We start from the raw sequence: 115,343 nt of genomic DNA, 5'->3' as shown, positions 1-115,343 counted from the left end.
GATGCAGAAGGTACGCGCAAGGAGCAAATGCCAACAGGATTTACAGCGATTGATCTGACGTTTCACGTAGATGGAGATATTCCAGATTACCGCGTATGGAAAGCGATTCAGATGGGGAAGGAAAAATATTGTGCAGTATCCGATTCCTTAAAAGCGGAAATTCGGATGCACCTCATTTTGAATGGAACAGAAGTACCCTATCCAGCGTAAGCGTTAAGGGTGAAGAGAGCCAGCTTGTGTCATATATAGGCTGACTCTCTTTTTTTATGTTGTCTGACAATATGACGCATAATGAAATCTTGTGTGTGGAATGCATATCGAAGTTACTGTACGATGAATCGTTTAGAAAAGAAACCAATCAGCGGATCGGTGTACAGGTTTCCTTATCCGCTGCTTTTTTGTTTGCGTTCCCGCAGCAAGAGATACAGGAAATAGGGCGCGCCAATTACGGCTGTCACGATGCCGGCGGGGATTTCGAGCGGCGGCTTCAGTCCCCGTCCGAGCGCATCGGCAAGGACGAGGATCAGGGCACCGATCATGGCTGCGCCGGGCAATAGATAGCGGTGGCGATTACCAAACAATCGCCGTGCCAGATGTGGTGCTAGCAGCCCTATAAAGCCGATGGAGCCGATGGCAGCGACACAGGCAGCAGCTAAGGCCACAGATACGGCCAGCAGTCCTGTGCGCATACGCTTCACGCTAAGTCCCAAACCAGCGGAGCTTTCCTCATCCAGACTCATAATATCCAGCTTGCGTTGTAGCGTATAGGCGAGCGGCAGCAATACAATTAACCATGGCAAAAGCCCATATACTTCATCCCAGCCTTTGCCCCACAAGCTTCCAGCTAGCCAAGTCAGCGTATCGCTGGCTTCGAGTGGATATTTGACCAGAATATAATCGGTCGCAGCCTGGAAGATAGCACCTACCGCCAGCCCGGTTAAGGCTAGCATATTAGGACGCATGCCTCCCCTCATCGAAAGCTGTACGAGCAGTAGTGCAGCTAACCCGGCACCGACAAAGGCAGCGACAGGCAGCAGCGCCACTGGGGATGAGGGGAGCAGCACGATGACGAGAACCGCAGCAAAGCCGGCTCCCTTGGATACACCCACCACATCCGGTGAAGCCAGGGGGTTGCGAATCATGCCTTGCAGTAGTACGCCGGCTACAGCAAGACCAGCACCGGCCATGATGGCCAGCAGGTCACGAGGCAATCGATAATGGTGAACGATGAACCAGGAAGAGGCATTTCGGTTAGTCAGCGCCGTGATCAGCTCAGCGGGCGTAATGTAGGTGCTGCCCACGCCGATAGCTATAAAGGAAACACCCAGCATGAGCACGAGTAAAATCCACAGCTTTTTCATCGTGAAGCCCTCCCGTTCTTGTGCGCCAGATATAAAAAGAAGGGCGCACCCACCAGCGCGGTTACAATACCAACGGGCGATTCATAAGGAAAGGCAATAAATCGTCCAAGCACGTCCGCATATGTCAGCAGCAGAGCTCCGCAGATTGCAGACAGGGGGATGACCCGTTTGTAATTGTCGCCTGTAAATACCTTAATGATATTCGGCACCATCAGACCCACAAAGCCGATGGCCCCGGCTACCGCTACAGCAGAGCCTGCCAGCATAATAACTGAAACCGAGGCCAGCAAGCGGACAAGACGTACGTTTTGCCCCAGTCCCTGTGCGACCTCTGTACCGAGGCTAAGCACAGATAGCGAAGGGGCTAGCGCTAATGCAAGGATCAAACCGACGGCGAACCACGGCAGCACCAGACGCGTGTCGGCCCAAGTAGACCCGTCGATGGCGCCAGCGAGCCAATACAGTACATCGGATATTTGCTCGTTGAACACGAGCAGTCCCTGAGTGACTGAGGCCAGCAGCAGATGTACAGCCATCCCGGCAAGGGCCAGCTTGACTGGCGTCATGCCCGCTGTCCCGGCCAACGCATATACGAAGGAACCGCCTGCGATCGCTCCGGCAAAAGCAAAATAAATGCTGCCGGATGACCCGATATTGGGCAGCAGCACGACCGACAGGACGACAGCCAGCGAAGCGCCAGAGCTGACCCCAAATACCTGTGGCGAAGCCAGCGGGTTGCGTGTGATGGCCTGCATCAGCGCTCCGGCCACGGCAAGCCCGGCGCCGACGATCAGACCAATGACGGCACGTGGCAGGCGTATCGTCAAGATAATGAGCTGATCCTTGGACGGATGCTCGGTGAATAGTGCAGTCAGCATGGTGGGGATGTCCATCCTGACTGGGCCAATCGCCACGCTCAGCAATAGTCCAGCCAGCAGCGCGAATAGAAGTGCAAAGAAGACCGGCTTATTTAGCCGGTCGCGTAAGGCTTGTCCGATCAACGGGAGCCGTCTCCTTTAGTTTGCGCGGGATACAGAAGCGAAATCGCTTGCTCCAGTATTTTCTCGGCAGAGCCGAGTCCACGGTACCGGGTCCACAGTGCCCGGTTTACTTCGTAAACTTCCCCTTTTTTCACGGCCGTAATGTTTTGCCATAACGGATTTTGCTTCCATTCTGCAAGCAGCTTCTCATCGGCTTCCACTAAGAAGATCACGTCCGGATCAGCTTGTGCAATCTGCTCCAGTGTCAGCTTGACTGTAGGCTCGCTTGTATTTTGAAGGGCATTGTGGATGCCTGCTTGCTCCAGCAGTTGTCCATCAAAAGATGAAGCGCCGTGAGCCGATAGTGAATCAGAACGAAATACCCCAAGCAATACGCTACGTGACTCACCAGCTTGGATGCCTTCTTTCAACTTTGCCATTGTGGCTTTATGTGCTGCGAGAATTTGCTCACCCTTTTCCTTCTCACCCAACGCGTCGGCGATAACGCCGAAGGATGCCAGGTTTTGCTCATAAGAGGAATTGCGGCTCTTTAGAACAATGGTAGGAGCAATCTCACTTAGTTCTTTGTAAATGCTCTTATGACGGTTCAGATCAGCAATAATCAAATCGGGCTTCAAAGAGCTGATCGTTTCCAGGTTCGGCTGTTTGCGTGTGCCGACAGGTGTAAAGTCGATTCTTTTGCCAAGCAGCCCATCGATATCATCATCATTTTCCTGAGCTATGCCGACAGGCATCACGCCCAGTTGGGTAGCAGCATCGACAAAAGAGAATTCCAACGTCACGATTCTTTTGGGTTTGCCTGTAACTTTGGTTTCTCCCATCTCATGTTTGATCGTTCGAGTGTCGCCTGTGGTTTGAGGTGCTGCTGCGTTATTATTTTGTGATTGGCCTCCACATCCCGCCATAACGGCTGTCAGTAGTACCAGAATCGCTGCAAGCAGCACGCCTGTGCGTAGTGGCTGTTTCGGTGTTGCCATATGTTGTCCCCCGTTCCAAATATGCTTACCAGAGAAACTGATAATCATTATCAATTAACTAACTGTTGACCATTCTAGCAACCGGGAAAGGGGACGTAAATAATGTGATCATTTAAACCGTTTTAGCCTATTATGAGAATTAAGTTCATTAAAATCACAAGCGAGATGAGAGGATGGAAGAGACCAGACGTATGAATTGGTGGTTTATGCATTTTCCTGCCGTCTGCGATAGATACGCTCCGGTCTGCCGACAGTTCCGTATACCTGATCGTGGTGAGCATCGCCACTTTCCACTAAATATTCCAGATACCTTCTGGCGGTAGATCGGCTCATACCTAGCTCAATTCCCACTGTACCCGTAGTTACCTCACCTCGTCGGTTCAGGAGATCAAGCACCTTTTCGCAAGTGACTTTATCAATGCCTTTGGCCCATAGCTCTCCTACTCCGTTACCCGTCATCCGACCCGTGCCCGCGCTTTGAAGCAGACGGTCAATTTCCGATTGCTCCACCGTAGAGTGTTCTTCTTGCCATGTTGTGACTTGGCGGCGGAAACGAGCATATTCCTCTAAGGTCGCCCGCAATCTCTCGAATACAAGCGGCTTTACGATAAAATCAAATACGCCTGCTCGAACCGCTTGTACCACAGTTTCAGCTTCTTTGGCGGCAGTCAGCATAATGACATCTGTAGCTGGATAGTGTTGCTTGATGAACGATAGTAGGGTTAGACCATTCGTATCGGGAAAATAAACATCCAGCACGGCTAAAGAAGGACGCAGAACATCTAGTTGAAGCTTTGCCTCAAATTCGTTCGTTGCTATTGCACATACGGTGAATCCATCCACCTTTTCAATAAATCGTCGGTTAATCTCCGCAATTCGCGGATCATCTTCAATAATAAGAACCTCAATGTCCGATAAAACCCGCTCATTCATGGCCGTGACCTCCTTTTACATCATGATTCGTGTCTGTTCTAATTAAAGGAATGTATACTTCAAAAATGCTACCTCCACCAGGCCGTTCATGTACTTTTATGGAGCCACTCATTCGTTCGGTGTACTCCTGCACGAGAGCAAGGCCATATCCGTGTCCTGCCTCTACTTTAGTTGATGCTCCCTTAACGAACAGTTTTTCCTGGATATCCTCCGAAATACCCGATCCATTATCCATAACTTCGACGACGATGGCTTCAGTCATTTCTTCAAGCCGGAACCAGACCTGTCCGTCAGGTATAGAGCCTATTGCAACTGCTTCCATAGCATTGTCCAGCAGGTTTCCGGCAATGGTAGCAAGAAGCGACCACTCCAACGCAGGAGACGGGGTTGAAAATGCTCCTTTTATATATGAATGGAGTACAATCCCTTTTTCCAACGCCTGTTTTTTCTTGCTGATCAGCAGGCTGGCGATGATTGAATCGGGTGAAAGAGAAGACGAAACGGAACTATGTACACGATACTCTTCCGATTCCTGAGTAATAAAGTCCACTGCTTCGTCATAACACTCCAACTGAATCAGGCCGGATATGAGATATAGCCGATTGGTATATTCATGTGTTTGTGATCGTAACACGTCCGCATAATCCTTGACCTCTGTCAACTGCCGCGTCATGCGAAGCAGCTCTGTTTTGTCACGCAGGCTGGCAACGGTGCCTAGCATTCGTCCGAATCGATCCTTGATCGGTACACGGCTGACGACTACGACTCGTTGTTGGATCTCAATTTCCTCATTGAATACGTTTTGTTCCTGATCCGGCTTCATGCTAGGATTCTTTTCGATAAAATCTGTAGCAAGTACATCTGCCAGCTGATATGCCGCGCCCGCCAAGTGACGAAGCTCGCATCCATAAAGGCTAGTTTCCGGAGGAAGACCAAGCAAACGAACGGCTTGTGGATTGGCAAGTGTGACTTGTCCACTGCTATTAACCGCGATAATCCCTTCACCTATGGATTCGAGAATGGCTTGCTTTTCCTGATACAAACGTCCAATCTCCACTGGCTCCAGCCCATGCAGTTCGTGCCTTACCCGTCGTGCTATAACCAGACTTCCTAATATGCCGATCATTAGCGCGCCTACCATGAACCACAGCCATGTATATGTGTATGTACGAATATTTTGCGCCACATCTGTCATCAGGAAACCTACAGAAACGAGTCCGATAGCTCGGCCTTGTTCATCATAGACTGCGGTTTTGGCTCGCAGTGACGGTCCGAGAGAACCGGTGGATTCCGTAATAAAGGAATGTCCTTGCAGCACCTTATTATTCAGCGGGTCCATCATAGGCTGCCCGATGCGTTCCGGGTTAACATGCCATTGCCGAATGAGATGACGATCTGCAATCGTAATAAAATCAGCGCCGGTGCTGGCTTGGACAGGTTTCACTGCTTCGTTGATCCGAACACGTAATTGCGTCGTGTCGGTCTGTTCTAGAGCATCCCTGACCTGTGCATCTACCGCAAGCGTATTGGCCACAGTCAGTGCCCTTTTCCCAATCTCTTCGTACAAGGCGGAGGTAATCATGTAACGCAGGGATAATCCCAACAGCCCGGTAACGACTAGCACTAAAAGGGATATGAATACCATTAATTTTGTCTGAAAACGCACATGCCTTCACCGCCATTAAACAAAATATAGGAGCAGTTGATCAGCGGATAAACACCCCAATATGAATCATTTTACTGTATTCCAGAAACGGCCGCACTTTTAATCTATCGAAAGAATGGTCTATAATAGAAATAGTTACATAATACGAGGAGGAAAATATTATGATTATTATTCATGCAGATATGAAAGTTTTACCAGAAAAGAGAGAGACCTTTTTGCAACAAACCCAAGGGTTGATCAGCGCATCACAAGCTGAAGAAGGCAATGTACGCTATACGTTAATGCAGGATTTGAATGATCCCAACGCATTTACGATGGTTGAAGAGTGGAAGGATGCTACTGCTGTAGATTTCCATAACAAGTCTGCCCATTTCCAGGCATTTGTTGCTGCAGCTAAAGAATTGTTGGCTGCTCCGCTTGAAGTGAATGCTTTTCAGGATGCGACTAAACTGTAATCATCCCGTTGGATAATTTATAACTAGGAATAGGAGGAGATAGACATGGGGAATATTGCGGATACAGCTTTACTAAATAACGGAGTTCAGATGCCTTGGCTTGGTTTTGGTACATACAAGGCGGAAGGCAATGAGGTTTACGAAGCAGTCAAAACAGCTATTAAGGTCGGTTATCGTCACATTGATACCGCGGCGATCTACGGCAATGAGGAACTGGTCGGACAAGCCATTCGTGACAGTGGAGCGGACAGAGACAATCTGTTTGTGACCACTAAGCTATGGAATCAAGATCAGGGCTACGATTCAACACTGCGTGCTTTCGAGGAAAGCCGCAAGCGGTTGGGCCTGGATATCATTGATCTGTACCTTATCCATTGGCCTGGCAAGGACAAGTACAAGGAAACTTGGAAGGCGTTCGAACGGCTGTATGAAGAAGGAAGCGTACGCGCGATTGGAGTAAGCAACTTCCAAATTCACCATCTCGAAGACCTCCTGAAAGACAGTAATATTGTACCTGTCATTAATCAGGTAGAGCTTCACCCGCGTCTGACTCAGCAGGAGCTGCATCAATACTGCCGGGAACACCAGATCCAGCTTGAATCGTGGAGTCCTCTGATGAAGGGGAAACTGACGGAGCAGCCAGATATCGTTGAGATTGCCGCCAAATACGGCAAAACGACTTCTCAGGTTATTTTGCGTTGGCATCTGGATCGGGGAATTGTGACGATTCCCAAATCGGTTACCGCGCATCGTATCCGCGAAAATGCCGATTTGTTCGATTTTGAACTGACAACTGAGGATATTAACCGAATTAATGGTCTTCATCTGGATGAGCGTGTGGGTACTCATCCCGATAAGCTGTTGTTCTAATTGAATATGTAGATGTACAAAGAACCTCCCATTCTGCGTTTATCGTGGTTTGGGAGGTTCCTTGTTTATCCCTACTGATGATTTATTTTGCGATGCAGTAGGAAGGAGTAGAGTACAGGAATGACGACGGATATAAACAGCCCGGTGAGAAAAATGACGGTGCCCGCCACTCCATCGACCCATGCCGCTACCAAGCCCGAAGCACCACCGAGCATCATCATAGGTCCGCCCAAACGGTGCGTTTTACGCCATACCTCCGGATTGGACAGAGTCCATGGCGTGCGAATACCGAAGGTATAGTTTGGCTGTACCTGAGTCATATAATTACCCAGCACCAGCAGCATCAGACCCAGCACTCCATAAAGGATCGTAAGCATCTGTAGCCGATAATTCAGGTTATACAGCAGCATTCCCCAACCGGCTATAGCGAGAATGAGCGAAGTGCCTACACGCGTAACCTCATAGGCTTTAGTAAATTTCTTGAAATTTGCTCTGTTGGGGTCCATGTAGCGGGATAGCCGAAGGAGCAAAGGCACCAGCCCCAATAGCACCAGCATGAGAATAGAACTGTTTTTACTCATATACCCGTCTGCGGTATTGTCCATGCTAAAATGAGAGGCCAGCACATCGGGAAGCCGGTTATACAGTAGTAAAGCGCCTATAGCAGGTGATAAGGCAAGCAAAGTCGTCAAAACATCCGTCAAGCTCCAACGTGTTCGGAACTTCATTCAGACCCCTCCGTATCCTTAGTATCATTCGAAGTTGGTTTTACAGGGGCATCCGATTGGGCGATACTGAACATCCAGCCGATGACATCCGCCACAACTGTTGTATGCAAGGTGTAAATAATGCTTTGCCCCTGTCGCTCATCCAGCACAAGCCCCGCCTGCTTCAGCAAATTCAGATGGTGGGATATACTGGGCTTGCTGATTTGAAAATGCTCAGCGACGTCGCCCGCGCTCATGCTTTTCTCTTTCAAAAGCTGCAGTATTTTGCGCCGGGTCGGATCAGCCAAGGCTTTGAAGGCATCATTCAAAGTTTGCTCACTCCTTTAGATATTTAGATAATTCTCTAAATATCTAATCACATAGTAAAATAAAGCTATACTACATGTCAATGGAACAAGACATCATTTTAGAAAAAATTAACGAGGTCAATTATGTTTGTATAAAGCAGTGAAATGGGCTATAATCTAATTATACAAAAATAAGATTCTTAATTTAAAGTTAATTAGAGGAGGGAATAGATATGAAACACGTCTTTCGTGAAGGAAATGATCCGCAAGCTCCGGTTATTTTGCTGTTGCACGGTACCGGCGGGAATGAACAAGACTTGCTACCATTGGCTGATTTGGTTGCACCAGGCGCATCTGTGTTAGGTGTGAGAGGTAATGTGCTGGAAAATGGAATGCCGCGCTTCTTTCGCCGTTTGGCAGAAGGTGTGTTCGACATTGAGGATCTCGTATTTCGTACCAAAGAACTAAGCGAATTTGTTGATTCAGCTGCAGAGCAATATGATTTTGACCGTAACAACGTGGTGGCTCTGGGCTATTCCAATGGAGCCAACATAGCGGCCAGTATGCTCTTCCATGATGCAAAAGCGCTGCGTGGGGCCATTCTCCATCATGCTATGGTGCCATTACGAGGGCTGGAACTGCCGGACTTGAACGGTGTCCCTGTATTTCTGTCTTCCGGTGAAAATGACCCGATTGTTCCAGCGGCGGAATCTCAGGAGCTGCAAGCCCTGCTGGAAGGGGCCGGAGCACAGGTAGAAGCCTACTTGGAACGCAATGGTCATCAATTGACTCGCACTGAAGCCGAAGCCGCAGGCCGATGGTTTGGAAAGCATTTTAATGTATAAAATAACTCGATAACGATCAAGCTACGGTTTAGCGCTCTAGTGAGCGATTCTATGATTAGGAGGCGTCAAACCGATGGCAAAACCGGATAATCGAGCAGATAATGTGGAGCATTTGCAACAAAATATTCAGAATACATTGCAGAATCTTCATGAGGCTGAAGGATATCTAAACGAATTTTCCTCTGAAATCAGCAATGAGGAGCGTCAGCAGATCGAAGAAAAAAATAATCGTCGTAAACAAAGTATTAGATCATTTCGAGAAGAAGTGAAAGACGAAGCAGCACATTCGCAAGAGTAGTTAACATAGCGCGACCCAACTCCGAGTTTCAATTGGAGTTGGGTCGTTTTTTTATGCAGAAATCATCATATTCCCATCCAATTCATTTTCCCCCTATAATGCAATGAGATCTGTTTTACACAAAAACGAATTTTTTTTGAATAATATTGTTGTAAACTAATTTGTATTGATGTTAAATAATAAAAGAAAGCGCAATCATTTACGAATTAGGATTTCATCATGCGAAGGGGGAAGGATATGCTGCTGCGAAGAAAAAGCATGGCTTTGATGCTTATGGCGGTGGTTTTGATGGCTGGACTGCTGCAAGGTTGTTCTTTCAAGACTGATGAAAAGGATGGGCCGGGAACAGAACTTGTATTATGGACATTCAATGAACTGCATGAGAAGTTTTTTCTGCAAATGGCTGACCAATGGAACCAACAGCACCCTGATGAATTGATTAATTTGAAAGCGAATACATTTCCTTATGACAACCACCACAGCAAGCTCTCGATTGCGTTGCAATCAGGGGTGGGAGCGCCGGATATCGCGGATATTGAGGTCAACAAAATTGGTAATTTCCTCAAAGGAATACCGCAATTGGTCCCGCTCAATCCGGTGATTGACCCTGAGATCAATAACATTGTGCCTTCCAGAGTACAGATTTACGGCAAAGACGGTAAGTATTACGGCATTGACTTTCACGTTGGAGCCGAAGTGATGTATTACAATAAAGAGATTATGGATCAGGCGGGGGTAGACCCGGATTCCATCGTTACCTGGGCAGACTACGCTGCTGCTGGCAAGCAAGTGCTGGCCAAAACGGGCAAGCCGATGGCGACCTTGGAGACCAATGACCTGTGGAGCTACTGGCCGATGATCTCCCAGCAAAATTCAGATTTTTTGGATGACAAGGGCGAGTTGACGCTGGATAACGAAACCAATATTAAAACACTTGAGTTTCTCCAACAGATGATAAAAGACAAAATCGCTATTCCCGCACCGGGTGGCGGGCATCATATGGAGGAATACTACGGGTTTATGAACAAAGGCGGGGCCGCTTCAGTGTGGATGCCGATGTGGTATATGGGACGTTTTACGGATTACATGCCTGACTTGAAAGGAAAAGTCATCATTAGACCGATGCCGGCGTGGGAAAAAGGCGGCTATCGCTCAGCAGGTATGGGCGGAACCGGAACGGTAGTCACGAACCAATCGAAGCACCAGGATTTGGCGATGCGTTTTCTAGCCTTTGCCAAGCTGTCCAAGCAAGGGAATGTGGAGATTTGGAAGCAACTAGGGTTTGATCCCATCCGCAGTGAAGTGTGGACTATGCCGGAAGCCAAAGCCAAAAATAAATTTACGGATTATTTCGGAACGAATATTTTTGATACGCTGATCGAAGTAAAAGATGAAATTAATGCGGTGCATATTGGACCGAAAACGCCTGACATCGCCAGTGCTGTACGTAATAAAATACTTTATCGGACACTACAGAGTGGCGAAGATCCAGCCACGGTGCTGCATGAGCTAGCAGATGAACTGAGATAGACCCCAACAGGAAAGGGAGTGAGATTCATGGCAACGCCCGTTCATACGAACGCTAATGTACCGACAGGTCAGCCGCCAAAAACTCAGCGTCCGACCAGAAGCCAATGGAGCCGCTTTATTCATTCCAGTCGTACGGCACCGTATGTATTTGTCCTTCCATTTTTACTGTCCTTTGCGCTGTTTTTTGCGTATCCGGTCATCTCGACGGTCATTATGAGCTTTCAGGAAGTCTTGCCTGGGATAACAACTTATGTTGGCCTGGAAAATTATAAGGATTTAATGAATCCTACATTTGGAAAAGCAATTTTGAACAGCGTCCTGTACACGCTGCTTACACTGGTCGTGTTGATTCCTCTGCCACTGGTACTGGCGGTATTGCTAAATTCGCCTAAAATGCCGGGTAGAGGGCTGTTTCGCTCCGTAATGTTTATACCCGCACTGACCTCAGTGGTGGTAGCAGGAACAATCTTCCGACTCATGTTCGGGGAATTGGATGGTTCGCTGATGAACTCCCTGTTGGGGATATTCGGTCTTGAGCCTTACAAATGGCTAATGAATGCGAACACCGGCTTTTTAGCGTTGATCGTGTTGGCCTTATGGAGATGGCTGGGGGTAAACATGCTGTACTACATGTCGGGGTTACAGAACATTCCTCCCGAGTTGTATGAAGCTGCTCAGATCGATGGGGCCAGCCGCTTTGATTCATTTTGGCGGATTACGATTCCTATGCTAAAACCCGTGACAATCTACGTATTTACGATCAGTATTTATGCCGGATTGTCCATGTTCACCGAGAGCTATATGCTGTGGAACGGAAACAACTCTCCGAATGATATTGGATTGACGATCGTTGGCTATCTCTATCGCCAAGGTCTGGAACAGAACAGCATGGGCTTTGGAGCAGCGGTGGGGATTGTATTGCTCGTATTCACATTAGTACTGAACCTGATCCAGCTCAAATTTTTTGGCATGTTTCGGAAGGAGGATTAAGCGATGGCTCAGAAACAAAAAGGCCCGTTATCTGCATTTCTCGTTGTCCTGTTCATTCTGTTTGCCGGGTTCGCCCTGTTTCCGCTATTTGCCGTGACGCTTGCCTCATTCAAGCCATCAACGGAGTTGCTGCGCTACGGCTTGAATCTCAAGCTGGAGTGGGCCATCATGTCCTTAAAAAACTATGCGTTCATCTTTCAGGGGACGACGGATTATTTTCAATGGTACTGGAATAGTCTTGTCATTACCGTCTTGTTTACGGTGTTATGTCTGATATTGTCGGCGATGGTCGGGTATGGCCTGGAGATGTATCGTTTTAGACTGAAAAATGTGATTTTTACACTGGTGCTGGTCGTGATGATGATCCCGGTAGAAATTATTATGCTGCCACTTTACAAACTCATGATCGGTATGAAGCTGATCAATACGGTATGGGGTGTGATTTTGCCATTTGTCGTCGCACCGATTCCGATCTTTTTCTTCCGTCAATATTTAAGCGGAGTACCCAAGGACTTTATGGATGCTGCACGGGTTGACGGCTGTTCAGAGTATGGTATTTTTGTGCGGATTATGATGCCTCTGATGGCACCTGCCTTTGCGGCAATGGCTATTTTACAAGCTATGAACAGTTGGAATAACTTCCTGTGGCCGATGATCGTATTGCGTACTAACGACATGCTGACACTGCCAATCGGTCTGTCCAGTCTGCTGACGCCATATGGCAACAATTATGATGTGTTGATTGCCGGTTCAGTCCTGGCTATTTTGCCGATTCTCGTCGTGTTTCTGTTCTTCCAGCGTTACTTTATTGAAGGGATGACTGCAGGCGGGGTGAAAGGATAATCATTGCGGTGCTGAATGAGTCGACTGAAGACAAGAAATGTATAGAGTCAGGAAAGGCGGGTCGGGCATTGTCTCGGCCTGTTTTTTTATGAACTCAATGATTTTCATTCTCATTTTCATGACTATCAACTGCACAAGCTATAGGTAAACGTGGTATGATGTTTGAAAGATTTCAAATACAGCACTTTGCATAATTCGATTCCTAACGCTCAAAAGTTTAATATATAGACGAACTAAACCGATTCGATCTATATATTACTGATTTGAAATCGCTCTTGGGATTTATGCAAAATGCTCAATACAGAAATATTCAGGCGGAGCGTGGAGAACCTATGGAACCAACAGAAACCCAGAAAACTGAGCCGGCCACAGCGTCAACCGTTGGCATGGAGGATATTGTACGGGCGCATCATATGCTGCGTGAGGTGATTGTTCGTACACCTTTACAGAGGGATGCCGTCCTATCGGCCAAATATAACTGTAATGTGTATCTGAAACGAGAGGATCTCCAAGTTGTGCGGTCCTTTAAAATCCGTGGAGCTTACAACATGATCCGCAGCCTAACTCCTGAGCAAATGGAAAAAGGGATCGTGTGCGCGAGTGCGGGTAATCATGCGCAAGGTGTGGCTTTTTCATGTAACGCGCTTGGCATCCACGGTAAAATATTTATGCCGAGCACAACGCCCAATCAGAAGGTGAAGCAGGTACGTCGCTTTGGCGGAGACAGTGTAGAGGTCATTTTGACCGGAGATACGTTTGACGATGCTTATGACGAGGCCATGAAGGTATGCAGCGAACAGGAAATGACCTTTATCCATCCGTTCGATCAACCGAAAATTATTGCAGGCAATGGCACGATTGCGATGGAAGTGATGGAGAGCCTGGATACACCTGCGGACTATATGTTCGTGACGATTGGCGGCGGCGGTTTGGCGGCAGGCGTAGGCACATATGTTAAAACTGTGAATCCGACCACCAAAGTAATCGGTGTAGAACCCCTGGGCGCAGCATCGATGACGGAAGCGATGCGTTTGAACAAGGTCGTTACACTGGAGCACATAGACAAGTTTGTTGACGGGGCTGCGGTGAAGCGAGTGGGTCAGTTAACATATGACATTTGTAAACATACCTTGGATGATATTGTGAAGGTACCGGAAGGCAAGGCATGTACAGCGATTCTGGCGCTGTATAATGAAAATGCGATTGTTGTGGAGCCCGCGGGTTCGCTGCCTGTAGCAGCACTTGATCTGTATCGTGAGCAGATTCAAGGCAAAACAGTAGTCTGTATCGTTAGTGGTGGCAATAACGACATTGATCGTATGCAGGAGATTAAGGAACGCTCCCTGATTTATGAAGGACTAAAACATTATTTCATGGTTAATTTCCCGCAAAGAGCAGGGGCACTGCGTGAGTTTCTTCAAGATGTACTTGGACCAGACGATGACATCACAAGGTTTGAGTATACGAAAAAGAATGATAAGGAAAACGGCCCGGCGCTGGTCGGCATTGAGTTGTTCCACAAGGAGGACTATCTTCCTTTAATTGAACGGATGAATCGCAAAGGGATTCAATATACGGAATTGAATAAGAATGAGAATCTGTTTAATATGCTAATCTAACAAAGAGCCTACGGGCTCTTTTTTTTGTATGTGCAATGTTATTGTAAAAAGAAAATAAACCATTAGACTGGGAACGGCATTAAGCTACCGGGCAGGATAGCTGGTTCGCGAAAAATAATGATGACTACTGTTAGGTGCAATAAGGTACGCCTATTTTTAATCTAGGGTAAGGAAAACTACTGTATTACATTTTTGCTTTTAAAATCATGGAATTTTCGTGAAAATAAAAGTATTTTCCTCTTAATTCACTTCATCCCCCTTTAATCATCCATGTAAAAAAGTGTTTTATTTATATAAGCTTATACGGAAGCGAAAGCTTTTTTAAGCGGCAAAAAATAAATAAAGGAGATTTTTTTCGTGAACTTAAACACTGCTCTTATAAGAAAAGGCGGTGCAAATGTGTCGTCTTCCAAACGTCTCCCGTGGGTCGGGTTGCTGGCTTTAGCCATGGCGGGATTCATCTGCATTCTTACGGAAAGCCTGCCTGCTGGATTACTGCCGCAAATTGCACAGGATCTAGGGGTCACAGAAGCTCTTGCCGGACAATTGGTTACTCTCTATGCGGTTGGATCTCTTCTGGCCGCCATTCCTTTGACAACGGCTACCCGTGGGTGGAGGCGCCGACCGCTTCTGCTGCTGTGCATCATCGGCTTTCTTGTATTTAACACCATCACCGCGTTATCTTCCGTTTATGAGCTGACGCTTGTCGCGCGTTTCTTCGCAGGTGTCTCAGCAGGTGTTCTGTGGGGGATGACGGCCGGTTATGCGCGGCGCATGGTGCCTGATTCGCTGAAAGGAAGAGCGATGGCCGTAGCCATGGTCGGCACCCCGCTGGCATTGGCGCTGGGCGTTCCGCTTGGTACTTTTTTCGGAACATATACTGGGTGGCGTCTCATTTTCGGAGCTGTATCATTACTGGCTGCAGCCCTTATTGGCTGGGTGCTCTGGAAGGTGCCGGATTATGCAGGTGAGCCTGCCGGTGATCAACTCCCTTTTCACAAGGTTTTCCTGATTCCCGGTGTACGGACGATTCTGTTTGTCGTTTTGGCATGGGTACTAGCTCATAATATTTTGTACACTTATATTGCACCGTATCTTGCGGAAACCGCGTTTGCTCAGCGAGTGGATTTGGTTCTTCTTATTTTCGGAATTACCTCGGTAGTCGGCATTTGGGTGATAGGCATGCTGATTGACCGTTTTCTAAGAATGCTGGTTTTAATCAGCATCACAGGATTTGCTTTGGCTTCTGTAGCCTTGGGAATAGGAATAAATCAACCTGAAATCATCATTCTTGGTGTTACGGCGTGGGGGCTTACGTTTGGCGGGGCAGCCACTTTACTACAAACAGCAATAGCACAAGCTGGGGGAAAAAGCGCAGATATAGCCCAATCGATGCTGGTTACTGCATGGAATGTGGCAATCGGCGGAGGAGGCATTATCGGCGGGCTTCTTCTCGAACTGCTTGGAGCCGGATTTCTTCCGAGCTCATTAATCATCCTACTGCTTCCCTCTTTGCTTGCAGTTTGGCTAGCTAAAAAGCATGGCTTTCCTTCCTAAAGAAATCCATGAGTATGTGTAACATAAGCAAAAAAATGAATCCGCTGCATGGCGGATTCATTTTTTTGGGATTAGAGAATTACATCTTATGCAAGCAAATTCGTTTCTCCAATGAAATTTTTATAAGCGATCGGTGAAGACATTACGATCAGAGTCGTATAGGTTCCGTATTGATCGCACCGGTTTTCAAACTCTTCCAGCTCCTGGGTTGTTTCCGTAAGGACCTTCAATAAATAATTATGCTCTCCGCTTATCCGGTAACATTCCGTTACCTCCGGTGATGAACGACAAAAATCAAGGAAAGGATAGCAATTCCGGGTCCGAACAAGCATATAGGCTGTGCATTGCTTACCCACTTTTTGCGAAGAAATGACGGTTCGATATTCCTCGATAACCCCCTTTTCTTCCATGCGTTTTACACGTTCCGTTACGGCTGGCTGAGACAGTCCCACCAGCTTTCCTAAATCTGTCATTGATAATCTTGCCTGGTTCTGCAAATGGAGCAGGATGTTTTTATCGATTTCGTCCAAAAAAATCGACTCCTTTGTTTTAAAAGTTATTTCTTTCAAATACCTTTAGAATCCTCGAAAATTTCTTTATTTAACTTGTTTGTTTTATGCAAGACGAAAGAAATTATTTATATAATAAACACACTTGCTATAAATAATCAAGTAAATTACAGCAGGAGAGGATGAGAAGCATGAGAAAAATAGATCTGGAATTGCTGCATAAAAGCGTCAATGAGGTAATTGACCACACACTTGAGGAAAAAAGGATTGTGGGTACCGTTGTCCAAATTGCATTAGGCGGAAACCTTGTTTACAACAAACCTGCTGGTTGGGCCGACCGTGAGCAGAAACGACCGATGCAGGAGAATGCTTTGTTTAGATATGCTTCGGTAACCAAGCCGATCGTGTCAACGGCAGCCTTAGTATTAATTTCGCAAGGGAGATTGCAGTTAAACGATCTGGTTGAAAAATGGTTGCCCGCCTTTCGTCCCAAACTGCCAAACGGAAAATATGCCTCCATGACCGTTCACCATCTGATGACCCATACCGCCGGCTTAACCTACCGTTTCTTCCAGGAAGAAAAGGGAACTTATGAGCTTGCCGGGGTATCGGACGGCATGGATCTGGCGGGAATTACACTTGAAGAGAATCTGCAAAGACTCGCTTCTGTCCCACTTCTATATGAGCCGGGGAAAATGTGGAGGTATTCCATAGCAACAGACGTGCTCGGACTGGTCATCGAAAAGGTAACTGGAATGCCGCTAAGTGAAGCTGTACGGTTGCTTGTAACTCATCCGCTTTCCATGATGGACACGGATTTCAAGGCCGTGGATACGGACAGATTGACCACGGCTTACGCAGACAGCGCTGGAGAGCCCCGGCGCTTGCAGGATTTTGATACCGTTCCTTTCGTGGAGGGGACGGCAGGATTCCTCCTTTCACCTAACAGATTTACCGATAAGACAGCTTATCCTTCCGGAGGAGCCGGCATGATTGGCAGCGCAGGAGACTTTCTTAAACTGCTGGAAGCTTTGCGGCTGGGAGGAAATCCGATTCTGCCTCAGGCTCTTGTCGCAGAAATGACAACCAATCAAATTGGTAACCTTGTGATGCCCTATTGGCCGGGTAGAGGCTTTGGACTTGGTTTCACGCTGCTTAAAGACCCAGCGGATGCCAATACACCGGAATCGCCGGGAACGTGGCGGATGGGCGGTACCTATGGTCACTCCTGGTTTGTTGATCCGAGTGAGGAGCTTAGTGTTGTAGCGTTCACCAATACAGCACTTGAAGGAATGTCAGGCAGGTTTACAACGGAGCTGTGCGAATCTGTCTACAAGGGTATTCGAGGAGTTAAGTAAAGAGTAAAAACGTTATCTTGAACAAATATTCGGAATCAACAATTCCAGTCTAGAACTATATTTTCTTCATACAGTTATGCGTAGTTTATGAATTTCTTTTTATTTGAAATAAAGCGTTTACAAAACTGAAGTTAATAGGTTAATATATGTGTAACTTCATAAGTGAAAACACTAACGTAATAGACGTATCACCAGATTTCTCAATATAAGATACTTATTCGGAGGTGCGAAAGAATGTTGAAAGCATGGAAAAAATCAGTACAGGGTAAATTCGCCCGAACAGCGTTTGCTGCCGTAACTTCGGCTGCTTTGTTGCTGTCCGTGGTGCCGTCTACATCAGCCGAGCATTGGGCGTTAACTGGTGATGTGGCAGTACATGATCCGTCCATCACAAAGGAAGGCAATGCATGGTATATTTTCTCGACAGGGCAGGGGATACAGGTTCAAAGATCAGATGACGGCCGTAATTTTTACAGATTGCCGCAAATATTCTTGTCGCCACCATCATGGTGGAAATCGTATGTACCTAAACAAACCCCAAATGATGTGTGGGCACCGGATGCTCAAAAGTACAATGGACGTGTGTGGGTGTACTATTCCATTTCTACTTTTGGGTCTCGTACTTCGGCCATTGGCTTGACTTCAGCAACGAGCATTGGCGCAGGAAGCTGGAGAGATGATGGACTGGTGCTGCGTACAACGGATTCTGACGATTATAATGCGATTGACCCGAATCTGGTCATTGACGCTTCCGGTAACCCGTGGCTTTCCTTCGGTTCATGGAATACGGGCTTGAAAGTGACTCGACTGGATAAAAATACGATGAAGCCTACGGGCCAGATTTATTCTATTGCTAGACGTACGGCTGGAGGTTTGGAAGCACCGCATGTTACATACCGCAATGGCTATTATTATCTGTTTGCTTCCATTGATAACTGCTGCAAAGGCGTAAATAGTAATTACAAAATCGTTTATGGTCGCTCCACCAGTATCACTGGGCCATATGTGGACAAGAGCGGAAAAAGCATGATGGACGGCGGTGGAACGATATTGGATGCGGGGAATGATCGCTGGAAGGGACCGGGCGGACAATCTGTCTACAACAACAGTGTGATTGCACGTCATGCCTATGATGCCACCGATGGCGGAAATCCAAAGCTGCTGATTAGTGATTTGAAATGGGATTCAGCAGGCTGGCCTACGTATTAAATAGCGGATTACTTGAAATTATTCACAGTGATCTCACATAAATCTAAAAACTGTTCCTCCTAATGGGGGAACAGTTTTTGGCTTGCAATGTCATAGAAACATGCTATTATGTATCAAGTTGATAATCATTATCATTATCATTATCATTATCATTATCATTATCATTGATGTTATCGTAATGAGAGCCATGGTGGCTTTCAGGTATGGAGGGAGTGACCTCACGGAATGCAGTCTAAAGACAGCATGGACAAACATACAGCTTCGACAGAGAGGACCGCTCCTGAAGTAGCCTCTGTAGCCCGTCCGGTGCTCCGAGCGGGTAGGACTCGACAGGCGTTGTTGTTTACAGCTTCTGCTGTATTGTTGGCCTTGGCCATATTCGTTGCCATTTCCTTTGGAGCCAAGGACCTGACCGTAAGCACGGTGTGGTCGGCAGTATTTCACTATGATCGTTCGCTGATGACACACAGGATCATTCATGAGCTGCGATTGCCGCGTGTGCTCGGTGCAGCTATCATTGGGGCTGCGCTGGCGGTTGCAGGCTCTCTGATACAAGGCATTACACGCAACCCGTTGGGGGATACAGGTGTGCTGGGCATTAACGCAGGAGCGATGTTTGTAGTTGCAGTGAGTTTTGCCTTTTTCCCCGATCTACCTTATGGGACGTTAATTATATTGTCGTTCCTGGGGGCACTGATGAGTACCTTACTGGTATTCGGGTTGGGAGCATCCGCGCCGGGAGGACTGACACCCATGAGACTAACGGTGTCTGGAGCTGTGACAGCAGCCTTGTTAGGTTCCATGACTTCGGGAATTGCGATTTATTTTGATCTAAGTCAGGATCTAGCCTTCTGGTATGCGGGTGGTGTAGCCGGAATCAAATGGTCGCAGCTTAAGATTTTTGCGCCGGTTTTGCTTATTGTGATCGCTTGGTCTATGGGGCTCGCACGCTCCATTTCATTGATTTCAATGGGCGATGAGGTAGCATTGAACCTGGGACTAAATCTCAGGCGTATCCGGCTGTTGGGGCTGCTGACGGTGGTGGTCCTGGCTGGGCTATCCGTATCGGCTGCCGGGGCCATCGGCTTTGTAGGCTTGGTCGTTCCACATATTGCTCGCAAGCTGATCGGTGTGGATTATCGCCAGATCGTACCATTGTCAGCATTATTGGGAGCCGTGCTGCTAGTTTTGGCTGATTTGGGAGCGAGAATGGCGAATCCACCGGAGGAGCTAGCTATTGGAATTATGGTGTCTTTTATCGGAGTACCTTTTTTCCTCTTTCTCGCCCGTAAGGAAAGGAGGGAATTATAGTGAGTCGCTCTCTAGGGACAGGAGATACAAGAACGACCAAGGCTTGGCTCGTTTGCTTAGTATTGGTGGGAATCAGCTTTGCTGTCCTTGTTCTAGGTTTGAATACCGGAACGATTCGTATTCCACCGCTACGCGTGCTGGATACACTGTTTGGCGGGGGAAGCGGACGTGATCATATGGTCCTGTTTGAATACCGTCTGCCGCGGATTGTTGTAACGGTGCTGGCTGGAGCGGGACTGGGTGTAGCCGGGGCAGTCATGCAGGGCTTATCGCGAAACGCACTCGCAGATCCGGGAGTGCTGGGCCTTCATGCGGGGGCTGCGTTGGGCCTGGTGATGTATGTTAGCTTTTTTCGCGATCTGGAAGGATCAGTAGCCTTGTTCATTCCCTTGTTTACCTTTGCAGGAGGTGTCGTTGCGGCGGTACTGATTGTTATGTTGTCCTATAGTGGCAGCAGAGGCATCGTGCCTGTGCGATTGATTCTGTCCGGTATCGGTGTAGCCTCAGGGCTCAGCGCCTTAACGCTGTATTGGTCGCTGCGGCTGGACGAGGATACGTACGCATTTACCGCACGTTGGTTGGCTGGCAGCGTATGGGGACGGGATTGGATACATGCAGTGGCTTTACTGCCATGGATTGTCATCGTATTGCCTTACGTTCTGTCTCAGACACGTAGCCTGAATAATCTGTCGCTGGGTGATGAGACCGCAGCTGGAATTGGTACAAGTGTAAAACGCCAGCGTCTGATATTGCTGGGCGCAGCAGTGGCTCTATCGAGTGCCAGCGTATCCATGGCCGGAGGCATCGGTTTTATTGGGCTAATTGCGCCTCATCTGGCTCGCCGTCTGGTTGGACCGATGTATCAGCATTTGCTGCCAGTAGCCGCTTTGGTCGGGGTCGTTATTCTGGTCACAGCAGATACGATTGGTCGTTCGGTATTTCAGCCGAATGCTATTCCAGCAGGTGTAGTGGTTGCCGTGATAGGAGCTCCATATTTTTTATTCTTGTTATCCCGAACCAAATGACAATAAGATTAGGTTACATATGAAATTCAAAGCTGCACATGATGCCGCATGCTGAACAATAACGAAGTAGAAGCCTTGATGATTTAACATTATAAAATAGAGCTTCTATAGTATAGGAGAGAATATTCATGAGAAAAAATAGATTTGAGGGTTCAGGGCTTAAACGTTCGTGGGTAGCCCTGTCTCTTGTTGCATGCATGATCATGCTGTCCGCTTGTGGACAAGCAGCAGACAAACAGGCTAGCGATACGAAAGCGGACGATAGTGCCCAAACCACCATTAGTGCGGATTCGCGTATTGCTTCCATGTCTATTCATTTGACGAATAATCTGCTGGCATTGGGCATTACTCCAGCGGGTTCAGTTATTGGTGGAGATGTGAAAGATTTTCTGCCCCATGTAAAAGATCGTCTTCAAAATACTCGTAAGCTGGGAGTTGTCACAGACCCTGATATGGAAGCGGTACTGGAGCTTCAACCTGATCATATTTTCCTCGACAAAAAATATTCGGGAACCGATGTGGCCAAGTTCGAAAAGATTGCACCGACCGAGGTTTTTGATTTGGATGAGGGTACATGGAAGGATCAGTTGAAAAGAATAGCTGTTATGGTCAAACATGAAGCACAGGCAGATGCCTTTTTAAAGGATTATGATACCCAGAAGGAACGAGTCAAAAAGCTCATTCATTCCAAAATTGGAGACGGCACCGTCATGGCCGTACGTGTCACAGCGAAGGAAGTTCGTGTCATGGGCATGAAGCGTCCAGTGGGACCCCTGATGTATCAGGATTTGGGCTTGAAGCCAGCCAAAGGTGTGGAAAAGATCAACAAGGCCTATCAGGTTGTATCCCAAGAGGTTTTGCCGGATTATGATGCCGATGCCATCCTGGTGATTATCAGTAAGGGTGCGGATGCGCAAAAGGTATACAAGCAGCTAGAGGGGAATACAGTATGGCAAGGACTTAAGGCCGTGAAGCAAGGTCATGTCTACATGCTGGACGGACAGCCTTGGCTGGACTATTCTGCGATGGGGCACAAAATTGCATTAGATAATGCAGAACAACTATTTTCCAAATAAATGCTAAAGTACATCAAGCCGTATTCCCCATGCATCTTCTTGCAGGTGGGGATACGGCTTTTCTGACGATCCCCAAGCTTCAAGTCAGATGGCGATTGCAAATAAAAAGGAGCTGCTACGATTTCGTAATGAGGCAGCTCCAGCACTGTGAGAATTGCGAGGTTATGAATGTTTTTTACGCAGAAAAATCGGTTTGAGTCCAATAAAGCCAATAGCCGCGAGCACTAAATTCATCCATGGTGAGATTTTGAATACCGGCAGCACACTGCGCAGTGCAAGTCCGGCGACAAGAATGACAACAACCAGTACTACATACATCAAGATGGATTTGAAATTCATTTGGGGCTTTACGGGAGCATGGTCTGGTTGTTGTGTCTCCTCGCCTTCTTCCGGACGATCCATGAAATTCATCAGTGCTTCAACCAGCAGAATGGCACCTGCGGCGATGATGATGAGGGTGGAAAGGCTAATTTTTTCAAAAGGTTTGATATCCCCGCCTGTAAATGTGATAAACCAACCGATAATCGCCTGTGTCAAGAAAAACATGGACAAGGCAACCCATGCAATAAGCGTATAATTTTTTGCTTTATTCATTGCTTCCTCCTGCTTTATGATCGTATTCCAAGTTGATGGAATCGCCATTTTGTAACAAAGACAGTATACGTGAGGAAACGCCGGATGGCAAAAGGCTTATCCATTATGTATATTACCGCCGCATTCTCCTCAAACTGGATACAGGGTGAGCGCATGGAGCAACCTGAATATAAAACGTTGAGAGGATGTGGCATCATGGAACTGGAGAACCAGGCAGATTATTCGGTCCAAAAACGACTGACAGGTGCTCCGAACGGGAACAGCGGGGGAGCCTTGCTTGCAAACGTGAGTCACCGGAGCGTTCAAGGGACATCTCCAACGTACCGTATATTGGACGATACTGAATTGGCTGAGGACACAGAATTTGCAGGTGAACTGGGTGAACAGAGCTACCGCAGTCTGTGGCATGAGGATCCAAATAACGGCGCCTCTTGTAAACTGGAGTGGGAGGGACGAGTCGAAACCCACCAAATGTTCAGGCACAGCTACGAATAGCAAGTCGTCTACTTTAATGTAGAGATTGCACTCTAATAAGCGAGTAGTATGGCGTTCTCCGGCAAGCATCGGGGAGCGCCATTTGTTTACTTCCATATCAGTATGAACTGACAGGTTGACAAGGAAGCAGGGTGATGATAGACTGACTTTACTATAAAACTTATTAAACTTATCGGAATTAAAGTGAATGAATATTCTGGATGGATATTCCACGTTACTATATGAGCTGAGTGATGAAATGCTGTAATGAAGCTTGAAACAGGGGGAATCAGGATGGAACGGCAAATTGGAATTCGTTTTGAAGATGAGGAACTGGCCGCTACAATTCATTATCCAAACCGTACAAATGAGGGAGAGCGTCAAAGACGTGTTCCACTCGTTGTCATTTGCCACGGTTTTGTGGGCAATCGAATCGGAGTCGATCGATTATTTGTCAAGACTGCGCGTGAACTGGCTGAAGGGGGGTATTTTGTACTGCGCTTTGATTTTGCTGGTTGTGGTGAAAGTACGGGTGAATACGGCAAGCAGGGGCTCGAATCCATGATCAATCAGACACGCGCCGTGTTGGATTACGTCGTGAATTGCGCGGACATTGACCCGACCAAGGTGACGCTGATCGGTCACAGTCTGGGGGGCGCAGTTGCCCTTCTCACAGCCGTTCGGGACAAGAGAGTACAGAACCTGGTCCTTTGGTCAGCTGTCGGTTATCCGTTCAACGACATTGTCAAAATTACGGAGCGAAGCGTATACGACGAATCTGTTAAAACCGGTCATGCAGACTACCGGGGCTATAAGTTCACACCAACTTATTTTGAGTCATTAGCTCAATTCCAACCGTTCCAGGAGGCCGTTAAATTTAACGGTGATGTGCTCGTTATTCATGGCACCTCGGATGATATCATTCCTGTGGATTATGCGTTTCTGTTTCAAAAGGTGTTCTGGATGCGTCCAGAGGGACGCTGTGATAAGGAAATTATTTTTCAGGGAGATCACACTTTCTCATCAGGTAAAGAGCGGCAACAGCTGATTGACCGTACACTGGAATGGCTGGATGAACAAGAAAATATTCAACGGGATTGGCAGCACTGGATGATCTGATTTCAGGGTGTAACGGTTTGTATTGGAAATTGTGCCTCCGCCGGAGTAAAATGAAAGAGTAACACTATACTGGCGTGTGGAGGTTGGCAGCGATGACATTACCCTCAATTTTTGTTGCGCATGGTTCACCGACACTGGCTGTAGAAAATAACGCATATACCAGTTTTCTTGCAAAGCTGGGCGCGAGCCTGCCCCGACCCAAAGGAATTGTCATTTTTTCCGCGCATTGGGATAGCCCCGATCAATGTATCGGCGCGGATGATCAGCATGCAGCGTTGCACGATTTCTACGGCTTTCCTGAAGAAATGTACACTCTTGATTACCCTGCACCAGGCGATCCAAAGCTGTATGAGGAGATAGGGCATCTGTTCAGTCAGCATAACCTGTTCCACCAGCCGGTTCGGAACCGGGGACTGGATCATGGAGCATGGGTGGTTTTGCGACATATATATCCTGATGCGGACATACCGGTCGTACCCTTATCCATTGATTCACGGCGCGATCCTCAGGAGCAATACGAGATTGGACGGATGCTGGCGCCACTGCGTGATCAAGGGATTTTGATCCTCGGTAGTGGAGGCTTGGTCCACAACTTGCGGACACTCAAACAGACGAGTGAGCCAGCCGATTGGGCCGTTCAATATGATGACTGGATCGCACAGCAGCTTCAAGACTGGAATTTGCGTCATCTGTTCCAATATGACAAGAAGGCTCCGTATGCCAAGCAGGCGGTTCCTTCGTATGGAATAGAGCATTTTTCACCTTTGTTTTACGTGATGGGAGCTGCCGATCATGATCGCTCCGCGCGTAAGCTTTTTCAGTCGTATGTCCTTGGCTCATTGAGTCTCAATTGTTGGGCTTTTGGTCAAGAAAGTGATCTGTAAATGTAAGAAAAAGAACTTCCGAAACCACATGATGTGTGGGGTTGGAAGTTCTTTTGGTCTGTTCCTCTTTGATTAATTAGCAGGCACCTTCTTTTTTAGCCAGGCGGATACTTGCGTAGTTCGCTTATCTTCATTTTGATCTAGTAGTGTCATAAATGCCTTTAGCTTTTGAATGTAGGGACTCTTCGAATCCCTGTTGCGCTGAATGATTAGCTGATATCCTTTTTTGGCACTGGGGCGAATCTTGTTGGTGTCATCATCGAATAATGGTGTATTGTTCGTACCATAAAAAGTATAGAAGAAATAGAGATCATGTAATGATTTGACTGCTTGTGTACGATTGGAATGCGGATATTGGGTTATAAACGACTCTTGCGCCAGCACTCTTCCGGCTAACTGTTGATAACCGATGTGTAAAGCTGCATCCTTGGTAGCCGGCTGTCCAGATTCCGTCGCCATGATGTCAATATAGTCGCGGATATCTGCGGTAATGTTATTTCCGAACACTTTATATTTCTCATAATTGATGACTGGGTAAAACATGCCTTCTGCGGTTTCAAGTTTGTAGCCGGCATCTCTTGATTGAGTGAGTAGCTTTTTCAGCTTTGTATCACTTGTCCGACTGATTACATTAGTGAACGAATCACCAGGTTTATAGACTTGATTAATCTTAGTTTGAATAGAGGTCGGATATAAGGCCTGTGCATATGAATCCAATTGCTGTTTTTGTGCATTTTCCAAGTGTAGCACTAGGATGGTAGCTTGAGAGGCCGGAATGGATTGGATATGCTTTTGTAAATAAGTGAATGCCTGAGGTAACTTGCCTGGTTGGCGTAGTAGCTGCTCGAAGGTTTTCGAAATATGTTGCACACCTTCTGCTTGAGATATTGTAGTAGATGTCGCTGCTTTGGCTGATGTCGTAGATCCCAATCCGATCGTCTGTACTGTGAAAGTTACTGCTGCGAGCATGAGGTAGGCTTTGGTGATTTTTTTCATGATATAACCCTCCATTGCGTTCTTTGATGTAACTGTAGTGTACAGGGTAAATGTATCGTGAACATTCCATGTTGTATCCAACTTGTAAACGTTTGTGGGGGAAGATGAATCCGAAAAAGGAGTCTCCAAGTCAGAGTGGACTTGAGGACTCCTTTGTTCATTTTAATAGAGGAGGGGCAGCATGGTCACACATACAAGCAGCATAGCTGCACAAAAACACCAAGAGAAGCAGCATAGCTGCACAAAAACACCGAAGAGAAGGAGCATAGCTGCAAAAAACCCAAAGAGAAGTAGCATAGCTGCAAAAAACACCAAAGAGAAGCAGCATAGCTGCACAAAAAAACAACCATTAGCCAGAGGATAACGGTTGTTTTTTGGGTAGTTAAGCTATTTTTCGATTGGGGTCCGTTTGATAAGTATCTTTATTTTTACCAAACAGTCCACGCAGGAAGGGCATTACCCAACGGTCAAAGCCGATTCTTCCGGCATTTGCACCAGCAACGATAAGGAAGATTTCAACCAACAGGTAGATTGCATTGGTGCTTACTGTACCCGAGAACAGGAACGAGAAGTTCATAACCATAGCCATCAAAGTAGCCAGTGTAGTCAATGTACCAAGCAGTAGGCCAACCCCGACCAAGAACTCACCCAATGGGATCAGGACGTTGAACAAACCGACATTCGGCAGGGCAAAGGCTTCAAGGAACGATCCCCACCAGCCTTGTACAGCGGGATGATCTCCACCTGTTTTAGCAATGGCCCCCGAGATAAATCCACCTGCATCGAATCCGCCAGTCAGCTTCTCAAGTCCGTGGGTCATCCATTCATAACCTAGATAAACCCGTACTACAGTCAGCAGCCACATTGCTACTTTGTTCTCACGTAACCAGTTGTTAAACATTTAAACCACTCCTCTTTCTTAATCTATAATGATGGGTTGTATTTCATTTTGTTTGGGATGATCATCTTTGCTACACCTTTATTGTATTAGGTTCAGTTACAGTTATTTGTGATAAAAATCACAAAGTCTAAATATTTTTTAAATTTTAATGTCTTCAGATAAGTATTCTATAGAGAGGTAATGCCTCAATCAAGACAAAAACAGGAAATAAAGCTTATAATGAGAAAAATAACTATGTGGAGGGATGAACTTGTTCGGGCCCATGTCTCAACGAAATCATTGGCTGCGTGTGATGGCCTCAGCTCTGTTATGCATGACAATGATGTCTTGTTCTGCTTTGTCCAATACGGGTGAATCTGAATCCGTTCCCAAACCGACCCAGCAAGAAACAGAGAAAAAGGTGCTTGAACCGCCTAAGGAGCCATCTGTTCCGGCATTTACAGCTCCGCTTATCGGGCTTCCGGTGGAGCAGCCTGTTATAGAGCGGCCGCTGGCTGTCATGATTAACAATGCTCCGGCTGCGCGTCCACAGGCGGGGCTTAGCCAGGCAGACATGGTATATGAGGTTCTTGCAGAAGGCGGAATTACCCGTTTGGTAGCTTTTTTCCAAAGTCATGGTGGTGATGTGAAGATCGGTCCGGTCCGCAGCATCCGACCGTATTTGATTGAACTGGGCGAAACCTATGGTGCGTTGCCGATACATGCAGGGGGAAGTACAGATGCCTATGCGATTTTACAGCAGCAGCGGAAGGAGCATCTGGACGAGATTTCAAATGGAGGGGCTTACTTCTGGCGAAGTAAAGACCGTCGTCCTCCACATAATTTATACACAGATGTGAGCAGACTGCGTAAAGGAAGCGATAGCAAAGGGTATGCCAAGCAGACGGAGGTTCCAGTATATCGTTATCTTAAAACTGGCGAAACTCCAGTTATGGTGGACGAGAGTGTTGCCTCTTTGCACATCCGATTTTTGTTAAAAAGCTATCGCGTATCTTATACCTATGATCCAGCTGATCAACGATATAAGCGTTTTGTGAACGAAAAGTCACATCTAGATCAAAATAATAATCAACAGCTCTCAGCGGCCAATGTGATTGTGATGAGCACGAGGCATCGAACGTTGGATGATGTAGGTAGACTAAGTGTTGAGCTGGACGGTAGTGGAGAAGCCATGGTGTTTCAACAAGGAAAGCTAATACGTGCTGAATGGCAGCATATATCTGGCGATGCGATTCGGTTTATGAAAAATGGGGTTGAAATCCCGTTAACGCCAGGTACATCCTATATACATGTGGTACCTGCAGATACTTCACTAGCCGAACATGTAACAACAGAAGCAAGTTAGAAAACGTAATACTCCTTTTTAGGGAAAAATTGTCGGATAATGACCTTCCATGTCGGGCATTGTATACGTATATCTAGAAATTTGCTTTTACAAACATTACAAAAACATTGATGAGTGTGATAAGATAGCAAAGGTTGTCTATTGCAGTCGAAACAGGTTGCGGATATTTTCGTAAAGGGGTAATCGTTATGAGATTGAAGAAAAAGGATATATTCTTCGAGACGTTGGAAAATATGGCAGATACGATCGTGCAAGCAGCCGATTATTTTGCCCAACATACTTCAAATCTTCAAGATGTGACTTTGTTTACCAATGAGATGAAGAAGTATGAAAATAAGTGTGATGATTACACACACACGATTATTACTGAGTTGAACAAGACCTTCATTACGCCGCTCGAACGCGACGACATCATGGAACTGACAACGACCATGGATGATGTGCTGGACGGTCTTGAAGCGACAGCCTCTCGTTTTTATATGTACAACATTACAGAGCCGGACGAGTATATTGTGCAGTTCGCTGATATTTTGCGTCAATCAGCTTACGAAATTCAAAAGGCTGTACATTTGCTTTCACAGAAAAAATTGCTGGCTATTCGTGAATACACCATTCGCCTGAATGATTTGGAAAATCAGGGGGATGAATTACTGCGTATTTGCATCAAAAACCTGTTTGCAACTGTAACTGATCCTATTGAGCTGATTAAACGCAAAGAATTGTACGAACGCCTTGAAACGACAACGGATTCATGCGAGGATGTTGCAAATATGCTGGAATCCATCATTATGCGTAACTCGTAAGGGAGTCCTTTTACATGGATACAAGTTTACTGGTACTAGGTATTGTTATTTTTCTTGCTCTGGCATTTGATTTTATTAATGGATTTCATGATACGGCGAACGCAATTGCTACTTCGGTCTCGACCCGTGCATTGACGCCGCGACGTGCGATTATTATGGCTGCGGTTATGAACTTTCTCGGAGCGATCTTGTTTACCGGGGTTGCCAAGACCATTGGTGGAAGTGTCGCTGATCCAACCAAGCTTACGAACGGAATTGATATCGTCATTGCGACGTTGATCGCCGCTATTATCTGGAATCTCTTGACTTGGTGGTTCGGTATTCCTTCATCCTCTTCCCATGCATTGATTGGTGCGTTGGCCGGAGCGGTGTATGTAGGTGCAGGACAGGATAAATTAAATTGGAGCGGCTTCATCGGGATTGTTGAGGGTCTTATTTTCTCCCCGTTGATTGCTTTTGTTGTCGGTTACATTGTGATGATGATTTTGAAATACATCTTTGCTTATCGCAGTCCGCATACGGTGAACAAGGGTTTCCGTACCATGCAGGTGATTACGGCAGCTATTCAGTCGTTTACGCATGGTACGAATGATGCTCAGAAGGCGATGGGGATTATCACGTTTGCACTCGTCTCGGCAGGGTATCAAGACCATTTGGAAGTACCTATGTGGGTGAAAATCTCAGCTGCAACAGCCATGGCACTTGGTACGTCTATTGGGGGCTGGAAGATCATCAAGACGATGGGAACTAAGATTTTTAAAATTGACCCAATCAATGGATTTGCAGCCGACGTTTCGGGAGCCTCCGTTATATTCACAGCTACTTTGCTTCATTTGCCAGTAAGTACCACTCATGCTATTACTTCGGCGATTCTGGGTGTAGGGTCTGCGAAGCGTTTTAGTGCGGTTCGCTGGTCACTAGCTGGTCGTATTGTAATAACCTGGGTAATAACGATTCCAATTTCTGCGCTATTGTCAGGTTTGATATTCAAAATTCTTTTCTAGTTTTCTTCATGGTTTCTAGAAAAAGAACATACAATATAGGATACACAATAAGCTTCCGTCCGCTTTTTGCGGCAGGGGCTTATTGGCATTCTCGGGCAAAAATGCATCTCTAAAGTTTACACATCCAGATAGTTCCATGAGATGTTTTTTAAAAAATACCTGACATCAAAGTAGTCAATTTTTAATAACTCCTGTAGAATAAACAGAAAACTTTGAACCGTTCAACTGACTGGAGGATCTTATGCAAAAACCAAGAAAACTAATAGCACTCATGATTTGTTTGTTTTCTGTGGTTGCCCTGGCCGGTAATTTCGGTGTAGTGGCTCACGCAGAAAATAAAACAAAGTATGATATCGGCACGGATACAACGTTCGCGCCTTTTGAGTTTGAAGATGTAAATGGTAAATTTGTCGGAATTGATATGGATTTACTGGCAGCTATTGCTAAGGACCAGAATTTTGAGTATACCGTTAAGCCACTTGGCTTTAACGCGGCAGTGCAGGCCCTTGAAACGAATCAAGTGGATGGTGTCATTGCCGGGATGAGTATTACAGATGAACGCAAGCAAAAATTTGATTTTTCTGAGCCCTATTTCGACTCAGGTGTTGTCATGGCGGTCCGTAAGGATAATGATACGATTAAACGCTATGAGGACTTGAAAGGACAGCGTGTCGCTGTCAAAACAGGAACAGAAGGCTACACATTTGCGGAATCTATTAAGGAAAAATATGGCTTTACTACCGTTCCGTTCGACGATTCTTCTCAAATGTATGATGAAGTTAAAACAGGTAACTCGGTTGCCTGCTTTGATGATTATCCGGTACTGGCATACGGTGTGACTCAGAATAATGGTCTTAAGCTGGTGACTGATAAGGAAAAAGGTGGCTCTTACGGTTTCGCTGTCAACCAAGGCAAAAATGCGGAGCTGCTGGAAAAATTCAATGCAGGGCTTGTGAATCTTCGTAACAGCGGGGAATATGACAAAATTATGTCCAAATACCTGGGAGAATCCGGCAAAGGTGTGGCTCCTGTAGAACGCAGCCGCTGGGAACTCATTTCCGCTTCGCTGCCTGCGTTGATTAAAGGGATGGGAAATACGCTGTTATACACCCTGGTATCCTTGCTCGTAGCCTTTTTGCTGGGACTGGTGTTTGGCTTTATGAAAGTGAGCCATAACAAGGTGTTCCGCGGTATTGCAACTGTTTTCGTTGATGTATTCCGTGGTATTCCACTGATCGTACTTGCATTCTTTATTTACTTCGGTATCCCACAGGCACTCGATTTTAAAATGCCGCTTTTTGTCGCGGCGGTGTTGACGTTATCCCTAAACGCTGGTGCTTATGTGACCGAAATTATTCGCGGGGGTATTCAGTCCATTGATCCGGGACAAATGGAAGCCGCTCGTTCGCTTGGTTTGCCGTATCGGACAGCCATGCTGAAGATCATTCTGCCACAAGCTGTGAAAATCATGATCCCGTCGTTTATCAATCAGTTGGTTATTACGTTGAAGGATACGTCCATTCTGTCGGTTATCGGTCTGGTTGAATTGACTCAATCGGGCAAAATCATTATTGCACGGACGTTCCAATCCTTTGATATTTGGCTGGTCGTTGCGGTGATGTATCTTATCGTCATTACAGTCCTGACCAAAATTTCCAACCGTCTTGAAGGGAGAGTTCGCCGTGGGTAAGATTATCGTTAAAAACCTGAAAAAAAGCTATGGCAGTAACCAGGTGCTGAAAGGCATTGACATGCAAGTACGGGAAGGCGAAGTTGTATGCGTCATTGGACCTTCGGGTTCAGGGAAAAGTACGTTTTTACGTTGTATGAATATGCTGGAGGAAATTACAGCTGGTGAGGTCATCGTCGATGATTACAAATTAGGTGACAAAAACGTGGACATTAACAAGGTCCGTGAAAATATAGGGATGGTGTTTCAGCATTTCAATCTGTTCCCGCATATGACGGTGCTCAAGAACATTATGTTCGCGCCGACTGAGCTGGGCAAACAGACGAAGACAGAGGCCCGCGAGACAGCTATGAAGTTGCTGGATCGCGTAGGTTTGGCCGATAAGGCAGATGCATTGCCAGGACAGCTTTCCGGGGGTCAGAAGCAGCGTGTGGCGATTGCACGTGCGCTGGCAATGAACCCAGACATTATGCTGTTCGACGAGCCAACCTCGGCGCTTGATCCTGAAATGGTGGGCGAAGTGCTCGGCGTAATGAAAGATCTGGCACGCGAAGGTATGACGATGATGATCGTAACGCATGAGATGGGCTTTGCCCGGGAAGTAAGCGACCGTGTCGTATTTATGGACGGTGGTTACATCGTGGAAGAAGGAACACCGCAAGAGGTATTTGGTAATCCGAAAAACGAGCGGACCATTAGTTTCTTGGAGAAAGTATTGTAAGTGGGCTAGGGTTTACTTTGAGCGCAGATAGAGATGTGTGTGACGCTCCGCATTCCATTTGATCTTCCGATCGCTGTTGCCTCTGAATTTTTTTGGATTATGTAACACATGAAAAGGTTAGAATTCAGGGGCAAAGGCGAGCGCTTCGCTTCTCCAGATTCAAATGGACCGCTCCGCTACTGCCCGCTGAATCTGCTCCTTTCTTGGCAAAAGCCTGCCCCACTTTTAAATGAGTGGGTATAGGCAGCGGAATTGGCGCAGCGCTTTGCTTGTTGCGCCGAGGGGGATATAGCGAGTAAGTATCATTCGATTTGAATGGTGGAACCGGGCATCCCACAACTGTATAAGAAATGGAAAAAAGATTTAAGGGGTAACGAATGAATTATTTTAAGGATATCTTCGGGAGCGTGCTGGCCCGGAGATATCCTTTTCTTCATTAGAGCATATGAAACCTAGAACTTGAGATTTGTATAATGTGGAATGGCTTATATAAAATATAAATAACACATAAGACGGCAGTATAAGCGAGGGGGACGTACGGTGATACGTACATTGACTATAGGGCACGATCATCAGGTGACGGTGGGACAACCGTTAGAGCAGATTGTCATGGAAGATTACATATGGATCTGGGCTGACTTTAACGAGCCTACAGATCAAGAGTCAGAGCTGCTGACGAGTTATTTTCATTTTCACCCGCTGGCTGTAGAGGATTGTATGCATGTTCTGCAACGTCCCAAGTTGGATTATTACGAGAATGTACAGTTTCTGGTGGTACATGCGCTTGATGTAGATACATTAAAGGCGGAAGAGGTGGATATGTTTATTAGCAGCCGTTTTTTGGTTACATATCACCATCATGAACTAGAGGAGCTGGATCAGGCCTGGGAGCGGATTGTCGAGCATGCGAACGAACGCAAAATATGGTCTCGCGGACCGCTGGCTGCAGCTTATACAGTGATGGACAAGCTGGTAGACAACTATTTTCCAAGCCTTTTCATCATTGAGGATGAATTAGCCGAACTGGAAGGTTTGGGCGCACACGAATCGGTAGAGGAATTAATGAAGCAGGTGTTTGACCTGCGTGGCAGGTTGCTCAAGCTGCGCCGTACAATCGTCCCGATGCGTGATCTGATGTACCGAGTTTTGAATTCGCAGCATGTGCAGGGTCAGGGGGATCATATGGCTTATTTTACGGATATCTATGATCATTTATTGAAGCTGACGGACATGCTGGAGGCCGACCGCGAGATGACAGCCGACCTGAGAGACAGTTACATATCGCTTAATTCCAATCGCATGAATTCAATTATGAAGACGCTGACTGTAATTACGACCGTTTTTATGCCCTTGACGCTGATTGCAGGAATTTATGGTATGAATTTTTCGAATATGCCCGAGTTGGGCTGGAAATATGGATATTTTGGCGTACTGCTCTTTATGTTCTTATTGAGTGTTGCGATGGTGGTGTGGTTTATGCGCCGAGGTTGGTTTAAATAAAATAGCCTACTTTCTTGTGCGTTTGCGCGGACGTCTGCGCGGGGTTGTGGAACTTTTGCGCTGTGTCTTTTTCCGGCGTCGGCGTGGTGGTGTATATTCATCCAGTTCCTCAGTAATTGGTGTTGTCGTTTTTTTGCTTGCGTTTTTGTTGAATGCTGGGAGCGAGCCCATAATCAGTTTTGCCATCGGAGCAAATTGCTGCACGCTAGACATGATCTTTTGTACCTTGCCGACCGTAGCAACAATCCCGTCAATACCGCCCATACGGTCAATAATACCTTTAATATCGTTGAGATTACCAAGATTGCCAAGACCGCCAAGCAGCCCTCCTTTGGCTGGGGCGGGGTCTGGCGTGACCACGGCGGCATCTGTTATGCTCGCTGGTGCCTCATAAGGCACCACGGCGGAGGAATCGACTTGCGGAACCTCGCTGTAGGGATCGAGTCCAGGGTAAGGAGTTGAACTATACGGATCGGAAATGGAACGCGTGTGCGCCCTCCGATGATAGTAATGTCCAGGCATGAGATCACATTCCTTTGCAGATTGATACTCTACTGTATGTTACAAACGCACAGTGGGTTTAGGCACGTGTCCTGAAATGAGGTATAAAAGCGGATTTGGGCATTCGTACAGGAAGTTTCTGTAGTCATGTAATGTTGTTCTGTAATGCGTGAAACCGTTAATGCTTGAAAAACTAACTATTTGTCGAGTACAATGAGGAGAGATTGTAACCTTTGGGAGATGATAATCTATGCAGCTTAAAAAGCTTAATGATAAAAGTATTGATCAATTGTTCGAAGCTATTTTAACTCTTAAAAATTTGGAAGAGTGCTATGTATTTTTTGATGATCTGTGCACAATTAACGAAATTCAATCCCTCTCCCAACGTCTGGAGGTTGCCCGCATGCTTGGCAAAGGCAGCACATATAATCAGATTGAAGCTGAGACAGGCGCCAGTACAGCCACCATTTCACGTGTGAAACGTTGCCTGAACTATGGGAATGACGGGTATAAAATGACTCTGGAACGTCTAGGTCGCTAATGCAGAGCCCTGGGATACTAGTCATCAGCCATGGCTCTAGAGAGCCATATTGGGTGGAACAGGTGGATCAGGCAGTTGCAAAGCTTCAATTGCTGGAAGCAATGCCGGTAGAGGTTTCATTTTTGGAAACGGTTAAAGGAAGATTGATTCAAGATGGGATTGACCGTCTGGAAGCCTTGGGGGTAACAGATTTACTGGTTATTCCTTTGTTTGTGTCGTCAGGCAGTACGCATGTAGATGAAATTAGCTATGCGCTGGGAGTCAAAGCTGCGCCAGACAAAGAAACGGATTTGGAGCCGTTTCGATTGAAGGCACGTGTGCATTTGGGTAGTCCATTGGATGATGGCGAAGATGTTGCCCGCATGGTGTGGGACAAGGTTCGCCCGTTGTCGGTCGATCCTGCGAGAGAGGTCATTTTACTCGTAGGACACGGGAGCGCGCACAACGGCTTTCTTCAGCGCTGGGAGCAAGGAATTTCCTCGTTGGCCCGTACGGTGCAAAACGTGAGTGGTATCATCACGGATTACGCTTTGCTAAATCCTGAGGGTGTGCATGACAAGGCAGCGTATTGGAATCAGGAGCGGGGTCATGATGTTATTGTGGCACCGCTGTTTTTGAGTTCGGGTTATTTTACAAGTCATATGATTCCCAAACGCTTACAGGGACTCGATTATCGTTACTCAGGAGATCCTTTATTGCCGCATCCTTTGCTTACAAGCTGGATGGACAGACAAGTTTGTGAACTGTTACAGAGTATGCAGAAACAAGCAAGGACTGACAATAGATAAGATGGTCTGAATTCGGTGATAGTGTTTCTAACCTGAAATTCCCTTATTTGGATAGTGAATGGCTTCTTTTATTGTAAAAGAGGTCTTTTTCCAGTATGATGATATTTTGTACAGACTGAATGTGATGAACTGCGATGTGAATATAAATATCATTAAATATACGGGTGGCGTAACGGAATGAAAAGAGCTAGATTAATCTATAACCCGACCTCTGGGCGTGAGGAAATGAAACGTCGCCTTGCGGATGTCTTGCAGCGCCTGGATGAAGGTGGCATTGAGGCCTCTTGCCATGCAACTACAGGAGAAGGGGACGCAACGCGTGCCGCAACAGAGGCCGTTGAGCGTGGCTATGATATGATTATTGCCGCTGGTGGCGATGGTACATTGTATGAGGTCATCAACGGGATGGCTGAAAGGGAAAACCGCCCGCCTCTGGGTGTGTTTCCTCTGGGAACGACGAATGATTTTGCCAGAGCACTGGGCATTCCCAAGCACTGGGAGGATTATTGTGACCTTGTTATTCGTCAAAATCCGAAGCCACTGGATATCGGAAAAGCCAATGACCGCTACTTTATCAACATCGCAGGCGGCGGAACTTTAACCGAGCTTACGTATGAAGTTCCAAGCAAGCTCAAAACGATGATTGGCCAATTGGCGTATTATTTTAAAGGTATGGAGAAAATGGTCAGCCTTGCTCCACAGGAGCTGATCATCAAGGCAACGGGCCAGGAAGTGATTCACGACGAATTTATGCTTTTCCTGATCGCGAATACAAATTCGGTGGGCGGGTTTGAAAAGCTTGCTCCTGGGGCGACAATAGATGATGGACTGCTCGATGTCATCGCTGTGCGCAAATGCAATCTGGCGGAAATGATCCGCTTGGTTACACTTGCGCTGCGCGGAGAGCACTTGCAGGACAAAAAAATCGTTTATTTCAGAACCGATTACATGGAAGTGACCTCACCTGGCTATGTCCAGCTTAATCTGGATGGCGAACTGGGCGGTACCTTGCCAGCGACTTTCCGGAATTTACCTCATCATTTGAATGTGTTTCGGTAGGAAGGGGATCGGAAATGATTTTATTTCCGGTTGGTTGAGTAGTTCGATATACAGAACGCAGAGTGGATAGTTGTTTTTTGTAGGGAACATATCGGTCCTTGCCGTTCTCCGTGGGGAGTAACGGCATTTTCGAGTTGATGTTTAAACATCGTCTAGATGACGATTTGAATGATGTGGCTGAATGAAGATAAGCATGAAAAGAAGAACAGAAAGAAGTGACCATCATGACGAATAACCGTAGCGGACGTGGAAAAAGCCGCCGGAATACAGCAACAACAACTCCAGTTCAAGGAAAGCAGCACCACAAGACCATACAGGCGAAAAAAGAGAGAGAACTGGAACAGTCACGAGTTGGAGCTGGGAATAGAATGCTTCGGGCTGGAACCGAAAGCAAAAGTGGAAATATGGATAATTCGGATCGAAAAATGCGGGGGGATGAACGGAAATCTCGTCATTTTTCCAAAGATGAACGGAGTAACGATAGACGGAATCAGGAAGCTTCCAATCGTAGCAGGTCTAATGCAGAGCGTAGCGATCTGCCTGTGCAAAAGAATGATGAGGCCGTGATAGACATCATCGGCATGAACCATGATGGCGAGGGTGTAGGGCGTGTCGAGGGTTTTACGCTGTTCGTTCCGGGCGCGTTACCGGGTGAAAAGGTACGGGTCAAGGTGCTGAAAACAAAAAAGCAATATGGCTATGCCAAGCTTCTGGATATCGCGCAATCTAGCCCTGACCGGATCGCAGCTCCGTGCGCTATCTACGATCAATGCGGCGGTTGTCAGCTCCAGCATATGAGCTACGAAGCGCAGCTGGGCTGGAAACGACAGCATGTGGTGGATGTGCTGGAACGTATCGGAAAGCTGAGTGTGGCTACAGATGGTGAGGCCGATACAGCCAAGGCTTCTGATTCGGCCATGAATGACGGCGGGTTAAATGCTGACAGCATGTCCGTTCATTTGCGGCGTGTACAAGGCGTAGTCGTGCATCCTACACTCGGTATGAGTGAGCCTTGGCGGTACCGCAACAAAGCCCAAGTGCCGATTGGTGTCACCGAAGGTGGGCTTGTCGGCGGCTTTTACGCACGTGGCAGCCATCGCATTGTGGATATGAATACCTGTCTCATTCAGGACGAGCGCAATGACGAAGTTGTCGCACGTGTCAAAGAGATTGGCCGAATGCTGGGCATCAGTGCATATAATGAAGAAACCGGACGCGGGCTGTTGCGTCATGTCGTTGTGAAGACCGCTTTTCGCACAGGTGAAATGATGCTAGTCCTCGTCACAAATGGGCGAGATATTCCGCACGCAGATGCGTGGATTGGCAGTATTCGTGAGCACATCCCACACGTGGCAAGCATATGCCAGAACGTGAACACGAAGCGAACGAACGTTATTTTTGGCGACGAGACTCGTGTACTGTGGGGGCGTGACGTGATCTACGATTACATTGGAAACGTCCAGTTTGCGATTTCCGCGCGATCCTTTTATCAGGTGAATCCCGTACAAACGGAAGTACTGTATGGCAAAACCGTCGAATATGCCGGTCTCACGGGCAAAGAAACGGTTATTGATGCGTATTGCGGCATCGGCACGATCTCTTTGTTCCTCGCTCAGCATGCAGACCAGGTGTATGGGGTGGAGATCGTCAAAGAAGCCATCGACGATGCACGAAGTAATGCGCTATTGAACGAAATGCGTAATGTGAAATTTGAGGTAGGCGCGTCCGAGGACGTCATTCCTGCATGGAAAGAGCAAGGGATCACCGCCGACGTTATCGTCGTCGACCCACCCCGCAAGGGCTGCGATCCACGCCTGCTCGACACCATTCTGGAGATGAACCCAGAACGCGTGGTGTATGTATCCTGTAACCCAAGCACACTGGCGCGGGATTTAAGGATATTGGAGGATGGCGGGTACAGTACAGCGGAAGTACAGCCTGTAGATATGTTCCCGCATACGGTTCATGTGGAGTGCGTGGCGTTGTTGGAATGGCGGGGTTTGGAATAAGTGAATGTTTGAGTTGGGGACGCGTCTGATTTTATATTCTTACTTGTTTCTTGGATTAGTATTTTGATAAGTAAAAATTGAACTTATGAGCAAGATTAGAGATTTTCATATATCTGGTAATTTTATAAGAGTTTTTCACTCCGCTGAATAAAAAAGAAATTACAATCGGCTAGCCTTTAATACTGAAGACTTTTACGCTTAAACTCGTGCGTTGGCAGTTTTGCTCTAACTTACGCTTTTCATTAAAATGCTTTGCTCTCAGGGAAAGTCATGAACCACTCGCTAAAGCATAAGGGGCTATTCGTTTTAATTTGCCGTGTATGCATCTTTGGTTGTAAAACTTTATTTAGTCATTCAATGACGAATACTCGCGTCGGCGAAACAGGTTGTACTCCAAAATGCTGTGAAACGGCTCGAATTACTAGCGTTCTGCCCCGTTTTCAGTAGGACGTAGCATCCCGCGTCCAAGGTTTTTTGGAGCATTTCGCAAATCCATGGCAGCTGTACACAACGGCTCTCATTAGCAGTCCACAATCGAACGGCCGAAGACATCTCGTTTAATTTGGTATAAAAAATTCGAATGAAATTCTCTTTTCTAACTTAGGGAACCTAAGAGATAATAGATGTAAAAGAAGAAAATATTAAGATCAGCGCCTAAAAAAGCAGAAAAACAGAGCAAAATTAGTATTGTAGAATGATGAGAGTGCTCATTGTAAAAATCGGAGGTATACAAATGTCAAGTGCAGTACAACGTGCAGGATTACAATCTCAAATCTGGAAAATAGCTAATGATGTTCGTGGATCTGTAGACGGATGGGATTTTAAGCAATATGTTTTGGGAACTCTTTTTTATCGTTTTATTAGTGAGAATTTTTCTAGTTATATTGAAGGTGGCGACGAAAGCATCAATTATGCAGAACTTGACGATAGTATTGTAACTGAAGAAATTAAAGAGGATGCAATCAAAACAAAAGGTTATTTCATATATCCTAGTCAGTTATTTGAAAATATTGCAAAAAAAGCCAACACAAATGAAAGTTTGAATACAGATTTAGCTACTATATTTTCTGCTATTGAAAGTTCAGCAAATGGTTATCCTTCTGAACTAGATATTAAAGGATTATTTGCCGATTTTGACACGACAAGCAATAGACTAGGGAATACTGTAAAAGATAAAAACAGTCGTTTAGCTGCTGTGATTAAAGGAGTTGAAGGGCTTAATTTTGGTGGTTTTGAAGATAGTCAAATTGACCTTTTTGGTGATGCCTATGAGTTTTTAATCTCTAATTATGCTGCCAATGCTGGAAAATCTGGAGGGGAATTCTTCACACCGCAGTGTGTATCTAAGCTTATTGCCCAATTAGCAATACACAAGCAAACAACCATCAATAAAATTTATGATCCTGCAGCCGGTTCAGGTTCATTGCTATTACAAGCAAAGAAACAGTTTGATGCTCATATTATCGAAGATGGTTTTTATGGACAGGAGATTAACCATACAACTTATAACCTTGCTCGTATGAATATGTTTCTACACAACATAAATTACGATAAGTTTAATATTGCTTTAGGAAATACGCTATTAGACCCTCACTTTGGTGATGAAAAACCTTTTGATGCTATTGTATCTAATCCACCTTATTCCGTAAATTGGATTGGTAGTGATGACCCTACGCTTATTAATGATGAAAGATTTGCTCCCGCAGGCGTATTAGCCCCAAAATCTAAAGCCGATTTTGCCTTTGTACTTCATACGCTTAGTTACCTTTCAAGTAAAGGTCGTGCTGCTATCGTTTGTTTTCCTGGTATTTTTTACCGTGGTGGTGCAGAGCAAAAAATCAGAAAATACCTGATTGATAATAACTTTGTTGAGACGGTCATTTCATTAGCACCTAACCTTTTTTACGGGACTTCAATAGCGGTTAATATTTTGGTTCTTTCTAAGCATAAAACCGATAATAAAACTCAATTTATTGATGCAAGTGGAGTAGATTTCTATAAAAAAGCAACGAATAATAACATACTTACAGATGAACATATTGAGCAAATAATGAAAATGTTCGACAGCAAAGAAAATATTGACCATGTTGCAAAATCCGTTGATTATGATGCAATCGTTCAAAATGAGTATAACCTTTCTGTAAGTTCTTATATAGCAGCAAAAGACACAAGGGAAGTCATTGATATAAATGAGCTGAATGCAGAAATAAAAACGACTGTAGCAAAGATAGACCAACTTCGTGCTGAAATTGATGAGATTATTGAGGGGATTGAATCATGATTAAGCCGAACTTTATAGAGAAATTGCTTGACGGGGTTGAGGTTGAGTGGAAGCCTTTGGAGGCTGTAATTAAGTCATTAAAAACGGGTTTAAATCCTCGTAAAAATTTTCAATTAAATGCACCTGATTCAGAAGGGTTTTATGTGACAGTTCGTGAAATACAAAATGGAAAAGTTGTATTTCTTGACAAAACAGATAGGGTAGATAACAGAGCCTTATTATTAATAAATAACCGTTCTAATTTAGAAAGTGGCGATGTTTTATTTTCAGGGACTGGAACTGTTGGACGTACTGCTGTTATAGAAACAAAACCTATAAATTGGAATATTAAAGAAGGGGTATATGTAATAAAACCTATCCAAGAAATTATTAGTTCAAAATATCTTTCTCATCTACTTAATTCCCATGATATTGTAAACGATTATAGTAGAAGAATTGTTGGTTCACCTGTTGTGAGCTTACCAATGAGCGAGTTAAAGAAACTCAAAATCCCCATCCCACCCCTTAATGTACAAGAAGAAATCGTTCGTATTTTGGACACCTTTACAGAGCTTACAGCAGAGCTTACAGCAGAGCTTACAGCAGAGCTTACAGCTCGTAAAAAGCAATATACCTACTACCGTGATAAGTTGTTGACTTTTGAAGAGGGTGAAGTTGAGTGGAAGACGTTGGGGGAAATAGGGGAGTTTGAACGGGGCAACGGATTGCAGAAAAGTGATTTTGCAGAGAGTGGTGTGAGTTGTATCCATTACGGTCAAATTTATACTTACTATGGAAACTTTGCATATCAAACAAAATCTTTTGTTTCACCAACATTGGCAACCAAGTTGAGGAAAGCTCAGAAAGGCGATTTGATTATTGCGACTACAAGCGAAAATATTGAAGATGTTTGTAAGCCTCTAGTTTGGCTGGGTGAGGATGAGGTTTGCGTTAGCGGAGAGACTTATGTTTTTAAGCACAATCAAAACCCAAAGTATTTAGCTTATTATCTGCAAACCCCTATGTTTTTTGATTATAAAAAGCAAAATAGAACAGGAACAAAGGTTATTCGAGTACATGGAGATAAGTTAGAAAAATTTAAACTTCCCATCCCATCTCTTACCGAACAAGCCCGAATCGTATCTATCCTCGACAAATTCGATGCCTTGACATCCTCAATTACTGAGGGTTTACCTCGTGAAATAGAGTTGCGTCAAAAACAATACGAATATTACCGCAATATGCTTCTTAGCTTTCCGAAAGAGGAGGTGAAGGAATAATATGGGTGCTTCATTAACGGACATTGCACAAATGTTAAAAAAATCCAAACATAAAACGAAAGCTAAAGGTGCGAGTGAATCGGATGTAACAGTTCAATTAATTTATGCTTTTAATGGAACGGGTAAAACGAGGCTTTCACGAGAATTCAAATCGTTAGTGGCACCGAAAGCAGATGAGGATGCGGAGATAGAGGAATCAGAAGCAGTTAATAAAAAAATTCTTTATTACAATGCCTTTACGGAAGATTTGTTTTATTGGGATAATGACTTAGAAAATGATGCTGAGCCAAAACTTAAAATCCATCCTAATTCTTTTACAAGATGGATCTTTGAAGAGCAGGGGCAAGATAGAAATATTATTTCTAATTTCCAACATTATACCGATGAAAAATTAACGCCACATTTTAATGAAGAATATTCTATTAAAGATAAGAATGGGAATAATGTAACCGTAGGAGCCTTTTCAGAAATAACCTTTTCATATGAGCGTGGTAATGATGAGCGTTCCAATAACATTAAAATTTCAAAAGGAGAAGAGAGTAACTTTGTATGGTGTGTTTTTTATTCTCTGCTTGAACAAGTTATTGATGTATTAAATGTAGCCGAACCAAGTGAGAGAGAAACAAATCAGTTTGATCAGCTGGAATATGTATTCATAGATGACCCTGTAAGTTCATTAGATGATAATCGCTTGATTGAATTAGCGGTAAATTTGGCACACTTGATTAAATCAAGTCAGTCATACCTTAAATTTATTATAACCACACATAATCCTTTATTTTATAATGTGCTGCATAATGAGTTTAAAAAGGGTACATTTAAAAAATATTTTCTTAAAAAAAATGAAGATGGAGAATATGATTTGGTTCCCCAAAGCAATGATTCTCCTTTTTCCTATCATCTTTTCTTAAAAACCGAAATTGAAAAAGCGATTGAAACAGGTCAGTTAAAGAAGTATCATTTTAATTTCTTTAGAAATATTTTGGAGAAAACATCAACATTTTTAGGTTATGACAACTGGGGAGAACTTCTGCCTAAAGACACAAATGAGAATATTAATCCTTATGAGACAAGAATTATTAATATATCAAGTCATTCAAAGCATTCAGGAGACGAGATGGTTGAATTGACAGATGATGATAGACGTGTAATAAAGTATTTAATGAATAACATTAAAGAAATGTATCGTTTTAAATAAAATGAAAGAAATTTTATATAGGGGGGAAATGAATGAGCGATTTCAAACCCATTGTAGAATCAAACAACTTCATCGTTCTGGATAAATATACGAAGATCGATCAGCAAGGAGCCGATTATCAAACAGAAGCTGATTTAGAACGAGAACTCATTCAAGATTTAGTAAATCAAGGTTATGAACATCTCCCAAGTTTAACCACTCCTGAAAAAATGCTTGCTAATGTTCGTGTGCAACTGCAAAACCTTAACAATGTACAATTTTCAGAAGCAGAATGGATTAGATTTTGCGAGCAGTTTTTAGATAAACCGAGTGATAACCATATTGATAAGACCCGTAAAATTCATAACGATTATATTTATGACTTTGTTTTCGATGACGGGCGTATTCAGAACATTTACCTAGTAGACAAAGATAAGATTTCCAGAAACAAAGTGCAGGTCATTTCCCAATTTGAACAAAAAGGAAATCAAGCCAATAGATATGATGTTACCATTTTAGTGAATGGCTTGCCTTTAGTACAAATAGAGCTTAAAAAGCGTGGGATTGCCATTCGTGAAGCCTTTAATCAGGTTCATCGATATAGTAAGGAGAGCTTTAATTCGGAAAACTCTCTGTTTAAATATTTACAGATTTTCGTGATTTCCAATGGGACGGATACCCGCTATTTTGCCAATACGACCAAACGCGGTAAAAACAGTTTTGATTTTACTATGAATTGGGCTACATCAAAAAATAAACAGATTAAAGATTTAAAAGATTTCACAGCTACCTTTTTTCAGAAAAACACTTTATTGAGTATATTACTGAAATATTCTGTTTTTGATGCGAGCAATAATCTACTGATTATGCGTCCTTATCAAATTGCGGCTACAGAAAGGATTTTATGGAAAATCGAAAGTTCATATCTAGCCAAAAATTGGAGAAGTACTGAAAGTGGAGGATATATTTGGCATACAACAGGTTCAGGAAAAACGCTTACGAGTTTTAAAGCAGCTCGTTTGGCTACTGAGCTTGATTTTATAAACAAAGTATTTTTTGTTGTGGATCGAAAAGATCTGGATTTTCAGACGATCAAAGAGTATCAGCGTTTTTCTCCTGATAGTGTTAACGGTTCAGAAAATACCGCTGGATTGAAGCGTAACATTGAAAAAGAAGATAACAAAATCATAGTGACGACGATTCAAAAACTGAATAACCTGATTAAGAGCGAAACAGATTTGCCCATATATCATAAGCAAGTGGTATTTATTTTTGATGAAGCCCACCGTTCACAATTTGGTGAAGCTCAAAAAAATATCAATAAAAAATTTAAGAAGTTCTATCAATTTGGCTTTACAGGTACGCCTATTTTCCCGGAAAATGCGTTGGGGTCTGAAACGACTGCTTCTGTCTTCGGTCGAGAGCTGCACTCTTATGTTATTACGGATGCCATTCGAGATGAGAAAGTTTTAAAGTTCAAAGTAGACTATAACGATGTACGTCCCAAGTTCAAAACGCTTGAACAAGAACAGGACGAGAAGAAGCTATCGGCAGCAGAAAATAAAGAAGCATTATTACACCCTGAACGGATTAAAGAAATTTCTCAATATATTCTTCATAATTTTAAAATAAAAACCCATCGTTTAAATGCGAGTGGAAAAGGATTTAATGCGATGTTTGCTGTGAGTAGTGTTGACGCAGCCAAGCTCTACTATGAATCATTAAAAAACTTACAAAAGGGAAGCAGTAAACCCCTTAAGATTGCGACAATCTTCTCTTTTGCTGCTAATGAAGAGCAAAATGCTATAGGTGAAATTCTTGATGAAACTTTTGAACCTTCAGCAATGGATAGTAGTGCAAAAGAGTTTTTAAGTTTAGCCATTAAAGACTATAATGCCATGTTTAGAACCAATTACGGCGTAGAAAGTAAGGAATTTCAAAATTATTATCGTGACCTTGCTAAACGAGTAAAAGACAAAGAGATCGATTTATTGATTGTTGTAGGCATGTTTTTAACCGGGTTCGATGCTCCTACATTAAATACTTTATTTGTTGATAAAAATCTCAGGTATCATGGTTTGATGCAAGCCTTTTCGAGAACAAATCGAATCTATGATGCAACTAAAACCTTTGGAAATATCATTACATTTAGAGATTTAGAGCAAGCCACTATAGATGCTATTACTCTTTTCGGGGATACAAACACTAAAAATGTAGTGCTGGAAAAAAGCTACAAAGAGTATATGGAAGGGTTTACTGATATCGCAACGGGGGAAGCCCGGCGTGGTTATGTAGACATAGTAAAAGAGCTGCAAGAACGTTTTCCTGATGCTGAAGATATTTCTACTGAAAAAGATAAGAAAGAGTTTGCCAAGCTTTTTGGTGAATATTTGCGTGTTGAAAATATTTTGCAGAATTATGATGAGTTTTCAAGTCTAAAAGCTTTACAAACAGTAGATCTCAATGACTCTGAGGCTTTGGAAAATTTTAAATCTACTCACTATATGGGTGATGAAGATATAGCTGCCATGCAAGAAATTAATGTACCAGAAGAAAGAACGATTCAAGATTATCGTTCATCCTATAATGATATTCGTGATTGGCTTCGTCGTGAGAAAAACGGAAAACAAAAAGACAATTCCTCTATTGATTGGGATGATGTTGTCTTTGAAGTGGATCTTCTAAAATCCCAAGAGATCAATTTAGATTATATTCTTGAACTTATTTTTGAAAATAACAAAAAAATAAAAGATAAAGAATCGTTGGTTGAAGAGGTACGTCGTTTAATTCGTTCGAGTGTAGGGAACCGTGCGAAAGAAAGTTTGGTCGTCGATTTTATTAATCAAACAGACTTGGATAATATTCAAGATAAAGCAAGTATTATTGATGCCTTCTTCTCATTTGCTCAAAAGGAGCAAAAACGTGAAGCAGAAGAATTGATTACTACTGAAAGCCTTAGTGAAGAGGCTGCAAAAAGATATATTTTAAATTCATTGAAAAAAGAATATGCTAGTGAAAATGGAACGGAGCTTAATGAAATTCTTCCTAAAATGAGTCCTCTTAATCCTCAGTATTTAACAAAAAAGCAGAGCGTTTTTCAGAAAATCTCTGCCTTTGTAGATAAATTTAAAGGAGTAGGCGGAAGGATTTAATAAATCTAAAATAGCATGGTGTCTTGTTCTGTGGTGCAGCAGAAGGTGCGATTCGCCAAACGATCATTGAGAAAAACTATCTTGATACCGTTATAGGCTTACCTGCCAACTTGTTTTACGGTGTATCCATCCCAACTACGATTTTAGTATTCAAGAAAAATCGTAAAACAAAAGACATCTTGTTTATCGATGCAAGCAATGAATTTGAAAAAGGCAAAAATCAAAACAAACTTACTGATAAAAACATTAATAAGATTATAGAAACGTACCGAAATCGTGTAGATGTTGATAAATATGCTCATGTGGCATGCAGCTGAAAATTTTGGGTATTCATGTGTGGAAATTGACGAAAAGGGTCCAGGATATTATTCCTCGGCTCTTTTTTTAAGCGATTCGCTTGGGAACGGCGTAGACTGGGGGAAGTTATGCCGTGCAGTATTCTTATGAACTGCGGCGCAGTACATTATAGAAGATGGCAAGGAGGGGCGGCGCTCTTCCTTTTTTTGCGAGTCTTTTGGGGAGTATACTCCTCTATTGAGTATGATATACTCATTTAGATGTCTATGCTTAACATATACTGCCGTTTGAACTAAGTTCCTTAAACATGTTATATGTGAAGAAGAAGCAAGGACATGAACAGGTTAGCTTTACCATTTTGGGACCAAAGATTTGTCCTGGTATTTATAGAGGAGTTTTTGATATGATGAATAATTTTTGGCGTGATTTGCCACGACCTTTTTTTATACTGGCACCGATGGAAGATGTGACGGATGTTGTTTTTCGCCATGTCGTAAGTGAAGCAGCCAGACCGGATGTGTTTTTTACGGAGTTTGCGAATACAGAGAGTTATTGTCACCCGGAGGGAAACAAAAGTGTACGCGGGCGTTTGACTTTTACAGAGGATGAACAGCCCATGGTGGCCCATATCTGGGGTGATAAGCCGGAATATTTCCGTGAAATGAGCATAGGTATGGCGCAAGAAGGCTTCAAAGGCATCGATATTAATATGGGTTGTCCTGTAGCGAATGTAGCCGAGAATGGGAAGGGAAGTGGCCTGATCTGCCGTCCTGAAATCGCAGCGGATATCATTCAGGCCGCCAAAGCCGGGGGACTGCCAGTCAGTGTGAAAACAAGGCTTGGTTTCACTGCCGTAGACGAATGGCGCGACTGGTTGACCCATATTCTGAAACAAGACATTGTGAATTTGTCCATTCATCTGCGGACAAGAGAGGAAATGAGCAAAGTAGACGCCCACTGGGAGCTGATTCCGGAGATTAAGAAACTTCGTGATGAGGTGGCACCAGATACACTGCTGACCATTAACGGAGATATTCCGGACCGTCAGACCGGCTTGAAGCTCGCTGAGCAATATGGAGTGGATGGCATTATGATTGGGCGTGGTATTTTCCAGAATCCATTTGCGTTTGAGAAGGAGCCGAAGGGACACAGCAGTGAGGAATTGCTTGAACTGCTGCGGCTTCATCTAGATCTCCATGATCATTATTCAGTGCAGGAGCCACGTTCGTTCAGCCCTCTCGCCCGCTTCTTCAAAATATATGTCCGTGGATTCCGAGGGGCAAGTGAACTCAGAAACAGCTTAATGAACGCCAAATCAACAAGTGAAGTGCGTACATTGCTTGATGAGTTTGGAAGCAAGGATCATGATGAGGTAGAGGAACGTGGAAATTAAATTGCCAAGTTGGGGATGGGCTGTTAGTAGGCATTGAAAACATAGGAGGATATATGTCCTGGAGTAAATTGAAGCAACAACTGGAGAGTTTCCTCTGTCCTGCGTTAGACGGAAGAGTCGAATACCGAGCTACCAGTTACCGTTATTTACCTGATAAATCTGGAATTTGTTATATAACTGTAGATAAAAAGAACGTACTCAATATGAGTGATGTAACTAACCCAATCAGATGGTATCAGACGGAGCAGGAAATCAAGAATGATCCCAATATCCAAGTTCCTATCAGCAATGAAGAAATTGAAACGGTCAGAAAAGACACTAATGGGAATGTTCCGGAGGATCGTCTACAAGTAATTGCAAGAGGTAGAAAAATCTCAGAACATGCAAAGGAGCTTTTGTCAGCACAGGCCTCATTAAGCAAGTCTAATTTTAATGTTGTAGCTAATAAGTTTTTAACTACTTCTATAGAGGACAGCTTAGAGAGTAATGATATCTTATTGAATATTCTAGCTTTAGTGGACAGACGAGTAGGGAAAAAGCGAATTTTAAACATGTCTGAGAAGATGAAGTTAAAGCATCCGATTGTGCAGTATTTTTATGAGTTACGGCGCAGTACGTTATGAAAAAAATAACTTTCAATAATGAGGACACTTCGTGTCAGGGTTGTTCTCACTGAAAACATGAATGAAGACTTGAAAGAAATCGGGGAAAAGTGGAGTGGAAAACAGGGCAAACCGGCTTCCATTATCATGTCTTTTCCCTGTTTTTTATATCGGGCTATACCGCCTTAATTCCTACTTTGCAGGCTGGGTATCCCATTGCAAAATTGGACACAAGCCTAACGAAGGTGAATGAAACGGTTAAGGAAAATTCGCGGCTTGTGTACGACTCCATGCTAAAGGGGCTGCGTCAGGCTGTAGAACATGAGATCAAAATTGGGATTGGAACGGATGCCGCAATGTCTTACGTCACTCACTATGATATGTGGCGGGAACTAGACCACCATATGAGACAAACGAAACTGAATGCGGGTCAGGTCATCGAACGGGCAACAAAGTCTAATGCGGAAATCCTAGGCATTGATCACCTTACAGGGAGCATTGATATCGGAAAACAGGCGGATTTAATCGTGCTGGAGCACAATCCTTTGGACAACATAAAAGCTTTGTCAAATGTAGCTATGGTTATGGTGAAGGGCAATCTTATACCAACACCATCAGTGACCCGAATTCAGGAAGTGGACGAGCTGCTGGATTCAGTTTGGCAAAATTAGACCCACCCCGTAAACTCCAGTATAGACGCTTTGGCCGATTGTGCTTCGGATTGCGCCCCTTTACGCCATTCTTTGGGGGGCTCTCCCATAAGCCTGGAGAAGCATCGGTTGAAGCTGGAAATGGAACGATAACCGACTTGCTCGGAGATCGAAAGAATGGAGTCTTCTGTGCTTTTTAACTGCTTGCAGGCCTCTTCGATTCGGGTGCTGTTTAGGAAATCGAGGGGCGACGTTCCCATAATCTCATGAAATTTTCTGCGGAAATGGGTTGTACTTAAATGGCATAGATCAGCCAAAAAATCTATGGTAACGGGCTTCATGTAATGTTTAGTGATGTACTCCAAAGCTGGAGAAATGACAAATTCGCTTTTCAAGCTATGCTCTGTTTCTTGATTTGCCATTGGTTCATTCCTAGAATGAATTCTAAGGAGCCCTATATAAAGGGATAGCAATAAGCCGTAGGCGCTTTCCTGATAGTAAGGGTTCTGTTGTTGTAATTCCTCTACGACCGAAGTCGCAAGTGTATACACCTTGGGATGCTGCTCCTTGTTTAATATACAGTTCGTTCCCTTCATCACCCACAAATTGGGCTCAAAGTTCCTGTAAGCGCTTTTAAAAGAATGTTGAAAAAGGTCCTCTGGCGAAAAAAAGATATAAGACCAAAGGCTGGCTGTATTTGGCGAACTATACGTGGTGTGAGGAAGATACCTGGGAATGAAAGTTACATCCCCGGCTTTGAAGGGGACAGTTTCTCCTTTGATCTCCATGAAGCCGCCATCCGAATAGCAAATACCAATCTCCAAATGGTTATGAAAATGGAGATGCTCACTTTTAATATCTGAAATTTTCCAACGTTCACCGCTTAACAGCAAGACAGGGAAGTTGATGGGCAAGCTGTAATGTCGGTATTCTATAATGGGCTTCTTTTTTCTGGGCATATTCGATACTCCCATAACTTGGATTTGAGTGGAATATAGGTAAACGCTATGTCAAGTTTAGCCAGCAGATATACATTAGCATTTTGGAAAATTCGATTCCAATCGCTCCAAGGTGCAATATATAGACGAACTAGACCATGTCGATCTATATATTGTTTATCGGAAGTCGCTTATTGGATTTTTGCAAAATCCTCACATAAATGATTGGAATTGCGCAGTTTTGTTGCGAATGTGCTTAGATTGAGACTATTTTACTGCGTACAATGGAATAAGTAAAGCGTTTCCAAAACAGTGACGAACCGCTCTCAAGCGCCTTTGGGGGCGTGTGCACTAAGAGAGGGGAATAACAATGCTTCAATTAACTTATGACAAGGAAGAAATATTAAGAGTTATTGATAAAGTCGTCAGAAAAACGATGGCGATGGATTTAACATGGGATTGGCCCTGCGGTGTGGCTTATTATGGTGTATCCAGAGCCTATACCCAAACAGGAAATAAAGATTATTTAAATATGCTTGTCCAGTGGGCAGATGAATACATCGAGCTGGGTTTGCCGCACTGGACGGTTAATACATGTGCCATGGGCCATATGCTGATCACATTGTATGAAGAAACAGGAGACCAGAAATATTGGGATATTGTGATGAGCAAGGTGGATTACATCCAAAATAATGCTCTCCGGTTCGGAGATCGTGTTCTGCAGCATACGGTATCCACTGCTAATGATTTTCCAGAACAGGCATGGGCAGATACGTTGTTTATGGCGGCATTTTTTCTGCTTCGAGTAGGAACCAAATTAAAGGACGAGAAAATGATCCAGGATGCCTTAAATCAATATTACTGGCATATCAAATACCTGCAAGACCCTAGCAGTGGTCTCTGGTACCATGGCTACAACAATGTCAAACAGGATCACATGTCCGGATTTTTCTGGGGAAGAGCGAATGCTTGGGGAGCATATACCATGTCGCAAGTCAAAATTCATTTGAAAGACTGGTATTTGTATCCGCCGTGTATGGACGTGGAATGTTCCCTTCGGGATCAACTGGCGGCATTGAAAGGTGTCCAAACAGAGAACGGCTTATGGCGGACGGTACTGGATGACGAGGAGTCCTATGAAGAAGTATCTGCATCTTGCGGTATCGCGGCGGCCATGATTAATAACGGCAATCCGCTGCATACCAAATACGTGCAAAAGGCATTGAAGGGCATCTTGAACCATATTAGCGAAGACGGACGGGTACTGGGTGTATCGGGCGGCACAGCGGTTATGAAAGATCGGGAAGGGTATCGCAATATTCCTAAAGACTGGATTCAGGGCTGGGGACAAGGCTTGGCGTTGGCTTTTCTATCCGATATGTTGAATTAGGAGGGATTGAAGTTGTCTAAACAAACAACGGGGGCCTTTACACTACCGGGGGAATCTGGTTACGAGGCGCTGACCCTGAAATTAGCTGAACGATGGGGCGCCGATGTCATCCGTGACAGTGACGGCACGCAATTGTCCGATGAGATTATAAACGCTGGATACGGCATTTATTCTACAATCTGTATCATCAGAGATCATAACGAGTGGGCGTCCCGCAATCTGGATAAGCTGCAGCAGTGTTTTTTAATTACGAATCCGAAGGTAGCTGTACAGGATTATGTATCCATCTATCTGATGGAGGATTTTTTTGCAGAACAATTCAAAGTGAATGATTCCAAAGAGGCGCTTAACTACTGGCAGGTTTTTGACAGAACGACCGGGGAAGAAGTTCCAAGAGAACAATGGAATTATGAAAGGGAATCCGGAAATGTGGTCATTACCGGAATTGCTCCTTGGCATAAATACACGGTAAGCTTCATGGTCTACCGGATCTGGGAAGAGATTTCCATGTACAATCACACCACGAACCATTGGGACAAAGAGCATTTGATGCAGATTGATCCTATCTATACAGAAACGCAACAGTATCTGCTGGATTGGATGGAAGATTGGTGTCTTCATCATAAGGAAACCACGGTTGTCCGGTTTACCTCCTTATTTTATAACTTCGCCTGGATTTGGGGCAGCAATGAGCGCAATCGCCATCTGTTCTCTGATTGGGGGTCATACGATTTTACGGTAAGCTCAAGAGCGCTTGATCTATTTGCCAAGAGATATGGGTATTCGATGACTGCCGAGGATTTTGTGAATGGTGGGAAGTATCGCGTCACACATATCCCGGCTGAGCAGCGCAAGCTGGACTGGATGGCATTTATCAATGATTTTGTAATCGAATTTGGCAAGAAATTAATTGATATCGTGCATCAGCACGGCAAGCTGGCCTATGTGTTTTATGATGACAGTTGGGTTGGCATGGAGCCTTATAATGAACGTTTTCAAGAGTTTGGATTTGACGGATTGATCAAATGTGTGTTCTCAGGTTATGAGGCGAGGCTGTGTTCAGGTGTAAAAGTGAATACGCATGAGATTCGGCTGCATCCCTACTTATTTCCGGTTGGCTTAGGCGGGCTTCCTACCTTTATGGAAGGGGGCGACCCCACGCTGGATGCCAAAAAGTATTGGATTAATATCCGGCGCGCCCTGTTGAGGGAGCCTATTGACCGGATTGGACTGGGTGGATATTTGCATCTTGTAGAGCCTTACCCGGATTTTTGTGATTACATCGAAAAGATTGCCAACGAGTTCAGAGAAATCAAAGAACTGCATCATGAAGGCAAACCCTATCGCATGAAGACGAAGGTAGCTATTCTGCACAGCTGGGGAAAATTGAGATCGTGGACCTTGTCTGGTCATTTCCACGAAACATATATGCATGATTTGATTCATATCAATGAGGCTTTATCCGGATTGCCGGTTGAAGTTCAGTTCATTGATTTTGACGATATCCGTCAGGGAATACTACAGGATTGTGATGTAGTGATTAATGCGGGCTCTGCTGGTACAGCATGGAGTGGCGGAAAGTACTGGGATGACAACAAATGTGTAGACTTACTGACCCAATGGGTTTATGATGGCGGCACCTTTATTGGCATCAATCAGCCTTCAGCGGTTGAAGGTCATGACAGCTTTTTCAGAATGGCACATGTCCTCGGTCTGGATGAGGATACAGGCTCCAGAGTAGCTCATGGAAGATGGACATATGAGGTTAGGGATGAGCATGGTTTGGTGCCTGAAGGGGCAAGCATAACGCCGAAGAATAGGATTTATCTTACGGATGGGTCAGCTGCGATAGCGGGTGAAACGAATGGAATGATAACACTATCCACTCATGCCTTCGGTAAAGGTAAGGGAATTTACCTTCCTTCCTTCGAATTCAGTTGGGAAAATACAAGATTGCTGCTGAATATAATCCGCTTTGCGGGCAATGAGCTCAATGAAACAAAGTATATTACAGATAACTTATATACAGAGTGTGCTTATTATCCAGAAAGTAGAATGTTGGTTGTTATTAACAATAGCGATCAACTGCAAAAAACAACGATTGAAACGGACTATGGCAAACAAACCATGGAGTTAAAGCCCTATGACACCATGATCACCCATATCGGCTTAACAAAATCGGTATAGGACATAAGAAGTAGCGGTATCAAGCCCTCCTTTATTTTAAGGAAGGGCTTTTTGTTTCAGCACCTCCAGAAAATCCAGCCAATTTACCGGGGATTTTGTCCATTCAAAAGCATTTAGTCCTTCATTAACTATAAGTATAACAATGAAGGAGATGATTTCTTTGCGAAAGGCAACTTTAGTGAAAATTAGAAAAGCGGAAGCAAAATTGGGGAAAAAACTGAAAAAAAGAAGCCATGTGGTTATGAATGTTAGAAAAGCCATTCGTGTAACTCAACTTGGAGATGGGTTTGCACGCTTCACTTTCGCTCCAATCACTATTTCTCCTAATAGCTTTAGAAGCACTACGATTAACGGTAACGACTACAATCTGATTAGTGGTTCATGGATTTTCTCTGGAAATCAGCAAGGGTTTCTGCTCGATAACTATTCTGCGGCTGAAGACAGATGGTTCTTTACTGCATGGAATCCAACTGGAACCACAAGAACGGTATCTTATGCTGTTATCGCCAAACGGAAGCCATAATATCAATGTCATCGTTAGCAGGGAAAAGGAGCTTGAGGCTTCTTTTCCCTGCTAAAATGTAGAGAGCATTTTGAACAAACCTTCGATGATCTTATAATTTTTGATAGTGGTTTAAGAGGTGCTCAACTCTTTCTTTAATAATCTGTTTTAAAGATTCAGGCTTCACGGATTGTACATAATGACCATATCTCATAAAGTAATTAGCGATAAACTCTTCTTCTCCAGGATTATAAAATCCTTTTATGACTGTTTTATGACCCTGTTCTATTTTCATAGAAGGATAATGTTCTTTATAAAAGATATCCTTAGCTTGTTCTACAATTTCTACTTCAAAATCAATGCTCTTCTCAGATTGATACATTTCTAATGAACGAATAAGGAGTTCATCTATAGAAAAGTGAGAATTGATTTCCTCTTCTTCTATTGAGGTGATTCGATCACATCTGAAAACCCTATATTTGTTCGTATTTAACTCTATTCCAGTAGCGTACCATTGGCCAAACTTAGCGGAAATCTTGAAAAATTGAACATGATAACTTTTGTTCTGGTTATTTTTTGAATATTGAATCTTACAGTACGTCTCATTAAGAACGCTGGTTAGAATTTTATCTAAATAACGACTAACATGATTATGCTGATATATTTCAAATTGTAGAACCTTTTTCATTTTATGAATCTGGTTTATTTGTATTTTAGAAAGACAGTGTTCAAACTTTTCATTGAGTTTATTAACACTCAAATGAAAGGGTGTAGATTGATAAGCTTCTAAGGTCAACATTGCAAAGTATAGAGCATACACTTCATCCATCGTAAAAATAATAGGGGATAACAGTCTATTTTTTAAGATACCATATCGTCCATGTCTGCCATGTTCCGAATAAATAGGCATACCTAATTGTTCTAATGAACTAATATCACGTAGGGCTGTACTTTTTGAAATGTGGTATTTATCCATGAGATCATTTAAATTAAAGTACTCACGACTGTTTAAGTATCTGATCATGTCATTTAATCTTTCGGGTTTCTTCATACATAAATCTCCTTATAAAAGGTGTCATGTTTTGATACCTTTACAAATGATAATAGGTTCAAGGGGATATATCAAATCTATAAGATATCTACCTAAAAGCATGATAAAAAAGGAGATTGAACCCATGAGTACAACACTGGAAATAGCTATTTTCTTATCCATGAACGGAAAAGCAAAGGAAGCTATAGCTTTTTACAAAAAACATTTTAACGCAGAGGAACGATTTCTCGTTACTTATCAGGACATGGCCAAACGTGACAGCTCAATACAGCTTACTGATGAAAATAAAGATTATATTTCTCATTCTGTCTTATTGATAGGAAGAACAAAGGTTATGATAGCAGAAGAACCAATGAATCCCAATGAGGAATATACCGTAGGGAATAACATTTCATTATGTATTCAAAGTGCTGACAGAGAAGAAATTGAACAATTTTATCATAGTCTCATAACAGATGAGCGAGTGAAAATCATTGTACCTTTATCTGGCAATGTGTTTAGCCAAGCCTACGGTATTGTAGAAGACCCGTTCGGTATCCAAATACAATTCATGTATGATCATCGGTTACAATAAAAAAGTAGGTTGAAAAAAGCACAACAGCATGGTGAAAAGTGGATAATAAATGAATAGAAGTAAAAACTAAAATGGGCAAATCCAAGATACCACAGCAGAAAAGGAGACACTATGACGGAGAAAAAAGAAATAGCTGATAAAATAGGGTGGAACTTCGACAACAGTTATTCTCGTCTGCCGGAATCCATGTTTACGAAGCTCAATCCAAATCCTGTTCGCTCACCAAAGCTGATCATTTTAAATCATCCGTTGGCAGTTTCACTGGGGTTGAACGAAAATGCGCTGCGAAGAGATGATGTTGTAACCATGTTGGCCGGCAATCAGGTTCCCGAAGGTGCTACACCTCTTGCACAAGCTTACGCAGGACATCAATTTGGGCATTTTAACATGCTAGGAGACGGCCGTGCTCTACTGCTCGGCGAGCAGATCACTCCCTCGGGCAAACGGGTTGATATTCAGCTCAAGGGCTCAGGCAGAACGCCGTACTCCCGTCGTGGTGATGGCCGTGCGGCACTTGGGCCGATGCTCCGCGAATACATCATCAGCGAAGCGATGCATGCGCTAGGTATCGCTACCACCCGCAGCTTGGCGGTGGTAACCACGGGTGAGGCGATCGTCCGGGAAACTGAGCAGCCCGGTGCCATTCTGACTCGTGTGGCTGCCAGTCATCTTCGCGTCGGCACCTTTCAATATGTCTCAGCATGGGGCACGTCCCAAGATCTGCGGACTCTGGCTGATTACACATTGGAACGACACTATCCGGAAGTTGCCAATGACGAAAACCGTTACCTTTCACTGCTTCAGGAAGTGATTAAGCGTCAGGCGAAGCTGATCGCTCAATGGCAGCTGGTGGGTTTTATTCACGGAGTGATGAATACCGACAATATGACCCTTAGCGGAGAAACCATTGATTATGGTCCTTGCGCCTTTATGGATACCTATAATCCTGAGACGGTGTTCAGTTCCATCGACATGCAGGGCCGCTATGCTTATATCAATCAGCCGCATATCGCTGCGTGGAATCTCGCGAGATTGGCGGAGACCCTCTTGCCACTGCTGCATGACAACAGAGAGCAGGCTGTCAAAATGGCCGAGGATGCAATTTCAGATTTTGCAAACATGTTTCGCCTTCATTGGCTTGCGGGAATGCGGGCCAAATTGGGGATCTTTAACGAAGAGCCGCAGGATGAGTCCCTTATTGAGGATCTTCTTAAAATCATGCAGAAGCATCGCGCGGACTACACCAATACCTTCCGTGCCCTCACTTTAAACAAGCTGGAGGATGCGGTTTTGTTCAGCACGGCGGATTTTACCCAGTGGCACGAGCAGTGGCAGGCGAGGTTGGACAGACAGCAGGAATCCGAAGCCACCTCGTATCAGCTGATGCGCAGCAGCAATCCCGCAATTATCCCGCGCAACCATCGGGTAGAAGAAGCACTGGAGGCTGCGGTGGAACGTGAAGATTACCGAGTGATGGAGCAGCTTCTTGAAGTTCTTTCGAACCCTTATGCTTATTCTACCGAACAGGAAATTTACTCTACATTGCCTGAGGAATCCACTTGTCCTTACCGAACATTTTGCGGTACCTGATCTGTAGTAGTCATGCTGAACAATTGGATGATAACGTATTTCATGCGTTGGTGGAGAAGAACAACTTTCTCTCACCAACGCATTTTGTTTTTATTTTGAATCTGTTCATTTACAGATGAGATCCACCACTTGCATCAATCAATTGACCCGTTATCCAGCGGCTATCCGTTGAGGCAAGAAAGGCAGCTATATCTGCAACATCTTCAGGCTCTCCCCAACGTTTAAAGGTCGAAAGGCCAGCGGCAAATTTCTGTCCGTCAGGATCTTGTAAGGTTCCGCTATTCATCTCTGTATTGATAATGCCTGGTTGGATGGCATTGACGGTAATATGACGGCTCCCAAGTTGATGAGCCAAAACGTGCGTTAGTGTGTCGATGGCCCCCTTTGACATGCTATATGCGAAACTACCTCATCTGCTTCTTTATGCCTTTTTCCGTAGTGTACTGCGACAATGGCCCCCTCCCGAGCTAGACGTAATGCAATGCCACGACCGATTCCTCGACTTGCACCAGTTACTAAAGCGATTTGACCTTTTAACTTACTCATGTCTTCATCTCCTTGTTTGGAATTCATGCATAGTTATATCACAAGGGTATGTTTGAAATGTTGCTCTTTCATTCAGAGCTTATGTTTACACTGTATGGATATAGGCTTTAAACAAGCTTAATATCGTGATATTTATCATTGAAAAAAACACGTATCTTCAACGCTCTAATGCATTACATTGAATTGACCAATGTTCAGTAAAATGAATCTCCTTCCTTTCCATTTCATGTCTAAAAATGTCTGCTAATTAGCAGTTGTATTTAGACGTTTTTTGTCATACAATGCATCTAATGCTACGGACTCGGTCTTAGAAACAGTAAGGTTTGGACGGCAAATAGGACGTGGTTGACTTTGTATATTTATGAATCGTGGAGCTACTGTGTAGTCGTTCGATCAACCACGTCAGTCTGAAAATTAATAATGTTTGGGGGCAGTTTTCCGGATCATTAGCATTTGATGACGAACATATACGAAGGGGAGCGTTCTTTTGGAATCGAAACAATTAACGAGAGGGCTGAAGCCACGACACGTTGAGTTGATTGCGCTTGGAGGCACGATTGGCGTTGGCTTGTTTATGGGATCGGCAAGTACGATAAAATGGGCAGGTCCTTCGGTGCTGTTGGCTTATCTCTTAGCTGGGATTATTATGTTTTTTGTCATGCGGATCATGGGGGAAATGCTGATTCTTGAACCGGTGACGGGCTCATTTGCTACCTTTGCTCATAAATACATCAGCCCTTTGGCCGGTTTCTTGACCGCTTGGAGCTATTGGTTCTTATGGGTTACTGTAGGAATGGCGGAGGTCACTGCGATTGGGGTATATGTGGGCTACTGGTTCCCGGATATCCCGCAATGGTTGCCGGCTTTGGCAGGTGTAATTATTATTGCGTTGGCCAATTTAGCGGCTGTGAAATTCTATGGAGAATTTGAGTTTTGGTTTGCGATGATTAAGATTATCGCTATTATCTTCATGCTAGTAGTTGGTACGGGGATGATCTTCTTTGGCCTCGGTAACGGCGGACAACCGATAGGTCTATCCAATCTAGTCAGCCATGGTGGTTTTTTTGCAGGAGGATTAAAAGGGTTCCTATTTGCACTATGTATTGTAACGGCGGCTTACCAGGGGATTGAGATGGTAGGCATTACAGCGGGTGAAGCAGAAAATCCGAAAATGACCCTGCGAAAAGCTATTAAAAACATCATCTGGCGTATTCTGATTTTTTACGTAGGGGCAATCTTTGTCATTGTTACGATTTATCCTTGGAACCAAATTGGCGAGATTGGCAGCCCGTTTGTTCTGACTTTTGCCAAGGTAGGAATTGTAGCTGCTGCGGGTATTATTAACTTTGTTGTACTTACAGCTGCGATGTCAGGTTGCAACAGTGGTATTTATAGTGCGGGCAGAATGTTATATACATTGGCTAAGAACGGACAAGCTCCTAAGTTCTTCGGGAAAGTTTCCGCAAGCGGTGTCCCTAGAAATAGTATAATAACGACCATTTCATTGCTACTGGTAGGCGTGTTATTTAACTACCTAATGCCTGATTCCAAACTGTTTTTGTATATTTACAGCGCTAGTGTTCTCCCGGGTATGGTACCGTGGTTTGCATTAGCCATCAGTCAATTTAAATTCCGGAAAAAGTGGAAAAACGAAATGGAAGATCATAATTTTAAGTCTCGTTTTTTCCCGATCAGTAATTACATCACTATTATCTTTTTGTTGCTGGTGATCGTTGGAATGTGGTTTAACCCGGACACACGCTTGTCGTTGATTGTCGGGGCAACCTTCATGGCGATCGTCGTTGTTGGATATTTTGTCTTTGGTATAGGAAAGCGGCAGAGAATTGAAGAATTAGAGAAACACGAATAGGCTGCTCAAGATGTACTATTTGCCGAGCGTAATTCAGATGTCCTGAGTTGCGCTCGGCTTTCCTTTTTATATGAAGAGGAATAGAGCAATGGAAAGGCTGTGAGTGAGGTGAAAAAGTGTGTGATCATTGCAAAATAAAGCGAAGGTATCCCCAAGCTATACTTGGAGACACCTTCAAATTAAAACTGCTTTTACAACTTATTGATTTACCTAGCTTACATTGTGCTAATGTCAATCACGAATCTGTACTTGACATCAGATGCTAATACTCGTTTGTAAGCTTCGTCAATCTGGTCAGCTGATACCACTTCAATTTTAGGAACAATATTGTGTTTCGCACAGAAATCCAGCATTTCCTGTGTCTCGCGGATACCTCCTATCATTGATCCTGCAAATGAACGGCGATGTCCGATAAGGGACATCACATTGAGTGACATCGGCTCCCCGGGGGCACCGACATTCACCAAAGTTCCGTCAAGAGTGAGTAGTGCAAAATAAGCGTTCAGATCTATGTTGGCACTTACCGTATTAATAATCAAGTCAAAGCGTCCAGCCAGTTTTTCAAATGTTTCTGGTTCGCTTGTGGCATAATAGTGATCCGCGCCAAATTGCAAGCCATCTTCTTTTTTCTTTAATGTTTGTGATAGAACGGTTACCTCAGCACCCATAGCATGTGCGATCTTGATAGCCATATGGCCAAGGCCTCCCATACCCACAACTGCCACTTTCTTATCTGGGCCAGCTCCCCAGTGGTTTAACGGCGAATAAGTCGTAATACCTGCGCAAAGTAATGGAGCAGCCACGTCAAGCTCAATATTATCTGGAATTCTTACTACAAAATCCTCAGTTACGACAATGTGGGTAGAATACCCGCCTTGTGTAGGCTCGCCGTATTTGTCAACACCAGCGTAGGTAGGGACATTTCCTTTAAGGCAGTATTGTTCCTCTCCTTTACGACAGTTCTCGCATTCGCCACAGGAATCAACCATACAGCCAACTCCTACCCGGTCACCAACTGTGTACTTTGTAACTTTAGCTCCTACATCCGTAACAATCCCTGCAATTTCATGTCCAGGTACAAGTGGGTAGTTCACGGGTCCCCATTCGCCGTGAGCAGTGTGGATGTCAGAATGGCATATGCCAGCATATTTAATTTCAATCAATACATCATGTGAATCAAGATCCCGTCGTTTAATTTCAGCCGCTCGAAACGGTTTGTCTGGGCCGTCGACAGCTCGTGCTTTAGCAGTAATCATAAATAGCCTCCTAATTACTTATATTTTTCAAGAGAAAGTAATTGTATTGAATACAAAGTGAAAACTAAGTGAAGTCGATTGAAGTTTTCCTCTTGCAGATCAATGTTAATCCTTATAGTTAACTCTAAGTCAAGCAACTACCTATATTCCTTTTAAAAAATTATGCTAGGAGACTTTGACACTCAACCAATAGCTTGATAGAATCCCTTTATACCTAGAGTTAACTCGAAGTCTATATCATTAAGGATAGGAGATAAATGATGAAGACATATTCGATCAGCGAAGTTGCTAAAGAATTGAATCTTACAGCATATGCCTTGCGTTACTACGACAAGGAGGGACTTATGCCTTTTGTAGAACGGACATCTAGCGGAACAAGATTATTTAAAGAATCCGATATTGACGCTTTAAAAATAATTGAATGTCTAAAATCCACCGGAATGCCGATCAAAGAAATTAAAAATTTCATTGATTGGTGTTCTGGGGGAGATTCCACACTACAACAAAGATATGACATGTTTATCGAACGAAAAGCGACTGTAGAAGCACAAATGGAGGAACTAAAAAAAACAATGGAGGTTATTGAACATAAATGCTTATATTACAAAACTGCATTGGATGCCGGAACGGAAAATGTTCATAAAAACAATAATATAGGGAGTCACATGACTAACTAACAGAAAAGACATAATTTATCCACACTTCCTTCTAATATTTAACTGTTAGTAGAATTATTGAAAAGCTATAATTCTAATGATGATTTGAGTGTATATGAAGAAAAGAGGTTGTGGGTATGAAGTTGAAAAAATGGCCAGTAGTATTCATGCTAGGTATTATCATGCTGGTATCTGTAGGCTGGAACAGTGGAATATCTTATGCAAAATATTATTACGAATACACTTGGGATCAGTACAAGGGGACTGAAATCAAGACCTACAGGCTGACACCAGTAGCTGGTAGAGCCGGATCTATGGATCAGGAAAAGGCCCTTGCTGCTATTGGCAAAACTCCAAATGTGTATGGAAAGTTCAGTGGCTATCAAATAGATAAAATAACTGAATTTGCAACCAAGAGTGTAACGGATGAGGTTTATCATTATGCGATTGTTGATTTTAATACCGATAAGGAGCCAGCAATTGTAGAATACGTGAATCCAAAAGGCGGAATTCCTCATACATGGAACGGAACTGATGAGATTCGAATTTTTATGAGAGGATCTGAGGCTGCTTCTTTGGCTGAGCTGTTTTATGAGGGAACTCCAAGTGAAGGACGCTATCATTTTAATGCTAACGATGTCTACTTAGTTACATTCTGGTCCAGCACAGCACAATCAATCACGGGAATGTCTGCTGAAGCACTAGTTGAGGAAGGCCCCTCTACGCTTATAAATCAAGAGTGGGTAAGTCAAATAAAAGACAAAGATCCTGCTGCTTATCCGCAAAACGGAACTCTAAAGGGCTACTTTTATATTTATAAGGGTTCTGAGTTGAAAAAGGATTAACGAGCAGCCAGGACTTAATAAGTGTATCTTACACAAAAAATGAGATAACATTTTTGTATTCAGACGAATGCGGATACAGATGTCATCTCTTTTTTTATTTATGGTGTACATGATTAAAATGATAGGCCCAAAAGGTGATAAGTATTTAATTGCCAATGAAAACCATTGTTTAGTGATAGGGAATTAAGGCTTAAAAAAATATGGTGAAAGAGCAGGACAGCAGATTGCTCAAACCACTTTTTTTGCTGGCTTTATTCAATCCTAGGGAGATTATTCCGATAATTCAAGTATATACAGTTTGGTGTTAACAGTAATGAAAAACCGTTTGAAAACAAAAGAGGATGATTTTCAAAATTGATATGAAGGTACAGGTGAAAGTGGCCCAGTGCTATCTCGTAAAGGAGGTGTAATGATCTCAAATAATGAATTATGAAAAAAAGTTAAAACAAATTAGGCATTACATGGCTGGTTTACTGGCTGTCTGGTTGTTCTGTATACATAGTTCGCCTGTTTTTGCGGACAGAGCCTTTAACGATATCGAACATTCCTATGCAGCTGATGCGATTGAGGCCATGGCTGCTCAAGGTTATGTTACGGGTTATCAGGATGGGAGCTTTCGACCTTTACATTTTATCTCGCGTCAGGAATGGGCAAGCATTTTCGCTAAAACCTTAAAGCGAACATCGAATAACAGAGGCGTAACTTCTTTTCGGGATGTGTCACCATGGGCTTTACCTTATGTACAGGCCTTGCAGGAAGAAAGCATTACGAAAGGGATTAGTGATCAATTATTCGGTGCCAAGCACAATATGACTCGTCAGGATATGGCCGTTTGGTATGCCCGGTATTTTGGTGTTACTGATGATACCCGATCTGCTGGTATATCCAGTTTTGTGGATCAACCTAATATATCAAATTATGCACAAACGAGCGTATGGCTGATGGAACGGTTGGAACTGATTGAGGGGGATACAAATCATTATTTCCACCCTAAAGAGTCTGTGAGTCGGCAGGACGCCACGTTGGTTGCTTATCGGTTATGGTTAGGCGGTGACGTTCTGAAAGAACGTGCCAAGCGTTTGCTGGAGTCATTAGAAAATGGAGCTGCAACGATGCCTCAGGCGACCAGCCAACAAGAATCGCAGAAGATTGCGGCCGATTTGACACCGGAAATTAGGCAACAACCTGTGAATTCGGAAATTGAGGAGCCTAAAAGGCATCGCCCAAGACCTGATTCACCAGTATCTCCGGTGACACCACCGGAGCCGAAACCGGAACCGCCAATCACACCACCGGTGCCTAATCCCAAACCACCAATAATTCCGGTTGACCCATCGGTGATTCCACCGGATCACTCTTCGGATTTTTTGGTCGATGAAGTCGTAATCAAGGCGCAGGAGCTAGTAAATCAACCGGAAACGCACCCTTCGTATCAGCTATCCTTTCAGCTATACAATGAAGGACGACCAGTAAGCATTCCTGCTGCCAGTGTCACAAATGTTACGTACACATTTAGTGATGGGTTAGGTGTTTTTGATGTACAAGGAAAAATCACACATCCCGAGAAAATACCAGCTGTGGACAGCTTCATTCCGGTAGAAATGAAGGTCACCATTGCCAAACCTTATCGGGTTCTTACAGCTCAGACCAAGCTGATCGTAAAAGGGAAGACTCCGCCGGCAGAACCACCGAACGTAATCAGGTCCGTATACTTGGCCACGTATACCATTTCAGAGGCGGCTACTTTAGATCCGGCTGCTTGGAAAATGTCCTACGTATTTCGTAATGCTAAAGGAGAGATTATAGCTCCTGAAATGCTGCCATCAGACTTGATACTTCGGATAAAGGATTCCAGAGGAATATTTGAAGAGGATGGAAAGATTGCCAACCTGCATTTGATTCCAGCAGTGAACTCGGTTATTCCATTAAAAATCACAGTTGAGTCTCCATCCCAAGGGATTCTCTTCACATCCGATGCGGAATTAACGGTAGAACCCGGGGAACGTAAAAAACAATACTTTGCTGTCTCCATCATGCTGCAGGGAAGCGCGACTACCGTAGATCAAATCAAGCAATCTCGTCAATTGCTGATGGATCACTTTGGTCCCAACATTAAAGTGACATGGGCGATGCAAAACGGATTTGTTTTTGTAGAAGCGAATCGGCCGCAGCTTGAACAGGTTCTGGCATTTGTTGATCAGTATGGAGATGAAGTTGGGATTCTGGCGGGGTACCCGAACCAGTCCGAGCCCGGGCTTCCTGTTTGGGAAGCAAAGATGGATGAGTGGCTGTATATGTATCGTTATAATGCATTTAATGAGCTGCACCAATCTGGTTCGATGGGATCACCATCCGTGTTTGAAAGCATGGATACAGACCAATATCGGAAGTATCTGCCGAAATCATTGACCAGCTTTACGGTGAATCCCGAACAGACTCAATGGCTTAAGGATCACTATCGAATTACATCGGCGATGGGATGGTCGGCTACACAATATAATGTCAACGGTATGTATGGTGAGGGCTCACCTTTGATGCCTTACTGGTCCCATAAGGACAATCCGATTGTTCCCGCACAAGGAATTGCTGATAATAGCGGTACCGTATTCATGAACTCGGTTACGATTGATCCGATTGGGTCACGCTATACGAAAGATTCCTCACGCTGGACTCTTCATCCGGGTGATCCCTATGTGACGGAGACGGATGCGGCACCACAACTGTATATAGTACAGCAATATTTGGATAACCCTTATCAACGTATAAATACGGTAAACTACTTGTCCATTATTTTGGACATCAACGCACTTGCCAACACCCATAACATGGGTCCAATATGGGAGAACTTTGTGAATCATTTCCCGCTTGATCGCAAGGTCGAGATTGTGGGTGTAGACGGGCTGAAACAGATTTATGAATCGGTAGCAGGATCGGGTAATGATCATACCGAGTTTACGCTCATGTTTAGAGGTTCAGGAATAAAGACGGCTATGGATTCCAATAATTCACCGGCAAATCTGCGCTATTTGTGGACTGAAAATGCCTCACAGCGTATTATTTTATCCAAAGAGGATGGAGATGCGGCATGGTCCATTATTGACTTTACCGATTATACCCGAAAACCGGTTCCGAAGCTTGCTTACAGCCCGGAAAATAGTCACACGGACGTAAGCTATGTCACTGGAAGGAACTTCAAGCTATGTCCAACAGCTCCTTTAACAGCAGATGAAATTCAACGCGTGAAAACTCGTTTGAAGGAAATCTATTTCGTGGAAGAAGTGAACTATCAGTAGGCGTTATTATGAAGTGACCACATTTTTAGGAGCTATAGTTTTATGTAAAGAGGGCGCCCCTAGCCATGGAAATGGCTCGGAGCGCCCTTTGTTTTTAATAAGGATATTCCGCGCTTTATACCCACTCCACAATCTGATCTACAGGTCGCCGAGTTTTGTCGCGCGGTTCGTTCAGGCGGTATCCAAAGGCCACCATACAAGAAATACCGAAATGCTCGGCATCCATAATGCCTTCTTCGGAGAGGATGCGTTCAATTTCTTGTTTATTAAAACCTTCGATAGGGCAGGAATCAATGCCGATTTGAGCTGCGGCAGTCATCATATTGCCCAGTGCGATATAGGTTTGTCGGCATGCCCACTCGAACATAGCTCTTTCATTTTCCTCAAGCGCAAAATCTGATTTTAGGAAGGCGTCATATACCTTCTCTTTGCCTTGCATCACTTCAGCAGGTAATTGCTGCACGTTTACCATCATATTCTTGATATAATTGGATGAAGCTACCATATCTTTAGGCAATCTGGAGAGAATAAGTACGAAATGGCTTGCTGTTGGCAACTGTTTTGTGGCCCCCCAAGAATAGGGCAGCAGCTTCTCACGCATATCTGTACTTTGGACGACAACAAATTTCCAGGGTTCAAAGCCAAACGAGCTTGGGGATAAACGACCGGTTTCAAGAATAAACTCAAAATCGGAATCGCTAATTTTCTTATGATTATCAAATTCTTTTGTAGCATGTCTGAACTTGTATGCAGACAAGATTTGATCTTTAGTGGTTGTTAAGGTTTCCATCGTGATTCCACTCCTTATGGTTGTGATTGAAATTGACGCTTACTAAGTGCATGACTAATATTAGAATATACATGACCATTTTTGAAGTACGCACATTAATGTGCTGTAGTATATAAAATGATACCAAGGAGGAGAAGGGCCAATGCGCAATCGGAAAGGCGGTTTTGGTGAATGTACCGCTGGGAATGATCAGGCGTGTCCTGTTGAGTACACGTTGGATGTGATTGGGGGCAAGTGGAAAGGGATTATTTTATACCATCTCATGTATGGGACTAAGCGATTTAGTGATTTTCGGCGGATCTGCCCGGGAATTACCCAGCGTATGCTGACACTCCAATTGCGCGAGCTGGAAGAGGACGGTGTCGTTCATCGTGAAGTCTACCAGCAGGTTCCGCCTAAGGTTGAATACTCTCTCACCGAGTTTGGAGAAACACTCATCCCGATTATTAATCTGATGAAGGATTGGGGAGAAGAATATAAAACAAAACAGCGATCACCGGAAAGCAGCCCTTCAGCAACCTAGCCCCAATTTGTAGGTTTAAGAAGCAGCCGCATCCAAAAGACCTGGCCATCATTTTGGCAGGTCTTTTTATTTTAAAAGTGAAATAATAAAAAGTTCGCTTTGCAGTTGACAGCAAGGATGACGCTTGATATATTTCTTACGATATTGATAATCATTATCATGATGGTATAAGGCTATTACCATATTACATAGGGGGCTAATAGGTTGAGGAAAAAATCGATATTTATGCTGGCTACTTTGATGCTTGTATTGTCTGTATTTGTCAGCGCATGCGGCGGAAATAACACTGAAGGTAATACCGCTTCAACTTCAGGAGATAAGCAAGAATCGGCTTCTACTGGAGAGACGAGAAGCTTTAAAACGGTTAAAGGGGATATTCAGATTCCCGCTAAGCCACAGCGTATTGTAACGGATTTTTACGGCGGAGAACTGCTATCCGTAGGTGCTAACGTGGTGGGGGTGGAGCCGACTGCGTTTCAAAATCCTTTTCTGACTGATTTGCTAAAGGAAAAAGGAACCAAAGAGGTGGGTGATCCAACCAATTTGGAGAAGACGCTGGAACTCAAACCCGATCTGATCGTAGTTATGAAGGATACGAATTATGAAGCTTTGTCTAAAATCGCACCTACCCTGTACATTCCGTACGGCACCACGACTAATATCTATGATACGGTCAAGCTGTTCGGCGATATCACTGGGGAAAAGGAGAAGGCTGAGCAATTTATTGCCGCCTTTGACAAAAAGGCTGCTGAAGGCCGCGCTCGTCTGAAAGGTGTTATTGACGAAAAGGCAACTTTCGGGTTGTATGAGCTGACGGATAAAAACGCACTTTGGATCTTTGGCGACAATGCAGGACGAGGCGGACAAGCTGTATACAATGCGCTCAAACTGAACATGCCGAAGAAGACAGCTAATTCCAAGGAACAAACCGTACAGCTTTCAATGGAGGTACTGCCGCAGTATGACGCAGATTACATGTTCCTGACAACCTATGATCCAGACAAAAAGGGAACCGCGCTTAAGCAACTGAAATCGTCCGCTGTGTGGGGCAATCTGCCTGCGGTGAAGAATAATAGAGTGTTCTTTAATGATTTTGATACGTACTATCGCTATGATCCGATCGCTATTACCGGACAGATTGATATGATTGTGGATATGCTGGTTGAAAGAGAGAAAGAGAATAAAGCTAAAAAATAGGTGGATTTTGTGTTGTAACGAAATGTCGAAGGTAGATAGGAAGCTGCATACTACACGCAGTATATAGCAATAAAAGACCAGTCCAACATAAATCATGTTTGGACTGGTCTTTTATATATTATTTCGTCGTAATTACGATAGTATCTTCTTTTTGTATCCAATCTACCTTGGCTCCCAGTGTCTCGCTGATGAGCCTCAGTGGAAGATAACCAATACCGTTCACCATGAAGGGTGGATTGGTGAGTTCTACAGATTTACCGTTCACTTTTGTTTGGCTGGTTTTAAAATTTATTTCTAGAGAGACGGGAGGGTCTCCCGCCTTGGACTGATTCATTTTCGCTATTTTGCTGTTGAAATCATAAGTGATGTCGGCTCCCAGTTGATCAAAAACAGAACGCAGGGGAATAAACGCCTGCCCATTGCGGGTAATCACACCGTTGCTTAGAGGGACAGGTGTACTGTTGAGACGGACGAGAATCGGCTTTTGTACAGGAACTGGCGTACTATAAAGAAATTCATAATCGCCTATGCCGAGTTGCGCGTGTTTGTTAACACCCCAGCCCCACAGTGCGTCGTTTGCCTTTTGCATGATGACGTGCCGTGGTCCTGCCTTGATGCTTTGAATATTTTGAGCAAGTAATGTAAAAGGGACATGGGAGGATAATTTTTCGCCATCTAGAGATGCAACATATACATTGCCAGCAGTGGTTAGAGCAAGAAGGGAGCGCTCAACGAAAAAGGCGTCTTTAACGTCCTTTACTCCTGTTAGCAGTACAGGGGTATTCGTGTTGTGATAGGTTGTATTGTCTAAGGCACCTGTAACTGTAGCCCCCCAGAACCATAGCCGACCTTGCTGATCAATGGCGAGATTGGAATACCTATTAGCCTTGATGGTCTTGATGCCCGATAAGGCTTGAATTTGCGATACGGATAGCGTTTCGGACGGAGCTGCATTTTTATCAAATTCTTTGGGCCACGTCCACACGGTACCATTCTTTTTTAAGGCTATATTTTTAGTAATTGCCGTAATGTCTTTTAATGGTGAAATAGGTTCGAAACCCTGTAAGGCTGTTGTGTTTTTCCATACACTGCCGTCTTTCTTAAGAAATATCCAGCGTTCCTCATAATCCGGTCTTTCTTCATAGTAACTGACTATATCGGCAACCTCATCGATGCCAGATAGGGTTTGAAAAGGACTGAAGATGTTTCTATTGTCGAGTTGATCAGCGAGAAATATGCTGCCTTCGTTGGTCAGAGCGAGCACATGATCATTCAAACTACTTACAGCTGCGAGGTTCTGTAGTCCTTCCAGAGGAACAAATTTCACGGATTCAGAAATATTGTTTCTAGGCACATACCAAGCAGAGTGGTCTTGCAAGGTAAATACCAGATCGCTTTCGTTGATGATATTAGAGAATGTTTTTATTACGTTTGGTTTACCCTCTACACGAGTCGGTACGGATTGATTATAGCCCCACAGCCACAAGCTTCCATCGGATTGGATCAGACTTCCGGAATCATAGGAGCGAATATGCGATGTAGAATCATTTCCGGCCGCCCACACCCTGGGACTGATCAGTAATAACGTAATTATACTGAGTAATAGAGCACGTCTTTTCATACGATTTTCCTCATTTCTTGATCAATGTGTATAAGAGAAAAAGTAATCTTAAAGAATATCCCTAATCCATAGACGAAGAAAGTATAGAAAAGTTTTCCAAATGTAATGAATCAAAATAAAATAACCTCCAAATCCAACAAATAGAGATGGATTTGGAGGTTATTTCTGTTAGCAAGTAGGTAGAATATATGGGTTAGCACAGCTAGTGCGTAGTATGAGCTAACTACTTGCGATTCGACTGCGCACAGTCAATAAGGTTTGCTCTTTAATTTGTCCGATTTCACGGAGGAGTGTGGCTGTTTTGGCTTCGTAGGATTGTTTGACATCCAAGTCTTTTAGCGAGGCAAGGTTAATATCAATGGTGAGCAGGGCGGATTGAGCGGCTGCTTCAAACAAAATCGCACCGATGCCCAGATCGGAGATCACATTTTTATTGGATATTTCCACAATGTTGTAGGCTTGTGATAGTCCGTCCCGGCATACTTCCAGCAGGCGCATAGGTACCTCAATGGCAGCAATCACAGCTGTTTGTAAGGAATGGGTACGATAGCGCTTTTCTTCGTCTGTTTCTTTGGGCAAACGCAGCGCGGTCATGTACTGTTCAAAGGATTGGATGTCTGCGGCCATCAGTTCCTCACAATGCGTAGACAATCTTTCCATACTGCTAATGACTTGCACCATTTGTTCACGGAATTGCGTGTATTTTTCTCCTTGTGAAAGGTTGGCGGTCATGGAGGTCATCGCTGCGCCTAGTGCCGCAGCCAGCGCGGATACACTTCCTCCACCAGGGGTAGGCGCTGCACTTGCAGCTTCTTTCAGAAAATGTCCGATGGACTGGTTCCACGACAGTTCACTCATGAATAAACCACCTCTCTGGAGTAATGTTGCAGACGTATCGCTTTGAGCAGATTTTTGTACAAAATTGCGGTCGTTAGGGTGCCCACGCCACCAGGAACGGGAGAAATGGCATGTACCTTTTCTACAACGTCCTGAGCAGCGTCCCCCACAATTTTACCCTCCAGCGTCTCATTAATTCCTGCATCCACGAGAATCAGACCTGGGTGAACCATATCCTGCGTAATCACATCAGGACATCCGACTGCGACGAAGGCAATGTCTGCATGGCTCAGATGCTCTGCAATATCACGCGTACCTGCATGACAGGCGGTGACGGTGGCATTTTCTCTTTGCAGCATGTGGAAAAGGGGAAGTCCCACTGTTTGCCCGATGCCCACGAGCGTGACATTTTTGCCTGTCAAGGAGTGGCCGTAATGCTTGAGCAGTTCAATACAGGCTTGAGGTGTAGCGGGGTATAGCCCTGCGTCACCCGTAACGGTAGCCAGCTTGTTATTAGGTGTAATTCCATCAATATCCTTGTAGGGGGCGATGGACTGCTTAATAACGGAGGCAGAAAGATGTTGAGGAAGCGGGAGTTCCAGCATAATGCCATGTACATGGGATGCATCATTTAGGGTACCGATCACGTGCAGAAGTTCGGCTTCGCTTACATGACGATTAAAAGTATGGAGATGAAATGAGATGCCCAGCTTCTCTGCTATTTTTTGCTTGGTCCGTGCATAGTATGCAGATGCCGGATCACCCTCTACCAACAGGGTTGCCAGATGGGGACGGTGTCCTTGCTGTTTCATTTGCTCTACTTGGGAACGGATCGTTGCATACACTTGCTCAGCTGCTTCTTTGGATTTCATGATAATAGCCATAGTCCGAGCCTCCTCTGAATTTATCGCATAATGGAATCAACAGGGTGTCATGGTCTTAGAAAACGAAAAAAAGTATTTGCACAAGGTCGTCAAGACAGACGAATCCTCTGCAAATACTTCTCCCAGGCGAACGGTACGCTTGATTGTATGCTCCCTCGTGGTTCATTCCACTGACTTCGCCAGTCACATACAGCGTTATATATCTTATATTTTAACAAAATAACAGCAGAAAAGAAACCCGTGAACATTTGCCAAACAGGTTTGGTTAGTTGTCTATATGACAAATGTCATATGCCTGAACTGACGTTTATGACTACAGCAGATACAGCGGTCTCCTTATACTGAGCTTAGATCAACATGTACGCCTGACAGGATTAAGGTATGGGCTGCATTTTAAAGGAGGATCATAATGGGTATGACACAACTCCCGTTAGCTCAATTGAAAAAAAATATGGCTCCCTACGAGAAAATAAACACGAAATCCAGCGTTCTGCAACTGTTCAATACCTTGGGACCGCTGATCCTATTGTGGTATGCCGCTTATCTTAGCCTAGCGGTTTCTTACTGGCTGACGCTTCCCATTACCATTATTGCGGCAGGGTTTGTGGTACGGACGTTTATTATTTTTCACGATTGTGGTCATCAATCTTTTTTCAAAAGTCGCAAGCTGAACGATATTGTGGGAACTATTACAGGTATTATTACGCTCTGCCCTTATCACCAATGGAAAAATAGTCACGCGATCCACCATGCAACCAGCAGTAATCTGGATAAAAGAGGCACAGGTGATATGTGGGTGCTCACGGTAGAAGAGTACACAGCAGCTTCCACATGGACACGGCTGGCCTATCGTATATATCGAAATCCTTGGGTTATGTTCGGCCTAGGTCCAATCTATACTTTTTTGATTTCCTATCGGTTTAATGTCAAGACAGCCAAACGTAAGGAAAAGATAAACACCTATGTGACGAATATATCCATTGTTGCATTGTATGCACTGTTGTGCTGGGCTATTGGTTGGCAGGCATTCCTTCTGGTACAGACGCCTATCTTTTTTGTCTCTGGTATGTTGGGAATCTGGCTGTTCTATGTGCAACACCAGTTTGAGGATTCGTATTTTGAGCATGATGAAGAGTGGAGTTATATTAATGCGGCCGTCGAGGGCAGTTCTTACTACAAGCTTCCTAAAGTATTGCAATGGATTACAGGTAATATTGGTTTTCATCATGTTCACCACTTGAGCCCGAAAGTACCAAATTACAATTTGGAGAAAGCGCATGAAGCGACACCGTTGCTGCAAAAGGCGACCACGATTACGGTGAGTAGCAGTCTGGAATCTTTGAAGTTCCGACTATGGGATGAAAGTACCAAGACCTTTCTGACCTTTAAACAAGTAAAGCCGCTGCTTAGCAAACGTGTTGGCACTTCAAAGCCCATCCCTACGCCTGTTGTAGGCACGGAACGAAAATAACGTTGTACGGAAATTGGTATGTTAAAATAAGGGGTATCTAAAGTAGAAAAGGGTGGCAGGATGCAAAAGTGGTATCAGATTTTCCAAAGAAATACGGGGCTTAGCCCTTATGTGTGGGTTGTCTTTTATATCCTGCCCTTTTATTATTTTAGCTCTTCATCTACAAGTCATATTATTCTGGGAACTGCTATTATTTTGGTGTTTTTTGCTTGTTATGTACTGGCTTTTGTCTCTCAAGGCTGGCTCATATACTTTTGGACCAGTGTGCAGATTGCTATATCGATTACGATGACGCTGCTATTTAGCTATATGTACTTTTCCATATTTATCGCTTATCTGATTGGTAATATGAAAAGTAAGGCTGCATTTACGACGCTGTATATCATTTTAATGGTGATTACGATTGGATTAATTAATTATGGGTTTGTTTCTCAAAATCCTGTATTCATTAAGCAGATTCCTTTTATCCTGCTCAATCTGATTGGTGTGATCCTCCTGCCGATTACGAACTTTAATCGCAACAAAAGTGATCGGCTTCAGGTCCAATTGGAGGATGCCAATAAAAAAATATCGGAATTGATTAAGTTGGAAGAACGGCAAAGAATCGCGCGTGACCTGCACGATACCTTGGGTCAGAAGCTGTCACTCATTGGACTGAAGAGCGATTTGGCGGGCAAGTTGCTGGACCAGTACCCGAAACGGGCTCATGCCGAAATTAACGATGTTCGTCTTACGGCGAGAAGTGCGTTAAAAGAAGTAAGAGAAATGGTTACTCAAATGCGCGGCATGAGACTAGAGGATGAACTGCTGCGTATTCGGCAAATTTTAAAGGCTGCTCACATCGAACTGACCTTGGAGGGCGACCCGAAGCTGGAGCATACGTCATTAATGAATGAAAATGTGCTGAGTATGTGTATGAAGGAAGCTGTAACTAATGTAGTGAAACACAGTGGAGCTACCGCTTGCTCCATCACCATTGAGCCGTCTCGTAAGGAATTGACCCTGCGGATTCAGGATAATGGAGTTGGTATTATGGGAGAAAATGCAGTCTTTCGGGGACATGGTCTGCAAGGCATGAAGGAAAGGCTCGAATTCGTGAACGGATGTATGGAACTGCGTTCAGATCAGGGAACGACCCTGGTCATTAAAGTGCCTAACATCACTGAAAAGCCGAATGAGGAGGTGGGGCCATGATTCGAATCGTCATCGCAGAAGACCAGCGTATGCTGCTGGGTGCTCTAGCCTCCCTGTTGGACTTGGAAGAAGACATGAAAGTAGTCGGAAAAGCAAGCAACGGGGAAGAAGCTATAGAACTGGTGAAGCTGCATCAGCCAGACATATGCATTATGGACATCGAAATGCCGATCAAGAGCGGATTGGATGCGGCAGAGGAACTCAAAGGCTTGAATTGCAAGGTGCTTATTTTAACAACGTTTGCTCGCCCCGGGTATTTTGAACGAGCGATTAAGGCGGGCACACACGGTTATTTACTCAAGGATAGTCCCAGTGAAGAACTGGCTTCCTCCATTCGCAGTATTATGGCAGGTCGACGTATTTACGCTCCAGAACTGGTTGATGATGCTTATGCCGAGGTCAACCCGCTGACTGAGCGTGAAAAGACCGTTTTGGCGCTTATTGCTGACGGAAAGAACACCAAAGAAATTGCTGGTGAACTGTATTTAACAACAGGGACAGTGCGGAATTATATTTCAGTCATTCTCGATAAGCTGGGTGTCAGCAACCGGATTGAGGCCATTACACGTTTTAATGAAAAAGGTTGGTTTAAATGAGAGACAGACAAAATATTAAGCAGGACAGGGCGCTATGAAACCAAACATAGCTGCTCTGTTTTTTTGTTTTATCCATAGATTTGTTATGCCTCTAGCGTACTTCCTTGTGATACAATAGGATAGTTGTCCACAGGATGGACCTGGAGTACAAGGAGGAGCAGAACCGCATGAAACAAGCCCCGTTTATAGCCGTTGAAGGGCCGATTGGAGCCGGCAAGACGACGTTGGCTTCGATGCTTTCAACCGAGCTACATTTGCCGATGATCAAAGAGATTGTCGAGGAAAACCCGTTTCTCGATAAATTCTATCAAAATATAGATGAGTGGAGCTTTCAGCTGGAAATGTTCTTTCTCTGCAATCGGTATAAGCAGCTAGAGGATACTGGCCTGCAATATATCGAGAAAGCTCAGCCTGTGATTTCAGATTACCATATCTATAAAAATCTGATTTTTGCTGAACGTACACTTAAAGGTGTAAAACTCGAAAAATATCGCCAAATCTATCATTTGCTCACCGATGATATGCCTAAGCCGGACATTATCGTTTATATTAGAGCAGATTTGGATACGTTGCTGAGCAGAATCCGTAAGCGCGGACGCTCCTTTGAACAGGAGATGGACCCTGCCTATCTGGAGCAATTAATTACGGATTATGATAAAGGCATTCAGTTTCTCGCCGAACAGTCACCTGCCCCGCGTATATTGACCGTGAACGGGAATGAAATTGATTTTGTAGAAAACCAGGCACAATTTGAACAAATTGTTTCCGATGTAAAGGAGCTTATATAGTGAATAATTACAACATTCCTGCAAATGCCCTGATTACGGTAGCGGGTACGGTAGGTGTAGGTAAATCCACGTTAACAGGTGCTTTGGCCAGTCGTCTTGGTTTTAAAACCTCGTTAGAGCAAGTCGATCATAATCCGTATCTGGAGAAATTTTATCACGACTTCGAACGATGGAGCTTTCATCTGCAAATCTATTTTCTCGCGGAACGCTTCAAGGAGCAAAAGAACATTTTCTTGTCTGGTGGAGGTTTTGTGCAGGATCGTTCCATTTATGAGGATACAGGCATTTTTGCGAAAATGCATGCTGATCAGGGAACAATGAACCCTACCGATTACGAAACATATACTAGCCTGTTTGAGGCGATGGTCATGACCCCGTTCTTTCCGCACCCTGATGTGCTGATCTATCTGGAAGGCAGCTTGCCCTCCATACTGAGTCGGATCGAAGAACGCGGTCGCGAAATGGAGATTCAGACCGAGCGATCCTATTGGGAGCAAATGCATCGCAGATATTCCAATTGGATCAACGAATTTGATGCCTGTCCTGTACTGCGTCTAAACATTGATGAGTACGATGTACATGACCCTGCCTCCATGGATGCCATTTTGACAGAAGTGGGCAAGGTAATCTCCACAAAGTAGAGATATAACCCCAAAAAGCATACAAGGACTGTGGTACAATCAGTATAAATTAAGCTGATAGACCGCAGTCTTTTTTAATATGTGGAAGTATGAGGGATGACAGGCAGTATAGTGGACAAGTCTTGGCTGGAATGCGAGAATAGGAACATATATTAATTGTAATGACTCACGGGAAAGGATGGGATACTGTGATGCGTTTTGGTATCGTTGGAACGAACTGGATAACGGAAAGATTTATTCAAGCTGCGATAGAGACAGACGAATTTTCCCTGACTGCGGTGTACTCACGAACAGAGGAGAAAGGCCAAGCCTTTGCTGATAAATATAGCAGCCAGCCGGAGGTTTTTACAGATCTGGCGCAAATGGCTGCAAGTGATCAGGTGGATGCCGTATACATTGCCAGTCCTAATTCCTTACATGCAGAGCAAGCGATCTTATGTATGAACCATGGAAAGCATGTGCTGTGTGAGAAGCCTTTTGCTTCTAATGCAGCAGAGGTGCAGAGCATGATCGAAGCCGCGCGCAACAACGATGTTCTGTTGATGGAGGCTGTTAAATCCACGCTTATGCCCAACTTTAAAATTATAAAGGATCATATGTATAAAATAGGCCGGGTTCGGCGTTATTTTGCAAGTTACTGTCAATACTCTTCACGCTTTGATGCTTTTAAGCAGGGTAAGGTGCTGAATGCCTTTAATCCGGCTTTTTCAAATGGTTCCTTGATGGATCTGGGAGTGTATTGTTTGTATCCGATGGTGGCATTGTTCGGCAAACCGGATGAGATCCGAGCGGTGGGTGTGCTGTTATCCTCTGGTGTGGACGGCGAGGGCAGCATCGTGATGAAGTATCCGGATATGGATGCGATCGTCATGCATTCCAAAATTACAGATTCCTATTTGCCTGCCGAAATTCAGGGTGAGTATGGAACGATGGTAATCGACAAAATCAGCCAGCCCTATGAGGTGAAAATTCATTATCGGGACGGCACGATTGAGGATTTGACCAAGGCTCAGACGCGTGAGCCCATGTATTATGAAATTCGGGAATTTATGGATCTGATCAAGAGTGGGGAACGCAACAGTTCTATTAACTCTTTGGAGTGTTCACTGGCAGTCGCTGAAGTGATGGAGGAGGCAAGACAACAATTTGGCCTTCGTTATGAAGCGGATTTGAAAAATACTTCTGCGCATTAGTTGGCTAGTGATTTAATAAAACCTTAATGATTTTCGAAGACTCGCCACTGTTTCTTATATGGGGTGAGTCTAATACTATATGTAAATAGCACCTAGAACAGGAATAAGGGCTCCCGGTTTAGCAAATTTTGCAAACATCCGGGGCCTTTTTTAGTTTATATACCTATTCTCATTTTTTACAAAGTACTATATTTCCAAAGACAACGTATTAACAATTGATTGTTATGATCATGTTTATAACTTTTACATATTAACTGCACAGAGGAGTGTACACATGTTTAAGAAGTTTCAAAAATGGTCAGCAACATCTATGTCTGTTGCTCTTGCACTAGGTTTGATTACTGGCATGTCAGCTTTGCCTGTTCATGCTGAGTCACCAGTGAACACAGATCAAGGTATTAGTAAAGTTACAGCTACATTTTATGGAGACACCAAAGCCTCCAAAGGATTTACCTGGTATACCTCAAAACTTTTCACGAAGAGCACGGTTCAAGTAACCAAGAAAACCGCTTCTGAAGCTGATTTTACGAGTGCTCTTACATTTGAAGGTACTTCCTCTCCATCAACCAATTCTCCAGAAGAGCTTGTCCATAAAGCCGTAGCAACAGGCCTTCAAGCGGACACAGCTTATTATTATCGTGTTGGTGATGCAGCGCGTGGGATATGGAGCGAAACAGGTACGTTCCAAACAGCTCCTAAGAGTGGTGAATTTACCTTCATTGATCTAGCTGATACACAAGCAAAAAGCGAAGATGAAGCCATATTGTCTTCACAGACGCTCGAAAAAGCACTTCAAACCGTAAATCATGCTCAGTTTGTAGTCCACAACGGGGATATCGTAGATACCGGTACCAAAGAAGAGCAGTGGAACTGGTTGTTGGGGCATTCACAAAAAAGCCTTTTGAATACAACCATTGTTCCTTCAGCAGGTAATCATGAGGATGAGAACTATGCTTTTTATGATCACTTTAATATTAACCAACCAGCTGGTTCAGCTACTAAAACAGGAGCGTACTACTCCTTTGATTACAGCAATGCTCACTTTATCGTACTGAACTCCAATGAGGACTCAGAGAAATATGCCAATTTTTCGGAAGACCAAGTCGAATGGTTAAAGAAAGATGCTGCGGCAGCCAAAAAGGCAGGTGCAAAGTGGATCATTGTGAATATTCATAAAGGTCCTTACACTACCTCTAACCATGCAACAGATGCTGACATCATGGATAACAATGGAGTTCGTAACCAAATCGCTCCACTCATGGACAAACTTGATATCGACTTTGTCGTGCAGGGGCATGATCATATTTATGCTCGGACGAAACCAATCAACCAAGAGGGTAAAGCAACAACGCCAACCAAATTAAAAGATAGATTAAATGAAAAGACGATTGAATATAGTGTGAATCCGGATGGAAGTATCTATGTCATCCCGGCAACCGCTGGCCCCAAGGTCTACTACAAAAACCCAAGTGAAAAACTTGGAGATAAGTATTATAATCTTTTTGAACTAGCTGAAGAGAATCATGCGGCAGTTTATGGCCCAGATCCGAGTGACAATCGTAGACCTGTACGAGGACAGGTACAAAATTTTGTGGGCATCACCGTAGACGAAAATAAACTTACAGCCGTAACGTATGAAATTGATCAAAACAAAAATGATGCCAAACCTTTTATTGTGGATCAGTTCGGGATTATCAAAAATTATTAGTATATTTTGATTCAATGGTTTCCAAATGGTCTCTAAATGATCATAAAAGGATATCCTACAGTCTGTTTGGCTGCAAGGATATCCTTTTTCATTTCCTTATAGGGCCGGGACTTTCTTATAGAGAGACATCTGAAGTGGTGCTTGTAATACTTACGCCCTGTTCAGAAGCGGGTACATCGTACATAATGCTATTAACAGTCCAAAGTTTAAAAGTAGAGTATTCAATTTTACATAGATAATTTTTTTGCAAAATAAGGGAGGATACAACGATGGCTTATCAAGAAATGAATGGAGTACGCGTATGGGGAGCACCTGATCCGGGGGCACTATCTCAAGCCCGCACATGTGCCGAAAATGGCAATGTGATTCAGGCGCTGCTGATGGCAGATCATCATAAAGGCTACAGTCAGCCGATTGGTGGTGTGGTGGTATATGACGGACAAATTTCACCTTCAGGTGTGGGGTATGATATCGGCTGTGGAAATAAGGCGGTAAGAACCAAGCTGTCTGCAGCAGATATTATGCCGCGTATTTCAACCGTGATGAATGAGATTGCACGTCAGATTTCGTTTGGCGTAGGTCGTGTGAATGAGGTTCAGGTAGACCATGAGCTGTTCGATGACCCGGATTGGGCGGTATATGCAGCGATTGGGAAGCAAGAGCATGACAAACTGAAGTCCTTGGCGAGAGAACAACTGGGTACAGTAGGAAGTGGTAATCATTTTGTTGATGTATTTGTGGAGGAAGCGACAGGACAGGTCTGGGTTGCCAATCATTTCGGTAGCCGGGGCTTTGGACACAAAACAGCAAGCGGGTTTCTAAATTTGGCCGCAGGACGGGAGTTCCTCGGAAAGGCGCCAGGAGAACATATGGATCAGCCGCCTGTGCTGCTGGATATGAACAGTGAGCTGGGGGACATGTACTACCGTGCGATGCGCCTTGCCGGACGTTATGCTTATGCCGGACGTGACTATGTGATAGAACAAGTGCTTGGTATTATGGGGACTGAAGCGGACTTTACGGTGCATAACCACCATAATTACGCGTGGAAAGAACAGCATGATGGACGCGACACCATTGTGGTCCGCAAAGGTGCAACCCCCTCGGCCCCTGGTCAAATGGGCTTCATTGGAGGAAGCATGGGCGATATCTCGGTGATTGTACGTGGAAAAGATTCGGTAGAAAATCGGGATTCCTACTATAGTACAGTTCATGGTGCAGGGCGTATTATGAGTCGTACCCAGGCAGCTGGTAAAATGAATTGGAAAACCCGTACGCGTAGCGGTGGGCAGATTACGGACCTACAGATGAAGGAGGCCGTTCGAAACTACGGTGTCGAGCTGCGCGGAGCAGGTACTGATGAGAGTCCGTTCGTCTACCGCAAACTGCGTGAGGTGCTGGACGCTCATTCCGAGACCGTGGAAGTTATGCATGTGCTGAAGCCGATCGGGGTATGCATGGCTGGGGCCAATGAGTTTGACCCTTATAAGGATTAATGAAATGATTTAACAATAAAAAGGGACTATACCCGACAGGAATGATCATTCGTCGGGCATAGTCCTTCTGAGTTATGTAGTGCCTCTCAATCTTACAGTTGATCAGCAAAAAGCTGTTCTTTAATATAAGCGACAGGCATTTCTTGTCCTGTCCATAATTCGAAGGCAAGTGCGCCCTGCCACAGCATCATGCCCAGACCGTTAATGGCGGTTGCACCTACAGACTCAGCTTGTTCAATCAGCTTGGATTTGGCTGGGCTGTATACAACATCGGTCACGATCAGATCGGAACGAAGCATGGACACATCTTCAATGACACTTTTACCTTCCAGCGGTTTCATACCGACACCTGTACCGTTAGCGAAAATATGACTTGTAAGAATCTCTTCACGCAGCTTCTCTTGATTCTCTAATGCATAGATATTCGCCTTGACTTGGGCATGTTTCATCTCTTCATTAATAATACGAACATTCTCTTCCGCCCGGGCAAAGAACTGGTCATTACGAGCGAAAATTGAAATTTCAGCGAGACCAGCCCGAGCGGCTTCAATAGCAATCGGCGTTGCAGCACCGCCTGAGCCGACGAGTGTCATTTTCTTACCTTTCAGATCAATGCCGTGCTCCTGCAAGTTACGAACATAACCAGATCCATCTGTACTGTAGCCTTTCAGCTTACCATCCGTATTCACGACGGTATTGACAGCACCTGTAAATTTAGCGCTGTCGTCCAGCTCGTCAAGGTACTGTAAGATCGCTGTTTTGTTAGGCATGGACACGTTGTAGCCGCGTATGTTTAGAGCGCGCATTCCCCGTACTACTTCTTCGAGTTGTTCATTGCCTACTTCAAAGGCCATATATGCGTTGTTCAGCCCCAGTTTTTCAAACGCAAGATTATGCATAGCCGGGGACAAAGAATGTCCGATCGGTGTAGCAAGCAGTCCAATTAATTGTGTTCTTCCGTCAATACGTCCAGCATTTTTCATAATAAGCCTCCAAGTGATCTGTGTAGTTTAATGAAACACTTTTTTATATCGATAAGCAACAAACACGGCCAGCAAAATGCTGACTACGGCAATCGCAATATCCAGAATGAATACCGAGGTAATTCCCAGACTTTTGGACATGCTCCCGGTAGCCAAAGGCATCAGGATGAACGATAGGCTGGCTGCTATGTTCACGAGAGAAGTCGTAGTTCCTTTGTTCTTGCGGAAAAATTCCGTCATAACCGTGAGGGCAATTTGGAATATGCCTGCGGTGGACAAGCCGATTAAGAATGAACTGATCAAAGTAGCGACAGGATTGTGCCATACAATTAAAGCCAGCAAAGAAAGCAGGGCAATAAGCGGGTACACAATCATGACGGTAATGGGCTTAATGAATCTACCAAGTACCACAGCCAACAAAATAACGGAAACTAGTGAACCTATACTGTAGTAGCTAAGCAGCTTAATGGCGCTGGCTTTGTCCATGCCCAGAGCCTCTTGTCCAAAGGTAGGAAGCCATAGCTGCACGATCATGAACAATACAGTGGAAGTAAAACCGATAATAATCAGAGACAAACCTTCTTGCCAAAACTTGGGCTCGCTGTGGAACGAATCCGTTGATTGACCAGTCTCGGTTGGAGCCTTTTGTTCCTCTGCTTTGTGGTTGGGGAAACCGGTCATCGACAAGAAGATCCCGTTCAGCAGATAAATTCCTGCAGGAATAAAGAAGGAATATCCATAGAACATATCGTGGTTAATAAAAAATGCAATCATGAACGGAATAACAATGGCACCGATCGAGATGGATGCTTTGACCAGGACGGTTGCAGACCCGGCTTTTTTTCCGAACCCTTCAATGAGTGCGGGATAAGTCCCCGCATCCATCATAGAGTTGCAGAGCCCTGCGATAATGGCAAACACGAATGCCAACGTGTAGTTAGGTGCAAGCGGAATGCCGATTAGGAAGATTAAATAAGCAAGTGATGCAATAACAATCAGTGGTTTCCTTCCGTATTTATCTGACATTTTTCCGGCTACTCCGAGAGCAAGCAGTTTACCGATTCCAATCGCTGACACCAGATAGCCGATGGCTGCTTTATCTGTATTCAATTGCACAGTCAGAAAGCTCATATTCGACGAGAGAATAACATTAATCATACCCAGAAGAAAATAGTTGATATAAAGCCCTGTTGCCATTCTGATATAAGGATTTTTCATAAGTGTAACTCCCAACTTAAATTTTAGATCAATGGCCTAGGTAGGCATCGTCCAGGTCTATTAAAGTGCGCCCACAAACAAGTGAAAATATTCACATAATGTCTATGTCTTAATTATATAAGGGGTGTTATTATAAATCCAATGCATATTTTTATCGTTTTTCATAGTTTGAATCTATAATTTAAAATATGAATTAAAGAGGGAGCGTACATCCTTATGAATCTGAAGCACTTACAATATTTTCGTGTACTTGCAGAGATGGAGCATTTTACCCAGGCAGCTGCGCGGCTATGTATCACTCAACCCAGTTTAAGTCATGCGATTTCAGAATTAGAAAAGGATTTGGGCGTTCATCTGTTTGAAAAGCAGGGGAGGAATATTCGGCTAAACAAATACGGGCGATTTTTTCTGAAGTATGTGGAGCACGCGATGGATGAATTGGAAAAGGGGGAGTATAACTTACGGGAATTAGTGAGTCCAAGCCATGGGAATATAGATTTGGCGTTCATTTACACGTTAGGTTCACACTTCATTCCAGCGATAATCCAAGCCTTTTCAGCTCTGGATGCCCGTAAAGACATTTCCTTTTCGTTTCACCAAGGGAATACGAACGATATTATTCAAGGCCTGAAGCAGGAACACTATGACGTGGCGTTCTGCTCTCACGTGGAAAATGAACCAGATGTAGAGTTTATTCCGCTGGCTCAGCAGGAATTGGTGGTCATTGTTTCTCCTGATCATCCGCTGGCTTCTCTGGACCAAATTGACCTCAAAGATACAGCGGATTACCCGGTGATCTTCTTCAACAAAAAGAGTGGGGTTCGGCCCATTATTGAAAATTTGTTCGCCAAGGCAGGCGTTACGCCACAGATTATTTGCGAGATTGAAGAAGATACGGCAATGGCTGGGCTGGTGTCTATTAATTACGGGATCGGAGTTATGCCCCGCATTTCATCGTTAGATTATTTTAATGTCAAAACATTGCCTATTGTAAATCCAGAATACGAACGTTTTATCTACCTAGCCAGCATTAAAAATAGATATTTATCCCCGGCAGTTGTGGAGTTTCGGAACTTTGCCCTAAGTTATGGCAAGGAGTTTTATCTGAAGACGCATCAGCGTGTCTAAGCTGGAGTCTCGCAATATTTAAACTTGATAAATTTTAAATTGTGTTCTATACTTCATCATCGACACAAGCAATGTGAAATGATTCACGTTTTGACACTACAAGACTTACTTACAAAAGCAGGTGAATTCATGATGAAACGTTCTTCTATTCCCGTGGCGACAGGTTTGTATGTGAACTATCTTTTGTTTGGCATGTTTAATATTATGCTGGCGTCGCACATGTCCTTTTTAACAGAGCATTTGCATACAGATCAGGCGGGCATTAGCCTTTTGGTTTCCGCGATGGGATTTGGCAGACTGTTTACGCTGTACATATCCGGCGTGCTCTCCGACCGCTATGGTCGCAAACCATTTATTGTGGCCGCAGGGCTGCTGATGGCCGTATTTTTGGTCGGTATACCACTGAGTCCCACCTTTGAGATGGCGATGGTACTGGCTGTGCTGGCAGGTGTAGCGAATTCTTTTCTTGATTCAGGTACTTATCCGGCTCTGATCGAGGCTTTCCCCCAATCCTCTGGTTCGGCTACAGTGTTGGTGAGAGGTTTTATATCCATTGGGGCGGCATTTTTACCGCTAATGATTATCTTTTTTATGAATCACGATATTTTTTACGGGTTCTCTTTCTTTATACCAGCATTGATATTTGCATTAAATGCGGTCTACTTGTTCAGAATGAAGTTTCCAGACATGCGCGTACAGCCCACCAAGGAGCAAAGTGGCGGTACTACTGTATCTGGCGCCGAGCAGACAGGAAATTTAAAGGCTAATGATGCGAGTAAACCGCGGTTTTGGCAGGAAGGTGTATGTCTTATTCTGCTTGGATTTACGGGACCTACTTTGCTGTATATTGTGCAGTTATGGCTGCCTACGTTTGGACAACAGTTTATCGGCATGACAGAATCAGAGTCTCTCAGACTATTAGTTTATTACAATATGGGTTCGCTGGTTTCCGTGTTTGTATTGGTCATTGTGTTGAGAAAATGGGTTAAACCTGTTCATATTATTCTTATTTATCCCTGTATTTCCTTGTTGGCTTTTGGAGCGCTTCTTCTTTTTAAATCAGGGGCCGCCGCCATTATCTGTGCGAGTGTCATCGGGTTTTCCATATCGGGTGTACTTCAGCTGACGTTAACTGTAATGAGCGAATTTTTTAGTCAACGAAAAGGACAGATTACCGGGTTTATTTATACCGCAACTTCGCTGTCCTATACGCTTATTCCCGTGTTTACAGGCTTTCTTTTGAAGCATTCTCAGATTTCCAGTGTGTTTATGCTGGCTATTATCGTGAATGTGCTCGGGATCGTACTGGCGGTGTTTGTTAACTTTCGTTACAGTGCCGTTTTTCCTGCAAAACGAGAATTGTCTCCTCAAATTGTACTGGATACGAAATAACTAGCGACTGAACCTAATCATCTGCATGCTTATTCAGAATGCGTTATACTATGAATTATTGTGAATGTTCGACTTGAAACTGTAATTGGGGAGTGAGATAGATATGGCAAAAATCGTAAAGGTAAAAGATGTACGGATCGGTGAAGGAGCGCCTAAAATATGTGTCCCCATGGTGGGAGAAACGTTGGAGCAGTTGAAGGAAGAGGCTGCCCATTTACGTACACTCGACCTGGATATCGTAGAGTGGAGAGTCGATTTTTTCGAGCATGTGGAGGAGCTGGAAAAGGTAAAGGCTGCCTTACATGAGATTCGGTCTATTTTAGCCAATATTCCACTCGTATTTACGTTCCGTAGCGCCCGAGAAGGTGGAGAAAAGGAAATCAGTGCGGCAAGCTATGTAGAATTGAATCGTACAATAGCCGAAACGGGACAAGTAGATATGATTGATGTAGAGCTTTTTAATGAGGAAGCTGATGTGAAGATGCTGATAGAAGCGGCACATAAGCATAACGTGTATGTGATTATTTCTAACCATGATTTTCAAAAGACACCGCCGAAGGAGGAAATTGTGTCCCGGTTGCGTAAGGCACAGGAATTGGGCGGCGATCTGCCTAAAATAGCGGTGATGCCAACCAATACGGCCGATGTCCTAACCTTGTTGGACGCCACACGCACCATGGCAGAAGAGTATGCGGATCGGCCGATTATCACGATGTCGATGGCGGGAAAAGGTGTCGTGAGCCGTCTGACCGGAGAGCTATTTGGTTCAGCGTTGACTTTTGGTGCTGCCAAGAAGGCTTCTGCACCGGGACAGATTCCTGTCACTGAACTGAGAGAAATATTGCAGGTGCTGCATAGCCACTCTTAAAAGATGCAATTACTACCCACTAGCGAGCAAGGAATTCATAGTGAACACAAAAGGAGGACCCCATGCGATAAGCATGCTGGGGTCCTCCTTTTTGTAATGCTTAATTCAATCCCCGAGTAGGTTCATACAATTCCCAACCCAGATTCAGTGTTTGAATAATATAGTCTGCGACTTCTTCCGCATCCAACTGATCGGTATCGATCTTGGAGTGATTCACCGCGTAAATGTCCTGTCTGGAACGGAAAAGATCTTCAATTTCCTCTAACGTCTTGTTTTGCAGATTAGGGCGGGTGTCAATCAGCATCTTGAGCCGATCTTTCCAGGAATCCCAATTTAAATCCAAGAAGAACACAATGGAGGAAGCCAAACAAGCCTGCTTCACCTCTTCCTGTAGAAACGCGCCACCGCCAACAGAAATGATTTTAAGACGCGTATTGCTGCACAACTTCAAAATATGCTCTTTTTCAATCTCACGGAAACGCTTCTCTCCGTAAGTTTTGAAAATTTCTGTTGTAGGCATGTTGTACTCTTGTTCAATCTCCTGATCAATATCCACGAAATCGCGATACAGCTTGCGCGCTAGATGGGAACCGATCGTTGTTTTGCCCACGCCCATAAAGCCGATGAGCACAATATTTTGTTCTTTTAATGGAATCTCACTATTGTTTTGCACATAACCACTCTTTTCTCACCAGTAATGTTGAGATGTAACGCTTCAAAGCACTAAATACATTATACGTTCATCAACCGTGTCATTCAATAGTATAGAGCACATCAGCAATGAGGTATACGATAAAAGAGACTCTGATTACCAATGGAGTGATAAACAGCATGTAAACGAGATGAGGTATTCAAGTGTTATTTAATGCGTAAATGGAAGAAAAACAAACTTGTACAAGTATAAAAGAGGCAATATTGTGTACTTAATTGAAAAAAAGGACATATTTTGCCGAAAAACGTATTGAAATTATTGGAAGTAGGAATATAATAGAGTTATGCAAATTGTAAATGTAATCGCTCTATTTACAATTTGTGATTGATTTAATTTATAAAAATGAAGCTACTTTGAACCAAAAACCAAGTATACATATGCAAATAGTTAAATATCACTTTACGGACATGTATCGGTCAATGGGTTCATTGTACGAAGGTGGTGATACGGTCTACGCGCTTGCGCTCTAGTCAACGAAGAATTGGAGATAAGAATAAAAAACGATCTAGGAGAGGGATGAATTGAAATGAAAACAAACACAGCTAAAGTATTGAAAAAGGGCATGAGTATCGCTTTATCCGGTATGTTAATCGCGTTATTTGTCGGCAATTACTCTGCCCATGCAGCTCCAGAGGTCGTTCACAAGACCATACTTGTTAAAGCTGGAGAAGTATACGATGGTAAAGGCAAGACCGTAGTGGCTGACCCCGATACCTTGGGAGATGGAAGCCAGAAAGAGGCTCAAAAGCCTATCTTTAAGCTAGAAAATAATGCAACGCTGAAAAATGTGATCATCGCTGCGCCTGCTGCGGATGGTGTGCATGTATATGGCAATGGCACCATTTCCAACGTAACGTGGGAGGATGTCGGTGAAGATGCATTGACGCTTAAAGAACCAGGCACGGTGAACATTACAGGTGGTGGAGCGTTCCATGCATATGATAAAGTATTCCAAATCAATGCCGAAGGCACGATTAACATTAAAAACTTTAGAGCCGATGATATCGGTAAGCTGGTTCGCCAACTTGGGGGCTCTACGTTTAGAGTGAATATGACTTTGGATAACTCGGATATTTCCAACGTCAAGGATTCGATCCTGAGATCGGACGGTCCTAACAGCAAAGCTAAAATTACGAATACTCGTTATCATAATGTAAAACAATTGTTTAAAGGTTTTAAATCTGGCAATACGAGCGAGTCCGGCAATACTAAATACTAATCGTTAGAGTAGGATAGGAGTACGGATAGGAAAGGGGCTGTCCAACAGGTCGTATGATCTGATAGGACATGCCCCTTTTTTGGTATGTTAAGTTAACCCTAAGATGATCTGGGCTTCGTTCAGAACGAGGACTATGTTATGATCGTGCTATTACATTTTATACAAAAAAGTTGGGTGGCTATGAATCTATTTCATCAATATGTGAATCATGACGGTACTTTAAATGATACGCTGGTGCACAGTCGTGAAATTTTATATACAGGTACGAATGGCCGACATGTGGAACGTTTTTACGTGTCCTCCTCTGAAAGTTATATATTTAAACCCCTGACCAATGATGATCAGAAGGGACGGGAGAGATGGGTGTATGAGCATGTGCTTCCAGCATTATCACCCATCTATCCCCAATTGCTAGCTTGTTCCGATACAGACGCAGATGGCGGAGGAGAATGGATGGTGTTTGAGGATCTTGGTCCGTTACATCATCTACATGCAGATGAAACCCTATTGCAAGCTGTTGGACTTGTCGCAAGGTGGCATGCTTTGCCGCCGGGTCGTTTTGCCGGGATGCCATTGCGTGGACCGAAGCCGCTCATCCAGGAGATGGTTTCCGAGCTGCACACACGCAAGCCAGATATGTTAGAGCTTTGCAGCTCACTCGGTTTTTCGAAGCAGCAGATGCAGCGTATTTATGCACAGCTGGAGCATCTATCTTTTTCACACCAGCTTGTACTGTCTCATGGTGATCTTCATCCGGGTAACTATGCGTTGAGTGGGGAGAGGCTAAGGGTGCTGGATTGGGAGCATGCTCATCTAAACACACCGCTGTGGGATGTATATCACCTAATCGACATGTCGCATCCGTTGTTCCCTCGACGTATGACGTCTGAATTGCGTATTCGTATGCTGGACACCTATCTGGAACAGCTGGAGCTGTTGGGGATAAAGGGTGATCGAACGGCATTTATACAGGAGTATGGTATGTTTGCTGTGGTATTTTCGCTCTGGATGCTATTATTAATCACAAATGATTTGCAAAGGATTGGAACGGAACTGCATAGAAATAGCGGCAAATGGTCAAAAGAGCAATTAGAGTCCCAATTGGATGCAACGTTAGCTTGTTTAAACCAATGTACAGCGATGATGGATTGGGTACAAGTCCAACCATGCAAGTAGTGGCTTAAGGCACAGATTCTATATAGTCAGCCAAAGAAGGTAGGGAAATAAATCCATGAAAAAAGTCGGTTTGGTCATGAGAAAAATACAATTTGCTGAAGCGCAAGGGCCTCGTATTTTTGCAGAACGTCTGAAGCAGATCGGATTGGAACTGGGGGTAGATATCGTATTTGTATCGCCGGAGCGCCACGTAAGTAGCCATGACTGGCTTCCAGGCTATGAGCATGAAAAGAGTGACCTGGTCAATTATGACATCGTACTGGATCAACTGCATGAGCAGCAGATTGAGCACGTTATTTATACGGTATCTGGCTTTACTTATTTGAACATGTTTTTTAAAAACAGCGTACTCTTTCCACATAGTTTTCCAGATCCGGCACTGACAGGCTATGAGATGATGAAGCCTTTTTATCAGATTGTGGACAAGGCTATCGTACAGACTGCCTTTCTCAAGCAGGAGATGGCCTCGAAGTTTGGCGTAACCGATGTGACAGTCATCCCGATCGGATTTAATGAGCGGCTGGTGGAAAAGCATTTTGATCCCTCACAAGTGGTGGAGAACCGGGTGATGTGGATTGGTAGAGATGAAGAAAATCGGCGTCCAGATCTGGTGCTGGAGTATGCGCGGCATAATCCTGACAAGGATGTCTATATGGTGTTTGGTGGTGAACGCTACAAGGAGAGCATGAAGAAGTACGACATCCCGGACAATGTAAAACTTCAATTTGCATTGACGCAAGACGAGGTGTTTGCACTGATGAACACGGCGAAGGTGTATTGGAGCTGCTCCAAATTCGATACGTTCGCAATGCCGCTGACCGAAGCGCTCGCGATGGGGAAGATCGTGGTGAAACCCGAGCACCCTTGCTATGGGCACATCAGCTCTACGCATTCTTTTTCAGGAAATGAGAAAAACTGGTTCGAGCTGGTCAATATGGCTGCGGCTTCACCTCGCCGGGTTTCTGCGGAGAATCAGGCATACGCCATGGAACAGTTTTCGAGTCAGGTGATGAAGCAGGGATACCGAGACTTTTTTGATGATTGGTTAAGCTGAACGACGAGGCAGGATGCGTGGATGTAGACCATAAAAAAGGGACTTTCGCTCTAATGAACGAAAGTCCTTTTTCTTATGACTGTATCTCTGCTATCGCTTCAGTATGAGCCGTCTTGCGATCCATCATGTAGCTGACCAGCATCAGTAGCAGACCGCCGACAGTAATGAGTGATGCAACCCATGGAATGGCGGGTAGCCCCATTTGGTTAATCACGACTCCTCCAATAAAAGCACCGCCTGCGTTGCCCAGATTCAATGCGGAATGGCTGGAGGTAGAGGCTAGCAAAGGAGCCTCATAGGCCAGATTCATGATACGAACCTGAATCCCCGGCATGATGCCGAATGCGGCAATCCCCCAGATAAAGACAGTGATCACGGCCAGTACCTTGTTTTGAAGCGTAAACGTCAGAATGGCCAGAATAATGGCCAGTACAGCATAGTTTGCAACCAAGGACGGAAGCAGCTTCCAATCTGCGAGCTTGCCGCCAACGATGTTGCCAATCGTGACGCCTAGGCCGAACAGGACGAGAATCCAGGTAATGCTGTGTTCGGCAAAGCCACTAATATCCGTAAGCATGGGCGTAATGTACGTAAAGACAGTGAACAAGCTACCACAGCCAACTGCACCTGTCAGCAGCATCAGCAGCACTTTTGGATTAAATAAGCTCTTGACTTCTTGCTTGAGACTGGAAGGCTTGTCCTGCTGAATCACCGGAATGTAACGAATAATACCGAAGAGAGAAATCAAGCCGATCACAACAATGGCTCCAAAGGAAGCGCGCCAGCCGAGCTGCTGTCCGATAAAGGTGCCGAAGGGCACGCCAATAATGTTCGCTACCGTCAATCCGGTTAGCACCATCGAGATGGCCCCTGCCCGCTTATCAGGACGGACCAGCCGGGCAGCGATCAGGGAACCGGCACCCAGGAAGGTTCCGTGCGATAACGCAGTAGCCATACGGGCCGCAATCAGAAGCTCGTAGTTAGGAGCAATGACGGAAAAAAGATTTCCTAGAATGAATATGGACATCAGCAGACACAGTAGCTTCTTTTGTGGAACCTTATGGGTTAATACAGTAAGCACAGGTGCACCAATGGCTACACCAAGCGCGTAACTGGTGATTAATTGCCCGGCTTGCGGAATCGTAACATGAAGATCATGGGCTACATTGGGCAGAAGTCCCATAATGACGAATTCGGTCATGCCGATGGCGAAGGCACCAAGGGTTAACCATAGCAAGGAGGGGGGAAAGCGATTAGCTGTCATATTTTCTTGAGTACTCATAAGTTTCTTGTATCCTCCTGAAAAAATAGTAATGCGAGTATATCATTCCAGGCGACATCTGGCGACCCATTTTGCAAGAATTTTACATACTAAGCTGATAAGGTTTGTGTAATTTACAAAAGCGACAGGTTGGAAGGAGCCAATTATGTTATTTTGGTAGTATGATATGAAGATAGGGAATGACGTTGTAAGGAATAATCCGGGGAGGATATAACGATGACACTTAAAGTGGTACATAGGATTACGGACTTAATCGGGGATACGCCTTGTGTGCGGCTGCAACGGCTCACAGGACCGCAGGATGCGGAAGTATATGTGAAGCTGGAGTATTTTAATCCAAGTGGTAGTGTTAAAGATCGGGCCGCGGGCAATCTGATTGCCGAGGCGGAAAAGGCGGGGCATCTAAAGCCCGGAGGCACCATTATTGAACCGACCAGTGGCAACACGGGAATTGGTCTTGCGATGAATGCGGCAGCCCGAGGTTACCGCGCAATTTTGGTGATGCCTTCGAATATGACGAAGGAACGGATCAATATTTTAAAAGCCTACGGGGCTGAGGTCGTACTGACACCAGCGGAAGAACGGATGCCAGGAGCGATTCGCAAAGCTCTTGAACTGGGGACAGAAATTGAAGGGAGTTTTATCCCACATCAGTTTGAAAATGAGGCCAACCCCGATATCCACCGTACAACCACAGCACTTGAAATTTTAGAGCAGACGGAAGGAAAGTTAGATGTGTTCGTCGCTTCTTCGGGAACGGGTGGGACCATTACGGGAACAGGTGAAGTGCTGCGCCAGCATTTGCCGGATCTGCGGATTGTTGTGGTCGAGCCTAAGGGGTCGCCCGTACTGTCCGGGGGAAAGCCCGGTCCGCATAAGCTGGTGGGAACGAGTCCGGGCTTTGTTCCTACCGTGCTGAATACGGAGGTGTATGACGAAATCATCCAGGTTTCCGATGAGGATGCGATTGCTGTGACACGAGCAATTGCTGCTCAGGAAGGGATTCTCGTCGGGCCCTCCAGCGGAGCTACAATATGGACGGCCATTCAGGAAGCTCGGCGTTTGGGAGCAGGCAAACGGGTACTCTGTATTGTCCCGGATACCGGAGAGCGTTATCTGAGCATGGGGATATTCGGATAAATAGACGCGAATCGGGGCCAAAGTGATTCGACTCATTTATATGTAAGATCCAGCCTCATTAATCGAAGTAACATAAGTGAATTGGCGATATGGTAGATTCTTTTTCAATGGAGGAACATAAACATTGAATACATTCTTCCCTAATTCATAAGACGTACAATGCTTCATTATCTTTTTCCGGCTGGATTCCATCCATAGACAAGAGAACGCCACCGTTTTGTTCTGTCGTTTCGGCCAGTATCGTATGAATATGGTCATCGAGATTGGCAGCCATAGGAACTTGATATCTCAACAGATTTTGCGTGCTTGTTTGGGATGTCGCGTGCATGTAGTGCATCAGTCAGTTCCTTTGCAGTCATGTCCTGTTTGAAGCGCAGTTGGTCCACATGATCCAGCACATCGTAGCCATAGGACGAGCGCTCTATGCTAAGCAACTCTTCTTCACCTGATTTATACGAGACACCCGTATAGGAACATACCGGGTTCTTGCAAGCATATGCCATGCTCCAAGCGTCATCGTTCCGCTCCGTGTCGGTATTTTTTATGCCATGCCGCATGGGCAGCAAAATGACTGCAATTTAGGAGGTTTGGAATACCTTTCAGGAATAAAGTATAAAAAACGGGAGAATTAGATATATTCTTTATTCATCGACAGCAAGATATGACATACGGTTACTCACAATGAACGTGATTTAGGGGTACCACTGAAATCATGTTTATTAGAATTTAATTCAGAGAGGAAGAGGAAAATGAAAGTAGATCAAATGTTTGACCTTGATTTAAGAAAGAGCTATGAGGCCAGTGAGCTTAGCCCACAAGCTTCAATCATCAAGACAACCATTAAGGTATCCAAAGCAGTATGTAAAACTCTTACCTGTATCTGTACCGGTTCTTGTTCCAATTGTAAATAATTCATAAGCGATTCGTAAGTCAGGGGTAGTGAAATGGGCTACCCCTACTTACATTATGGAGATTGCATGATAAAACCTAATATATACAATTGGCATGTAGCCCGGCTGACCGATCATTTTAGTTGTGGTGCAACTGTTGGTCAGCCGCTTACTATCCTGTTTATTGATACAGGCGTCGATAAATCCCACTCAGAGATCCAAGGTAATCTAGTTGAGGCAGAATGCAAGTCATTTGTACCTTATGAGCCTTGTATAAGCGATTACGTCGGGCATGGTACACAAATGGTTAGCTCTGTTACCGGCAAATATATATTGAAGGGGATATGCCCTTTCGCTCGGGTTGTTGTCTACAAAATTACGGACAAAAAAGGAATAAGCAAGCTTGAATGGTTGTATAGAGCGCTGGAAGAGGGTATTGCTAAAGGATATCCAATTATCAACGTCAGCTATCGTACAGAATATGAGGTCGACTTATTCGAGTTCAATAGGTTTCAGGCTTTGGTTGACTGCGCCAATGCGCAAGGCATATGGGTAGTCTGTTCCGCAGGAAACGATGGACGCGATATTACGCAGGAGTACAGAGTACCTGCGAATTTAAAGGGAGTATACCCAATTGGATCAACTAATAAGAACGGGGATATCTCCGGGTTCAGCAATACGCTCAACGATCAATTTTTTGCGCCGAGTGGTGATGAGTATGAAATCAATTACAACAATGATTGGGTAATGGTTGCCAAATCGAGCTTCGACACAGAGGATTACTTATACGAAGTGCTGGGATTTGACAAAGCATACACAGTGGGTATCGGTACGAGTATTGCCAGCGCCTTATTCAGCGGAGTTGTTGCCTCTCTTAGCGGAGAGCTTATCGCGCAGGGGATGAATGCCGGACGCACAGAAATGGAGTGTCTGCTCCGTCAAGGCGCGAGACTGATTGATGTTCAGCGGAATTATTATGAAGTAAGCCTTGCCGGTTCAATTCGTGCTTTAAGACAGATGAGAGGTTGATTGCATGTTGGAGAACTTTGAAATCTCGGAAAATTACATGTACCGGAAAACGTTGCTTGGCATGGAGCATTATACGCAGATATTTGATCATGAACAACTAGATGATGATGAATACCTTGACAGACTTGTACGGTTCGTTCAGCAGCAGGGGTTGATAGATTCCATTTATGTCTCCAGCCCCTCGACCTACGCTGCACTGCAAAGCCTGGAACAAGGCAGAACATTGAAGTCCAAAAAAAAGCGGAATCTTATCCTAAGTCTAAGCAAGTTCATTTCGCGGGCAATTTGTAGACCAACACCGTTTGGACTGTTCGCGGGAGTAGGCATTTCCCGATTTGGAAAAACGGGAGGCGCCGGGGAACATGTCGTCTGGGCAACTCCGGATTATAGCCTAATTTACCGCTTAATAGGGCTTTTCCATGGGGATTCGGATGTCCGCAATGAATTGAGACTGAGTGTAAATAACACCTCTTACATTGACCATCACAGGCTCGTCATCTCCTATCAGACTCTGTTTGCAGCAGATCAGGAGGAACGAAGCACTGAAAATATATCTATTCTCAAAACCCCGGTCATAGATTTCATCATGAAGATCCTTGATAAAGAGCAGCAGACTTTTCTGCAGCTTATGCAAGCTATAAAAGACGCCTTCGGCGTGGATGACACGATCAGCACAGATTTTTTGCAGCAATTGATAGAACAAGGCTTTTTAGTAAGTGAGATGATTCCCAATCCTCGGGATAGCGCTCCTCTGGAGCATCTGATACGTACACTAAAGCTGCTTGCTGCTCCCAAGGCAGCATATTACTCAGATATTTTGGAGAGAGTTGGACAAGCCATTCAGGACATTACAGTTGCTGCGGTCAAACGCGAAGGCATTGAGGCTGTCCGAAAACTAGTCCAGCTTATCCTTCCCGATTATCAGGGCGACTTGGTCAAAATAGACGTAAGACTGAATCAGGTAAATGAAATTCTATTGTCGGACAGCGATAGGCAATCGTTGTCCCAAATAGCTTCAATATTGAGCATGCTTTCTACGTACAGGAAAGAGGATACACTTTCCGACTATCGTCAGCAATTTACTGAGAAGTACGGAGTATATGAAGAAGTGCCCTTATTGCAGTTGTTCAGTAAGACCTTGGGGCTCGGCAAACCTGAAGAGTACAAGAGCCACTACCAGAACGGAGATAAGTACAGGCACAAAGATGAAGGCAGGTTCCGACAGCTTAAGGCGCTAATTGCGGAGTGGCAGACCGAAGCGCTTGTCAATCATTCGGATATCGTGCTTGACGAGGTCAAAATCCAACAGCTGTCTGAATTGAGTCTGGAGAATGTCCATGTCTCGTTCGATTTGTATTATTCCTGCATGGAGAATGAGCAAGGTGAAGTTACGTTTTATTTAAACAACAGAGCCGGATCATTGGAAGCGTGTCAGAGCTTCGGAAGATTTGCCTACATGTTTGACAAGGATAGCCGTGATGAAATCTTCAATTTTGTCAGGAACCCGAAGGATCAGAAAGCAGGGGAGAGCGGCGCTGAAATCTCATTTTACCCATTCAGTCCCAAAATAACTAATATTATGACGGCAGGCCCGACACCAGACCAATCTATGGATATGGCCACGTTTCCCGAGAATCGGAAATTAGATGTTTCCCAGCTGCTGGTAGGGGTGGAGGATTCGGGATACTTTTATCTGAAGCACAGGGAAACAGGCGAACTGGTATTTCCCAAACTCAGCAGCATGTACAATACAGAGCTGGCGCCTTATCTGATCCGGTTTCTGAATGATATTAATCTGCAGTATCAGACCGGATGGTCCCATCTGGAGGAGTATCTCTATGATTCTTCTTTTACACCGAGAGTAACCTATAAAAATATCATCATCTGCCCCAAAAAATGGACATTATATGCGGATAAACAGCTCCAGAGCGAAGAACAGTTTCTGGCCTTTCTGGAGGATTGGATCATAAAGTATAACATTCCGCGATATGTATATTTGGTGGAGCTGGACAATAAGCTGTTGCTGGATTTGGATCGCCATCATCATCGAAAGCTTTTGCACAAAGAATATACCCGGAATCCGGAAGGCAAGGCGGCCGTTATTATGGAAACGGAGAAAGAATTGTTCGCTTCCGCTAACCGATATATGGAGGAGTGCGTATTTTTTTGCAAAAGCCCGATGTTTCAGTACTTGCCGATAGACAGATTGTCTGCACAGGCTACCGATAAAAGCTTAAATAAAGTGCTGAGTTCTTCGGTGAATGCCGTTTATTATCCAGGTTCGGATTGGATATCCCTGCAGGTATATTACAATCAGGAAATGCTAACCGATTTGCTGGGCAGTGCATTTAAGACATTCATGGACAATAGCGCCGAGTACTTCATTGACCAGGTTTTTTTTGTCCAGTATGCAGATAAGGAGCCGCATATCAGGCTAAGGTGCAAAATGTCGGGAAGCGTAGAGCATCAGCGTTTCACGGCCTTGAACTATGTTTTTGATTTCCTGAATACTGTAACCTCGTCCGGATTGGTTAGTTCCTATTCGGTTGTTCCTTACCGGCCTGAAATTTTGCGGTATGGCGGCGCGGCCTTCATTGAACAAGCGGAGAGGTTATTTGCTATCGATTCTTATCTAGTTTCAGGCTATTATGCAGGCAAGAGGTCAATTAATGCAACCGATCAGATGTTATTTTGCTGTACCGGACTTTTTGAGGTTGTGAACTGCGCGTATCCGCTGGCAGAAGATCAATTGAAGGCTATGGCTGCGATTATTGATCCGAAGAAATTCAGACAGGAGTATCGGGAACACAAAGAAGCGCTATTTCAAAGGATTCAACAGACCCGTTCCATATCCTTGCCAGCAAGCGATACAGGCGACAGGTTGTGGCAATACGCTGCATATTTCACGGCTATCCGGGAAGCTGACGACAGAACCAATTATTACGATGATATTATGTTCAGCATCATGCACATGTTCTGCAACAGAGTGTTCGGCCTGGACCGGGAAAAGGAAGAGCTTGCCCTACACCTGTGCTACTACAGTTTGGAAGATTATTTACAGGTAAGCAAATACCATGTTGCTTATTGAGGAGGAGCTTATGGCGGTCAAACAAGTCCCGGGAAATTTATCTGAAATAGTCAGGCAAAGCGCAGAAATCTACAAAGATATAGATACTGTAACCCTGCTAATCAAGAAGCACGCCATGCATGATTACCCTGAAATGGAGCTGATATCATTGGCTTCAGGATATCCCGGGATCAGCCTTCTTCTGGATAAACTAGATGAAGTCTACCCGGGGGAAGGGTGGGATGCGCTTGCTTTCAAGTACAATCAGGAGATTGTGCGCTTAATCGGCAATATACCGTTCCATTCATTGTCACTGTATACCGGATTGGCAGGTGTTATTTATCTGTTCAACGAGTGTTCAAGAGGTTCAACAAGATATACGAATGTGCTCTCACAGACGCTGGATATGTTTCTTAGCAGCTATGGGGAATTCTATGAGGAGACAAGGGGGAAATTGGAAGACTCCTTGATTGAGGATAGCGACTTGGATTTGATTTCAGGATGGACGGGGATTGCAGCTGCATTAATGGAGGTTAAGGAACGCCAAGACAGATACGCTGGGAAGCTGGATGCGGTGCTCCTTAAGATCCTTCAACTGATTACGGATGCTGTAGGCAAGCTGAGACATTTCGGGGAACTTCCCGAACAGACCATTTACTATAATCTTGGTATGGCGCACGGAATTACAGGAGCCATTAATTTGCTGGCTGTTGCACATCTCCGCCGCTACCCGTTAACAGGATTGAGAGAAGTACTGGAAGTTGCCAAGACTTTTCTACTAGGAAATATCAGAGAGTGGAACGGCACCCTTGTCATACCTAATATGTTCACACCGGATGAATCCGCAGAGACTAGTCGGAATCCAGGTTATCACAGAGATGCATGGTGTTACGGCACACCGGGAGCTTCTGTGGCTATGTTCCGGCTGGGATTGGCCCTGGAGGACAAAGCGCTGCAGCAGCAGGCTCTGCAATTGTTCAATACCGTCTACTCCAGACCAGATTCGCTAAGAAAGGTAATTTCACCAACGATCTGTCACGGCTATGCAGGCTTGCTCCTGATTCAGCACCATTTCAGCCGTACGGCAGCCATACCGTTCAAGAATGATTTTTTGCATCGTATGTTATCATACCGGAATACTCAAGAAGCAGTACCCTTTACAGACCTTGAGGGAAGCGTCGATGATCCGTTATCTCTCGATAAAGTAGGCCTGCTCGATGGATGTGCAGGTGTATTGCTGACACTGCTGACCTGTGATAATGAGAACTTGAGTACATGGAAGCAGATGCTGGTATTTAGCTAAAAGGAGGAGATGGTAATGTTCATTTTATTAAAAGAAATTATTACAGTCATGGTGGGACTGATTACCGATTTTCTCTCTTTTCAACTGGATGCATATTTTTATATTTGGTTTCTGGTCCTGTTTATTTCAAGCTTGGCGGCGACCCTGGTTCAACGAAGCGAAGGGACTATTACCTACAGCACAGCCGAATGTGTCGGAATAAATGTGCTAGTTGTCGTATTATACCTAGTAATCGGTACAATTTTGGCCAGATACTTTGCAAGTTTTGAGGATCAGCAGATTGTTGCTGGAGATAAGATTATGCTGTATAAAATTTCTTTTATGCTTACATCCGCTGTAATTATAGTGGATATTATACTAGATAGGTTGAAGAGAGGGCGGAAATTCTCCTACTCTTTGGAGTTTCTTGCCGGAAGCGCCGTGTGCTTCTTACTGTTTCAATTAAGCAACCAAACGGACTGGATAGGAACCAAGCTGTCGCTCTCCTATATTGTCATGGTAGCGATAGCCGCAGGTGTCTATACAATGGCAATGAAGTTTTTGCTAGAATACGAAAATCACAAAGAGAAATAGGTGATTAAGCCATAATGGAATTGAATATGGAGAGCACGGCATATAAAAAGATCGGTGAAGAAAAACAAACGGCCCATTCCTTGCTGGAGTTAATCAAAATTGCGAGATGGCCCAAGCTTGCACTTGCTTGGAGCATCGTATTTACACTGATTTCCGCCGCTTTTTCATTAGTATTGCCGATCATTACAGGCAAGCTTGTCGATAAGATCTCAGCTATGGAGCTGACGATCCAGACCGCAGCTGTGCTTATTTCGCTGTTTCTGGCCGGAGGGATTTTAAACGCCGTGTCTTCTCTGCTCCTCAGATATGTGGGGAGCAAGTTTTTTCAGGAACTGCGACTGAAAATTTGGGAAAAAATTATCCATTTGCCGGTTAATTATTTTGATAACAACGAGAACGGCAAAATCATCAGCAGAATGACGAACGACCTTGCTATTGTAAGTAATTTTCTGGCTATCACTCTGCCTTCTATTCTGGCTGATGTCCTGATGGTCACTGGTTGCATCATCATGTTATTTGTGTTGGATTGGAGATTAATGAGTGTACTCGTTGCTCTGATTCCTATAACGGCGCTACTAATCTATCCAATTGGAAGAAGGATGAATAGAGTAGCGGTTGAGGCACAGGATGCAGCCGCAGATTTTTCTGGTGAGTTATCCAAAATTCTCTATAACATCAGATTCATTAAAGCGACGACGTCGGAAAAGCTTGAAATGAAATATACTCGGGAGATACTTGGACGTATCTTTCGCTTGAACATCAAAGAGGGAATATTGTCGGCTGTCATTGAGCCGATTGTCACAATTATCATCATGCTAGCTTTGGTAGGAATGTTTTGGTATGGAAGCGCCGGCATTGCCGCTGGACATATCACTACAGGTACTTTGGTATCCATGATCTTTTATTTGTTTACAATGGTTTCGCCTCTGACCCAGCTCAGCAGTTTTTTCTCGCAGTATCAGAAGGCCAAGGGAGCAAGCAAGGAAATTTATACCATATATAACCAGCAGGATGAGAAGCAAGAAAAGTTAGGCAGTGTGCCGGACATGAAAAGTCATGATCAGAATTCGGATATCCTGCATTTTGCCAATGTTTCTTTCTCGTACAACCAGGGCCAACCGGTATTATCCAACGTAGAGTTAACCTTCAGAGGCGGTACCACTACAGCGATCGTAGGGCCTTCCGGCTCGGGAAAAACAACAATATTTTCTTTAATAGAGAAATTTTACTCAGAATATAATGGAGAAATCTATTACAATAATGTATATTTGGATAAGATTAGGACGGAAGAATGGCGTCGCAAAATATCCTATGTTATGCAGGATAGTGACTTACTGGTAGGATCAGTGAGAGACAATCTGGTATATGGCCTAAACAGAGACGCGGATGACCATGAGATTTATGCGGCTCTTGATACAGTAGGCTTGAAGGAGGTAATTTATCAATTACCGGATGGTTTGGATACCTTTGTTGGAGAAAGGGGAGTCAAATTATCGGGGGGACAGAAGCAGCGAATCCAGATTGCCAGATGCTTGCTTTCAGACCATGAGATTCTGCTGTTTGATGAAGCTACCGCCAATCTGGATAGCGAGTCAGAGCAGCTTGTACATGATGTAATCAGGCTTCTCTCCAAGAATAAAATGACCATTGTTATCGCTCATCGTTTGTCAACCATCTACAAAGCGGACCAGATAATCTTTTTGGATAAAGGAGAAGTAACGGGGGTAGGCACGCATCACGAATTAATGAGTTGGCATGATAAATATCGTGATTATGTTCAATTCCAGCTTCCCACACAATTAAGTTAGGGAGGGGCGGTGGCGTTGTATCATCAATTGTCAACGTGGATCATTGATAAATACTTTCAAGACGAAGAATTGGAAGCGGAGAAGCGTGCTTATGTGCTTTATTATCTAGAGAACATACTGGCTGGCACAGAAAAAATACTTCTTGTATTGGTCAGTGCCTGTTTGCTCGGTGTATTAGCCGAAACGGCTGCGATGCTGCTTTCCTATACAGTGGTCCGGCGAAAGTCCTTTGGCTGGCATGCTCGCAAGTCGCATCATTGCACCTGGGTCAGTCTACTGACCTTTGTGTTTGTTCCCTGGCTCTTAAAGGAAGTAGAATGGAACCGCTTTTTTTTGGCGACGCTCTGTCTGCTTTCTATCATTCTAATTGCCAGATACGCTCCGGCAGATACGGAGTGCAATCCATTGGTAGATCCGAAGTTCAGAAGAGCATGCAGATTACAAGCTATCTTTTTAAGTATAGTGTTTGTTTTCGTGGCCATCGCACTAGATTTTTATCCTTGGTTAATATTTGGGCTGTTTCTTGAAGCAGTCGTCATCACACCAGTATTCTATTCCATAATGAGAAGGAGTTATGCCAATTATGAACAATATCAAGAATATTAAAGAACACAGAAACAACCATACCCAGAGACTCAAGGCTAAGCTACTGGAGCATATGAGTAAAAGAGGTGAAGGAGGAGGGATTTGTTTCGGGTTGTTCTATGAACCATTCAACCCAAAAGTTTGGAAATTGAACAAAAAATGATTACATCCGGCATTTATTTTTTGCAATACACCAGCTATCTTGTAATATATCATATGGTCAGCGGCAATGGTCTAAGCGTTTTCCGTATGAATTATAAGCTGCTGCTGTTTTTAGTCATGTATTATTTTATCGGAATAACAGCTCTGAATAACTTCGGACTGATTGTTTACCTATTTCTATTTGTGCTACTGGCATTATACGGGTGGTTGACCGACAAATATGAATCCTTGTGGGTCATAGGCTTCTACGCCATCCTTACCATCTTTATTACGACACTGCTGGGTTATTTCATAACGGTAATCAGCTATGCGGTTCCTTATGAATATAAAAACAAATGGACGGCGCCCTTCCTAACCGCTTGTTCACCTCCGCTGATCTACTTGGCGCTCCGAAAGCTTGTGTCTTATTTGTTTCCTACTCCGGCGGTCAGGCTTTTGAAGCTATATCGGATTAAGCTTATCGTCGGAGCTTCTTTAATCTTAGTCTTGGGGATCATCGGACTCGGACTCATTATCTATTCGGAGTGTGAGAGCAACAATCCGTATCCAAGCAGATTAAAGATTGTGTTGATGCTGATCGGCTTGACCTCCATCTTCCTGATGACGATCAATTGGCTGTATCGCTTCCTGCGTGAACGTGAGCTAGAGAAGAACAAGACGGAACAATACTTGCAGCTGGAGGCTTATATTATGGAGATTGAAAAAATGTACGAAGACATCCGCGGCTTCAGACATGACTATACCAATATCCTGTTAATGCTGGATGAGGGGATCAGAACTGGGGATTTGGCGATGATCAAGCGGATATATGAGAGTTCTATCCAACCTACTGCTTCACAGTTGAACGGATATTCCTATAGTCTGGATAACCTGATTAATCTGGACGTGAGTGAGCTCAAGAGTATTATTACATCCAAGGTGCTGGTGGCAAAGAAGCGTGGAGTTGACGTAAAATTGGAAATTGATAGCGGTATCAGTGAAATGTATATGGATATTATAGACCTTTGCAGAGTAATCTCTTGTTTCCTGGACAATGCAATCGATGCGGCATTAGAGACCTGCAATCCGTCCATAAATATTGTACTGATCCATGAAGACGATATTCAGACGGTGACGATACGAAACTCTTATAATCATTCTGCACTTGACGGGATTAAGGTGAATGATCTCTACAAACGGAACTTTTCAACGAAAGCGGACAATCGGGGTCTTGGCTTGTACAATATAGCAAAGGTGCTGCGCAGCAACAAGTATGTCACTTTGGATACCAAAAAGGAACCGGATTTTTTCACGCAAACATTAATTATAAAGAGAGCGACATCATGAATATTTTTATCCTGGAAGATCAGTTTATCCAGCAGCGCATAATGGAAAAGATGGTCCGTAAAAGCTGCGAGGAACTTGGCATCTGCTGCAGTAATCTCATTGTCACCAGTAAGCCGGATCTCCTGCTTTTTGAATCTAAAGCTTGTGCGAATAACTTGTATTTCCTTGATATTGAAATCTCTGGTTGTCAGATGAAGGGACTGGAAGTTGCTCAGGAAATCAGAAAATATGATATGTATGGGCATATTGTCTTTGTAACTACCCACGGTCATCTGTCTCCGATCACCTTCCAATATAAGGTAGCAGCTCTTGATTTCATTATCAAGGATGCTAGTCAGGATGAAATGGAAAAAAAGGTCAGAGAAGTTCTTGTTGTTGCCCATCAAAGAAAGCCTGTGTTGGATGTCGATGATTGGTTTATACTCGACAATAAATTTACGAAATTTCAAATTTCCTTCTCCAGCATTTATTACTTTGAAACAACCGGTGTTCCCCACAAAATTCGTCTGGTTTCCGAAAACAGAACTCTTGAGTTTTACGGCGATCTGAAAGATATTGAGGCTAAGGACCCAAGGTTGTTCCGGTGTCATCGGGCATTTATCGTAAACCTGATGAAGGTGGAATCTATAGATAAGAGCAAGAAGGAGATCATTTTTCAAACCAATCAGAATTCCGGGGAAGCAAGGCGCATTATTCCCGTTTCCCGCCAATTGTTGAAGCACCTCTTAGATAAGATGGGAGACCGGAGCCTCCTGAACAGACCTGTTTACGAATAGAATAGATACGGAGGGCATAGTCCTTCGGGAAGAAAAGGGGAGGAATATGGAACAAAGATTATCCGTTCAAGCAGAGGTGAAAGGCATTGATGCCACCAGTTTAAAATTAATTGCAGTATTGGCAATGCTAATTGATCATATTGGAGGGCTATTTTTTGCCGATTTTTTGGGCTTTCAGGTGGTAGGCAGAATTACATTGCCTATCATGGCTTTTTTTGTAGCCGAAGGATATATCCATACCAGAAGCTTCAAAAAATATACAATGCGCCTTGCTCTAACCGGGCTAGCCAGTGTGGTGCCTTACGGATTGGTATTTAAAGATTGGTATACTTCGGGAAACATCATGCTAACGTTGTTGATGGGTCTACTGGCAATATGGTTCTATGACAACACGACCAATCCTGTACTTAAATACTTGGCGATTTCGGCTCTTTGCGTAGTCTCTTTTTTGGGAGACTGGAGTGTAATTGGAGTGTTCTTGGTTCTGGCTTTCTATGTGGCTCGCAAACAACAGAAGATTTATAACGGATGGATTATTGCAATAATTGCGCTTATGTTCATTTTCGGAGTCATCATTATATGGGCTGTTCCCGATTCGCTCAGCATCATGGGCATCAACGCCAGCACAATGAACGAATATCTTTATCCGTTTGCGATCGGCGGGGCCTGTATTTTTGCCCTCCCTCTGCTATCCCGATATAACGGAGAGAGGGGAAAAGGCTCACGAGCCTTCTTCTATTTGTTTTATCCTCTACATTTGCTCGCGCTCTATCTGCTGAAGTTGGCTATTGATTATTACATATAAGAAAGGCTGTCTAATAAGTAACTAAAATAAAAAATTGGACGGGAGACGACATGTTTTCCGTCTAATTTTTGCGGTTTGACGAACTATTCGAATGTTGATGAAGCAAGGAATACTTTGAGGATTAAAGGAGGAGCAGCATGAAGATTATGCCTATACAGAAACGAGGGATCTCCGATAGTCGGCTGGTGCTCGGTTGCATGCCTTTTGGTGGAGAATGGAGCCATGCACCGTTTACACAGGAGCATGTCGTTGAAGCGGAGAGAGCTGTAGATGCTGCACAATCCATCGGAATTACGATGTTTGATCATGCGGATATCTATCGTATGGGAAAAGCGGAAGAAATTTTCGGTCGGATTTTAAAGGAACAGCCAGGCTTGCGTGAACAAATCGTCATTCAATCCAAATGCGGCATTTTTATGCCGGATGGTACGCTCCCGGGTCGTTTTGATTTCTCATATGATCATATTATGGAGTCCGTGGACGGTATCCTGAAGCGTCTGGGTACTGAATATTTGGACATCCTGCTGCTACACCGTCCCGATCCGCTGGTAGAGCCGGAAGAAGTAGCGAAGGCGTTCAGCGAGCTTAAGACATCCGGCAAAGTACGGCATTTTGGCGTTTCCAATATGAATGTAAGCCAAATTCGTTTTCTGGAGCGCAGCCTAACGGAGCCGCTGATTGCTAATCAGCTGGAGATGAGCCTGGCACATCTGCATTTTATAGATCAGACCGTACACGTGAACCAGCAGGCAGGGACGAATGTACATTTTGGCGAAGGTTTGCTGGAATATTGCCAAACCGAGGATATTCAGCTCCAGGCTTGGGGACCGCTGGCGCAGGGGCGTTTTAGCGGAGGTTCTCTGGAAGGAAAACCTGAGCATATCCATAAGACGGCAGAACTGGTGCAGAAGCTGGCCTCTGAAAAGGGAACGACACGCGAAGCGATCGTCCTGGGCTGGCTTATGAAGCATCCGGCACGGATTCAGCCTGTCATTGGCAGTGCCAATCCTGAACGAATCCAAGCATGTCAGGATGCAGAACGCCAGAGCGAACTGATGACCCGTGAAGAATGGTATCAATTGTATGTAAGTGCGCGCGGACAAGCCTTGCCGTAACTGGTACTGCGGACTAGCTTGTTACAGCAGACGTGTGCGGATGTAAGTACATGACCTCGTTTCGTTTATACGTACTGTAGGTTAATACGGCCCTCCTTTCGTCTCATTAACAGACGGAGGGAGGGCCTTTACATGGATAGATCCTAATTTCTGCAGCAGCTATTCCTCTTCGTATCGTGCGAGGGCCTTGGCTGTGGTTTCCTTCATTCGCGAAATTAAGCGAGAGCCTTGAACGACCTTGACACGCTTGCCGAGGAAGCGGATTTTGGATAATACATATTCACATTCGTCTGTCTGGAAGGTGAGCGTAATACGATAGGTATCTGCTTCCTGATCATATTCGACCTCCTTTTCAAAACAGGAGAAAGCATATAAAATACGAGACATTTCACCGTTGTATACAGGAATAATTTCGATGATGCCCTGTTCTTTGCGCGACTCCAGTATACCGAGTATTCGTTGGGTAAACTTCTCGGCTTCTTCAGGTAGAATCTCATCCTCCGTAATGGTTACAATGTTGGATAGTTTAGTAGACATGAATGCGCGATGTCGGCGATTATACCACAGCAAGCTCCATTCTTTTTTGACCATGGAAAACTCCAGCTTATAGGGGAAGCCGGACATTCGCTCATGTAGGCGTCCGTTGCGCAGTTTGTAGGTCATACAGATGCCTGAACGGGATCGCAGAATGGAACGCAATTCACGCAGGAGCGGATGATAAACCGAAGCAGCAGGAACCCCTGCTTTTTCGCGCAGGCTGCCATCGGCCTCCAGAGGCTCGTCGTCTGCAAGTAATTGCCGAAGCTTATCAAGTGTAGGCGGGGTAAAAGCCGCTGTCGCTGCCGAGTCTGCAAGCATGGACTTGAGCCAGACTCTTTCCTGCGATGTAGTAGCAAAAGCGCCCGATTCATCCAGACGTGAGACGATCTGATAGTTAAATATTTTCTCGAACAGGCTCATAATAGGCTTGCAGCTCCTTCCATTCCTGTCTGAATTCTTTACGCAGCCGCTGGGGCTCCAATACCTCACAGCTTGATCCGAAGCTGCGAATCCACGGTTTTATCTCAGTGATCCCATTGACTGTGATTTCATAGATAAAGGATTCACTTTCTTCCTCCGTAATCGTACCCCACTGTCCCTGTGACAGCACACGTTCCCGAATAAAGTTGCGCTTCGCACCCTCGGGATTAAAAAATCGTACTCTTACCTTTACAGGACGACCCGTATCAACAAGCCAGCTGTACCGCGTTTTTTCTTCCAATACGGCTAACAGGTCGGCATAAAGCTGCTCTGGGACAGGCTTGCCCTCCACCAATTGAGTCATGCCCTCCGTACGAAACTTCATGATTCCTTTGCCGCCTACATGACCAAGCACATACCAGCGTCCGTATTGATGATCATAGATGACTTGCAGGGGCAGAATGGTATGCTCACGGCCTTCGGTCTCTTTTTCGAACAGTGGGTTGGTGTTCTGTGACCCGTACATGCTTCGTTTAGACGCCGAAAAATATAAAAAGGTTACGCAGCGACGTTGCCGAATAGCATGCAGAAGCGGATGAATATGGGCTTCGTCCAAAATGCGTGAATAATAATGGTATTTATATAAAAAAGGCTCTGCCATCTCCCGATCTCCGAGCTGACGGCGCATGGCCTTTTTAAGATGATCTCGCAACAGATATCCCTGCACAGAGGGGAGCTGAGTGTTGGCCATAACGTCCACAAAATCATATAAGTCCAGTAATTCCTCGTCCGTCAGTTCTGTCACCAGATCGTTACGGACAGCATAGCGATAGGGTCTGCCGCCAGGCTCCTTACAAACTACGCCGACTTCGACCAGATATTTCAGATCAGAACGGATTGTTTTTTCATCTGGCAGTGCACTGTCGGAAGGCAGCCCATTGCAGCAAGCGTCCAGCAGTTCCATGGTGGTCATAGACTGTGACTGTAGCGCTGTCAGCAGAAGGGATAAGCGGACGCTTTCCGATTCCTTGAGCGATTTGGCCCGAAACAGGAATAACAATAACGGATCAGCGGATTCGTAATAATTAAAGCGCAGCATCTCATTAAAATCATGTCCCTGTTCCGCAGGCAACTGCTGTTGTACGGATTGGACAATTTCCTTGAGACGCCGAATCGTTTTATCAAAGGTGTGCACCGAAATGCCAAGTCTGTCTGCAAATTGCTGCCGATTATAAGCGCCGCTGGTTAGTGTGAGCATGCGCAGGAATTGAATTTCTTTATCAAAACTCTCTCTCGCCATGATGCATTCCCCGTTTCTGTAGCCGTTCTCCGAAAATAAGTATCCCTTTATTCTAACAGGGAAGAGATACAGGAAAAAGGTAATTTATTCATCTTTGTAATACTTTCACCATGTTCATGACTTCCAAAATAAAGGATTATAGGGATATAAGGTAGCACGATAAGTAAGAAGCAATACATAACAGAAGGGTGAGGCAACATGTTTGGACGATTCAAAAATGAAGTGTTATATCCATGGGTAGGTAAGCTCTCGATTTATGAAACAATTAAGCAGGGACTGGACCCTCAGGGCAGGCTTACGGATGATCATTTGCCGGATGATGAAGAATACTGGGCAGGTCACACGATGCGTTGGGTGGCAGGAGGGCTGGATGGAGCGTTTGGGCATCACGGCGCTGGCGGAGATGGAGAGACTGAGAAAATTAAGGAGTTAGCACACTTGTTGTCCAGACAATGCCGCAAGCCAGGGATGAAAACAAGACGTGAGACGTATGTACGCTTGATGGAGGAAAATGCGCTCAGCCTGATTGATCCGCTGCTAGATGCGGTGCGCGAACATCCAGCAATTCAGCCGGATCGATTGTATGAGGAAGCGCGTTGGCTGGCCGAACACGGAGCACATCGCAATGTGGTGAAGGTCGGTATTGCGCTACTCGGATTGCTGGAGACAGAGCAGCACCACGAGCTTATTTTAACGCTAGCCAAGCATGATGAATTCACGCTATATGCGGCTGTAGCTATCCGTAATATTTCGGATCAGGCCAATGAGCAGTTGTATAATTTAGCCTTACAGGTACATGGTTGGGGACGTATTCACGTCGTGGAACGACTGGAGCCGGCGCGGCAGGAAATACGTGATTGGTTATTACGGGAAGGATTCCGCAATAATGTCATGTATGAGTATCTTGCTTATGAGTGCGCTCATAAAGGCGAGCTGCATACAGCCATCGCTGTACCTCATATTGATCGGGAGTTATTTGACGGAGCAGGCGATATACTGTCGGCTTTGCTGGCGGCAGGCGGACCTGCGGAAAGTATAGACGATTATGAGCATGCCGCTATGGTCATAGGCAACTACCTTCGTCATGCTAAGACTATGTGTACGACTGTGAAGCATCTTACGATCATCATGGATATTGCGGACTTCCTCGATGAAGAAGACGATTCATGGGAGGCACGTTATGACCATGAATGGACGCCGGAATTACGTAAACGTTACGCGTCGATATGCCAGCAGATGATGGACGATCCGCAGTGGATGAAGCTGGTAGAGCAGGAACTACATCATGCAGATTCACCGCATCTTCACTGTGCCATTCGCGCAGCTCGAATGCTAGCACTAGATGTATGGCCCGTGCTATTTGATCAATTAAGCAAACACCCAGTCAAGCCTAATCTGTACTTTGAACTTAGCAAGACAGAGGATGAACAGCGGGCATGTAAGCTGGTGGCTTTTGCAGAAAAGCACTTGCCTCTGGGAGAGATAGCTTCCGGTCCTGCTGATGTGCCGGGCTTTGGACCGGAGTATGAAGCGCATCAATGTCTGGGGATGCTGCTGCAACTATTGTCTTCTTACGAAGGGATGGGACAAAAGCTAGTTGCTACCGGACTTTGGAGCCCGGTGACCTCCAATCGCCGTGCAGCGCTTCATGTACTCAAGGAATGGCCTTCTGAGATGTGGGGAGAGGCAACGATAGAGCGCCTTCGCTGCTTATCGGAAGCTGAAACGGAGGAGTCGATCAGAGAACAGATTCGGGAAATACTTTAAGGATAAGGGAGGGAACAACATGACAGATGTGAAGCATGGGCAGGGTTTCATTCAACCGGAAATGCGCGACACGATTTTGCGTGAGCTGCGCGCGTTGGAGCAGGAAGAGCAGGTGCGCATTGTGTACGCCTGTGAATCAGGCAGTCGGGCATGGGGGTTTCCTTCACAGGACAGTGACTATGATGTACGATTTATTTATGTAAGACCCATAGAATGGTATTTATCTATTTTTGATAAGCGGGATGTGATTGAGCGGCCAATCAGCAATATGCTGGATATAAACGGTTGGGATTTGAAAAAGGCGCTCCATTTGTTTCGCAAATCCAATCCGCCTTTGCTGGAATGGCTGCAATCTCCGATTCCCTATCTGGAGCAATATTCAGTGGCCGATCAGATCCGTGCAATCTCGCCGTTAACCTACTCTCCGAAGTCCTGTATGTATCACTATCTGAATATGGCACGGGGAAACTATCGGGACTATTTGCAAGGTGAACAGGTGAAGATTAAAAAGTATTTTTACGTGCTGCGTCCGCTGCTGGCCTGTGGCTGGATTGAACGTTACAACAGTATGCCTCCTATCAAATTCGTAGACTTGCTAGCGGAATTCATTCCGGTAGATACCGAACTTTATCAGGTGATCGAGCATTTGCTGGAGCGTAAAAAAGCGGGCGAGGAGCTGGATATGGAGCCGCAGCTTTCGGTGGTGAATGATTTTATTGAGCAGCAAATTGCTTATTTTGAACAGAAGGCGCCTTTGCTTCAGCATATGGAGGGCGGACGGGATCAGCAATTGGACGAGATGTTCCGCGCTACGGTGAATGAAGTATGGAAAACATAAGCTGGGAAGGAGAAGTGGAGTATGCACATCACGCTAAAAGCAACCGGAAACAATGCCGGGATGATTTCGCATTTGCTCGCCAAGAACCCTTACAATACGTATGATCGCACGGAAAAGGGTGCTCGTGTACGCATGGTGTACACCGTTTTTACGGAGGAAGAGGCAGAAATCGTCATTCAGGCCTCGCCAGATTCGATAGATTTGGTCAAAAATAGTCCGGATAGCTATGACATTACACAATATATTAATGATCGGGAGTTTGTAACCAGCAGCTTGTTTTGCACCTATATTCGCGGCGCGCTTGGCACGGCCTTGAACGGCAAGCCCAAGGAAGACTATGCAGCATGGGTGACGCATCCTTTTGCGCTGGAGTTATCGTTTGGGCCTGTTGCGTCAGATTTGCCGGATGCTGTGGTGGAGGGACTATTTGCGCCGCTGGGCTATCAAGTGACCATCGAACGAGGGAAAGCGGATTATTCTTTTCAGCTGAAAAATCGAAGCACCGTCAGATATGTCACGCTAAGTGGCCATCAGACGGTGCAATATGCGCTGCGTCAGTTATTGCTGTTAATTCCAGTGTTGGATAATTATAAGCACTATTATATTAGCGAAGAAGAGTTTGACAAGCTGAGACGTTACGGTGAAGGTTGGCTGCAAGAGCATCCGCTGCGCGAGATCATCATTCGTCGTACGCTTCATTTTACCAATCTGATTGAGCAATTTGAGCAATCTGATTCTGCTGCTACACAGACTGAAAAACATGCGGTCCAAGAACAAAACCATAATCACGAACAGGATCAGCAGCAAGATCAGTCACTGGAGGAAGGAAAGCAACAGCCTGTAATGCGGCTAAATGAGCTGCGGTATCAAGCCATTATGGATGTGATTCGCAAGCTGCCCCGAAGACAGAAAATCGTAGATTTTGGATCAGGGGAAGGGAAGCTTTCGGCTCGGATGGCTCGAATGAAGGGCATTGAAGAGATTTGGGCTGTGGAGCCGTCTGCATATGCACAGGTGAGGGCTGTGGAGCGTTTTGCCAAGCTGGAAAGGCATGCTGATGCAATTCGCCCTACACCTATGATGGGCTCTCTCTTTTATTATGATGAGCAATTGCGGGGAAAAGATGTGATGATCCTGTGTGAGGTCATTGAGCATGTGGATGAGCATCGTCTGAACCGGGTGATGGATACGATTGTGACAGAATATCAGCCGGGTGTGCTGATCGTGACGACTCCCAATCGGGAATATAATGAGGTGTATCGTATGGATCAGCAAGAGCTGCGGCATGGCGATCACCGTTTTGAATGGAGCAGAAGCGAGTTTCGTGAACGATGCGAGCATTGGATTGAGGAAGCTCCTTATTCATTAGCGCTGGAAGGGATCGGAGAAGAGGTCGAAGGCTTTGGACAACCGACCCAAATGGCTGTATTTACGCGCAGAAAGGAGCCGAAGAATTCATGAGCATTTCATCCGAACGAACGATTAATCTACCGCATGCTGGACTGGTTGTGTTGGTAGGGGCCTCGAATAGTGGCAAAACCACTTTACTGGACAGGCTGGTGAGCGAAGGGATTCTATTGAAAACGGAAGTGGTATCCTCAGATCATTTTCGCCAGCTGGTCGGAGATACGGAATTTATAGACTGGAGCGGACTTCCAAGGCTGGAATCGGACGTGCTGTTTTATGAGTACCAGCAGATGTCAGCCAAGGCGTTTGAAGCGATGGATACCATTCTGGCAATGCGCTGTCGTCTGAATAAGCTGACGGTTGTGGATGCCACCCATCTGTATGCTGAGGATCGCCAGAAATATGTACAGCTGGCAGCCAAGGCGCATGTACCTGTGATGGCTCTGGTGCTGGATGTACCCGAATCTGTGCTGCTGGAACGTGATGCAGGTAGGGCGCATCCGCGTGGTCGCCAACGGGTCAAGCAGCAGGCACAGCTGTTAAAGCGGAACCTGCGCGGTATCCGGGAAGAAGGTTTTAACGCTTGTTATGTCCTCAAGGATGTAGAAAAGCTTAACTTCGCCCGCCGTGCTCAGCCGCTGTTTCATGATATAGGTGCAGGCATTGATATCATTGGTGACATCCACGGGTGCTACCGGGAGATGCTGGAGGTGTTAGAGCGGCTCGGATATATGGAAGATACGGAAGGACTATACCATCATCCAGAAGGCAGAAGACTGGTATCCGTTGGGGATGTGATGAGCCGTGGCCCAGAATCGTTACTAGCGGTGCAGTTTTGGAAAAAGCACGTGGATGCCGGACTCGCCTACATGATTGATAGCAATCATGGCTGGAAAATCGGTCGTTATCTTGATGGAAGAAAAGTAACTCTCAATCATGGAGATGAACGATTCGCAGAGGAACTGGTTCAATATGAACAAAAGGTGGGCAAGGCAGCAGCGGAACAGCTTAGAGGCGAGCTGAGGGATTTTCTGCTACATGCGCCCTCTCATCTTATTTTCGGCAGAAATGGGTTGCGACACCTGGTTGTGACTCATGCGGGGATTAAGGATCATTTTATTGGCAAACAGTCGGCACGTATTTCTGATTACTGTCGTTATGGAGATACGGATGGTCAGGATGCAGACGGAAAACCAATCCGCAAAGATTGGTTCGTAGACCATGAATCGGGAGAAATAGTAGTATGGGGACATGACCCGAGACCGCAGCCTACGATTGTGAACCAGACGGTGAATATTGATCAGGGTGTGGTATTTGGCGGCATGCTGACCGCTTATCGTTATCCGGAAAAGGAATTTGTCAGCGTTCCGGCTCATGAGAATTATGCGAATGACCCCGATAGCCCACTTGTCCGGTGGCAGAAAAAACGGTTTTCCCCGCCGAATTTACGTAAGCTCATCGCTGGTTACAGTGTACTGACGGAATCGTATGGCGAAGTGCGCGTACAAGGAGAATGGGTCAAATCCGCTATAGATACCGTGTCACATGTGACAGTACCGATGGAGGAACTGGTGTACATTCCACCAACTATGAGTCCTGCTCCCACGGTTTCCGTAGAAGAAGGATATCTGGAGC

Annotated in this window: 102 protein-coding genes, 2 pseudogenes and 1 riboswitch (2 of these 105 cut by a window edge); of the genes and pseudogenes, 77 read left to right on the top strand and 27 right to left on the bottom strand. The window is 44.5% G+C overall.

What is annotated here, in order from left to right:
- A protein-coding gene (locus ACXHJ1_RS02520) for an OsmC family protein (RefSeq protein ID WP_013369486.1) crosses the window boundary here: on the top strand, positions 1-210 show its end. 216 nt of this gene lie to the left of the window's left edge; 210 of the gene's 426 nt are visible here — the last part of the coding sequence; the start codon falls outside the window, past its left edge; its stop codon occupies positions 208-210.
- Between the two features lie 173 nt (positions 211-383).
- Here the strand turns inward: ACXHJ1_RS02520 and ACXHJ1_RS02515 are convergent, their stop codons facing one another.
- The 5 genes from ACXHJ1_RS02515 to ACXHJ1_RS02495 form a co-directional block, all read right to left on the bottom strand.
- The gene (locus ACXHJ1_RS02515; RefSeq protein ID WP_457905548.1) at positions 384-1,361 is read right to left on the bottom strand and encodes a FecCD family ABC transporter permease; all 978 of its coding nucleotides are present in this window, start codon (positions 1,359-1,361) and stop codon (positions 384-386) included.
- Positions 1,358-2,362, bottom strand: a complete 1,005-nt coding sequence (locus ACXHJ1_RS02510) for a FecCD family ABC transporter permease (RefSeq protein WP_090888522.1) — start codon at positions 2,360-2,362, stop codon at positions 1,358-1,360. The genes ACXHJ1_RS02515 and ACXHJ1_RS02510 overlap by 4 nt, the downstream gene beginning before the upstream one ends.
- Positions 2,359-3,339 (bottom strand): ABC transporter substrate-binding protein, encoded by a 981-nt coding sequence (locus tag ACXHJ1_RS02505; RefSeq protein ID WP_016819783.1) that lies wholly within the window; start codon positions 3,337-3,339, stop codon positions 2,359-2,361. The genes ACXHJ1_RS02510 and ACXHJ1_RS02505 overlap by 4 nt, the downstream gene beginning before the upstream one ends.
- 204 nt (positions 3,340-3,543) lie before the next feature.
- The gene (locus ACXHJ1_RS02500; protein ID WP_031462898.1) at positions 3,544-4,272 is read right to left on the bottom strand and encodes a response regulator; all 729 of its coding nucleotides are present in this window, start codon (positions 4,270-4,272) and stop codon (positions 3,544-3,546) included.
- A complete protein-coding gene (locus ACXHJ1_RS02495; protein ID WP_457905547.1) occupies positions 4,265-5,938 on the bottom strand; it encodes an ATP-binding protein in 1,674 nt (557 codons plus the stop codon). Before ACXHJ1_RS02495 ends, ACXHJ1_RS02500 begins: the two co-directional genes overlap by 8 nt.
- Positions 5,939-6,099: 161 nt before the next feature.
- Here ACXHJ1_RS02495 and ACXHJ1_RS02490 point away from each other — a divergent pair, with 161 nt between their 5' ends.
- The gene (locus ACXHJ1_RS02490) at positions 6,100-6,393 is read left to right on the top strand and encodes a putative quinol monooxygenase (RefSeq protein ID WP_457905546.1); all 294 of its coding nucleotides are present in this window, start codon (positions 6,100-6,102) and stop codon (positions 6,391-6,393) included.
- A 45-nt stretch (positions 6,394-6,438) separates the two neighbouring features.
- Entirely contained in the window at positions 6,439-7,263 is an 825-nt protein-coding gene (locus tag ACXHJ1_RS02485) for an aldo/keto reductase (protein ID WP_117290581.1), read from the top strand.
- A gap of 71 nt (positions 7,264-7,334) precedes the next feature.
- Here the strand turns inward: ACXHJ1_RS02485 and ACXHJ1_RS02480 are convergent, their stop codons facing one another.
- The gene (locus ACXHJ1_RS02480; RefSeq protein WP_017426186.1) at positions 7,335-7,991 is read right to left on the bottom strand and encodes an SdpI family protein; all 657 of its coding nucleotides are present in this window, start codon (positions 7,989-7,991) and stop codon (positions 7,335-7,337) included.
- Positions 7,988-8,299: an autorepressor SdpR family transcription factor gene (locus tag ACXHJ1_RS02475; RefSeq protein ID WP_107735073.1), complete on the bottom strand. Its 312-nt coding sequence runs from the start codon at positions 8,297-8,299 to the stop codon at positions 7,988-7,990. The genes ACXHJ1_RS02480 and ACXHJ1_RS02475 overlap by 4 nt, the downstream gene beginning before the upstream one ends.
- A 212-nt stretch (positions 8,300-8,511) precedes the next feature.
- On the opposite strand from ACXHJ1_RS02475, the gene ACXHJ1_RS02470 reads away from it, so the two are divergent.
- The 7 genes from ACXHJ1_RS02470 to ACXHJ1_RS02440 all read left to right on the top strand — a co-directional run bounded on the left by ACXHJ1_RS02470 (position 8,512) and on the right by ACXHJ1_RS02440 (position 15,960).
- Entirely contained in the window at positions 8,512-9,123 is a 612-nt protein-coding gene (locus ACXHJ1_RS02470; RefSeq protein ID WP_457905545.1) for an alpha/beta hydrolase, read from the top strand.
- 73 nt (positions 9,124-9,196) lie between these two features.
- Complete coding sequence (gene tlp, locus ACXHJ1_RS02465) at positions 9,197-9,421, top strand: small acid-soluble spore protein Tlp (RefSeq protein ID WP_016819791.1); 225 nt, start codon at positions 9,197-9,199, stop codon at positions 9,419-9,421.
- A gap of 237 nt (positions 9,422-9,658) precedes the next feature.
- Complete coding sequence (locus ACXHJ1_RS02460) at positions 9,659-10,951, top strand: ABC transporter substrate-binding protein (RefSeq protein WP_016819792.1); 1,293 nt, start codon at positions 9,659-9,661, stop codon at positions 10,949-10,951.
- Between the two features lie 27 nt (positions 10,952-10,978).
- Entirely contained in the window at positions 10,979-11,941 is a 963-nt protein-coding gene (locus ACXHJ1_RS02455) for a carbohydrate ABC transporter permease (protein ID WP_016819793.1), read from the top strand.
- Between the two features lie 3 nt (positions 11,942-11,944).
- The gene (locus ACXHJ1_RS02450; protein WP_013369500.1) at positions 11,945-12,784 is read left to right on the top strand and encodes a carbohydrate ABC transporter permease; all 840 of its coding nucleotides are present in this window, start codon (positions 11,945-11,947) and stop codon (positions 12,782-12,784) included.
- A 332-nt stretch (positions 12,785-13,116) separates the two neighbouring features.
- Positions 13,117-14,403 carry a threonine ammonia-lyase IlvA gene (gene ilvA, locus ACXHJ1_RS02445; RefSeq protein WP_031462902.1) on the top strand — a complete coding sequence of 429 codons (1,287 nt, stop codon included), beginning with the start codon at positions 13,117-13,119 and terminating at the stop codon, positions 14,401-14,403.
- Positions 14,404-14,760: 357 nt separating this feature from the next.
- Positions 14,761-15,960, top strand: a complete 1,200-nt coding sequence (locus tag ACXHJ1_RS02440) for an MFS transporter (RefSeq protein WP_107735076.1) — start codon at positions 14,761-14,763, stop codon at positions 15,958-15,960.
- Between the two features lie 86 nt (positions 15,961-16,046).
- On the opposite strand, the gene ACXHJ1_RS02435 is transcribed toward ACXHJ1_RS02440, so the two are convergent.
- Complete coding sequence (locus ACXHJ1_RS02435) at positions 16,047-16,490, bottom strand: Lrp/AsnC family transcriptional regulator (protein WP_017426192.1); 444 nt, start codon at positions 16,488-16,490, stop codon at positions 16,047-16,049.
- 170 nt (positions 16,491-16,660) lie between these two features.
- Between ACXHJ1_RS02435 and ACXHJ1_RS02430 the strand changes: the two genes are divergently transcribed.
- From ACXHJ1_RS02430 to ACXHJ1_RS02410, 5 genes are all read left to right on the top strand, one after another.
- Positions 16,661-17,827, top strand: coding sequence for a serine hydrolase domain-containing protein (locus tag ACXHJ1_RS02430; RefSeq protein WP_107735077.1), 1,167 nt, complete (start codon positions 16,661-16,663; stop codon positions 17,825-17,827).
- A 234-nt stretch (positions 17,828-18,061) separates the two neighbouring features.
- A complete protein-coding gene (locus ACXHJ1_RS02425; RefSeq protein WP_017426194.1) occupies positions 18,062-19,036 on the top strand; it encodes a glycoside hydrolase family 43 protein in 975 nt (324 codons plus the stop codon).
- A 243-nt stretch (positions 19,037-19,279) separates the two neighbouring features.
- Entirely contained in the window at positions 19,280-20,347 is a 1,068-nt protein-coding gene (locus ACXHJ1_RS02420) for a FecCD family ABC transporter permease (RefSeq protein ID WP_457906156.1), read from the top strand.
- Complete coding sequence (locus ACXHJ1_RS02415; RefSeq protein ID WP_240753534.1) at positions 20,347-21,372, top strand: FecCD family ABC transporter permease; 1,026 nt, start codon at positions 20,347-20,349, stop codon at positions 21,370-21,372. The genes ACXHJ1_RS02420 and ACXHJ1_RS02415 overlap by 1 nt, the downstream gene beginning before the upstream one ends.
- Before the next feature lie 128 nt (positions 21,373-21,500).
- Positions 21,501-22,448, top strand: coding sequence for an ABC transporter substrate-binding protein (locus tag ACXHJ1_RS02410; protein ID WP_457905544.1), 948 nt, complete (start codon positions 21,501-21,503; stop codon positions 22,446-22,448).
- Positions 22,449-22,610: 162 nt separating this feature from the next.
- On the opposite strand, the gene ACXHJ1_RS02405 is transcribed toward ACXHJ1_RS02410, so the two are convergent.
- The gene (locus tag ACXHJ1_RS02405) at positions 22,611-23,042 is read right to left on the bottom strand and encodes a hypothetical protein (RefSeq protein ID WP_029514841.1); all 432 of its coding nucleotides are present in this window, start codon (positions 23,040-23,042) and stop codon (positions 22,611-22,613) included.
- Between the two features lie 195 nt (positions 23,043-23,237).
- On the opposite strand from ACXHJ1_RS02405, the gene ACXHJ1_RS02400 reads away from it, so the two are divergent.
- The 3 genes from ACXHJ1_RS02400 to ACXHJ1_RS02390 all read left to right on the top strand — a co-directional run bounded on the left by ACXHJ1_RS02400 (position 23,238) and on the right by ACXHJ1_RS02390 (position 25,519).
- Positions 23,238-23,537: a hypothetical protein gene (locus ACXHJ1_RS02400; RefSeq protein ID WP_457906155.1), complete on the top strand. Its 300-nt coding sequence runs from the start codon at positions 23,238-23,240 to the stop codon at positions 23,535-23,537.
- A gap of 273 nt (positions 23,538-23,810) precedes the next feature.
- Positions 23,811-24,635 carry an alpha/beta hydrolase gene (locus tag ACXHJ1_RS02395; protein ID WP_457905543.1) on the top strand — a complete coding sequence of 275 codons (825 nt, stop codon included), beginning with the start codon at positions 23,811-23,813 and terminating at the stop codon, positions 24,633-24,635.
- Positions 24,636-24,727: 92 nt separating this feature from the next.
- Complete coding sequence (locus tag ACXHJ1_RS02390) at positions 24,728-25,519, top strand: dioxygenase family protein (RefSeq protein ID WP_045244204.1); 792 nt, start codon at positions 24,728-24,730, stop codon at positions 25,517-25,519.
- 72 nt (positions 25,520-25,591) lie between these two features.
- Here ACXHJ1_RS02390 and ACXHJ1_RS02385 read toward each other — a convergent pair whose 3' ends face one another.
- Positions 25,592-26,515, bottom strand: coding sequence for a hypothetical protein (locus ACXHJ1_RS02385; RefSeq protein ID WP_153794987.1), 924 nt, complete (start codon positions 26,513-26,515; stop codon positions 25,592-25,594).
- 382 nt (positions 26,516-26,897) lie between these two features.
- Positions 26,898-27,416: a DoxX family membrane protein gene (locus ACXHJ1_RS02380; protein WP_102998755.1), complete on the bottom strand. Its 519-nt coding sequence runs from the start codon at positions 27,414-27,416 to the stop codon at positions 26,898-26,900.
- A 250-nt stretch (positions 27,417-27,666) separates the two neighbouring features.
- Here ACXHJ1_RS02380 and ACXHJ1_RS02375 point away from each other — a divergent pair, with 250 nt between their 5' ends.
- From ACXHJ1_RS02375 to corA, 6 genes are all read left to right on the top strand, one after another.
- Entirely contained in the window at positions 27,667-28,761 is a 1,095-nt protein-coding gene (locus tag ACXHJ1_RS02375; protein WP_457905542.1) for a DUF3048 domain-containing protein, read from the top strand.
- Positions 28,762-28,949: 188 nt separating this feature from the next.
- The gene (locus ACXHJ1_RS02370; RefSeq protein WP_007428879.1) at positions 28,950-29,564 is read left to right on the top strand and encodes a DUF47 domain-containing protein; all 615 of its coding nucleotides are present in this window, start codon (positions 28,950-28,952) and stop codon (positions 29,562-29,564) included.
- Positions 29,565-29,578: 14 nt separating this feature from the next.
- A complete protein-coding gene (locus tag ACXHJ1_RS02365; protein WP_016819805.1) occupies positions 29,579-30,568 on the top strand; it encodes an inorganic phosphate transporter in 990 nt (329 codons plus the stop codon).
- Positions 30,569-30,809: 241 nt separating this feature from the next.
- Positions 30,810-32,258, top strand: a complete 1,449-nt coding sequence (locus ACXHJ1_RS02360) for an amino acid ABC transporter substrate-binding protein/permease (protein WP_457905541.1) — start codon at positions 30,810-30,812, stop codon at positions 32,256-32,258.
- Positions 32,251-32,979 carry an amino acid ABC transporter ATP-binding protein gene (locus ACXHJ1_RS02355; protein WP_013369518.1) on the top strand — a complete coding sequence of 243 codons (729 nt, stop codon included), beginning with the start codon at positions 32,251-32,253 and terminating at the stop codon, positions 32,977-32,979. The genes ACXHJ1_RS02360 and ACXHJ1_RS02355 overlap by 8 nt, the downstream gene beginning before the upstream one ends.
- 540 nt (positions 32,980-33,519) lie before the next feature.
- Complete coding sequence (gene corA, locus ACXHJ1_RS02350) at positions 33,520-34,479, top strand: magnesium/cobalt transporter CorA (protein ID WP_457905540.1); 960 nt, start codon at positions 33,520-33,522, stop codon at positions 34,477-34,479.
- A gap of 6 nt (positions 34,480-34,485) precedes the next feature.
- On the opposite strand, the gene ACXHJ1_RS02345 is transcribed toward corA, so the two are convergent.
- Positions 34,486-35,001, bottom strand: a complete 516-nt coding sequence (locus tag ACXHJ1_RS02345; protein WP_457905539.1) for a tyrosine protein kinase — start codon at positions 34,999-35,001, stop codon at positions 34,486-34,488.
- Positions 35,002-35,230: 229 nt separating this feature from the next.
- On the opposite strand from ACXHJ1_RS02345, the gene ACXHJ1_RS02340 reads away from it, so the two are divergent.
- The 12 genes and pseudogenes from ACXHJ1_RS02340 (at position 35,231) to ACXHJ1_RS02285 (ending at position 50,209) form a co-directional block, all read left to right on the top strand.
- Positions 35,231-35,521: a YerC/YecD family TrpR-related protein gene (locus tag ACXHJ1_RS02340; RefSeq protein ID WP_007428885.1), complete on the top strand. Its 291-nt coding sequence runs from the start codon at positions 35,231-35,233 to the stop codon at positions 35,519-35,521.
- Positions 35,521-36,309 carry a sirohydrochlorin chelatase gene (locus tag ACXHJ1_RS02335; RefSeq protein WP_107735086.1) on the top strand — a complete coding sequence of 263 codons (789 nt, stop codon included), beginning with the start codon at positions 35,521-35,523 and terminating at the stop codon, positions 36,307-36,309. The genes ACXHJ1_RS02340 and ACXHJ1_RS02335 overlap by 1 nt, the downstream gene beginning before the upstream one ends.
- A 177-nt stretch (positions 36,310-36,486) precedes the next feature.
- Positions 36,487-37,368 (top strand): diacylglycerol kinase, encoded by an 882-nt coding sequence (locus ACXHJ1_RS02330; protein WP_019686192.1) that lies wholly within the window; start codon positions 36,487-36,489, stop codon positions 37,366-37,368.
- A gap of 224 nt (positions 37,369-37,592) precedes the next feature.
- Positions 37,593-39,377 (top strand): 23S rRNA (uracil(1939)-C(5))-methyltransferase RlmD, encoded by a 1,785-nt coding sequence (gene rlmD, locus ACXHJ1_RS02325; protein ID WP_457905538.1) that lies wholly within the window; start codon positions 37,593-37,595, stop codon positions 39,375-39,377.
- 733 nt (positions 39,378-40,110) lie between these two features.
- A complete protein-coding gene (locus ACXHJ1_RS02320; RefSeq protein WP_457905537.1) occupies positions 40,111-41,658 on the top strand; it encodes a type I restriction-modification system subunit M in 1,548 nt (515 codons plus the stop codon).
- Positions 41,655-42,917, top strand: coding sequence for a restriction endonuclease subunit S (locus tag ACXHJ1_RS02315; protein ID WP_017426209.1), 1,263 nt, complete (start codon positions 41,655-41,657; stop codon positions 42,915-42,917). The genes ACXHJ1_RS02320 and ACXHJ1_RS02315 overlap by 4 nt, the downstream gene beginning before the upstream one ends.
- A gap of 1 nt (position 42,918) precedes the next feature.
- Positions 42,919-44,115, top strand: coding sequence for an AAA family ATPase (locus tag ACXHJ1_RS02310; protein WP_038978099.1), 1,197 nt, complete (start codon positions 42,919-42,921; stop codon positions 44,113-44,115).
- 32 nt (positions 44,116-44,147) lie between these two features.
- The gene (locus ACXHJ1_RS02305; protein WP_340864271.1) at positions 44,148-47,246 is read left to right on the top strand and encodes a type I restriction endonuclease subunit R; all 3,099 of its coding nucleotides are present in this window, start codon (positions 44,148-44,150) and stop codon (positions 47,244-47,246) included.
- 14 nt (positions 47,247-47,260) lie between these two features.
- Positions 47,261-47,554 (top strand): annotated as a pseudogene (locus ACXHJ1_RS02300) (N-6 DNA methylase); the annotation flags it as partial.
- A 392-nt stretch (positions 47,555-47,946) separates the two neighbouring features.
- Positions 47,947-48,936 carry a tRNA dihydrouridine synthase gene (locus tag ACXHJ1_RS02295; protein WP_457905536.1) on the top strand — a complete coding sequence of 330 codons (990 nt, stop codon included), beginning with the start codon at positions 47,947-47,949 and terminating at the stop codon, positions 48,934-48,936.
- 53 nt (positions 48,937-48,989) lie between these two features.
- Positions 48,990-49,559, top strand: a complete 570-nt coding sequence (locus ACXHJ1_RS02290; RefSeq protein ID WP_045244192.1) for an SF0329 family protein — start codon at positions 48,990-48,992, stop codon at positions 49,557-49,559.
- An 89-nt stretch (positions 49,560-49,648) separates the two neighbouring features.
- Entirely contained in the window at positions 49,649-50,209 is a 561-nt protein-coding gene (locus tag ACXHJ1_RS02285) for an amidohydrolase family protein (protein WP_107735007.1), read from the top strand.
- Here ACXHJ1_RS02285 and ACXHJ1_RS02280 read toward each other — a convergent pair.
- Positions 50,206-51,147 (bottom strand): helix-turn-helix domain-containing protein, encoded by a 942-nt coding sequence (locus tag ACXHJ1_RS02280; RefSeq protein ID WP_457905535.1) that lies wholly within the window; start codon positions 51,145-51,147, stop codon positions 50,206-50,208. The genes ACXHJ1_RS02285 and ACXHJ1_RS02280 overlap by 4 nt on opposite strands.
- A 349-nt stretch (positions 51,148-51,496) precedes the next feature.
- Between ACXHJ1_RS02280 and ACXHJ1_RS02275 the strand changes: the two genes are divergently transcribed.
- From ACXHJ1_RS02275 to ACXHJ1_RS02265, 3 genes are all read left to right on the top strand, one after another.
- A complete protein-coding gene (locus ACXHJ1_RS02275; RefSeq protein ID WP_045244189.1) occupies positions 51,497-52,516 on the top strand; it encodes a glycoside hydrolase family 88/105 protein in 1,020 nt (339 codons plus the stop codon).
- A gap of 12 nt (positions 52,517-52,528) precedes the next feature.
- Positions 52,529-54,703 (top strand): 1,3-beta-galactosyl-N-acetylhexosamine phosphorylase, encoded by a 2,175-nt coding sequence (gene gnpA, locus ACXHJ1_RS02270; RefSeq protein WP_457905534.1) that lies wholly within the window; start codon positions 52,529-52,531, stop codon positions 54,701-54,703.
- A 241-nt stretch (positions 54,704-54,944) separates the two neighbouring features.
- Positions 54,945-55,226, top strand: a complete 282-nt coding sequence (locus tag ACXHJ1_RS02265; RefSeq protein WP_430211096.1) for a hypothetical protein — start codon at positions 54,945-54,947, stop codon at positions 55,224-55,226.
- 91 nt (positions 55,227-55,317) lie between these two features.
- Here the strand turns inward: ACXHJ1_RS02265 and ACXHJ1_RS02260 are convergent, their stop codons facing one another.
- Positions 55,318-56,256: a helix-turn-helix transcriptional regulator gene (locus tag ACXHJ1_RS02260; RefSeq protein ID WP_457905533.1), complete on the bottom strand. Its 939-nt coding sequence runs from the start codon at positions 56,254-56,256 to the stop codon at positions 55,318-55,320.
- Between the two features lie 124 nt (positions 56,257-56,380).
- On the opposite strand from ACXHJ1_RS02260, the gene ACXHJ1_RS02255 reads away from it, so the two are divergent.
- The gene (locus tag ACXHJ1_RS02255) at positions 56,381-56,830 is read left to right on the top strand and encodes a VOC family protein (protein ID WP_457905532.1); all 450 of its coding nucleotides are present in this window, start codon (positions 56,381-56,383) and stop codon (positions 56,828-56,830) included.
- A 111-nt stretch (positions 56,831-56,941) separates the two neighbouring features.
- Positions 56,942-58,420, top strand: coding sequence for a protein adenylyltransferase SelO (locus tag ACXHJ1_RS02250; protein ID WP_457905531.1), 1,479 nt, complete (start codon positions 56,942-56,944; stop codon positions 58,418-58,420).
- A gap of 109 nt (positions 58,421-58,529) precedes the next feature.
- On the opposite strand, the pseudogene ACXHJ1_RS02245 reads toward ACXHJ1_RS02250, so the two are convergent.
- Positions 58,530-58,966 (bottom strand): annotated as a pseudogene (locus ACXHJ1_RS02245) (SDR family oxidoreductase).
- A 487-nt stretch (positions 58,967-59,453) separates the two neighbouring features.
- On the opposite strand from ACXHJ1_RS02245, the gene ACXHJ1_RS02240 reads away from it, so the two are divergent.
- Positions 59,454-60,836, top strand: a complete 1,383-nt coding sequence (locus tag ACXHJ1_RS02240) for an amino acid permease (RefSeq protein ID WP_019686214.1) — start codon at positions 59,454-59,456, stop codon at positions 60,834-60,836.
- A gap of 215 nt (positions 60,837-61,051) precedes the next feature.
- Here the strand turns inward: ACXHJ1_RS02240 and ACXHJ1_RS02235 are convergent, their stop codons facing one another.
- Complete coding sequence (locus ACXHJ1_RS02235; protein WP_025364086.1) at positions 61,052-62,092, bottom strand: NAD(P)-dependent alcohol dehydrogenase; 1,041 nt, start codon at positions 62,090-62,092, stop codon at positions 61,052-61,054.
- 260 nt (positions 62,093-62,352) lie between these two features.
- On the opposite strand from ACXHJ1_RS02235, the gene ACXHJ1_RS02230 reads away from it, so the two are divergent.
- The 3 genes from ACXHJ1_RS02230 to ACXHJ1_RS02220 all read left to right on the top strand — a co-directional run bounded on the left by ACXHJ1_RS02230 (position 62,353) and on the right by ACXHJ1_RS02220 (position 66,886).
- Positions 62,353-62,769 (top strand): MerR family transcriptional regulator, encoded by a 417-nt coding sequence (locus ACXHJ1_RS02230; RefSeq protein WP_016819842.1) that lies wholly within the window; start codon positions 62,353-62,355, stop codon positions 62,767-62,769.
- 116 nt (positions 62,770-62,885) lie between these two features.
- On the top strand, positions 62,886-63,593 hold the full coding sequence (locus tag ACXHJ1_RS02225) for a hypothetical protein (RefSeq protein ID WP_457905530.1): 708 nt from the start codon (positions 62,886-62,888) through the stop codon (positions 63,591-63,593).
- A gap of 422 nt (positions 63,594-64,015) precedes the next feature.
- On the top strand, positions 64,016-66,886 hold the full coding sequence (locus ACXHJ1_RS02220) for an S-layer homology domain-containing protein (protein ID WP_457905529.1): 2,871 nt from the start codon (positions 64,016-64,018) through the stop codon (positions 66,884-66,886).
- Positions 66,887-67,001: 115 nt separating this feature from the next.
- Here the strand turns inward: ACXHJ1_RS02220 and ACXHJ1_RS02215 are convergent, their stop codons facing one another.
- Positions 67,002-67,676 carry an NAD(P)H-dependent oxidoreductase gene (locus ACXHJ1_RS02215; RefSeq protein ID WP_457905528.1) on the bottom strand — a complete coding sequence of 225 codons (675 nt, stop codon included), beginning with the start codon at positions 67,674-67,676 and terminating at the stop codon, positions 67,002-67,004.
- A gap of 142 nt (positions 67,677-67,818) precedes the next feature.
- Here ACXHJ1_RS02215 and ACXHJ1_RS02210 point away from each other — a divergent pair, with 142 nt between their 5' ends.
- Both ACXHJ1_RS02210 and ACXHJ1_RS02205 read left to right on the top strand, forming a co-directional pair.
- A complete protein-coding gene (locus ACXHJ1_RS02210) occupies positions 67,819-68,199 on the top strand; it encodes a winged helix-turn-helix transcriptional regulator (protein WP_017426240.1) in 381 nt (126 codons plus the stop codon).
- A 204-nt stretch (positions 68,200-68,403) separates the two neighbouring features.
- Positions 68,404-69,396: an ABC transporter substrate-binding protein gene (locus ACXHJ1_RS02205; protein WP_457905527.1), complete on the top strand. Its 993-nt coding sequence runs from the start codon at positions 68,404-68,406 to the stop codon at positions 69,394-69,396.
- Positions 69,397-69,514: 118 nt separating this feature from the next.
- Here ACXHJ1_RS02205 and ACXHJ1_RS02200 read toward each other — a convergent pair whose 3' ends face one another.
- The 3 genes from ACXHJ1_RS02200 to ACXHJ1_RS02190 form a co-directional block, all read right to left on the bottom strand.
- Positions 69,515-71,017 carry a stalk domain-containing protein gene (locus ACXHJ1_RS02200; protein WP_457905526.1) on the bottom strand — a complete coding sequence of 501 codons (1,503 nt, stop codon included), beginning with the start codon at positions 71,015-71,017 and terminating at the stop codon, positions 69,515-69,517.
- Between the two features lie 219 nt (positions 71,018-71,236).
- Positions 71,237-71,875: a cyclodeaminase/cyclohydrolase family protein gene (locus ACXHJ1_RS02195; RefSeq protein WP_102998739.1), complete on the bottom strand. Its 639-nt coding sequence runs from the start codon at positions 71,873-71,875 to the stop codon at positions 71,237-71,239.
- Positions 71,872-72,738, bottom strand: coding sequence for a bifunctional 5,10-methylenetetrahydrofolate dehydrogenase/5,10-methenyltetrahydrofolate cyclohydrolase (locus tag ACXHJ1_RS02190; RefSeq protein WP_017426244.1), 867 nt, complete (start codon positions 72,736-72,738; stop codon positions 71,872-71,874). The genes ACXHJ1_RS02195 and ACXHJ1_RS02190 overlap by 4 nt, the downstream gene beginning before the upstream one ends.
- Before the next feature lie 113 nt (positions 72,739-72,851).
- Positions 72,852-72,935: riboswitch (ZMP/ZTP riboswitch) on the bottom strand.
- Positions 72,936-73,147: 212 nt separating this feature from the next.
- On the opposite strand from ACXHJ1_RS02190, the gene desA reads away from it, so the two are divergent.
- The 8 genes from desA (at position 73,148) to ACXHJ1_RS02150 (ending at position 81,825) form a co-directional block, all read left to right on the top strand.
- Positions 73,148-74,209, top strand: a complete 1,062-nt coding sequence (gene desA, locus ACXHJ1_RS02185; protein WP_016819850.1) for a Delta(5) desaturase DesA — start codon at positions 73,148-73,150, stop codon at positions 74,207-74,209.
- Positions 74,210-74,269: 60 nt separating this feature from the next.
- Entirely contained in the window at positions 74,270-75,403 is a 1,134-nt protein-coding gene (locus tag ACXHJ1_RS02180; protein WP_017426245.1) for a sensor histidine kinase, read from the top strand.
- Complete coding sequence (locus tag ACXHJ1_RS02175; protein ID WP_017426246.1) at positions 75,400-75,999, top strand: response regulator transcription factor; 600 nt, start codon at positions 75,400-75,402, stop codon at positions 75,997-75,999. The genes ACXHJ1_RS02180 and ACXHJ1_RS02175 overlap by 4 nt, the downstream gene beginning before the upstream one ends.
- 167 nt (positions 76,000-76,166) lie before the next feature.
- Entirely contained in the window at positions 76,167-76,787 is a 621-nt protein-coding gene (locus ACXHJ1_RS02170; RefSeq protein ID WP_016819853.1) for a deoxynucleoside kinase, read from the top strand.
- The gene (locus ACXHJ1_RS02165; RefSeq protein WP_017426248.1) at positions 76,787-77,428 is read left to right on the top strand and encodes a deoxynucleoside kinase; all 642 of its coding nucleotides are present in this window, start codon (positions 76,787-76,789) and stop codon (positions 77,426-77,428) included. Before ACXHJ1_RS02170 ends, ACXHJ1_RS02165 begins: the two co-directional genes overlap by 1 nt.
- Positions 77,429-77,619: 191 nt before the next feature.
- Positions 77,620-78,621, top strand: coding sequence for a Gfo/Idh/MocA family protein (locus ACXHJ1_RS02160; RefSeq protein ID WP_031462935.1), 1,002 nt, complete (start codon positions 77,620-77,622; stop codon positions 78,619-78,621).
- Between the two features lie 274 nt (positions 78,622-78,895).
- Complete coding sequence (locus ACXHJ1_RS02155) at positions 78,896-80,329, top strand: purple acid phosphatase family protein (protein ID WP_107734993.1); 1,434 nt, start codon at positions 78,896-78,898, stop codon at positions 80,327-80,329.
- A 269-nt stretch (positions 80,330-80,598) separates the two neighbouring features.
- Complete coding sequence (locus tag ACXHJ1_RS02150; RefSeq protein WP_016819861.1) at positions 80,599-81,825, top strand: RtcB family protein; 1,227 nt, start codon at positions 80,599-80,601, stop codon at positions 81,823-81,825.
- A gap of 92 nt (positions 81,826-81,917) precedes the next feature.
- On the opposite strand, the gene ACXHJ1_RS02145 is transcribed toward ACXHJ1_RS02150, so the two are convergent.
- Both ACXHJ1_RS02145 and ACXHJ1_RS02140 read right to left on the bottom strand, forming a co-directional pair.
- Positions 81,918-82,808: a shikimate dehydrogenase gene (locus ACXHJ1_RS02145; protein ID WP_016819862.1), complete on the bottom strand. Its 891-nt coding sequence runs from the start codon at positions 82,806-82,808 to the stop codon at positions 81,918-81,920.
- A 27-nt stretch (positions 82,809-82,835) separates the two neighbouring features.
- Positions 82,836-84,026 (bottom strand): MFS transporter, encoded by a 1,191-nt coding sequence (locus ACXHJ1_RS02140; protein WP_457905525.1) that lies wholly within the window; start codon positions 84,024-84,026, stop codon positions 82,836-82,838.
- Positions 84,027-84,242: 216 nt separating this feature from the next.
- Here ACXHJ1_RS02140 and ACXHJ1_RS02135 point away from each other — a divergent pair, with 216 nt between their 5' ends.
- The 3 genes from ACXHJ1_RS02135 (at position 84,243) to aroD (ending at position 87,414) form a co-directional block, all read left to right on the top strand.
- Positions 84,243-85,154, top strand: a complete 912-nt coding sequence (locus ACXHJ1_RS02135; RefSeq protein WP_016819864.1) for a LysR family transcriptional regulator — start codon at positions 84,243-84,245, stop codon at positions 85,152-85,154.
- A 129-nt stretch (positions 85,155-85,283) separates the two neighbouring features.
- Positions 85,284-86,546 carry an MFS transporter gene (locus ACXHJ1_RS02130; RefSeq protein ID WP_107734991.1) on the top strand — a complete coding sequence of 421 codons (1,263 nt, stop codon included), beginning with the start codon at positions 85,284-85,286 and terminating at the stop codon, positions 86,544-86,546.
- Positions 86,547-86,649: 103 nt separating this feature from the next.
- A complete protein-coding gene (gene aroD, locus ACXHJ1_RS02125; RefSeq protein WP_107734990.1) occupies positions 86,650-87,414 on the top strand; it encodes a type I 3-dehydroquinate dehydratase in 765 nt (254 codons plus the stop codon).
- Between the two features lie 100 nt (positions 87,415-87,514).
- Here aroD and ACXHJ1_RS02120 read toward each other — a convergent pair whose 3' ends face one another.
- Complete coding sequence (locus tag ACXHJ1_RS02120) at positions 87,515-88,087, bottom strand: shikimate kinase (protein WP_016819867.1); 573 nt, start codon at positions 88,085-88,087, stop codon at positions 87,515-87,517.
- Between the two features lie 565 nt (positions 88,088-88,652).
- Between ACXHJ1_RS02120 and ACXHJ1_RS02115 the strand changes: the two genes are divergently transcribed.
- The 3 genes from ACXHJ1_RS02115 (at position 88,653) to ACXHJ1_RS02105 (ending at position 91,575) form a co-directional block, all read left to right on the top strand.
- Positions 88,653-89,345, top strand: coding sequence for a pectate lyase (locus tag ACXHJ1_RS02115; RefSeq protein WP_016819868.1), 693 nt, complete (start codon positions 88,653-88,655; stop codon positions 89,343-89,345).
- A 138-nt stretch (positions 89,346-89,483) separates the two neighbouring features.
- A complete protein-coding gene (locus tag ACXHJ1_RS02110) occupies positions 89,484-90,521 on the top strand; it encodes a phosphotransferase family protein (protein WP_029514341.1) in 1,038 nt (345 codons plus the stop codon).
- Positions 90,522-90,576: 55 nt separating this feature from the next.
- Positions 90,577-91,575 (top strand): glycosyltransferase, encoded by a 999-nt coding sequence (locus tag ACXHJ1_RS02105; RefSeq protein ID WP_107734989.1) that lies wholly within the window; start codon positions 90,577-90,579, stop codon positions 91,573-91,575.
- Between the two features lie 73 nt (positions 91,576-91,648).
- On the opposite strand, the gene ACXHJ1_RS02100 is transcribed toward ACXHJ1_RS02105, so the two are convergent.
- Positions 91,649-92,857, bottom strand: a complete 1,209-nt coding sequence (locus ACXHJ1_RS02100; RefSeq protein WP_016819870.1) for an MFS transporter — start codon at positions 92,855-92,857, stop codon at positions 91,649-91,651.
- 216 nt (positions 92,858-93,073) lie between these two features.
- Here ACXHJ1_RS02100 and cysK point away from each other — a divergent pair, with 216 nt between their 5' ends.
- A complete protein-coding gene (gene cysK / locus ACXHJ1_RS02095; protein WP_457905524.1) occupies positions 93,074-93,997 on the top strand; it encodes a cysteine synthase A in 924 nt (307 codons plus the stop codon).
- A 145-nt stretch (positions 93,998-94,142) separates the two neighbouring features.
- Here cysK and ACXHJ1_RS02090 read toward each other — a convergent pair whose 3' ends face one another.
- Positions 94,143-94,334, bottom strand: a complete 192-nt coding sequence (locus ACXHJ1_RS02090) for a hypothetical protein (protein ID WP_102998728.1) — start codon at positions 94,332-94,334, stop codon at positions 94,143-94,145.
- 412 nt (positions 94,335-94,746) lie between these two features.
- Between ACXHJ1_RS02090 and ACXHJ1_RS02085 the strand changes: the two genes are divergently transcribed.
- The 11 genes from ACXHJ1_RS02085 to ACXHJ1_RS02035 all read left to right on the top strand — a co-directional run bounded on the left by ACXHJ1_RS02085 (position 94,747) and on the right by ACXHJ1_RS02035 (position 107,436).
- A complete protein-coding gene (locus tag ACXHJ1_RS02085; protein WP_080561132.1) occupies positions 94,747-94,908 on the top strand; it encodes an epilancin family lantibiotic in 162 nt (53 codons plus the stop codon).
- Positions 94,909-94,974: 66 nt separating this feature from the next.
- The gene (locus tag ACXHJ1_RS02080; RefSeq protein ID WP_226888857.1) at positions 94,975-95,916 is read left to right on the top strand and encodes a S8 family serine peptidase; all 942 of its coding nucleotides are present in this window, start codon (positions 94,975-94,977) and stop codon (positions 95,914-95,916) included.
- Between the two features lie 4 nt (positions 95,917-95,920).
- Positions 95,921-99,004, top strand: coding sequence for a lantibiotic dehydratase (locus ACXHJ1_RS02075; RefSeq protein ID WP_457905523.1), 3,084 nt, complete (start codon positions 95,921-95,923; stop codon positions 99,002-99,004).
- Positions 99,005-99,014: 10 nt separating this feature from the next.
- Entirely contained in the window at positions 99,015-100,286 is a 1,272-nt protein-coding gene (locus tag ACXHJ1_RS02070; protein ID WP_107735013.1) for a lanthionine synthetase C family protein, read from the top strand.
- A gap of 15 nt (positions 100,287-100,301) precedes the next feature.
- Positions 100,302-100,859 (top strand): DUF5823 family protein, encoded by a 558-nt coding sequence (locus tag ACXHJ1_RS02065; RefSeq protein ID WP_016819877.1) that lies wholly within the window; start codon positions 100,302-100,304, stop codon positions 100,857-100,859.
- Between the two features lie 14 nt (positions 100,860-100,873).
- Positions 100,874-102,667: an ABC transporter ATP-binding protein gene (locus ACXHJ1_RS02060; RefSeq protein ID WP_457905522.1), complete on the top strand. Its 1,794-nt coding sequence runs from the start codon at positions 100,874-100,876 to the stop codon at positions 102,665-102,667.
- 15 nt (positions 102,668-102,682) lie between these two features.
- Complete coding sequence (locus tag ACXHJ1_RS02055; RefSeq protein ID WP_102998725.1) at positions 102,683-103,273, top strand: accessory gene regulator AgrB; 591 nt, start codon at positions 102,683-102,685, stop codon at positions 103,271-103,273.
- 138 nt (positions 103,274-103,411) lie between these two features.
- A complete protein-coding gene (locus tag ACXHJ1_RS02050) occupies positions 103,412-104,740 on the top strand; it encodes a sensor histidine kinase (RefSeq protein WP_016819882.1) in 1,329 nt (442 codons plus the stop codon).
- Positions 104,737-105,516: a LytR/AlgR family response regulator transcription factor gene (locus ACXHJ1_RS02045; protein WP_117288407.1), complete on the top strand. Its 780-nt coding sequence runs from the start codon at positions 104,737-104,739 to the stop codon at positions 105,514-105,516. The genes ACXHJ1_RS02050 and ACXHJ1_RS02045 overlap by 4 nt, the downstream gene beginning before the upstream one ends.
- A gap of 46 nt (positions 105,517-105,562) precedes the next feature.
- Positions 105,563-106,321 (top strand): TraX family protein, encoded by a 759-nt coding sequence (locus tag ACXHJ1_RS02040; protein WP_102998723.1) that lies wholly within the window; start codon positions 105,563-105,565, stop codon positions 106,319-106,321.
- A gap of 137 nt (positions 106,322-106,458) precedes the next feature.
- Positions 106,459-107,436 carry an aldo/keto reductase gene (locus ACXHJ1_RS02035; protein ID WP_174820600.1) on the top strand — a complete coding sequence of 326 codons (978 nt, stop codon included), beginning with the start codon at positions 106,459-106,461 and terminating at the stop codon, positions 107,434-107,436.
- Positions 107,437-107,595: 159 nt separating this feature from the next.
- On the opposite strand, the gene ACXHJ1_RS02030 is transcribed toward ACXHJ1_RS02035, so the two are convergent.
- On the bottom strand, positions 107,596-108,396 hold the full coding sequence (locus ACXHJ1_RS02030; RefSeq protein WP_457905521.1) for a WYL domain-containing protein: 801 nt from the start codon (positions 108,394-108,396) through the stop codon (positions 107,596-107,598).
- Entirely contained in the window at positions 108,371-109,696 is a 1,326-nt protein-coding gene (locus tag ACXHJ1_RS02025) for a helix-turn-helix transcriptional regulator (RefSeq protein WP_107734986.1), read from the bottom strand. Before ACXHJ1_RS02025 ends, ACXHJ1_RS02030 begins: the two co-directional genes overlap by 26 nt.
- 198 nt (positions 109,697-109,894) lie before the next feature.
- On the opposite strand from ACXHJ1_RS02025, the gene ACXHJ1_RS02020 reads away from it, so the two are divergent.
- The 4 genes in view from ACXHJ1_RS02020 to ACXHJ1_RS02005 are tightly spaced (at most 21 nt apart) and all read left to right on the top strand, a layout consistent with a single transcriptional unit that may run on beyond the window.
- Positions 109,895-111,463 carry a limonene hydroxylase gene (locus tag ACXHJ1_RS02020; RefSeq protein WP_457905520.1) on the top strand — a complete coding sequence of 523 codons (1,569 nt, stop codon included), beginning with the start codon at positions 109,895-109,897 and terminating at the stop codon, positions 111,461-111,463.
- 19 nt (positions 111,464-111,482) lie between these two features.
- Positions 111,483-112,301, top strand: a complete 819-nt coding sequence (locus ACXHJ1_RS02015; RefSeq protein ID WP_457905519.1) for a nucleotidyltransferase domain-containing protein — start codon at positions 111,483-111,485, stop codon at positions 112,299-112,301.
- Positions 112,302-112,322: 21 nt separating this feature from the next.
- Positions 112,323-113,762, top strand: coding sequence for a 3' terminal RNA ribose 2'-O-methyltransferase Hen1 (locus ACXHJ1_RS02010; protein WP_457905518.1), 1,440 nt, complete (start codon positions 112,323-112,325; stop codon positions 113,760-113,762).
- Positions 113,759-115,343 carry the 5' portion of a polynucleotide kinase-phosphatase gene (locus ACXHJ1_RS02005; protein WP_457905517.1) on the top strand. It continues 1,025 nt past the right edge of the window, so only the first 1,585 of its 2,610 coding nucleotides appear in the window; the start codon lies at positions 113,759-113,761; its stop codon lies off the right edge, out of view. The genes ACXHJ1_RS02010 and ACXHJ1_RS02005 overlap by 4 nt, the downstream gene beginning before the upstream one ends.

This window comes from Paenibacillus sp. ALE2 (assembly GCF_054113385.1).
Note: the sequence above shows the minus strand (reverse complement) of the source record. Positions and strands in the feature narration are given on the sequence as shown.

Coding starts and splice junctions, on each gene's coding strand:
- ACXHJ1_RS02370 (WP_007428879.1), top strand. CDS start 28,950: ATGAGATTGAAGAAAAAGGATATATTCTTCGAGACGTTGGAAAATATG.
- ACXHJ1_RS02360 (WP_457905541.1), top strand. CDS start 30,810: ATGCAAAAACCAAGAAAACTAATAGCACTCATGATTTGTTTGTTTTCT.
- ACXHJ1_RS02070 (WP_107735013.1), top strand. CDS start 99,015: ATGGCGGTCAAACAAGTCCCGGGAAATTTATCTGAAATAGTCAGGCAA.
- ACXHJ1_RS02420 (WP_457906156.1), top strand. CDS start 19,280: ATGGACAAACATACAGCTTCGACAGAGAGGACCGCTCCTGAAGTAGCC.
- ACXHJ1_RS02145 (WP_016819862.1), bottom strand. CDS start 82,808: ATGAAAAATGCTGGACGTATTGACGGAAGAACACAATTAATTGGACTG.
- ACXHJ1_RS02180 (WP_017426245.1), top strand. CDS start 74,270: ATGCAAAAGTGGTATCAGATTTTCCAAAGAAATACGGGGCTTAGCCCT.
- ACXHJ1_RS02060 (WP_457905522.1), top strand. CDS start 100,874: ATGGAATTGAATATGGAGAGCACGGCATATAAAAAGATCGGTGAAGAA.
- ACXHJ1_RS02015 (WP_457905519.1), top strand. CDS start 111,483: ATGACAGATGTGAAGCATGGGCAGGGTTTCATTCAACCGGAAATGCGC.
- ACXHJ1_RS02515 (WP_457905548.1), bottom strand. CDS start 1,361: ATGAAAAAGCTGTGGATTTTACTCGTGCTCATGCTGGGTGTTTCCTTT.
- ACXHJ1_RS02485 (WP_117290581.1), top strand. CDS start 6,439: ATGGGGAATATTGCGGATACAGCTTTACTAAATAACGGAGTTCAGATG.
- cysK (WP_457905524.1), top strand. CDS start 93,074: ATGACACTTAAAGTGGTACATAGGATTACGGACTTAATCGGGGATACG.
- ACXHJ1_RS02190 (WP_017426244.1), bottom strand. CDS start 72,738: ATGGCTATTATCATGAAATCCAAAGAAGCAGCTGAGCAAGTGTATGCA.
- ACXHJ1_RS02390 (WP_045244204.1), top strand. CDS start 24,728: ATGACATTACCCTCAATTTTTGTTGCGCATGGTTCACCGACACTGGCT.
- ACXHJ1_RS02255 (WP_457905532.1), top strand. CDS start 56,381: ATGAGTACAACACTGGAAATAGCTATTTTCTTATCCATGAACGGAAAA.
- ACXHJ1_RS02200 (WP_457905526.1), bottom strand. CDS start 71,017: ATGAAAAGACGTGCTCTATTACTCAGTATAATTACGTTATTACTGATC.
- ACXHJ1_RS02490 (WP_457905546.1), top strand. CDS start 6,100: ATGATTATTATTCATGCAGATATGAAAGTTTTACCAGAAAAGAGAGAG.
- ACXHJ1_RS02030 (WP_457905521.1), bottom strand. CDS start 108,396: ATGAGCCTGTTCGAGAAAATATTTAACTATCAGATCGTCTCACGTCTG.
- ACXHJ1_RS02090 (WP_102998728.1), bottom strand. CDS start 94,334: ATGCACTACATGCACGCGACATCCCAAACAAGCACGCAAAATCTGTTG.
- ACXHJ1_RS02175 (WP_017426246.1), top strand. CDS start 75,400: ATGATTCGAATCGTCATCGCAGAAGACCAGCGTATGCTGCTGGGTGCT.
- ACXHJ1_RS02265 (WP_430211096.1), top strand. CDS start 54,945: ATGAATGTTAGAAAAGCCATTCGTGTAACTCAACTTGGAGATGGGTTT.
- ACXHJ1_RS02020 (WP_457905520.1), top strand. CDS start 109,895: ATGTTTGGACGATTCAAAAATGAAGTGTTATATCCATGGGTAGGTAAG.
- ACXHJ1_RS02460 (WP_016819792.1), top strand. CDS start 9,659: ATGCTGCTGCGAAGAAAAAGCATGGCTTTGATGCTTATGGCGGTGGTT.
- ACXHJ1_RS02480 (WP_017426186.1), bottom strand. CDS start 7,991: ATGAAGTTCCGAACACGTTGGAGCTTGACGGATGTTTTGACGACTTTG.
- ACXHJ1_RS02280 (WP_457905535.1), bottom strand. CDS start 51,147: ATGCCCAGAAAAAAGAAGCCCATTATAGAATACCGACATTACAGCTTG.
- ACXHJ1_RS02225 (WP_457905530.1), top strand. CDS start 62,886: ATGAAGTTGAAAAAATGGCCAGTAGTATTCATGCTAGGTATTATCATG.
- ACXHJ1_RS02275 (WP_045244189.1), top strand. CDS start 51,497: ATGCTTCAATTAACTTATGACAAGGAAGAAATATTAAGAGTTATTGAT.
- ACXHJ1_RS02210 (WP_017426240.1), top strand. CDS start 67,819: ATGCGCAATCGGAAAGGCGGTTTTGGTGAATGTACCGCTGGGAATGAT.
- ACXHJ1_RS02045 (WP_117288407.1), top strand. CDS start 104,737: ATGAATATTTTTATCCTGGAAGATCAGTTTATCCAGCAGCGCATAATG.
- ACXHJ1_RS02365 (WP_016819805.1), top strand. CDS start 29,579: ATGGATACAAGTTTACTGGTACTAGGTATTGTTATTTTTCTTGCTCTG.
- ACXHJ1_RS02115 (WP_016819868.1), top strand. CDS start 88,653: ATGAAAACAAACACAGCTAAAGTATTGAAAAAGGGCATGAGTATCGCT.
- ACXHJ1_RS02110 (WP_029514341.1), top strand. CDS start 89,484: ATGATCGTGCTATTACATTTTATACAAAAAAGTTGGGTGGCTATGAAT.
- ACXHJ1_RS02220 (WP_457905529.1), top strand. CDS start 64,016: ATGAATTATGAAAAAAAGTTAAAACAAATTAGGCATTACATGGCTGGT.
- ACXHJ1_RS02305 (WP_340864271.1), top strand. CDS start 44,148: ATGAGCGATTTCAAACCCATTGTAGAATCAAACAACTTCATCGTTCTG.
- ACXHJ1_RS02010 (WP_457905518.1), top strand. CDS start 112,323: ATGCACATCACGCTAAAAGCAACCGGAAACAATGCCGGGATGATTTCG.
- ACXHJ1_RS02050 (WP_016819882.1), top strand. CDS start 103,412: ATGATTACATCCGGCATTTATTTTTTGCAATACACCAGCTATCTTGTA.
- rlmD (WP_457905538.1), top strand. CDS start 37,593: ATGACGAATAACCGTAGCGGACGTGGAAAAAGCCGCCGGAATACAGCA.
- ACXHJ1_RS02330 (WP_019686192.1), top strand. CDS start 36,487: ATGAAAAGAGCTAGATTAATCTATAACCCGACCTCTGGGCGTGAGGAA.
- ACXHJ1_RS02455 (WP_016819793.1), top strand. CDS start 10,979: ATGGCAACGCCCGTTCATACGAACGCTAATGTACCGACAGGTCAGCCG.
- ACXHJ1_RS02160 (WP_031462935.1), top strand. CDS start 77,620: ATGCGTTTTGGTATCGTTGGAACGAACTGGATAACGGAAAGATTTATT.
- ACXHJ1_RS02470 (WP_457905545.1), top strand. CDS start 8,512: ATGAAACACGTCTTTCGTGAAGGAAATGATCCGCAAGCTCCGGTTATT.
- ACXHJ1_RS02395 (WP_457905543.1), top strand. CDS start 23,811: ATGGAACGGCAAATTGGAATTCGTTTTGAAGATGAGGAACTGGCCGCT.
- ACXHJ1_RS02130 (WP_107734991.1), top strand. CDS start 85,284: ATGATGAAACGTTCTTCTATTCCCGTGGCGACAGGTTTGTATGTGAAC.
- ACXHJ1_RS02385 (WP_153794987.1), bottom strand. CDS start 26,515: ATGAAAAAAATCACCAAAGCCTACCTCATGCTCGCAGCAGTAACTTTC.
- ACXHJ1_RS02345 (WP_457905539.1), bottom strand. CDS start 35,001: ATGCCTGGACATTACTATCATCGGAGGGCGCACACGCGTTCCATTTCC.
- ACXHJ1_RS02320 (WP_457905537.1), top strand. CDS start 40,111: ATGTCAAGTGCAGTACAACGTGCAGGATTACAATCTCAAATCTGGAAA.
- ACXHJ1_RS02135 (WP_016819864.1), top strand. CDS start 84,243: ATGAATCTGAAGCACTTACAATATTTTCGTGTACTTGCAGAGATGGAG.
- ilvA (WP_031462902.1), top strand. CDS start 13,117: ATGGAACCAACAGAAACCCAGAAAACTGAGCCGGCCACAGCGTCAACC.
- ACXHJ1_RS02105 (WP_107734989.1), top strand. CDS start 90,577: ATGAAAAAAGTCGGTTTGGTCATGAGAAAAATACAATTTGCTGAAGCG.
- ACXHJ1_RS02295 (WP_457905536.1), top strand. CDS start 47,947: ATGATGAATAATTTTTGGCGTGATTTGCCACGACCTTTTTTTATACTG.
- ACXHJ1_RS02075 (WP_457905523.1), top strand. CDS start 95,921: ATGTTGGAGAACTTTGAAATCTCGGAAAATTACATGTACCGGAAAACG.
- ACXHJ1_RS02335 (WP_107735086.1), top strand. CDS start 35,521: ATGCAGAGCCCTGGGATACTAGTCATCAGCCATGGCTCTAGAGAGCCA.
- ACXHJ1_RS02025 (WP_107734986.1), bottom strand. CDS start 109,696: ATGGCGAGAGAGAGTTTTGATAAAGAAATTCAATTCCTGCGCATGCTC.
- ACXHJ1_RS02230 (WP_016819842.1), top strand. CDS start 62,353: ATGAAGACATATTCGATCAGCGAAGTTGCTAAAGAATTGAATCTTACA.
- ACXHJ1_RS02405 (WP_029514841.1), bottom strand. CDS start 23,042: ATGAATAAAGCAAAAAATTATACGCTTATTGCATGGGTTGCCTTGTCC.
- ACXHJ1_RS02500 (WP_031462898.1), bottom strand. CDS start 4,272: ATGAATGAGCGGGTTTTATCGGACATTGAGGTTCTTATTATTGAAGAT.
- ACXHJ1_RS02315 (WP_017426209.1), top strand. CDS start 41,655: ATGATTAAGCCGAACTTTATAGAGAAATTGCTTGACGGGGTTGAGGTT.
- ACXHJ1_RS02040 (WP_102998723.1), top strand. CDS start 105,563: ATGGAACAAAGATTATCCGTTCAAGCAGAGGTGAAAGGCATTGATGCC.
- desA (WP_016819850.1), top strand. CDS start 73,148: ATGGGTATGACACAACTCCCGTTAGCTCAATTGAAAAAAAATATGGCT.
- ACXHJ1_RS02380 (WP_102998755.1), bottom strand. CDS start 27,416: ATGTTTAACAACTGGTTACGTGAGAACAAAGTAGCAATGTGGCTGCTG.
- ACXHJ1_RS02085 (WP_080561132.1), top strand. CDS start 94,747: ATGAAAGTAGATCAAATGTTTGACCTTGATTTAAGAAAGAGCTATGAG.
- ACXHJ1_RS02150 (WP_016819861.1), top strand. CDS start 80,599: ATGGCTTATCAAGAAATGAATGGAGTACGCGTATGGGGAGCACCTGAT.
- ACXHJ1_RS02170 (WP_016819853.1), top strand. CDS start 76,167: ATGAAACAAGCCCCGTTTATAGCCGTTGAAGGGCCGATTGGAGCCGGC.
- ACXHJ1_RS02140 (WP_457905525.1), bottom strand. CDS start 84,026: ATGAAAAATCCTTATATCAGAATGGCAACAGGGCTTTATATCAACTAT.
- ACXHJ1_RS02035 (WP_174820600.1), top strand. CDS start 106,459: ATGAAGATTATGCCTATACAGAAACGAGGGATCTCCGATAGTCGGCTG.
- aroD (WP_107734990.1), top strand. CDS start 86,650: ATGGCAAAAATCGTAAAGGTAAAAGATGTACGGATCGGTGAAGGAGCG.
- ACXHJ1_RS02400 (WP_457906155.1), top strand. CDS start 23,238: ATGGAACTGGAGAACCAGGCAGATTATTCGGTCCAAAAACGACTGACA.
- ACXHJ1_RS02290 (WP_045244192.1), top strand. CDS start 48,990: ATGTCCTGGAGTAAATTGAAGCAACAACTGGAGAGTTTCCTCTGTCCT.
- tlp (WP_016819791.1), top strand. CDS start 9,197: ATGGCAAAACCGGATAATCGAGCAGATAATGTGGAGCATTTGCAACAA.
- ACXHJ1_RS02065 (WP_016819877.1), top strand. CDS start 100,302: ATGTTCATTTTATTAAAAGAAATTATTACAGTCATGGTGGGACTGATT.
- ACXHJ1_RS02250 (WP_457905531.1), top strand. CDS start 56,942: ATGACGGAGAAAAAAGAAATAGCTGATAAAATAGGGTGGAACTTCGAC.
- ACXHJ1_RS02450 (WP_013369500.1), top strand. CDS start 11,945: ATGGCTCAGAAACAAAAAGGCCCGTTATCTGCATTTCTCGTTGTCCTG.
- ACXHJ1_RS02100 (WP_016819870.1), bottom strand. CDS start 92,857: ATGAGTACTCAAGAAAATATGACAGCTAATCGCTTTCCCCCCTCCTTG.
- ACXHJ1_RS02410 (WP_457905544.1), top strand. CDS start 21,501: ATGAGAAAAAATAGATTTGAGGGTTCAGGGCTTAAACGTTCGTGGGTA.
- ACXHJ1_RS02080 (WP_226888857.1), top strand. CDS start 94,975: ATGATAAAACCTAATATATACAATTGGCATGTAGCCCGGCTGACCGAT.
- ACXHJ1_RS02235 (WP_025364086.1), bottom strand. CDS start 62,092: ATGATTACTGCTAAAGCACGAGCTGTCGACGGCCCAGACAAACCGTTT.
- ACXHJ1_RS02340 (WP_007428885.1), top strand. CDS start 35,231: ATGCAGCTTAAAAAGCTTAATGATAAAAGTATTGATCAATTGTTCGAA.
- ACXHJ1_RS02260 (WP_457905533.1), bottom strand. CDS start 56,256: ATGAAGAAACCCGAAAGATTAAATGACATGATCAGATACTTAAACAGT.
- ACXHJ1_RS02215 (WP_457905528.1), bottom strand. CDS start 67,676: ATGGAAACCTTAACAACCACTAAAGATCAAATCTTGTCTGCATACAAG.
- ACXHJ1_RS02430 (WP_107735077.1), top strand. CDS start 16,661: ATGAGAAAAATAGATCTGGAATTGCTGCATAAAAGCGTCAATGAGGTA.
- ACXHJ1_RS02195 (WP_102998739.1), bottom strand. CDS start 71,875: ATGAGTGAACTGTCGTGGAACCAGTCCATCGGACATTTTCTGAAAGAA.
- ACXHJ1_RS02505 (WP_016819783.1), bottom strand. CDS start 3,339: ATGGCAACACCGAAACAGCCACTACGCACAGGCGTGCTGCTTGCAGCG.
- ACXHJ1_RS02425 (WP_017426194.1), top strand. CDS start 18,062: ATGTTGAAAGCATGGAAAAAATCAGTACAGGGTAAATTCGCCCGAACA.
- ACXHJ1_RS02310 (WP_038978099.1), top strand. CDS start 42,919: ATGGGTGCTTCATTAACGGACATTGCACAAATGTTAAAAAAATCCAAA.
- ACXHJ1_RS02155 (WP_107734993.1), top strand. CDS start 78,896: ATGTTTAAGAAGTTTCAAAAATGGTCAGCAACATCTATGTCTGTTGCT.